Origin of the sequence: Bacillus haynesii (assembly GCF_001969855.1) — a bacterium.
GTDB classification, from domain to species: domain Bacteria; phylum Bacillota; class Bacilli; order Bacillales; family Bacillaceae; genus Bacillus; species Bacillus haynesii.
This window is the reverse complement of the sequence record NZ_MRBL01000024.1, coordinates 57,260-172,602: the sequence shown is the minus strand read 5'-3', so window position 1 is coordinate 172,602 and position 115,343 is coordinate 57,260. Positions and strand designations below refer to the sequence as shown.

The following is a 115,343-nucleotide window of genomic DNA, read 5'->3' as shown; positions in this document are numbered from 1 at the left end:
CACGCACTGAACCTGAAAGAGAGCGGAGTGGACGTCATTGTCGGCGTCAGAAAAGGGAAATCCTTTACAAAAGCAGAGGAAGACGGCCATCAAGTTTTCACGGTAAGAGAAGCGGCAGAACAGGCCGACATCGTCATGGTGCTTCTTCCGGATGAACAGCAGCAAAAAGTGTATGAAGCAGAAATCAAAGACGGACTTCAAGCGGGCAATTCACTCGTATTCGCCCACGGATTCAACGTTCATTTCCATCAGATCGTACCTCCGGCGGATGTTGACGTATTCCTTGTCGCTCCTAAAGGACCGGGACACCTTGTCAGAAGAACGTTTGAACAAGGTGCAGGGGTTCCGGCGCTGTTTGCCATCTATCAGGATGTAACCGGGGAAGCGAAAGACAAAGCCCTTGCTTATGCTAAAGCGATCGGCGGCGCAAGAGCCGGGGTTCTTGAAACAACATTTAAAGAAGAAACTGAAACCGATCTTTTCGGCGAACAGGCGGTGCTGTGCGGAGGATTGACTTCCCTTGTCAAAGCCGGATTCGAAACGCTGACAGAAGCGGGCTATCAGCCTGAACTCGCATACTTCGAGTGTCTGCACGAGCTGAAGCTCATCGTCGACTTGATGTATGAAGAAGGTTTGGCAGGCATGAGATATTCGATTTCCGACACAGCGCAGTGGGGAGACTTCGTATCAGGTCCGCGCGTCGTTGATGAGAAGGTAAAAGAATCAATGAAAGAAGTATTGAAAGACATCCAAAACGGTACATTCGCGAAAGAATGGATTGTCGAAAACCAAGTTAACCGTCCGCGTTTCAACGCCATCAATACAAGCGAAAATGAACACGAAATCGAAGTGGTCGGCAGAAAGCTTCGCGAAATGATGCCGTTTGTCAAGCAGGGCAAGAAGAAGGAAGCGGTGGTAGCCGGTGCGAAAAATTAACTTTTTTGATACGACACTCCGTGACGGTGAACAGTCGCCGGGCGTTAATTTAAACACGCAGGAGAAGCTGGCGATCGCCCAGCAGCTTGAAAAACTCGGGGTCAACATTATGGAAGCGGGCTTTCCCGCTTCGTCCCCCGGGGATTTCAATGCAGTAAAAGAAATCGCAAGGACGATTAAAAACTGTTCGGTAACAGGGCTTGCCCGCTCTGTCAAAGGAGATATCGATTCGGCGTGGGAAGCGCTCAAAGACGGGGCTGAACCAAGGATTCACATTTTTATCGCCACTTCTGACATCCATTTAAAATATAAGCTGAAAAAAACGCGCGAACAGGTTCTGGAACAGGCGGTCGCAATGGTGAAATACGCCAAAGAGCGCTTCCCGATCGTCCAGTGGTCTGCCGAAGATGCGTGCCGGACCGATCTGCCGTTTTTAGCCGAGATCGTCAGCGAAGTGATCGCCGCGGGAGCGGATGTCGTCAATCTTCCGGATACGGTTGGTTATTTAGCGCCCGCCGAGTACGGAAATATCTTCCGCTATATTAAAGAAAATGCCCGCAATGCCGATAAAGTCCAGCTTTCAGCCCATTGCCACGACGACTTGGGAATGGCTGTCGCCAACTCTTTGGCTGCGATTGAAAACGGAGCGGATCAAGTCGAATCAGTCATCAACGGCATAGGCGAAAGAGCGGGGAACGCCTCTCTTGAAGAAATCGCCGTCGCCCTCTATATCCGAAAAGATTTCTACCAGGCGGAATCAACGATTCAGCTGAATGAGATTAAGCGGACAAGTGATTTAGTGAGCAAGCTGACCGGCATGGCCGTGCCGCGGAACAAAGCGGTCGTCGGCGATAATGCCTTTGCCCACGAATCAGGCATTCACCAGGACGGCTTCTTAAAAGAAAAAACAACATATGAAATTATTTCTCCGGAGCTTGTCGGCGTGAAAACGGATGCGCTTGTGCTCGGAAAGCATTCAGGGCGCCACGCATTTAAAGATAAGCTGCAAAACCTCGGATTCCAGTTTGGAGAAGAGGAAATCAATAAATTTTTTAACATCTTTAAAGAGCTTACCGGAAAGAAAAAGGAATTTACGGATGAAGATCTCATCTCGCTGATACTCGAGGAGAAAACGGCAGACCGCAAAATCGGCTATGACTTTATATCACTGCAGGTTCATTACGGCACCTCGCAGGTTCCGACAGCAACGGTCTCCCTTAAAGATCAGGAAACGGATCAGATCATTCAGGAAGCGGCAACCGGAGCGGGAAGCGTTGAAGCGGTGTACAACACGCTGAAGCGCTGTATGGATAAAGAAGTCCAGCTCCTTGATTACCGGATTCAATCCAACCGCAAGGGACAGGATGCATTCGCGCAAGTATACGTCAGGGTGATGATCGACGGAAAAGAATCCGGAGGACGCGGAGTTGCCCAGGATGTTCTCGAAGCATCTGCCAAAGCCTACTTGAACGCGGTGAACCGCTATCTCGTTTTGAAGACGAATGCGGAAGGGTTGTCAAAACAGGCGGCTGTAGGATCATAACAGTAAGAAGGAAGGAGTTTGTTGAATTTGAAAAAACGAATCGCACTTTTGCCCGGTGACGGAATTGGTCCCGAAGTATTGGACGCGGCTGTTGATGTGCTGAAAAGCGTTGCTGAACATTATCAGCATGAATTCGAATTTGAATACGGCCTGATCGGCGGAGCGGCAATTGATGAGGCGGGAGCGCCGCTTCCTGAGGAAACTGTCGCCGCTTGCAAAGCTGCGGATGCCATTTTGCTCGGAGCTGTAGGCGGGCCGAAATGGGATCAAAATCCTTCTGAGCTGAGGCCTGAAAAAGGGCTGCTCGCCATCCGCAAGCAGCTCGACCTTTTTGCCAATCTGCGGCCTGTTAAAGTGTTTGAAAGCCTTGCGGGAGCTTCTCCGTTAAAAACCGAATATATCGAAGGTGTTGACTTTGTCATCGTTCGCGAGCTGACGGGCGGCTTGTATTTTGGAAAGCCGAGCGAGCAGTACGTCAATCAGAACGGTGAGGAAGAAGCTGTTGACACGCTGTTTTATAAAAAGTCGGAAATGGAAAGGGTCATCAGGGAAGCCTTCCAAATGGCGCAAAGACGAAAAGGCAAAGTGACCTCCGTTGATAAAGCCAACGTCCTTGAGTCAAGCAAACTATGGCGCAAGACCGCGGAAGAAGTAGCGCAAGAGTTTCCTGACGTCAAACTTGAGCATATGCTCGTCGACAATGCAGCCATGCAGCTCATCTATGCGCCTGGACAGTTTGATATTATCGTAACTGAAAACATGTTCGGCGATATTTTAAGCGATGAAGCATCGATGCTGACCGGATCGCTCGGCATGCTGCCGTCGGCAAGCTTATCAAGCTCTGGACTTCCTCTATATGAACCTGTGCACGGCTCAGCTCCTGATATCGCGGGACAGAACATTGCCAATCCGCTTGCGGCGATCTTGTCCGCGGCTATGATGCTCAGGACGTCCTTCGGTCTTGAAGCTGAAGCGAAAGCTGTTGAACACGCAGTCGATCAAGTTCTCCGTGCAGGAAAACGGACGAAGGACCTGGCAAAAGGATCGGAACATTGCACGACTCAATCGATTACAGGGGAAGTAAAAGCCGCGCTGGCAGACGACAATGCCATTTCAAACATCATGACCGCTTACGTTTAAGGAAAATGGATATTGGTAGAGGGAGGAAGAAAGATGATGCCTCGAACGATCATCGAAAAAATTTGGGATCAACACGTGATTAAAAAAGGTGAAGGGAAGCCTGACCTTCTCTATATCGATCTGCATTTGATACATGAGGTAACGTCACCCCAGGCCTTTGAAGGCCTAAGGCAAAAGAACAGAAAAGTCAGACGGCCGCAAAATACGTTTGCCACGATGGACCACAACATTCCGACTGTCAATCGGTTTGAGATTCAAGATGATGTCGCCAAACGGCAGGTCAGTGCGCTCGAGCGGAATTGTGAAGAATTCGGCATCCGCCTCGCAGACTTGTCAAGCGTTGACCAGGGGATCGTCCATGTCATCGGGCCTGAACTGGGGTTAACGCTGCCGGGCAAAACGATCGTTTGCGGAGACAGCCATACATCCACACACGGAGCGTTTGGCGCGCTCGCTTTCGGAATCGGAACGAGCGAGGTGGAGCACGTCTTGTCAACGCAGACGCTTTGGCAGCAAAAACCGAAGACGCTGGAAATCCGCGTTGACGGCAAACTGCAAAAAGGAGTGACGGCTAAAGACGTCATTCTCGCGATCATCGGAAAATACGGGGTTAAATTCGGTGCGGGTTATGTCATTGAATATACCGGCGAAGTGTTCCGAAACATGTCGATGGACGAACGGATGACGGTGTGCAACATGTCAATCGAAGCTGGGGCAAGAGCCGGATTGATTGCACCGGATGAAACAACATTTGAATATGTCAAAACGAAAAAATATGCGCCAAAAGGCGAAGAGTTTGAGAAAGCTGTAGAAGAGTGGAAGAATTTGAGAACCGATCCGGGGGCGGTCTACGACCGGACGATCGTGATGGACGGAAGCGCGATTTCGCCGATGGTGACGTGGGGCATTCACCCTGGCATGGTGCTGCCGGTTGATGAAACGATTCCGGGGCCTGAGGCTTTCTCGCAGGAAGACGATAAAAAAGAAGCGCAGCGCGCATATGAATATATGGGTCTTGAACCATATAAAAAAATCGAGGACATTACAATTGAGCACGTCTTTATCGGTTCATGCACCAACTCGCGCATGACAGATCTTCGTCAGGCGGCTGAAATGATCAAAGGTCAAAAAGTTGCCGATGGCGTCAGAGCGATCGTCGTTCCCGGCTCGCAAAGCGTCAAAATCCAAGCCGAAAAAGAAGGGCTTCACGAGGTTTTCATCGAAGCGGGCTTTGAATGGAGAGAATCGGGATGCAGCATGTGTTTGAGCATGAACAACGATGTTGTCCCTGAAGGAGAGCGCTGTGCTTCGACTTCCAACCGCAATTTTGAAGGCAGGCAGGGCAAAGGGGCCAGGACGCATCTCGTCAGCCCGGCGATGGCTGCGATGGCCGCGATTCACGGACGCTTTGTCGATGTCAGAAAATATTACCAAGAGACAACAGCTGTATAGAGGAGTGACAAGATGGAGCCATTAAAGACCCATACCGGAATAGCGGCGGTACTAAACAGAATCAACGTAGACACGGACCAGATCATTCCGAAGCAATTTTTAAAGAGGATCGAAAGAACGGGGTACGGCCGTTTTGCTTTCTTTGACTGGAGGTATTTGGATAACGGCGATCCCAATCCTGATTTTGAACTGAACCGGCCGGAATACAACGGCGCTTCGATTTTAATTGCCGGCGAGAACTTCGGCTGCGGCTCTTCAAGGGAACACGCGCCATGGGCGCTTGACGACTACGGATTTAAAATCATTATCGCGCCGTCTTTTGCTGATATCTTTCACCAAAACTGTTTTAAAAACGGTATGCTGCCGATCCGCCTTCCTTATGAGACGTGGAAAGAGCTTGCTGAACAGTATGAATATCAATCTTTGACGATGGCTGTCGATCTCGAAAAACAGACGATAACAGACCACGCCGGGCAGCAGATTGCCTTTGAGGTCGATCCGCATTGGAAAGAGATGCTGCTGAACGGTTACGATGAAATTTCTTTAACATTGCTCCTTGAAGAAGAAATAGAACAATTTGAGAAACAGAGAAGCTCTTGGCTGCAAGCATAAAAAAGCTGTCCGATGTAGATCGGAGGCTTTTTTTGCTGGCGGCAGCATACTGCCGCCGGTTCTTTCTTGTGTTTAGCGGGCCGGGTTGATACACTTGTTAAAAAATAAGTGCCTGAAAGGAACTTAGAAATGAAGCATGACAAGAAAAACTCGAAGATCATCCCGTTCCCTAACGTAAAGGAGCGTTTAGTGCACAAAGGGATGGCAGCGCTCAAAGAAAAGAATTACCACGAAGCGCTCAGGCTGTTTTCTGAAGCGAAGCGCTATGATGATGAGGAATCGGATATTTATCTGGGAATGGCCATCTGCCTGCTGGAAATCGGCGAGCTTGAAGAAGCGAAGAGCATCTGCGAAAAAATGCTGAAAGAAGGCCACGGCCACTATTTTACCGTTTTACAGGTCTATATGACGATTTTAATCCAGCTCAGACAATACGAAAAAGTAAAAGAAACGATTGAAGCTGTACTCGAAGAAAACAAGCTTCCTCCTGAAAGCGCAGAACAGTTTTATAAACTGCTTGATTTCAGCCGCAAGATGACGGAAGACCCGGGACCTGAGGACATCACCGAAGACCTTCCTGAGACGGAGGAGGTTGATCAGGAAAGGCTTTTGCATGACACGGAAGAGCAGGTTAAGCTTCTTCACGGGCTGAAGGACCGCAATCTGACAAGCTATATCGGCTTGTTGAAAACGATTCTGCAAAATCCGAGCGCACATCCTGTCGTAAAAACGATGATCCTTCAGCTTTTGGCCGAGTCAGACCATGAAAAGCCGACGCTTGTCGCAAAATTTGGCGATTCGATGACAATTAATCCGACAGAGACGGTCAAGCCGGATGATATGCCGATATTAAAGCATGTTCTGAGCGTGCTCGATGATACGCTGGGGAATGAAAATCCCACGCTGTACCAGGCGGTCGAAGAGCTGTGGAGAAGGCATATTTACGTCCTCTATCCGTTTCAGCCGAAATACTCAAACCGCGAGCTCTGGGCTGCTGCGCTGCATAAAGTCGGATATGAGATGCACGGGATCGACATCGATAAAGAGGAGCTTCATATTCTCTATGAATTCAATGATAGACAGCTTGACGAAGCATGCGCGCTGATCAAAGACATAGAAGAAATTTCTTATTTGTAAATGTTGAAAGCAGCGGGCTTTGTGTTATAATATAGTGGTTGCATTTGTGAAAAACGGAAGTTGATCCGTTTGCCGCTAAAGATTCATTATTTATCTTTGTATACATAATGATGGCTGTCAGAAACACATGAGCTGCACACAGTCGGCAGCTTGCGATGGACGTAGCCGTTTGCTTGTTTTAAAATGGAAAAACGACACAACCTGAATAGATTTTGGAGGGAAACACATGTCAGTAAAATGGGAAAAGCAAGAAGGAAACGAAGGCGTTTTAACGGTTGAGGTAGATGCCGATACCTTTAATAAAGCCCTTGATGATGCATTTAAAAAAGTAGTAAAGCAGGTATCCATACCTGGATTCCGCAAAGGGAAAGTGCCGCGCGGTTTGTTTGAACAGCGTTTTGGCGTTGAGGCGCTTTATCAGGATGCGCTGGACATCCTGCTTCCTGTCGAGTATCCGAAAGCGGTAGAGGAAGCGGGCATTGAGCCTGTTGACCGTCCGGAAATCGATGTGGAAAAAATCGAAAAAGGCGAAAACCTGATCTTCACTGCGAAGGTAACGGTTAAGCCTGAAGTGAAACTTGGCGAATATAAAGGCCTTGGCATTGAAAAAGACGACACTGCCGTGACGGATGAAGACGTTCAAAACGAACTTAAGTCTCTTCAAGAGCGCCAGGCTGAACTCGTTGTAAAAGAAGACGGCAAAGTGGAAGAAGGGGACACTGTTGTTCTTGATTTCGAAGGATTCGTAGACGGCGAAGCATTCGAAGGCGGAAAAGCGGAAAACTATTCCCTTGAAGTCGGTTCAGGCTCTTTCATTCCAGGCTTTGAAGATCAGCTTGTAGGACTTGAAGCCGGTGCTGAAAAAGACGTTGAAGTGACATTCCCAGAGGAATACCACGCGGAAGAGCTTGCGGGCAAACCTGCCGTATTCAAAGTGAAAATCCACGAAATCAAAGCGAAAGAGCTTCCTGAGCTTGATGACGAGTTTGCGAAAGATGTCGATGAGGAAGTTGAAACGCTTGCTGAGCTGACTGAAAAAACGAAAAAACGTCTCGAAGAAGCAAAAGAAAACGAAGCGGATGCTAAACTTCGCGAAGAGCTTGTCGTGAAAGCAGCTGAAAACGCTGAGTCTGACATTCCTCAAGCGATGATCGACACAGAGCTTGACCGCATGATGAAAGAATTCGAACAGCGTCTGCAAATGCAGGGCATGAACCTTGAGCTTTACTTCCAATTCTCAGGACAGGATGAAAACGCGCTGAAAGAGCAAATGAAAGAGGATGCTGAAAAACGCGTGAAATCAAACCTGACACTGGAAGCGATCGCCAAAGCGGAAAACCTTCAAGTCACTGACGAAGAAGTCGAAGAAGAGCTTTCTAAAATGGCTGAAGCATACAACATGCCTGTTGAAAACATCAAACAAGCAATCGGTTCTACAGATGGAATGAAAGAGGACTTAAAAGTTCGCAAAGCAATTGATTTTCTTGTAGAAAACCGTTAATATGTTTCATAATCATACTTTATATAAAACAGGGCGCGAATGTTTCGTGCCTTGTTTTATACAATTTTGACTTATCATCTTTTCTTTGGGAAAGGATAGATAATGTCGTTTTGATCAACATACATATTGAATATGCCGAACGGCAAACACAACGTTATCGCCTTTTTGGAAAGTGTGGTAAAATGCAATACATAATGGAACGAATGTTTTCAAGCGATGTTTCTTTTAACGAAGAAACTGGAATGACAAGGATATAAGGGGTGAAAGAATGTTTAAATTCAACGAGGAAAAAGGACAATTGAAATGCTCGTTTTGCGGTAAAACACAAGATCAGGTACGCAAGCTTGTCGCCGGACCAGGCGTATATATATGTGACGAGTGCATCGAACTTTGCACTGAAATTGTAGAAGAGGAACTTGGCTCTGAAGAAGAAGTGGAGTTCAAAGATGTTCCGAAGCCAAAGGAAATCCGCGAGATTCTTGATGAATACGTCATCGGCCAGGACCAGGCAAAAAAATCCCTTGCCGTGGCCGTCTACAATCATTACAAGCGGATCAATTCAAACAGCAAAGTCGATGACGTCGAGCTGTCAAAAAGTAATATTTCCATGATCGGACCGACCGGAAGCGGAAAAACGCTTCTTGCTCAAACGCTTGCCCGCATCCTGAATGTGCCGTTCGCCATTGCGGATGCCACTTCGCTTACTGAAGCAGGCTATGTCGGTGAAGATGTGGAGAACATTTTGCTTAAGCTGATCCAGGCTGCTGACTACGATGTTGAAAAAGCGGAAAAAGGCATTATCTACATCGATGAAATCGATAAAGTGGCCAGAAAGTCCGAGAACCCTTCGATTACACGCGATGTATCAGGCGAAGGCGTTCAGCAGGCTCTGCTTAAAATTCTTGAAGGTACGGTTGCGAGCGTTCCTCCACAAGGCGGAAGAAAGCATCCTCATCAAGAGTTCATCCAAATTGACACAACCAACATCCTGTTCATTTGCGGAGGAGCTTTTGACGGAATCGAGCAAATCATCAAGCGCCGTCTCGGTCAGAAGGTCATCGGCTTCGGCTCTGACAACAAGCATGAAGACCTTGAAAAAGAAGTGCTTCTTTCCAAAGTGCTTCCGGAAGACTTGCTTCGCTTCGGGCTGATCCCTGAATTCATCGGCCGTCTCCCGATCATCGCAAGCCTTGAACCGCTCGATGAAAAAGCGCTGGTTGAAATTTTAACAAAACCGAAAAACGCACTTGTTAAACAATATAGAAAAATGCTTGAGCTGGATGATGTGGAGCTTGTATTTGAAGACGAAGCGCTCACAGAGATCGCTAAAAAAGCAATTGAACGTAAAACAGGAGCACGCGGACTTCGTTCCATTATCGAAGGAATCATGCTTGACGTGATGTTTGATCTGCCGTCTCGCGAGGATATTGAAAAATGCGTGATTACAGGCAAAACCGTCACTGACGGCGAACCGCCGCGTCTCATGATGAAAGACGGCACGGTCGTCAATAAAGACAAAAAAACTTCAGCATAATACAGAGAACCTCCTGGTCAAAAGGAGGTTCTTTTTTACATTCGGAAACCGCCGGCACCCGGAACAGAATGACGGTTTGAAAAGCAAAATTATCCCTTTCTCTACGTTTATTCCCTCCCTGATCAGGAAATACTATCTGACATACTCAGATACGAAACCATTTCAGGAGGGACCATCAGTTGAGCTGGACGAGCATTGCACTTTTTGTACAACTATTTTTCGGGATCATCATCGGATTATATTTTTGGAATTTGCTCAAAAATCAAAGAACCCAAAAGGTTACGATAGACAGAGAGTCCAAAAAAGAGATGGAACAGCTCCGGAAAATGAGATCAATCCATTTATCAGAACCGTTATCGGAAAAGGTGAGGCCGACGGCTTTTAAAGACATCGTCGGCCAGGAGGACGGCATTAAAGCGCTGAAAGCCGCCCTTTGCGGACCGAATCCGCAGCATGTCATTATTTACGGCCCTCCAGGTGTGGGGAAAACGGCAGCTGCAAGGCTTGTCCTCGAAGAAGCGAAAAAGAACAAGCGCTCACCATTCCAGGAACATTCCGTCTTTGTCGAGCTTGACGCGACAACGGCCCGCTTCGACGAGCGGGGGATCGCCGACCCGTTGATCGGTTCGGTCCACGATCCGATTTATCAGGGTGCCGGAGCGATGGGGCAGGCCGGAATTCCACAGCCAAAGCAAGGAGCCGTCACACATGCACACGGTGGGGTATTATTCATCGACGAAATCGGAGAGCTTCATCCGATTCAAATGAATAAAATGCTGAAGGTGCTTGAAGATCGGAAAGTGTTTTTGGAAAGCGCCTATTACAGTGAAGAAAACACGCAAATCCCCAAACACATCCACGACATTTTTCAAAATGGGCTGCCGGCGGATTTCAGACTGATCGGCGCGACGACGAGGATGCCTGACGAAATCCCGCCTGCCATTCGGTCGAGATGTCTGGAAGTGTTCTTCCGCGACCTTGAAAAGCACGAATTAAAAACGGTCGCCAAAAAAGCAGCTGATAAGATTCAGAAGCGAGTTGCAGAGGAAGGACTTGACCTGTTGACGCGGTATGCGAGAAACGGCCGCGAAGTTGTCAATATGATGCAAATCGCCGCCGGAATGGCTTTGACTGAAGAGCGTGACGAGGTGACGGTTGAAGATATCGAATGGGTGATCCATTCGAGCCAGCTGACACCGAAATATGAACAAAAAATCGCCTCTAAACCGCAGGTCGGCATCGTCAACGGACTTGCCGTCCACGGCCCTAACAGCGGTTCGCTGCTCGAAATTGAAGTCACAGTCAATCAGGCTGCTGATAAAGGATCAATTAATATCACGGGCATTGCAGAAGAAGAGAATATCGGCAACCAGTCAAAATCGATCCGCCGGAAAAGCATGGCGAAAGGGTCGGTCGAAAATGTTATGACTGTATTGCGGACAATGGGAGTAAAAGCTTCGGATTATGATATTCACGTGAATTTCCCCGGCGGTATCCCGGTTGACGGACCATCTGCAGGCATTGCAATGGCAGCGGGCATATTCTCCGCCATTCATAAGATTCCGATAGACCATACTGTCGCCATGACGGGGGAAATCAGTCTGAACGGCCGGGTAAAGCCGATCGGCGGCGTGATTCCGAAAATCAAAGCGGCCAAGCATGCGGGGGCAAAAACGGTCATTATTCCGCACGAAAATGTCCAGTCAATTTTAAAGCGGATAGAAGGTGTACATATCATTCCCGTCAAAACCTTGCAGGAAGTACTGGACCTCGCATTGGTCAACCCTCCTTCAGAAATACCTGACGGCGTTCAAATGAAAAGAGAATCCGTTTAAATCCCCATCGTTTCAGATGGGGATTTTTTTCGGTCCGGATTTCTCGGAAGCCCGGAGCTGCAGGTGCCGGCATGTTTTCTTAGCGGAGGACATCTTTTCCTTTTTCAGAACTGAAAGAAAGGGTATACTACAGGAGACCCTTTTTATTTCGCCGGGCTTACAATTGTACAGGGATAAAAAAAGTATATTATAATGGTTCATACTAAAGTTACGGAGGTGTCAGTCAAAATGGCAGATGAAACGAAACGAAACATCCCGCTCCTCCCTTTAAGAGGTTTACTCGTCTATCCGACGATGGTTTTGCACCTTGACGTCGGGCGTGAAAAGTCGGTTCAGGCGCTTGAACAGGCGATGATGAATGACCATATGATCTTTTTGGCAACGCAAAAGGACATATCCATAGACGAACCGGATGAAGACGAGATTTTTACATTCGGAACCTATACGAAAATCAAGCAGATGCTCAAGCTGCCGAACGGAACGATCCGCGTTTTGGTGGAGGGGCTGCAGCGCGCCCGCATTCTTGAGTACCACGATTTAGATGAATATACGTCTGTAAAAATCGAGCGAATCGATGAAGAGACTGAAAAAGATGTTGAAGATGAAGCACTCATGCGCACATTGCTTGACCACTTCGATCAATACATAAAGATTTCAAAAAAAATATCGGCTGAAACATTTGCCGCTGTGACAGATATTGAAGAGCCGGGAAGAATGGCCGATATCGTCGCCTCCCACCTGCCGCTTAAGCTGAAAGACAAGCAGGAAGTGCTGGAAACGATCGATGTCAAAGCCAGATTGAACAAAGTGATCGACCTGATTCACAACGAAAAAGAAGTCCTTGAGATTGAGAAGAAGATCGGGCAGCGCGTCAAGCGTTCAATGGAAAGAACGCAAAAGGAATATTACCTGCGCGAGCAGATGAAAGCCATCCAAAAAGAGCTTGGTGATAAAGAAGGAAAAACGGGTGAGGTCCAAAAGCTGACTGAAAAAATCGAGCAGGCCGGAATGCCTGATAATGTGAAAGAAACCGCGCTTAAAGAGCTGAACCGGTACGAAAAAATTCCGTCCAGCTCAGCTGAAAGCTCTGTTATCCGCAATTATATTGAATGGCTTATTTCCCTCCCATGGAACGATGCGACAGAAGACAGGCTTGATTTAAAGCTTGCCAGTCAAATCCTTGATGAAGAACATCATGGGCTTGAAAAAGTGAAAGAGCGGGTTCTCGAATATTTGGCAGTCCAAAAGCTGACCCGCTCGTTAAAAGGCCCGATCTTATGCTTGGCCGGACCTCCGGGTGTTGGAAAAACCTCGCTGGCCAAATCGATCGCCAAATCGCTCGGGCGCAAATTTGTCCGCATTTCCCTTGGCGGCGTGAGGGATGAATCTGAAATCCGCGGCCACCGCCGCACTTATGTAGGCGCCATGCCGGGCCGCATCATTCAGGGGATGAAAAAAGCAGGCAAGAACAATCCCGTGTTCCTTTTGGACGAGATTGACAAAATGGCTTCGGATTTCAGGGGAGATCCTGCTTCAGCGATGCTGGAAGTGCTCGATCCTGAACAAAACCATACGTTCAGCGACCATTATATTGAAGAGACATTTGACTTATCAAAGGTTTTGTTTATCGCAACCGCGAACAACCTGGCCACAATCCCCGGCCCGCTCAGAGACCGTATGGAGATCATCACGATCGCCGGCTATACGGAAGTGGAAAAGGTCGAAATCGTCAAAGATCATTTGCTTCCAAAACAGCTGAAAGAACACGGTCTGAAAAAATCCAATCTGCAAATACGGGAGCAGGCTGTCTTGGACGTCATTCGCTATTATACGAGGGAAGCCGGCGTCAGAAGCCTTGAGCGCCAAATCGCGGCGATATGCAGAAAAGCGGCAAAGCTGATCGTATCAGGGGAAAGAAAAAGAATTACGGTCACAGACAAAAACCTTGAAGATTATTTAGGAAAAAGAATGTTCAGATACGGACAGGCTGAGCTCGACGATCAGATCGGCGTTGTCACAGGTCTTGCCTACACGACGGTCGGCGGAGATACGCTGTCTATCGAAGTGTCTCTTTCCCCCGGGAAAGGCAAACTCATTTTGACCGGAAAGCTCGGCGATGTCATGAGAGAGTCGGCGCAGGCCGCATTCAGCTATGTCCGTTCAAAAGCGGAAGAGTTGAACATCAACCCTGACTTTCATGAAAAACATGATATTCACATTCACGTGCCTGAAGGAGCTGTTCCGAAGGACGGCCCATCCGCGGGGATCACAATGGCGACAGCTCTTGTCTCAGCGCTGACGGGCCGACCTGTTTCACGAAATGTCGGCATGACCGGCGAAATCACGTTAAGAGGCCGCGTTCTTCCGATCGGCGGCTTGAAGGAAAAGGCGCTCGGCGCACACCGTGCCGGCTTAAAGACTGTCATTATGCCGAAAGACAATGAAAAAGACATTGAGGACATTCCAAACAGCGTGCGGGAAGGCTTGACCTTCATTCCCGTCGCTCACCTGGACGAAGTTCTAAAGCATGCGCTAGTAGGAGAAGAGAAATGAAAGTAACGAAATCAGAGATTGTCATCAGTGCGGTGAAACCCGAGCAGTACCCTGAAGGGGGACTGCCGGAAATCGCCCTTGCCGGGAGATCCAATGTCGGAAAATCGTCATTCATCAACACAATGATTAACCGTAAAAACTTAGCGAGGACATCTTCAAAACCGGGCAAAACACAAACATTAAACTTTTATATCATTAACGATGTCCTTCACTTTGTCGATGTGCCCGGCTACGGATTTGCAAAAGTCTCCAAAACGGAGCGCGAGGCCTGGGGCCGTATGATAGAGACGTATTTGACATCCCGCGAAGAACTGAAAGCGGTCGTCCAAATCGTCGATCTCAGGCATGCTCCTTCACAGGATGATGTCATCATGTACGACTTTTTAAAGCATTATGACATTCCTGTGATCGTGATTGCGACAAAGGCGGATAAAATCCCTAAAGGTAAATGGGAAAAGCATGCCAAAGTCGTCAAAGAGACGCTTAATATAGAAAAAGAAGACCAGCTCATATTGTTTTCCTCCGAAACGAAAAAGGGTAAACAAGAAGCATGGTCGGCGATCGAGCAAATGATCGCGAAATAAAAGAGAAAGCACTTGCGAAATTGATGCAAGTGCTTTTTCTTGAATAAACTATTTTCTTTTTAAGAATAATAAGAGCAGACTAACCGCTATAAAAGCAGCCGGCCAATAAGCTTCTACATATGCCGTCTCGATATTCGCCGACTTCAGCCAGGCGGCAATCTGCCGGAAAAAGTAAAGGTAGAGGGCGACGGCGATCATCAGCAGACTCTCATATTGATATTCTTTTGTCTTAAACGATTTGACAAGAAGCGCCGCACCGAAGATCAGCACGATGACCGCAAAATCATCTGCGCGGCTGAAATAGTCCTCTTTAAATGTGAAATAAACGCCGATCGCTGTCATTAAGAGCCCTGCAAAGGAATGGGCGGAATCGGCTTCTTTCTGCCCCTGATAAAAAAGAGCCAGTCCGACGAGACCCGCGAGTACAGACCATTCTTCCTGTCCGTCAAACAGGCTGATCCGGCCGGATCGCAAAAAGGCGTAGACAGCCACGGCTATCAACAGCAATGGAAGCAAAACAGATTTCTTTTTCAAAGTATCACCTTCTTGATGTAGTGAAAGAAATAGAAACACATTTTCTACTATATCACATCATTTTTTTAAAATCTGTTCACATTTTGGGAAGAGAAAATAGTGAATATATGTTATAATCGTTTTGAATAATAAATTCTATATTATAATCATTCTAATTTAGATAGATGTTGGGGGTGCAAGCAAGAGTTATGCATATACTTGTCGTGGGATTGGATTACAAATCAGCCCCTGTTGATATACGTGAAAAGTTAACCTTTCAGCCGGATGAGCTGGGGCAGGCGATGTCGCAATTGAAAGAAGAAAAAAGCATACTTGAGAACATCATCGTGTCGACATGCAACCGGACAGAGCTGTATGCAGTCGTTGATCAGCTGCACACCGGACGTTATTATATGAAAATGTTTTTGGCGAACTGGTTCGGATTAAGCAAGGAGGACATTTCGCCTTACTTGAAGTTTTATGAAAACGACGGAGCCGTTGAACACCTTTTCCGTGTATCGTGCGGATTGGATTCGATGGTTATTGGAGAAACGCAGATTTTGGGCCAAGTGCGTACAAGTTTTAAGCTGGCTCAGGAAGAGAAAACAATTGGTACCGTTTTCAATTATTTGTTTAAGCAGGCGGTCACCGTCGCGAAGCGCTGCCATGCCGAAACGGACATTGCTTCAAATGCTGTATCCGTCAGCTATGCCGCCGTCGAGCTTGCCAGGAAAATCTTCGGCGACCTTTCCGATAAACACGTGCTGATTCTCGGCGCGGGCAAAATGGGTGAGCTTGCGGTTCAAAACTTGCACGGCCACGGAATCGGACAGGTTACGGTGATCAACAGAACATTTTCAAAAGCGAAGGAGCTTGCCGGCCGTTTTTCAGGCGCAGCGAAAAGCTTGAATGAGCTGCAATGCGCTTTGATGGAAGCCGACATTCTCATCAGTTCAACCGGCGCCAGCGGCTATGTCGTCACAAAAGAGATGATCGAACATGTCAATAAGCTTCGCAAAGGCTGTCCGCTATTTATGGTGGATATTGCCGTGCCGCGGGATCTTGACCCGGCTCTCAGCGAAGTGGAAGGCGTCTTCCTGTACGATATTGACGATCTTGAAGGGATCGTCGAAGAAAATTTGAAGGAGCGTCAGGCCGTTGCTGAAGAAGTGGAGCTGATTATTGAAGCTGAGATCGTTGCTTTTAAACAATGGCTGAATACGCTCGGCGTCGTGCCGGTCATCTCTGCTCTCAGGGAAAAAGCTTTGACAATCCAGGCGGAAACGATGCAGAGCATCGAACGGAAACTCCCTCATTTGAGCACAAGGGAGAAAAAACTTTTAAATAAGCATACGAAAAGCATTATCAACCAGCTTTTGCGCGACCCGATTTTAAAAGTGAAGGAGTTTGCGTCAGAAGCTGACGCCGAAGAAAAGCTTGCGCTGTTCACGCAGATTTTTGATATTGAAGAAGCGGCTTTTCCTGACGGGGAGAAACAAGACGAACGTCAGCCGGTTCATGCATTTAAGCGGCAAAACCAGCAGGGTTTGACTTCTATCGCGAGCGAGTGACAGACATGACAGACACATTGTTAGCAAGGCTTAACGAAGTTACAATCGTGTTGTACGCGCTCACTGTTCTCTTTTATTTTATAGACTTTTTACAGCACAACCGGAAGGCGGGCAAAGCGGCCTTCTGGTTGCTTTCTATTGTCTGGATTCTCCAGACGGTATACCTTTTTTATTTCATGCAGTACACAGATCAGTTTCCTGTTTTGAATAATGCGCAGGGGCTTTATTTTTACGCGTGGGTACTCGTCACGCTGTCTCTCGTTTTGACGAAGCTTTTGAAAGTGGAATTTCTCGTTTTTTTCACCAATCTCATCGGCTTTTCAATGGCGGCGATCCACACGTTTACGCCGACGGCCCAGCAGTCAGCCGAGCTTTCGGGCAGGCTCGTGTCCGAGCTCCTGATCATCCACATTACAATGGCGATTCTTTCGTATGGAGCATTTTCATTGTCCTTTGTCTTTTCCGTGCTGTATCTTTTTCAGTACCGCTTATTGAAAAAGAAAAAGTGGGGGAAATGGCTCTTGAGAATCGAAGATTTGTCAAAACTTGATCATATGGCTTATGTCCTTAATCTCATCGGCGTTCCCATGCTTCTGCTGAGCCTGATTCTGGGGATTATCTGGTCGTATGTATCGCTTGAAACTCTGTACTGGGCCGATCCGAAAGTGCTCGGATCGATCGTGCTGCTTTTTTTATACGGATACTATTTATTTATCAGGATTGTCAAAGAGCTGCAGGGAAGAATCGCGGCCATGTGGAATGCCGCATCTTTTCTTGTTCTTTTAATCAATTTCTTTTTGCTAGGGAGCTTTTCGCAATTTCATTGGTTTAGTTAGTTAAAACGGTTGCCCGTGACGGATTGGGAGGAAGAAAACATGAGGAACATCATTGTAGGCTCAAGAAGAAGCAAATTGGCGATGACCCAGACAAAATGGGTGATCAAAAAGCTCGAGGAATTAAATCCGGATTTCACGTTTGAAATAAAGGAAATCGTTACAAAAGGCGACCGGATATTGGATGTTACGCTGTCAAAGGTCGGCGGAAAAGGCCTGTTCGTCAAAGAAATCGAACAGGCGATGCTGTCCGGGGAAATTGATATGGCCGTTCACAGCATGAAGGACATGCCGTCGGCGCTTCCCGAAGGGCTGATGGTCGGCTGCATTCCAAAACGGGAAGACGCCAGGGACGTTCTCATTTCAAAAGGCCGTCAAAAGCTGGCCGACCTGAAACAAGGCGCGGTTGTCGGAACGAGCAGCCTCAGAAGGAGCGCGCAGCTTTTGCAAATGCGCCCTGACCTTAAGATCAAGTGGATCAGGGGAAATATTGATACAAGGCTGAAAAAACTTGAAACCGAAGATTACGACGCGATTATTTTAGCAGCGGCCGGCCTGTCAAGAATGGGCTGGAAGGACGATGTCGTCACCGAATTTCTTGATCCAGAGAGCTGCCTTCCCGCCGTTGGGCAAGGCGCTTTGGCGATCGAGTGCAGAGGCTCGGATGAGGAGCTGCTGTCCCTCTTTTCGCGCCTGAACGACCGCTACACACAGCTGACCGTCACAGCTGAGCGCGCTTTTCTTCATGCGATGGAAGGCGGCTGCCAAGTGCCGATCGCAGGATTTGCAACGATGGACGAAGCCGGCGTCATCGAACTGACCGGTCTTGTGGCATCGCCTGACGGAAAAACCGTATACAGAGAAACCGTAAAAGGAAAAGATCCGGAGGCTGTCGGCAGAGAATGCGCGGCGATCATGTCGGAAAAAGGAGCAAAGGCACTGATTGACCGGGTGAAACAGGAGCTGGAAGACCATGAAGCATGATCTTCCTTTACAGGGAAAGAAAGTGCTCGTCACCCGCAATAAAGCGCAAGCCCAATCCTTTAGGGCAAAGGTGGAGGCTTTGGGCGGAGAAGCTGTTTTAACGTCATTGATTTCGTTTCGGCCCGCCCTTCCGCCAGAGGCGGCCCAGCGCTTTCGGGCAGATCTTGAAAGCGCGGACTGGCTTGTTTTTACAAGCGTAAACGGGGCAAAATTCTTTTTTTCTTATTTAAAGGACGCCGGGTTCAGCGTTCCTCTCGCATCAAAGGCGAAGGTTGCCGCTGTCGGTGAAAAAACAGCACGGTATTTGCGCGACAGGGATCTTTCTGTCGATCTGATGCCGGAGTTATACGTGGCTGAACATTTGGCGGAGGCACTCAAGCAAAATGCCGGCCCTCATGACAAAGTGGCCGTTTTAAAAGGGAATTTGTCCCGGGACGTCATCAAGAAAACCCTCTCTCCCCTCGGAATTCAAGTTTCAGAATGGATTTTGTATGAAACTGTGCGTGATGAAAGAGGAATTCTGGAGCTGAAGGAAGCGGCAAAGCACGCGTCTTTTGATTTTGTAACGTTTACCAGTTCCTCGACGGTACATACATTCATGTCCATTCTGAAAGAGGAGAGCAGAACGTGGGCCGAAAAGAACCGTACGGTTTTTATTACGATCGGGCCTTTGACAAAGAAGGCGCTGTCGGACTACGGAATTCCTTCATATATGCCGGACGTCTATACAATCGACGGAATGCTGCGGGAAATGTGCCGCATTTCAAGAAAGGGAGAATGACAAATGGAAGCATCATTTCAAAGACACCGCCGCCTGCGGACGACAGCAGGTATGCGGAAATTGGTAAGGGAAACCGAGTTAAGAGCATCTGACTTTATTTATCCGATATTTGTTACCGAGGAAGAGAACGTCAAAAGCGAAGTCCCGTCCATGCCGGGCGTGTACCAGCTGTCTTTGGACAGGCTGAAAGAGGAGATGGAGGAAGTCACAAGCCTCGGCATTCAATCTGTGATCGTCTTCGGCGTGCCAGAGCACAAAGATGATGTGGGAAGCGGAGCCTATCACGACCACGGCATCGTTCAAAAAGCGATTGCACAAATTAAACAAGACTTTCCTGAGCTTGTCGTTATCGCAGATACGTGCCTATGCGAGTACACGGACCACGGTCACTGCGGCCTGGTTGAAAACGGTGAAATTTTAAATGATGAATCGCTCGTTCTTTTAGCAAAAACCGCCGTCAGCCAAGCCCGTGCAGGCGCTGACATTATTGCGCCGTCAAACATGATGGACGGTTTCGTTGCCGCCATCAGGGAGGCGCTTGATCAGGAAGGATTTACACATGTGCCGATCATGTCGTACGCTGTAAAATATGCGAGCGCGTTTTACGGCCCGTTCCGCGATGCTGCGGGAAGCAGTCCGCAGTTCGGCGATCGCAAGACGTACCAAATGGATTATGCCAACCGCAGGGAGGCTCTCCGGGAGGCAAAATCCGATGTGGAAGAAGGCGCCGATTTCCTGATCGTCAAGCCGACGCTTTCATATCTTGATATCGTTAGAGAAGTGAAAAACGAATTTAACCTGCCTGTTGTCGGATACAATGTGAGCGGGGAGTATGCAATGGTCAAAGCCGCTGCCCAAAACGGCTGGATTGAAGAAAAAGCTCTTGTTCTCGAAATGCTGACAAGCATGAAGCGGGCGGGCGCCGATTTGATCATTACGTACTTTGCAAAAGACGCGGCAAAATGGATTTCGGAATAAGAATTTGAACTGGGGGTTTTAGAGGATGCGGAGCTATGAGAAGTCTAAGGCGGCATTCGAAGAGGCGCAACGAGTCATGCCGGGCGGGGTGAACAGCCCGGTCAGAGCCTTTAAATCAGTGAACATGGACCCGATTTTTATGGAGCGGGGAAAAGGATCAAAAATCTATGATATTGACGGGAACGAGTACATCGATTATGTCTTGTCATGGGGACCGCTTATTTTAGGGCACAGCAATGAAAAAGTGGTGAAAGAGATTCAAAAAACGGCAGAATACGGGACAAGCTTCGGTGCGCCGACAGAACTGGAAACCGAGCTTGCCGAGCTTGTCATCGACCGCGTTCCTTCCATAGAAATCGTCCGGATGGTGAGCTCCGGTACGGAGGCGACGATGAGCGCCTTGCGGCTGGCGCGCGGATACACAGGCCGTAACAAAATCGTGAAATTTGAAGGCTGCTACCATGGACACGGTGATTCCCTGCTGATTAAAGCGGGCTCGGGAGTAGCGACGCTCGGCCTCCCTGACAGCCCCGGAGTTCCGGAAAGCATTGCAAAAAACACGATTACCGTTCCTTACAATGATCTGGAAAGCATGAAGCTTGTCTTTCAAGAATTCGGAGACGACATTGCCGGTGTCATCGTTGAACCTGTCGCGGGTAATATGGGTGTCGTACCGCCGGTTAAGGGGTTTCTCGAAGGGCTTCGTGAGCTGACTGAAACGCATGGCGCCCTGCTGATTTTTGATGAAGTAATGACAGGCTTCAGGGTGGGTTACAACTGTGCGCAAGGCTATTTCGGAGTGACGCCTGATTTGACGTGCCTCGGAAAAGTGATCGGCGGCGGTCTGCCTGTCGGCGCTTATGGAGGAAAGGCGGAAATCATGGAGAAAATTGCGCCGAGCGGTCCGATCTATCAGGCCGGCACGCTGTCTGGCAACCCGCTTGCCATGACAGCCGGACTCGAAACATTGAAACAGCTGACTCCTGAATCCTACCGGGAGTTCTCCCGCAAAGCAGACCGCTTGGAAAAAGGAATTTCTGAAGCTGCAGAGAAAAATGGCATTCCATGTACATTTAACCGGGCAGGGTCTATGATCGGCTTTTTCTTCACAAATGAACCGGTCATCAATTATGATACAGCGAAACAGTCTGACCTCGGACTGTTTGCCGAATATTATAAAGGGATGGCCGATGAAGGCGTGTTCCTGCCGCCTTCACAGTTTGAAGGGCTGTTCTTGTCAACAGCTCATACGGATGACGACATTGAGCATACGATTAAAGCTGCTGAACGCGTATTCGAAAGAATCAGCCGCTCCAGATAAAGAAAAGGGCTGCCGGACATTGCCGGCGGCTCTTTTTTGCATGGTGCCGGAAACGGCTGCTGATTTTTCTGTTCATATTCTGCCTGCTTTTCTCATACATCTTTACTGACATCTAATTTTAAAAATTAGGTGAAGGGAGGATATCAGTTTGCCGCAAAACAATCGTTTGCAATTTTCTGTAGAAGAGTCAATCTGTTTTCAAAAAGGACAGGAAGTATCCGAATTATTATCGATTTCATTGGATCCTGACATTACCGTTCAGGAAGTAAATGATTATGTATCCATACGAGGGTCATTAGAGCTGACAGGCGAATACAACATAGATCAAACCCGGGAGTATGCAGAACTGCCTGCGACAAGCCGATTTGTGGAAGATGTAAAGCTGAAAGGGGACGGCAGCGCAGAGCTGACGCATTGTTTCCCAGTGGATATCACCATCCCGAAAGACAAGGTCAATCATTTAAACGACGTATTTGTTTTTATTGACGCTTTCGATTATCAGCTGACAGATGCGAGGATGCTGACAATTCAAGCTGATTTGGCGATTGAAGGCCTCTTGAATGTGAGCGGTGAAGCGGGTAAAGAAGAACCGCGTACTATGCCTGCGGCCGTCCAGCCGGAAGAGGAGCTCGAGCCTGCCTTCAGACCGCCTTCAAACGACGAAGAACAGGATGAAGAGAAAGAATTTTTGATCCAGCTTGACAGAGCTTATGAAGAACAGGACGAAGAACAGCCGTATGAAGACGCAGAAGAACATGATACCGATGAGGAAGCGGTTCCGATTTACCAGTCGTTTCTCGGAGACGGCACAGAGGAAACGAAGCCGTTTTTTACGGCGTCTTTGTCGGCGGCAGAACGTACGAAGCGCGAAACGGAAAGTCAAAAAGAAGCCGCTCTTGAACAGCCGGAAGAAGAAGAATATGAGCTGAAAAGAGAAGAAGCAAAAGAAGAAGAATATGAGCTGAAAAGAGAAGAAGCAAAAGAAGAAGAATATGAGCTGAAAAGAGAAGAAGCGAAAGAAGAAGAATATGAGCTGAAAAGAGAAGAAGTGAAAGAAGAAGAATATGAGCTGAAAAGAGAAGAAGTGAAAGAAGAAGAATATGAGCTGAAAAGGGAAGAAGCGGAAGAAGAGCCGGAGCCGCTCCAAAGGACTTATCAACCTCATGAGGAACCGAAAGAAACCCCGTTCTATGGTGTTCCGCCTCTTCTGAAGGAAGAGCAGAATGACAGGGAGCCTGAGGCGTTTGAGGTTGAAGTGACACATGAAAAAGAAGCGATTGATGAAGAAGAGGAAGCCGGGCATACGATTGAAATCCCTGAATATTCGTTTCATGAGCAGACGGAGCCCGAAGAAGAAAGAGATGAAATGCCGGCAGCGGATGAACAGGAAGTGTCAGCGAAGGAGAACGACAATGCTCTCTATTTGACAAAGCTGTTTACAAAGCAGGGAGAGGAGGAGTTTACACGAATGAGGATGTGCATCGTTCAGCAAAATGATACCATTGATCTTCTGTGCGAGCGCTATGATATTAACGTCCAGCAGCTCATCCGGATGAATTCCCTTTCCCTTGATGAGGAATTAAAAGAGGGACAGATCCTTTATATACCGGATTATCAAAACAGCCATGCCTAATGCATTGATAAAAATGTGGTGAAACCGATGGAAGGCATCCAGTCTGTTTTAAATGAGTACGGTCTTACGCCTGAATATATGGAATCGGTCAGTCCAAAGGTATGGAAAGTGTATACGGATCACGGTGTATTCGCCCTGAAAAAATTGGCGGCTTCAAGAAATGTCCGCTTCACGGAACAGATGATCATGCTGGAGGAAAAAGGCTACAGGCAGTTCGTTCCCGTCTATCGAAACCGCACGGGCGAATTTTTAACGCAAGCCGGAGAAGACGTCTGCTACCTCATGCCCTGGCTTACTCTTGAAAGAGAGGAAGAGCGGGATCAAAAACACGAATATATGTTTAAAGAAATCGCTCTTCTTCACCAGCGGACGGAAAAAGAGCTCGGCGTGAGGCGAGAAGAAATACTCGGGCACTTTGAACGGACAAAACGGAAATGGGAACAACAAAAACAGAAATATGAAGAATTCATCTCAAGAGCGGAAAACGAATGGTATATGTCCCCGTTCCAGCTTCAGGCAGCCATGTATTTCAAAGAGACGATATCAGCTGCCGACTTTGCGCTCGCCCGCCTTGAAGATTGGTATGAAGCCATGAAAGACAAAGAGTCTTCAAGAATGGTCTTAAACCACGGGCAGCTGTCCGTCCGGCATTTTCTCTATAACGATACCGGAACGGGTTACTTTACGAACTTTGAGAAAGCGGGACACGCGCCGCCTGCGAATGATCTCATCGGATTTTTTACAAGAATGTTTAAGACGAACCCCGTCATGTGCACGGAATGTGTAAACTGGTTTTATACGTATCACAATGTCTATCCTTTGCGGGAAGAAGAAATCAGCTTATTCCTCAGCTATATGGCTTACCCCGGGCCTATATTCGGCGTGCTGAACCGCTACGATCATGAGAAGAGGTTCGGGGAAAAAGAAGCCTGTACAAGGCTTTTGAAGGCGTACTGGCAAATGAAAAACGCTGAATCGCTTGTGATGAGCATTCACGAGACGGAAGAAAACAGAAAACTGCAGGAAGAAACAGAGTCCCCATCATCATGATGCGGACTTTTTTCGTGCTTATATCCAGTCAAGGTGAAAGGCGCACGCAAGGAATATGAGAATGCCCAAAAGGAGGACATCAAATGTGGTAGGAAAGATGATCGTGCGGATGCCCTGGAAGATCGTGATCGGGAGGACGACTTGAACAGCAACAAGCCTGACTTGCTTCAGCCACGGCTGGAATGAATGTGTGTTGAATTTTTTTCGCATCTTATGCCTCCTCTCCTTTTCGTTACAGCATCATATGAGGAAAAGGAGCTTGTGTGCATGGCCCAGTCTCGTATAAAACAAGAGAAAAACGGAAAAGATGATTGACGAAAATGAAAAAGATTTAGTAATATAAGAAAAAGAAAAAGTACGTGCTGAAAAGTCCATGATCACCCGCTTTGAATGGGAAGAGTACAAAAACAGACGCTTGCAGAGAGGGAAGCCGGTTCGCTGAAAGGCTCCCAGTCAGTCTTTTTTGGAAGGTCGCCCAGGAGCGCAATTTCTCGAAAGAAAAGTAGAGAAATTCGGGAAAGTCCCGTTATCCCATTTAAGTGCGTGAATGCGTTTTTTCGCATTCATGAAAAAAGGTGGTACCGCGAGAGAGTTCTCTTCGTCCTTTTAAAAGGATCAAGAGGGCTCTTTTCTATTGTTCAGCCGTTTAATACTGTTGGAGGTTTGAAAATGGATAATCAAGAACTGACGATGCCGACAAAATACGATCCGTCTGCAGTTGAAAAAGACAGATACGACTATTGGGTGAACGGCAAATTTTTCGAAGCGAAAAACGATCCTCAAAAAGAACCGTATACCGTTGTCATTCCCCCGCCGAATGTGACGGGTAAGCTGCACTTGGGGCATGCTTGGGATTCGACCTTGCAGGATATCGTGACAAGAATGAAACGAATGCAGGGCTATGACGTGCTCTGGCTGCCGGGTATGGATCACGCCGGTATTGCAACTCAGGCAAAAGTAGAAGCGAAGCTTCGTGAAGAAGGAAAAACTCGCTATGATCTCGGACGCGAAAAATTCCTCGAAGAAACATGGAGATGGAAAGAGGAATATGCCGATTTTATTCGAAGCCAATGGGCAAAGCTCGGCCTCGGCCTCGACTATTCAAGGGAGCGGTTCACCCTTGATGAAGGGCTTTCTAAAGCGGTGCGCGAAGTATTTGTAAAGCTTTATGAAAAAGGGCTGATTTACCGCGGAGAATATATCATTAACTGGGACCCGGCCACTAAAACGGCTCTGTCTGACATCGAAGTCATCTACAAAGACGTACAAGGTGCGTTTTATCATATGCGCTATCCGCTGAAAGACGGTTCAGGCTCGATTGAAATTGCGACGACCCGTCCGGAAACGATGCTCGGCGATACAGCGGTTGCGGTGCATCCGGAAGACGAGCGGTACAAACACCTAATCGGAAAAACGGTCGTTCTGCCGATCACGGGCAGAGAAATTCCGATTGTCGGAGACGACTACGTCGATATGGAATTCGGGTCAGGTGCCGTTAAAATTACGCCTGCCCATGATCCGAACGACTTTGAAATCGGAAACCGTCACAACCTTGAACGCATTCTCGTCATGAATGAAGACGGCACGATGAATGACAATGCGCTTCAATATAAAGGCATGGACCGTTTTGAATGCCGCAAGCAGATCGTGAAAGATCTTCAGGAAGAGGGCGTGCTGTTCAAGATTGAAGAACATACGCATTCGGTCGGCCACAGCGAACGCAGCGGAGCAGTCGTTGAGCCGTACTTATCAACGCAGTGGTTCGTACAAATGCAGCCGCTTGCCGATGCCGCCATCGAATTGCAAAAAAACGAAGGAAAAGTCAACTTCGTCCCTGACCGTTTTGAAAAAACGTATCTGCACTGGATGGAAAATATTCGCGACTGGTGCATTTCCCGCCAGCTCTGGTGGGGCCACCGGATTCCGGCGTGGTACCATAAAGAAACGGGTGAAATCTATGTCGGCGTTGAAGCGCCGGAAAATGCTCAAAACTGGGAGCAGGACAAAGACGTTCTTGATACATGGTTCAGTTCCGCTCTTTGGCCGTTTTCAACGATGGGCTGGCCGGATATCGATGAGGAAGATTTCAAGCGCTACTATCCGACGAACGTCCTTGTCACAGGATATGATATTATTTTCTTCTGGGTATCCAGAATGATCTTCCAAGGTATCGAATTCACCGGAGAGCGACCGTTTAAAGATGTCCTGATCCACGGGCTCATCCGCGATGACCAGGGCCGGAAAATGAGCAAATCGCTCGGAAACGGCGTCGATCCGATGGATGTGATCGATAAGTACGGAGCGGATTCGCTGCGCTACTTCCTTGCGACGGGAAGCTCTCCGGGGCAGGATTTACGCTTCAGCTTTGAAAAAGTGGAGTCAACTTGGAATTTTGCGAACAAGATTTGGAACGCATCAAGATTCGCCCTGATGAACATGGACGGCATGACATACGAAGAGCTTGATCTGTCAGGCGAAAAATCCGTTGCCGATAAGTGGATTTTAACAAGGTTGAATGAAACGATTGAAACCGTGACACAGCTGGCTGACAAGTACGAATTCGGCGAGGTTGGCCGCCATCTCTACAATTTTATCTGGGATGATTTCTGTGACTGGTACATCGAAATGGCGAAACTACCGCTTTACGGTGAAGATGAAGCGGCGAAGAAGACAACCCGCTCCATTTTAGCGTATGTGCTGGATCAAACGATGCGCCTCCTGCATCCGTTTATGCCTTTCCTGACGGAGGAGATTTGGCAGCATCTTCCTCACGAAGGGGAATCCATTACAGTCGCCAAGTGGCCTGAAGCCGTCAAAGAATATACGGACACCGAGGCCGCGGCGGATATGAAGCTTCTCGTTGAAGTCATCCGCGCCGTGCGGAACATCCGCAGCGAAGTCAACACGCCGCTCAGCAAGCAGATTGAGCTTTATATTAAAACAAGCACGCCGGAAATCGCCGAACGGCTTGAAGAAAACCGTTCGTACGTGGAACGCTTTACGAATCCGAGCCTTCTTCAAATCGGAACGGATATTCAAGCGGTCGATAAAGCGATGACCGCTGTTGTATCCGGCGCCGAGCTGATCTTGCCGCTCGAAGGTCTGATTAACATTGAGGAAGAAATCAGCCGCCTTCAAAAAGAACTCGATAAGCTGACGAAGGAAGTAGAACGGGTTCAGAAGAAATTAAGCAATGAAGGATTTATGAAAAAAGCACCTGCGCATGTCATTGAAGAAGAGCGGGCAAAAGAAGCCGATTATACGGCAAAACGTGAAGCTGTAGAAAAAAGAATCGCCGAATTGAAAAACTAATAACACGAAAAAAGGAGGTGTTTTCCAGGTCTTTCTCAGATCGCTGGAAAACACCTTCATCAATTGAAGGGAAGGAATGCGCTTGTTCAAAACGTTTGATGAAGCACTCAGCTGGATTAACGGAAGGCTTAAATTCGGCGTGAAGCCGGGTTTGGAACGAATGGAATGGCTGCTGAGCAAGCTCGGGCACCCTGAGAAAAAGCTCAATGCGGTTCATGTTGCCGGAACAAACGGAAAAGGTTCAACGATCGCTTTTCTCCGTTCGGTATTAAATGAAGCCGGTTATACAGCAGGCACCTTCACATCACCGTATATCATCACCTTTAACGAACGGATCAGCGTTGACGGCGCACCGATCTCAGACGAAGAATGGACGGCGCTCTTTAATGAGGTCGGGCCTCTCGTCCTTGAGCTTGAAAAAACCGAATTCGGAGCCGCCACAGAATTTGAAATTATTACGGCATGCGCATTTTTATATTTTGCTAAATACCGGAGCACCGATTTTGTTATTTTCGAAACGGGATTAGGCGGCCGTTTGGATTCGACAAACGTCGTGAAGCCGATGTTAACGGTCATCACTTCGATCGGCCATGACCATACGGCGATATTAGGCAGTACATTAAAAGAGATTGCCGCAGAAAAGGCGGGGATCATCAAACGCGGCGTTCCTGTTATCACAGCCGTTCATCAGCATGAAGCAGCTGAGGTGATAAAGCGAAAGGCGATGGAGACAGAATCTGCTTTTATATCCCTTCACGAGGATTGCGCGCTGTACGGGGAGCGTTCACTGTCTGATGGAGAGCAATTTTCGCTTAAAACATCGTTACATCATTATGAAAGAATTGAAACAAGCCTGATCGGCACCCATCAGCGGCAAAACGCCTCTTTAGCAATACTTGCGGCCGAATGGCTGACAGCCGAAAAACATGTGTTCATCGGTGAAAAAGAGCTGAAACGCGGTATTCGTAACGCGGGATGGCCAGGCCGGTTTGAGAAGGTATTGAACAGGCCTCTTGTTTATATTGACGGCGCTCATAACAAAGAAGGAGTGGAGCGGCTGGCCGAGACGATCACGTCCCACTTCGACGGGCGGAATATTCACGTATGTTTCAGCGCTCTCAAAGATAAGCCGTACAGAGACATGATCCGCAAAATCGAGTCGTTTGCGTCATCGATTCACTTCACATCCTTTGATTTCCCGAGGGCGGAATCCGCTCAAAAGCTGTTTGAGCAAAGTGCCGCTGATCATAAAACATATGATGAAGACATCGGCTCGGTTTTCCGCTATATCGAAGAACAAGCTGAAGATGAAAAAGCGGTGATCGTTATTACCGGGTCGCTTTACTTTATTTCCGCCGTCAGGGCAGCTTTAACTGAATAAAACATAAAAATGCGCTTTTGGCCATCGGCTGACGGCGCATTTTTATGTTTTATGAAAAGCGGAGGCGTTTCATATTTGCTAAAATAACAGCCTCAGGAAGCTGCTCTTTTCCATGAAGCGGTTAAATTTGATTCTGCGAGGCTGATCATGATGTTCATCTTTTACCTTTTTACGGCAGGTTTAGTGCTCGGTTCCTTTTTTAATTCGGCCGGGCGCCGCATTCCTGAAAAGATATCATTGATTGCTCCGCGTTCCCTTTGCCGGGTCTGCAAAAGGCAGCTTGGCTTCGCGGAGCTGATACCGGTTTTGTCCTATTTGATGCAGCAGGGGAGGTGCAAAGGGTGTCAAACCCCGGTATCGATCGTGTATCCGGCAGTTGAGCTTTCCGCCGCCATTCTATTTGCGTTTGCCGGCATGCACATTGGGCATCAGGGGGAGCTGGTGATTGTGCTTGCTCTTATTTCCATGCTTTTGGTCGTCTTTGTGTCTGATGTGACACATATGGTCATTCCGGATGCTGTTCTTTGTTTTTTCCTGCTTGTCTTTGCCATCGGACGGTTCTTTGTTCCCCTCGAACAGTGGCATTCGGGTTTGAGCGGTGCGTTGGTCGGCGGTATGCTGCCCCTCTTGACACTGCTTTTGACGAAAGGGGGAATCGGCTGGGGAGACGTAAAGCTGTTTGCGGTGATCGGCATGGCGCTCGGCAGCCGCCTCCTCGTTCTCGCTTTTTTCCTTTCGGCAGCCGCAGGGACGATGCTTGGTCTTATTGCACTGCTGGCAGGCAAGCTGAAGAAAAATGAACCCATGCCGTTTGCTCCCGCGATTCTGATCGGGACGCTGACGAGCTGTTTCTATGGTGATCCAATGATTGAGTGGTACCTTCAAACAGTATGGTGGTGAGAAATTTGACGAAACCTTTTTGGGCAAGACGACAAAAGTCTTGTTCTTTTTTTTTGAGGCTGTGATAAAGTGTGGACAATAAGAGGGACAGCCTTTGGGAGAACTCCTCCTTCCTTCTGGCTTCCCTCTGCCGATCGTATAGAGAGCGGCCAACCTGCCGCCTAATCTTAATATAAAACAATAAACGGAAAGCGAGGGAAGCACATGAAAAAAAGGAAAAGCAAGAAAAACTCAGCTAAAAAAGCGCCCCAGGAAGACCCGCTCAAAGTGATGATCAACGGCAGAGAAGAGACCATCTACGGAAATGAAAAAGAGTTTTCCAACAGAAATGAAGAAAAGAAGTTCACCTTTTCGAACTGGGAAGAAAAGAGAAAGGCAGAACGGGAAATATCGGCTTCAAAAGAGGACGGCACACCTGAAACAAGTGAATTTACATGGACGCCTCCAGATGAAGAAGAAACCGTCTACAAAGACGATCCTAAAGTGGTGGCGCCTTATCAAAAGAAAAATGAAGCCAAAAACAACCGAAAAACGAAAACGTCCCTTACGTATCCTGTGAAGCGCTTTGCTGCGACCATTATCTTTGCTGTTTTGCTCGGCACGGGACTCGGGCTGTTTGCACTGAATCTCGCAACCCATAAAGAAGGAGTGCCGGCTTCCGGCAGCCTGGGTGCGGATGCGGAAAACGGGCAGACGGTTAAAGCCGGTGACTCCGATGCCGATGAGAAAAAGAGCGGAGAAAAAAATAGCGGACAAGCGGGAGAATCTTTTAACAGCTTTGCCGTTCAAGCCGGCAAGTTTTCATCTAAAGAAGGAGCGGAGACGCTGGCCTCTCAAATCGCAGACAAGGGGTACGCCGCCGTTTCGATTGCCAAGGACGACGGGTTTTATGTGATCGCCGGAATAACGGGTGAAAAGCAGATGACATCTGAACTTGGCAAAATATTAATCGAAAACGATTTTGAAGCGTGGGGCGGAAAAGAGCTTCCGGTTGCACTCGAGCCCGGTTTGCTTGAGCCTTTTAAAGAAGCGGCTGAGCTGTCGGCAAAAGCGATTCTCGGCGCGGAGGTCACATCTCAAAACATAGCCGATGTCAAAGCTGAACTTGACGGCGCCAAATCAAAAGGTGAATCTGAAGAGGTAAAGAAGAGTATACTAGAAGCCGTCAACCTGCTGGAGAAACCGACCGCAGCCAACGGCTGGAAGAGCCAGCAGCTATTGCTGGGTCAAATTAAATAAATAAAAAACCAGCAGACGTGCTGGTTTTTTTATTTTCGCGATTTTTGTCATTAAAAAGTTATTTTTCTGAAATTGTGGCGGCGGCGTTCTTTTGGTAGGATAAAACAGGTATCTTTTTTTCCTATGCAAAAACCTTTGAAAGGATGGCTTCTTATGACCCGACAGCTCATATTGGCTTCTCAATCACCCCGCAGAAAGGAACTCCTCGATCTCCTGCAGATTCCGTACAGCATCGTTACGAGCAACGCGGAAGAAAAATTAATTCGAAACTTTTCACCAGCAGAAAACGTCAAATGGTTGGCGGAACAAAAAGTGCGCGCAGTAGCCGAACAATATCCTGAAGCCGTCGTGCTAGGCGCCGACACCATTGTTTTTTATGACGGGGCTTATTTGGGCAAGCCCAAAGATGCCGAAGATGCAAAAAGGATGCTGAGCATGCTTTCGGGACAGACCCATTCAGTGCTCACCGGCGTCTGCATTAAGGACGGCGAGAGGTGCGAAACATTTTTTGAAGAAACCGAAGTTTCTTTTTGGCCTCTTGAAGAAAAGGAAATCAGCGCTTACATCGCTACGGGAGAACCGTTTGATAAAGCCGGTTCATACGGAATACAAGGAAAAGGCGCGCTTTTTGTCAAACAGATAAAGGGAGACTATTATACAGTTATGGGCCTTCCGATTTCGAAAACGATGAGAATGCTGAAAACGTTTGATCTCCACTCCTTTTGATGCACCGAACGAGAAGGGAATCAAAAGGGAGGGTTTATCATAAGCGATCTGCCATTGAAATTAAGGGATTTTCCTGATGAAGAAAGGCCGCGGGAGCGCCTTCTCAACACCGGCGCCGAAAGTTTGTCAAACCATGAACTGCTTGCGATACTGCTCAGGACCGGGACGAAAAAAGAATCGGTTCTTCAGCTTTCAAGCCGGCTGCTTCAAACGTTTGACGGCCTCCGTTTGTTAAAAGAAGCATCCGCTGAGGAGCTTTCAAGCATTTCCGGGATCGGCCGCGCAAAAGCCGTGCAGATTTTGGCGGCGCTTGAACTTGGCCGGCGCATTCACAGCCTGGCTTGCAAAGACCGTTATGTGATCCGTTTTCCCGAAGATGCGGCCAATTTTTTAATGGGGGATATGCGCTTTTTGTCTCAGGAGCACTTCGTATGCCTGTATCTCAACACGAAAAACCAGGTGATCCACAAGCGCACGGTTTTTATAGGAAGCTTGAACTCTTCAATCGTCCATCCGCGGGAAGTGTTTAAAGAAGCTTTAAAGCGCTCCGCAGCTTCATTCATCTGCGTCCACAATCATCCGTCCGGAGATCCGGCTCCGAGCCGCGAAGACATAGAAGTTACACAGCGCCTTCACGAGTCCGGACAGCTGCTTGGAATCGAATTGCTCGATCATATCATCATCGGTGATCAAAAATTTGTGAGCTTAAAAGAAAAAGGATATTTGTAACACTTTTTTTTTCATTAAATTAAGCTATAATAGAATTTATGGGTTTTTGCTTAGGAATATTGTTTTAAGAAAGGAAGATACATACAAATGTTTGGAATTGGTGCGAGAGACCTTGGAATAGATTTAGGAACGGCGAATACGCTTGTTTTTGTGAAAGGTAAAGGAATTGTCGTCAGGGAGCCTTCTGTCGTTGCACTGCAAACAGATACAAAACAGATCGTTGCAGTCGGAAATGATGCGAAAAACATGATCGGACGTACGCCCGGCAATGTCGTTGCCCTCCGCCCGATGAAGGATGGCGTAATCGCTGATTATGAAACAACAGCGACAATGATGAAACATTATATTAGCAAAGCTGTTAAAAACAAAGGCTTATTTGCGAGAAAGCCGTATGTCATGGTCTGTGTCCCGTCGGGAATTACGGCGGTTGAGCAGCGTGCGGTTATCGACGCCACTCGCCAGGCCGGAGCGAGAGATGCATATCCGATTGAAGAACCGTTTGCAGCCGCGATCGGTGCCAACCTTCCTGTTTGGGAGCCGACTGGAAGCATGGTGGTCGACATCGGCGGCGGAACGACCGAAGTCGCGATTATTTCCCTCGGTGGCATCGTTACCTCCCAGTCTATCCGCGTTGCCGGAGATGAAATGGATGAAGCAATCATTACTTATATTAGAAAAACATATAACTTGATGATCGGTGACCGTACAGCGGAAGCGATCAAACTTGAAATCGGTTCTGCCGAAGCTTCTGAAAACGGAGAAAGCATGGAAATCCGCGGCCGCGACCTTTTAACAGGTCTGCCGAAAACGATTGAAATCACTGAAAAAGAAATTACAGCGGCGCTTCGCGACACTGTGACTGCAATTGTCGATGCCGTGAAAAATACGCTTGAAAAAACTCCGCCTGAACTCGCGGCTGATATTATGGACCGCGGAATCGTCCTGACGGGAGGCGGTGCACTGCTGCGCCACCTGGACAAAGTCATCAGCGAAGAAACGAAAATGCCGGTTTTAATTGCGGAAGACCCTCTTGACTGTGTAGCGATCGGAACAGGTAAAGCTCTCGAGCAAATTCATCTATTTAAAGGCAAAAATTAAGGACACAGGGAATAGAAGAGGTGTATAATCATGCCGCAGTTTTTTACGAATAAACGGTTGATGCTTTTACTCCTTTGTATCATCATTTTAGTGGCAATGATTGGATTTTCGTTAAAGAATGACCGGAATGCAACTTGGCCCGAAAAATTTATTGGCGATACAACAGGTGTATTCCAGACGATTTTTCATACGCCCGCTCAATTTTTTGCGGGTTTCTTTGAAAATATCGAAGACTTAAAAAATACGTACAGCGAAAATGAGCGCCTGCGGAAAAAGCTCGACGGCCAGACGCAATACGAGGCAAAGCTGCAAGAGCTTGAAAATGAAAATAAGTCTTTAAGAAAAGAGCTCGGCCATTTGAAATCGATTAAAGATTACACGCCGATTCTGGCGACCGTTATCGCCAGAAATCCTGATAAGTATGAGTGGTGGAACCTGATCACGATTAACAAAGGTTCTAAGCACGGCGTTGAAAAGGATATGGCGGTCACAGATGAAAACGGCAACTTGATCGGAAAAATCAAAAGCACAAAAGTGAACAATTTCACTTCCACCGTCCAGCTTTTAAGCGCAACAGACAGAAACAACAGAATTTCTACGGTTATCGCTGCAGATAAAGGCAAGAAAACGGTGAACGGAATCATCAATGGCTACGACTCCGATAAAAAGGCGCTTTCCATGGAAATCATTGAGCCTGATGAAGACAGGGAAGTGAAAAAAGGAGACCTCGTCGAAACTTCCGGTGCGGGCGGCGTTTTTCCGAAAGGCCTGACGATCGGAAAAGTGACAGAGGTTGAACCCGATTCCTACGGCTTGACGAAAATCGCTTATGTAGAGCCGGCAGCCGATATGTATAACCTTGATAACGTCATCGTCGTCGACAGAACGCTTGATACGGTGGATGTCGACAAGATGGACGATGAGGAGGAAGGCTCGTGAAACGCTTCCTTCTTCCCGTCGTCATGATGTTTGTTTTAGTATCTGACAGCGTCTATGCGGATTTTGTCAACTTGCCTTTTGTGACGGAAGAACAGCAGCTCATTCCGCGTTTTCTGCTGCTTGTCTTAGTTTTTATGACGGCTTATGTCAATCAGCCTTTTGCCATTACATATGGATTTATTTTCGGACTGTTATATGATATTAATTACACCGACCTTTTAGGTGTATATATGTTCGGTTTTGCCGGTATTTGCTATTTATCGTCAAAAGCGTTCAAAGTATTGCAGACAAACGCGCTGGTCGTCATTTTTATTGCGCTGCTCGCCGTTTGTGTTCTTGAATTCTACCAATATGGCGTGCAGATGCTGATACGTCCGGAAATCATGCCGTTCCATCAATTTGTGCTCGGCAGGCTCCTGCCCACGCTTGCGCTGAACGCCGTTGGCGGCCTTTTGCTCATTTACCCGTTCAAATGGTTTTTTACCAGTCTTAAGAAAGAGCTGAGGAATGAGTAAAAAGAGGATTTTATGAGCCGATGTCGAAAAGAGTATGATGTTGAGGTGAACACCGTGAAGACCCAAAAGCAGCAATACGTAACAATTAAAGGAACGAAAAATGGATTGACGCTTCATCTTGATGACACATGCTCTTTTGAAGAATTATTGTACGGTCTTCAGGATATGCTGTCACTCGAACATTATATGGATGGAAAAGGCCAGAAAATCAGTGTTCTCGTTAAGCTCGGCCACCGTTATGTGACCGAGGAGCAAGAACAGATCCTGACCGATGTGATCACTGAGAAACAAAATCTGTTCATCCACTCCATTGAAAGTGAAGTCATGACCAAAGATGAAGCAAACCGCTTAAAGGCGGAAAGCGAAATTATTTCTGTCGCTAAAATTGTCCGCTCAGGGCAAGTCCTCGAAACGGAGGGTGATTTGCTTCTCATTGGGGATGTGAATCCGGGAGGAATGGTGAAAGCCGGAGGGAATATTTTCATCCTCGGCTCATTAAGAGGGATTGCCCACGCCGGTTTTAATGGAAATAAACGAGCTGTTATTGCGGCTTCGGATATGAGACCGACTCAATTGCGTATCAATCATGTGCTCAATCGCTCCCCAGACAACATCCAAGAAGGGAACGACATGGAATGTGCTTATTTAGATGAAAATGAGAATATGGTCATTGACCGCCTTCAGCAATTAGCTCATTTAAGACCTAGTTTAACAAGGCTTGAGGGAGGAATGTAAAATTGGGTGAAGCTATCGTAGTAACCTCGGGGAAAGGCGGAGTAGGCAAAACGACGACATCCGCAAATCTTGGCACCGCCTTGGCCATTTTGGGGAAACGGGTATGTCTCGTTGACACGGATATCGGCCTGCGCAATCTTGATGTCGTCATGGGCCTTGAAAATAGAATCATATATGATTTGGTGGATGTCGTTGAGGAACGGTGCAAAATCCATCAGGCGCTTGTAAAAGATAAGCGCTTCGATGATTTGCTTTATTTGCTGCCGGCCGCCCAGACAAGCGATAAGTCGGCTGTTTTGCCCGAACAGATGGTCAAGCTGATCCAGCAGCTCAAACAAGACTTCGACTACATTGTCATTGACTGCCCTGCAGGGATTGAGCAAGGTTATAAAAATGCGGTCTCAGGCGCAGACAAAGCGATTGTCGTGACAACACCGGAAATCTCCGCTGTTCGTGACGCTGACCGGATCATCGGCCTGCTTGAAAAAGAAGAAAATATTGAGCCGCCGAGACTTGTCGTCAACCGGATCCGCAACCACTTAATGAAAAACGGCGATACGCTGGATGTTGATGAAGTCATTCAGCACTTGTCGATCGAACTGATCGGTATTGTTGCGGATGATGACGAAGTGATTAAAGCTTCCAATAACGGGGAGCCTGTCGTCATGGATCCGAACAATAAAGCTTCAATCGCATACCGGAACATCGCCCGCCGCGTGCTGGGCGAATCTGTGCCTTTACAGTCGTTTGAAGAAGAAAATAAAGGCGTTTTCGCAAAGATTAAATCATTTTTCGGCGTACGCGCTTAGCTGCAAAAAAGCAATCTCCAAAGCGAGATTGCTTTTTTCGCAGTTTCATTGATCGTTTTCGACTTTATGCTTTAACAAGGAAAGCTTATTGTCCCAATACATATCGAAGTAGGCGAGCCACTGCTGCAGCTCGGCGAGAGGTTCGGGATGAAGCCTGTACAGTTTTTCTCTGCCCGCTTTTCTCCCGCTGACAAGCCCGGCTTCGGACAAAATTCTTAGATGCTTTGAAACAGCCGTCCGGCTCATCGGGAAATGGCTGCTGATATCTGTTACAGGCAATTCCCTGCCGGCGAGGAGCTTCAGCATCTTTCGCCGGGAGGGATCGGAAACAGCTTGGAACACATCATGTTTTACAGCGGATGATGTCACTAGCCTTCAACTGCCTGACGCAGCTTTTGATTGACGATCGTTTCCCAGCCGCCATTCATCCGATTGCGGACATCCGCTTGCTTTTCTCCCGCTTTTGAAACCGTTTCTTCCGGCGCGCCCCATCCTGAATGAATGAGGGTAAATTCGGTTTTTTCTGCAGATAGCTCTTTCAATTCAAATGTGACGATCCATCCCGACGTATCCCAGCTGAAAGCGAGTCGGTGCGGCGCTTCAAGCTCGATCACTTTGCACGGCGAGGGGCCGAACGGAGACTGCAGGGTGAATTCACAGCCGATCTCCGGACGGAAATCATTTGGCATAAACCAGGCGGCGATGCCTTCACTGGTGGCGACGGCCTCCCACACTTTTTCTATCGACGCGTGAAAAACAGCCTGTTTATGTATATCAGGCACTTGTTGATTGCTCATAATAGACCTCCTAGATAAAAAGTAAAACCAAATGGTTTCCTATCTATTATATGAAACCATTTGGTTTTATGTCAATGTTCCGTCATAATCTCCTGGGACAAGGCATATCATTGAACAAATGAACCTGAATGTAAAGGATGAGGGTTATGAGTCATAGAGCAGATGAGATTCGAAAAAGAATGGCCAGGAAAAGAAAGCGGAAGACGCCGGACAAACAGCCCTTTTCGTCAGATGGCAAAAAGCGGCCGATCAAGCCGCCTGCATGGACAGCCTTTTCGGAAGATGAAAAGGGAGGAGACTTCTCTCCGCCTGAAGGAAGCTCCCTGCTGATAAACGGGAAACACCCGCTTGTCAAGGCGGATGCGCTCATCATGAAATGTCTTCTGTCGGCATGCCTTGTTCTTGTGTCCGCCATTTCCTACAAAGGCCAGTTTGAACCCGCAAACCAAATCAAACCGGTCATCAGCCAGGTGTTTACTGAAGAGTTCCAATTTGCGGCCCTCCAGAATTGGTATGAATCCAAGTTCGGCGATCCCCTCGCATTCTTTCAATCGAAAGGCGCCAAACCGTCCGGCCAGGTCGAGGTGAATCAGGATCTCGCTGTACCTGCCATGGGAAAGGTTCAGGAGAAATTCTCAGGCCAGGGCATTAAGGTAGAAACAGAAGACGAAACGATCCGCAGCATGAAGGAAGGCTATGTCATTGAAGTGGACAAAAATCCGGAAACAGGCCTGACGGTGGTCTTGCAGCATGCGGACAACAGCTATACCTACTACGGCCAGCTGAAAAAAGCGGATGTCGCTTTATACGATTTTATAGATAAAGGAACGAAGCTCGGGACGATTGAGCAGGATAAAAATCAAAAAGGCGTCTATTACTTTGCGATCAAACAAGGAGAGGAATTTGTCGACCCGATACAGGTGATCACATTTGAATAAATGGACGGAGCTCTTCACCAAGCTTCACATTCATCCGCTGCTGTGGCTTGTCATGGCAATCGGTATCATGACAGGACATATTAAAGCGCTGTTTTGTTTAATGATCATTATTTTAATCCACGAGCTTGGCCACGCTGCTGCTGCCGTTTATTTTTCATGGAGAATTAAAGGCATTTTTCTGCTGCCTTTTGGAGGAACGCTGGAAGTCGATGAACACGGCAACAGACCGTTAAAGGAAGAGCTGGCCGTCATCGCCGCAGGGCCAGTTCAGCACATTTGGCTTCAATTTGCTGCCTGGCTTTTGGCTGTCAATTCGCTCGTCAGCCCTCATATATTTGAAACGTTTACTTTTTACAATCTGACCATTCTCTTGATTAATCTGTTTCCGGTTTGGCCGCTTGATGGCGGGAAGCTGCTGTTTCTGTTATTTTCAAAACACCTTCCATATCAGAAAGCGCAGCGGATGATGCTGGCTGTGTCGTGTTTTTGCTGCGCTGTTCTAATCGCGGTGATTTTATTGATTTCCCCATCACAGCTGAGCGCTTGGGTGCTCCTCGTATTTTTGGCTGCATCCCTTTACCAGGAATATCGCAATCGGCATTACACCCATATCCGCTTTTTGCTTGAGCGCTACTATGGAAAGGAGAGGGAAGTGCGACGCCTCGCACCGATCACGGTGTGCGCCGAAGAGCAGATTTATGAGGTTATGCTCATGTTTAAGAGGGGTTGCAAACACCCGATCATTATTGAGAAGGACGGACAAAAACTGAGCCAGCTGGATGAAAATGAAGTTCTCCACGCTTATTTTACAGACAAGCGCACGACTTCCTCAATGGAAGATCTGCTTTTGGTTTATTGACCGTCCATCCTTCTAAAAGACATTGACACTGGGGCTCTTTTCTGGTATATTTTTTAATGTTATGGATGTAGCACCCGTGCTACAACCGCTCAGCACAGGTGTTAAGTGCTTTCTTAGCCCCCTGTGACTGGCGAGTCTTAGTTTATTAGGAGGTGCAGAGATGTACGCAATTATTCAAACAGGCGGAAAACAAATCAAAGTTGAAGAAGGCCAAACTGTATACGTCGAAAAGCTTACTGCTGAAGCCGGCGAAACAGTTACTTTTGACAACGTATTGTTTGTCGGCGGTGAAAATGTTAAAGTTGGCAGCCCTACGGTTGAAGGTGCTACGGTAACAGGCAAAGTTGAAAAACAAGGCCGCGCTAAAAAAATTACCGTATTTAAGTACAAACCGAAGAAAAACCAACATAAAAAACAAGGTCATCGTCAACCTTACACTAAAGTTGTAATCGAAAAAATTAACGCTTAAGGCGTGTATGATATGATTCATGCAAAGGTTACCAGATCCCGATCGAACAAAGACATCTTAGGCTTTGAAATGTCGGGACATGCGAATTTTGCTGAACATGGTCAGGATCTCGTTTGTGCAGGGGCATCGGCGGTCGCCTTTGGAGCCGTCAATGCCGTAATGAAGCTGACGGGCATTGAGCCGGTCATTGACCTCGGGGAAGACGGCGGATTTTTATCTTTCGGATTCCCGGACGGTACGGATCGGGAGGCTTTTGAAAAGGCGCAGCTCCTTCTCGAAGGCATGATCGTCTCCCTTGAAACGATCGAACGAGACTACAAAGGTTACTTAAAAGTAACGACGAACAAAATATAGGAGGTGAGCTACATGCTAAGATTAGATCTTCAATTTTTTGCATCTAAAAAAGGAGTAGGTTCAACGAAAAACGGACGTGACTCTGAGGCGAAGCGCCTAGGTGCTAAACGTGCAGACGGTCAATTCGTATCTGGCGGTTCCATCCTTTATCGTCAGCGCGGAACAAAAATCTATCCAGGTGAAAACGTTGGGCGCGGCGGAGATGACACTCTATATGCAAAAGTCGACGGAACTGTTAAATTCGAACGTTTCGGCCGTAACCGCAAAAAAGTGAGCGTATATCCTGTAGCCTAACCTTTAAACGAAACTCCGGTCGTTCTGACCGGAGTTTTTTACATACAGCACCATGATTTGCTTAAAACACCTTCCTGCCGCCTGAACAAGGCCGGGTTTCCGCTCTGATTCTGCTTCGTTAAAGCGTATAAACGTGTTTCATTTATACTGCCTTCTCTGTTATAATTCAAAGTACAAACTGAATCAGACTCCTAAAAGAGAGAACAAACGATTGGGAGTGCCAAAATGGAAGAAACTTCGAAAAAACAAGAAAAGAATATGGACGATAAGGCTTTGACACATGAGCTTATCCATCTGCTCAGCCACTCAAGGCACGACTGGATGAATAAACTGCAATTGATTAAAGGAAACTTAACATTAAAAAAGTATGACCGCGTATTTGAAATTATTGATGAAGTGGTCATCGAAGCTCAGCATGAATCAAAGCTTTCAAACCTTAAAATCCCGCGTGCGGCGTATGAGCTGCTTACATTTAACTGGATGGCCCATTCGCTGACGCTTGAGTATGAGGTGATCGGTCAGGTCAGGGATTTGTCAGCTTATGAAGAGAAGCTCGTCGTTCTCGTCAGAAAGCTGTTTGGGATTTTTGACGATGCCGTTTTGAAAGGCAGCGACAATCATCTGACGATCACGCTGCAGACGGACGGTCCGGACGACCGCCTCGTCATCTTTTTGGATTTCCACGGCGTATTCACAAAGCTGACCGGTATCAAAGATTTTCATCATTCACTGGCCGACTTTTATGAAGTCAAGCGGTTTGATGTAACAGACCGTGAATGCATCGCCGAAATTCATATCAAGTAATGCGGTTTTTTTAGGAATAGAACGGAGGACATTATGTTTGTTGATCAGGTAAAAATATACGTAAAAGGCGGAGACGGAGGCAACGGTATGGTTGCTTTCCGCCGCGAAAAATATGTGCCAAAAGGAGGCCCTGCCGGAGGTGACGGCGGAAAAGGCGGAGACGTCGTTTTCAAAGTTGACGAAGGTCTCAGCACGCTGATGGATTTTAGATATCAAAGACACTTTAAGGCGGTGCGCGGAGAACACGGCATGTCTAAAAACCAGCACGGCCGAAATGCCGAAGACATGGTTGTAAAAGTCCCGCCTGGCACGGTTGTCATTGACGATGATACAAAACAGGTCATCGCTGATCTAACGGAGCACGGACAGGAAGCCGTCATCGCAAAAGGCGGACGCGGCGGACGGGGCAATACCCGTTTTGCGACGCCTGCCAACCCGGCGCCGCAGCTTTCTGAAAACGGCGAACCCGGCAAGGAGCGCTATATCGTTCTCGAGCTGAAAGTTTTGGCCGATGTCGGTCTTGTCGGTTTCCCAAGCGTTGGAAAATCAACGCTCCTGTCTGTCGTGTCTTCGGCCAAGCCGAAAATTGCCGATTACCACTTTACAACGCTGAATCCGAATCTCGGAATGGTCGAAACGGAAGACGGACGCAGCTTTGTCATGGCGGATCTTCCGGGACTGATTGAGGGGGCGCACGAAGGAGTTGGCCTCGGACACCAATTCCTCAGGCATATCGAAAGAACGCGCGTCATCGTCCACGTGATTGACATGTCGGGTCTTGAAGGGCGCGACCCGTATGAAGATTATGTGACCATCAATAAAGAGCTTGAACAGTATAATCTGAGGCTGACAGAACGTCCTCAAATTATTGTCGCCAATAAAATGGATATGCCGGATGCGGAAGAAAATCTGAAGGCTTTCAAAGAAAAGCTTACAGATGATTATCCTGTTTTTCCAATCAGCGCGGTGACCAGACAAGGCTTGAGGGATCTGCTGTTTGAAATTGCCGACCGTTTGGAAACGACGCCGGAATTCCCGCTCTATGATGAGGAAGACATGGCTGAAAACAGAGTCATGTATAAGCTTGAGGATGAGGAAGCGCCGTTTGAAATCAGCCGTGATCCTGACGGCACCTTCGTGCTCAGCGGAGCCAAGCTTGAACGCTTATTTAAAATGACGGATTTTTCAAGAGACGAGTCTGTTAAGCGTTTTGCCAGACAGCTTCGCGGAATGGGCGTTGATGATGCGCTTCGGGCCCGCGGTGCAAAAGACGGCGATACGATCCGTCTTCTCGAATTTGAATTTGAATTTATCGACTGATCATACCGGAGAGTTTGCCAAGCAAGCTCTCCGACTTTTAGCTGAAAGGAATACCTTTCCTTTCGCCGGATTAATGCAAAGGAATCAGGGTTTTTAAAAGGAGAGAAAAGTCTGTGAAAGAGGAGACCTTTTATCTTGTCAGGGAAGACGTGCTGCCGGAGGCAATGCGGAAAACACTTGAGGTCAAAAAGCTGATTGAGCGGAAAAAAGCGGAATCTGTAGCTGAAGCCGTCCAAAAGGTAGATTTGAGCCGAAGCGCTTTTTACAAGTACAGAGATGCGGTTTTTCCTTTTTATACGATGGTCAAGGAACAGATTATCACGCTTTTTTTTCATTTGGAGGACCGCTCGGGAACGCTGTCCCATCTGCTGCAAGTGGTAGCTGAATCGGGCTGCAATGTGCTGTCGATCCACCAGACCATCCCTCTTCAAGGAAGAGCGAATGTGACGCTGTCTGTCAGTACGAGAGGAATGGATGAGAATATCGATTTGCTGATGAACAAATTAAGAAAGCTGGAATTCGTAGAAAAGGTCGAAATACTAGGTTCAGGCGCTTAAAGGGAGAGAATGTCATATATCATGAGTATGAGAGTAGGTTATTTAGGTCCAGAAGCAACTTTTACGCACCTTGCCGTCTGCTCCTGCTTTTCAGATGCAGACCAGCAAGCATTTAACACGATACCCGCCTGTATGGATGCGGCGATGAACGGGGAGATCGATCTGGCTGTCGTCCCGCTTGAAAATGCGATTGAAGGATCGGTGAATCTGACAATAGACTACTTAATTCACGAACAGCCTCTTTATATTGTCGGAGAAATCACCGCTCCCATCCGTCAGCATTTGCTTGTGCATCCTACAAGAAAAGAGGCTTGGGAAGACATTCAGAAGGTTTATTCCCATTCCCATGCCATCGCGCAATGCCATAAATTTTTGCACAGCAGATTTCGCTCCATTCCGTTTGAATATGCGACTTCCACCGGAGCAGCTGCAAAATACGTGAGCGAAAATCCGGACAAGAACATCGGCGTGATCGCCAATGAAATGGCAGCCGATACGTATGGATTAGACATCGTCAAAAGAGATGTGCATGACTATGAATACAATCACACGAGATTTGTGATGCTTCATCCGGATCATGAGGCATCCCCGCCGGTCAATCCTCAGCTGAAGGGAAGGCCGAAAACGACTTTGCTGGTGACGCTCCCTTCGGACAGATCGGGGGCTCTCCACCAGGTGTTGTCGGCTTTTGCCTGGAGAAATTTGAATCTTTCTAAAATTGAATCGCGGCCGACAAAAACCGGTCTCGGCAATTATTTCTTCATTATTGATATTGAAATGGCACTGGACGACGTGCTGATTCCAGGTGCAATAGCTGAGCTTGAAGCTTTGGGCTGCAAGGTGAAAATGCTCGGAGCCTATAATGCATATACACTATAAAAGAAAGGTCCTTTGCGTTGATAACGGCAAAGGACCTTTTCTTTATTCGGGAATGAGGATGCCCGCTTTTTGCAGGGCGTCACAAGCTTGTTCGATCTTCTCTTCGTCATCTGCCTCCAATGTGTGCAGATGGATGCCGTTTGTCAGTTGAGACAGATAAGCGGCGTTTGTCGAAGAGATTTTTTTGACAAAATCCGAGACTTCTTTTCTTGTGCTGACCCTGATCGAAGCTGTTAAGTCGCCGTAGACCGGATGTTCAATCGTTACATCTTTCACCGTTACGCCAAAGTCGACGATCAGATTCAGTTCTTCTTCTGTTTTTTCCGGCTCGTGGTCACAGGCGATGATCCGCTGAACCGGCTGGTTTTTGCCGAGGGCCGACCGCAAATACATGTATCCTTGGCTTGTTGCGATGATCGGTTCGTTTTTTGCTTTTAATAAAGAAATGTCCTGTACGATGACCTGCCGTGAAACAGATGCTTTTTTCGCCAGTTCGCTTCCTGTCAGCGGAGCCTCAGACTCCTTCAGCCACGCCAGCAGCTGCTGGCGCCGCTCAGCTCCCGTAAGTTTTAATCCGTCTGTCAATCCGATGGTCTCCTTTCTCATGCATCATATCTTCAAAAACGTCCAACAGCTGATCAACATGTTCGCTTGTCGTATCGCATCCGAACGAAATTCGAATGAATTGAAGCGCGAGCTCCCTTGGGATCAAAAGGGCTTTCATCGTATTCGAAGGTTCATGATAGCCCGCAGAACACGCGCTTCCGGTAGAAATGCAAATTCCTCTCCGATTACATTCCAGCATAGTATATTGTCCTTCAAAGGAATGAAAAAAACAACCTATAATATGCGGCAGAACATGAGAATTTGCCGAATCGGGCACAGCAAGGGAGACGGGAAGCTTCCGGGTTTTTGCCCCTTCCAGAAAACGGGCGCGCAGCTCCTGATATTTGAGATACACGGCATCCATACGGTTTATTGTCGACTCGGCAGCGGTAATGAAAGCACCGATTCCGGGGACATTGACGGTGCCGCTCTTAAATCCGTTTTCATGCAAAGTGCCCGGGTAGACGGGTTTCCAGTTCACACCCGGCCGAATATAGACAGCCCCAACTCCTTTTGGGCCGTATACTTTATGGCTTGAGACAGATAAGGCATCAGCGCCGAGCTCATCAACGCCGACCGGAATCTTGGCAAATGTCTGTACGCAGTCGCTGTGCAGGAGTACGTCCCGCTTATGCAGATAAGCCGAGAGCTTTGCCAGGGGCTGGATGACGCCTGTTTCTGAATTGGCATGCTGAATCGAGACGAGACCTGTATCAGGGCGGAGGTGCCGTTCCAGTATCTCCGTTGTGATGATGCCTGAAGCATTCGGCTTCATCAAGTCGACTGCAAACCCCAGCATCTCAAGATGCTGTTTCAAAATGTGAATCGACTGATGTTCCATTTCTGCCATTAAAAAGCGCTGCTTCCCGGCGGGGAGTCCATTTAAGATCGAGTGAATCGCCAAAAAATTGGCTTCGGTGCCGCCGCTCGTAAAATAAACGCCTTCTTCTTTACCTGATAAAAGTTCTGCCATCCTTTGGCGGCAGTAACGCAGAATACTTTCGGCTTTCCCTCCCGCATCGTGCAGACTGCTCGAATTTCCGTACACGTCTGTGTTCAGTTTTTGAAACGCGTCCAAGGCTTCCTTTGACGCCGGTGTCGTCGCTGCATAATCAAGATAAATCACGGCTCTCGTCTCCCATTCTCTATAAAAAATACTTGAGTTTATTGTATCGATGTGTAAATATAGGTGTCAAGACACATGTAAATTTACAGGAGGAGTCGACATGTCTCATCAGACGATTATTGTTGTCGGAGCGGGTGCCGCTGCGTTGTCTTTTGCTGCATCCATTCCGCCGTCTTATGAAGTGATTGTGATGACAAAAGCATCTGTAAAAGACAGCAATTCAGCCCTCGCTCAGGGAGGAATTGCATCGGCTGTATCGCCTCGCGATTCCTGGTCACTTCATGCGGATGACACGTTGTATGCCGGATGCGGTCACAATCAAATCGAAACGGTCCAAGATGCCATTAAGGACGGACAGCGCCTTGTTGATGAGCTGATCCTGCAGCATTTCCCTTTCGATACTCACGAATCAGGAAAGCTCAGCCTCGGAAAAGAAGGCGCGCATTCGATGAACAGAATTTTACATGCCGGGGGAGACGCAACAGGACAGGCGCTGATCCGCCACTTAATCGGACGGCTCGGTCCTCACGTCGTGCTGAAAGAATACGAAACGGCGGCGGATTTATGGATTGAAGACGGACGCTGTTGTGGCGTCTGGACGAAAGACCGCCAGGGAAAGACCCTTCTCAGGAAAGCCGACTTTGTTGTGCTGGCGGCAGGAGGTTGCGGAAATCTATTTCAAATCAACACGAATAACCGTTCTGTGACAAGCGATGCGATTTCTTTGGCGTATCGGGCGGGAGCCGAGCTCACAGATTTGGAATTCGTTCAATTTCATCCTACATTGCTCGTCAAAGACGGGCGTGCACACGGGCTTGTTTCAGAAGCGGTGCGCGGTGAAGGTGCTGTATTGATCGATGAAAGCGGAAAGCGGGTGATGGAAGGCATTCACCCCTTGCAGGATTTAGCGCCGCGAGACATCGTATCTCGTGCGATTCACGAAAAGCTTGCCTGCGGAAGCAGCGTATTTTTGGATATTTCCCGTATACCAGACTTTAAAAGCCGCTTCCCTACGATTTCCTCTCTATGCGAAAAAGCCGGAATTTCCATTGAAGAAGGCCGGATTCCGGTTTCACCGGGCATGCATTTTTTAATGGGGGGCGTTTCTGTGAACAAATGGGGGGAAACGGCCGTTCCTAACCTTTATGTGATCGGGGAAGCCGCATGCTCCGGGTTTCACGGTGCCAACCGTCTGGCAAGCAATTCTCTCTTGGAATGCATCGTCTTCGGAAGGAGAGCGGCGGATCGGATTCAGGTTTGTCAAAAACCGGAGCCTGTCAAAGGCCGATCTCCTCAGCCTGAGGATGTGACGTTTTCTGTACCTCTGACAGATGTGAAGGATATTCAGAAACAAATGACGGATCATGCATCGATCGTGCGAACGGAGGATGAATTGACGAAGGTGAAAGAATGGCTTGAGCGATTGCCGGTTCAAATCGTAAATGTGAAAGAAATCACAAAAGAACAGCTTGAATTAGCTCATTTATGGCAGACTGCCAAACAGTTGACGGCCTCGGCACTGCTTCGTACAGAAAGCAGAGGCGGCCATTACCGTTCAGATTGCCCGGTGCCTGATGATAAAAACTGGCATGGCAAGCAAATCGTTCATACAAAAGGCGGGATCAAGATGAGACAAAACGAAGGGATTGTGAAATATGCAGCGGTTCATACTTAGGAACATGCTTGAGGAATTTTTCAAGGAAGATATCGGCTGGGGGGATCTCACTTCAGAAGCCGTTTTTGATGACAATCAGCAATGTGAAGCTGTCATCACAGCAAAGGATGACGGCTGGTTTGCAGGGGAATTAGTGATTCTGGAAGGCTTTCGGCTGCTTGATGAAACGATCGCCGTCGACATGCTGAAAACAGATGGCGAAGCTGTTCGTAAAGGGGAAACGATCGCACGGCTCAAAGGTCGTGCAGCTTCTCTCATGACCGGCGAACGGGTCGTGCTGAATCTCATCCAAAGAATGTCGGGGATCGCCACATTAACAAAGCAATCCGTCATCAGGCTGAATGATCCTGATATCGCGATTTGCGATACGAGAAAGACGACCCCGGGCCTGCGCATCCTTGAAAAATACGCGGTCAAAACCGGCGGGGGCTGCAATCACCGCTTTGGCTTGGACGGCGGCATTATGATTAAAGATAACCACATTGCCGCCTGCGGATCGATTTCAAAAGCCGTTGAAAAAGCACGGTCAGCGTGCGGCCATATGGTCAAGATCGAAGTGGAGATTGAGTCTGAACAAGAACTCCATGAAGCGATTGCGGCTGGAGCCGATATCATTATGTTTGACAATTGCCCGCCTGAAACGGTGAAAGCATTTGCGGAAATGACACCCGCCGGCATTACGACAGAAGCTTCAGGCGGAATTTCATTTGAAAATCTCCCCGCATACAGGGGGACAGGAGTGCATTGTATTTCATTGGGCTACTTGACTCATTCGGCGAAAAGCCTTGATATCAGCATGAATGTTGATCTGAAAAAATAAGCGGGATTGGAGAGGTGACAGATGTCTATTTTAAATTTGATTCATGGCGGGAACGCAGGCATGATGCCGGAGCTGTATAAAGAAATGACCGAAGAAGAAATGACCGGAAAGATTTTGAAAATTAAAAAGAAATTCGGGGAAAGACTGTTTATCCCGGGGCATCACTACCAAAAAGACGAAGTGATCCAATTTGCGGACGCGACGGGAGATTCGCTCCAGCTGGCACAAGTCGCCCAAAAAAATAAAAAAGCGGAATATATCGTGTTCTGTGGCGTACATTTTATGGCAGAAACAGCCGATATGCTCACTTCGGACGAACAGATTGTCGTTTTGCCGGACATGCGCGCAGGCTGTTCGATGGCCGATATGGCCAACATGCTGCAGACAAACCGCGCCTGGGAAGAGCTGACAGAGCTGTTTGGCGATACGGTCATTCCGCTCACATATGTCAATTCGACAGCGGAAATCAAAGCTTTTGTGGGAAGAAACGGGGGAGCAGCCGTGACATCCTCAAATGCAGCCCGCATGTTGACATGGGCGCTATCGCAAAAGGAGAGGATTTTATTTCTTCCGGATCAGCACTTGGGACGCAACACGGCATTTGACCTCGGCATTCCTCTCAGCAGGATGGCGATATGGGATCCAATTGCAGAAAAACTTGAGTATAACGGCGCTTTGGAAGACATAAAAATCATTTTGTGGAAGGGGCATTGCTCTGTTCACGAAAAATTTACCGTCGCGAATATCAAAAGCGTTAAAGAGCGGGATCCGGACATCAATGTTATCGTTCATCCGGAATGCACTCATGAAGTCGTCGCACTCAGCGATTTCAGTGGGTCTACAAAAAAAATCATCGACACGATTAATGAAGCAAAACCGGGGAGCAAATGGGCGATTGGAACAGAGATGAACCTTGTTTCACGCATCATTCAAGAACATCCTGATAAACAAATCGAATCCCTTAATCCTGACATGTGCCCTTGTTTGACAATGAACAGAATCGACATGCCGCATTTGCTGTGGTCGCTGGAGCAGATTGACAAAGGTGAACCGACAGGCGTGATCAAAGTTGATCAAGATATCGCAAAAGATGCCATTCTTGCGCTGAATCGGATGTTAACGATCCGTTAACTTTTTGGAGAACAAGTTTTTATCATAACCCCTCCGCTATGCGCATAAATTTGTGGAGAAGCATATTTGTTATTCTATCTGTTCGTTCACGTTTTTGCATAGGAGGGGAAAACGTTGAAAATTCATATTGTCCAAAAGGGCGATTCTCTGGAAAAAATCGCGGAAAGATATGAAGTGGACTTTGAAGAACTGAAAAAGTTGAATTCGCAGCTGAGCAATCCAGACTTGATCATGCCGGGCATGAAAATCAAAGTACCGTCGGGGGGAGTGCCGGTCAAAAAAGAAGAACAGCTCAATATGCGAAAAGAAAAAGAATTACCGAAAAAACAGCAGGAACATCCATTTGCAAAAGAAAAGCCGAAAAGCAAGCTTGATGTTGAAGATATAAAACCGAAACAAAAGCCTTCGGTTCCTTATGTTCCGCCTGTCCCGAACATCGGGCAGTCAAGTTTGCCTGAAGGCGACATTTCGAATTTGTATCAAAGCGTCAATCAGCTTCATCAGCCGTACGTACCTCCAAAACCTTATGAACATCAAGAGAAAGGCCCCAACATGTATAATCCATGGACAAATGAGGAGGAGAATCATATGGAAAATGTCAATTATCCGAATGTTCCGCAGCCGCCAAATGTCGGTGCAGCAGGTGATGAAAATAAGCAGTTTCACGGCATGCCAAATGTAGCTGCAGCTGGATATCATCACCATCCATATCCTTATCCGTTCTATCCTGGAGGCTGCTGGATTCCTGTTTCACCGGTGCTGCCTGGATCGGGATTATGCCACCCTTGGCATCCATATCCTGCTCATATGCCTTACATGCATCAGCCTAGCTATGTATCTCCTGCTGAATATGACGGTGATGACAACATGGGGCATGACAATGCCGGACATCACGGATATCAACAGCAGCCGATGACTGCTCCGGCATATGCGCCTTATCAGCAATTCCCGGGATTTGCACCGCCAAACGTCGGTCATGCGGGCGATCCTAATATGGCGCACGGCAAAGAAGATGACTGCGGGTGCGGGCCAGGTCATTTCCCGGGAGGTTTTCCAGGTGCGGCGCCATATGGACAGATGCCGCAAATGGGAGCTCCGTACGGTATGGGCGGATACGGACAACAGCAGCCTGCAGGCGGACAGATGTTTAACAGACCGGAAGATGATGAAGACTGATTCGGAATGGGACGATGATCTATCGTTCCTTTTTTATTGTGGACCGCCATAAACATTTTCATGCTTTTTAACGGACTGTCTATAACTGTCAAGGGTAACTCTTCACATCCCGCACATCCTAAAAAAGAGCGCAATGCTCAAATTCAGCGGTTTTCACGGGGGGACTACCATTGGACAGCAAGCTGAAAGTGTTTTCGGGTATTTTGCTTTTGACAGCTGGTCTATCTGCCTGCGGAACGAACGACGCTATAGATAATGGAAACAATACGCGTCCGATCGGATATTATTCAAATGATGCAGATCGTAATGCCGGTCTTGATAATGACGGTCCTGTTACAGACATGCTTGAAAACATGAACGGGAGAAACGGTGCAACAAACGTGAACAATCGAGCGGGCAACGGCAATCCCGTTCCAACAGGCGATGGAACTTACAGCCGGGGAGACATGAATTATCACAACCATTTGGTGAATACGGCGGACACAGGCTATGACAGACCGGAAAATCGTAAAATTTCAAGGAATATCACTGGGCGCGTCAACAAATTGAATTATGTTGACGAAAGCCAGGCTGTCGTAACGAATGAAACGGTCATCATCGCGGTACGGTCAGATAAACGGCTGACAAATAACGAGAGAACTCAAATTAGAAAAGCAGCCAAAACGTTTGCTGGAGACCGAACCGTACAAGTAGTCGAGGACGACGGCGCATTTACAAGGCTGCGCGAAATGAACGATGATCCTCAGAACATTAGGGATCGCGGAGACACGACGAATAACAATTTGAACCGCTTGCGCAACCAATAACAAGCTGGGAATTGCCGGGGATTCCCCGGCAATTTTTTTTGGAGCGTCCGGCCGATTTCTTTACAAAAGCGGGGAAAACCGTATAAAGTGTACATAGAGACGAGAATTTTTTTGGAGGTAGAAAGAAATGGCTGGCCATTCTAAATGGAAAAATATTCAGAGAAGAAAAAATGCCCAAGATGCTAAACGCGGCAAAATTTTCATGAAGCTTGCCAAAGAAATATATGTAGCCGCAAAAGAAGGGGGAGCTGATCCCGAATCTAACGCAAGTCTGCGTCTCGTCATCGATAAAGCCAAAAATGCAAACATGCCAAACGACAACATCGACCGCGCCATCAAAAAAGCTTCCGGCAGCCAGGATGGAAAAAGCTACGAGGAAATTACGTATGAGGGCTACGGCCCAAGCGGTGTGGCTGTCATGGTCAAATGTTTGACAGATAATAAAAACCGGACGGCGACAAGCGTCAGAACCGCTTTCAGCAAAAACGGCGGCAGCTTGGGAGAAACAGGATGCGTTTCTTATATGTTCGACCGGAAAGGATATATTGCAATCGAGCGTGAAGATCTTGAGATAGATGAAGAAGAGTTTATGCTTGAGGTTATTGATGCCGGTGCCGAGGAGCTCGAAACGAGCGAAGAGCTTTTCGAGATTTATACAGAGCCCGAACAGTTTGAAGAAGTGAAGAAAAGCTTGGAGGAACGCGGCTACCAAACGGCAACAGCCGAAATTACAATGGTTCCGCAAACCTATGCAGAAGTCGATGAAGCGCTTCAGGAAAAAATCGAGAATCTCATTGACGTACTTGAAGATGATGACGATGTGCAGGAAGTGTATACGAACGTTCATTAAAGAAAAGGGCGCCGCTCAAGATGAGCGGTGTCCTTTTCTGCATCATCAACCATTTAGCAGCCTTATCAAGCTGCTGCGGAATCAAGATTTGATTGTTCATCATATATTGTGAAGGAATCTGTCATCATGAGAGGAGGTTCTATAAATGGCTGAACAGCGCGAAAATGAGAAGCCTTTCACGGCTATGGACGCGGGTGCGCAAGATCAGGAAACCGCTCAAGTCATCGAAAATATCAACAGCTTTATCACGGGATTTGGTCAATCCATCAATGAGCTGGTTCAGAAAAACAGCGGTATCGATCTGAGAGAGGCCGACCTCACAAAAAGCGAAAATGCAGAGATTAATCGAGCGGTCCAAAATATCATCAGCGAATACATTCAAAATATCAACAGCCTGAATGCTGATCTTAGCGGAAAGATCGGTGAATCGATCAACGGCATCGTCACAAGCAAAGATCAAAAAGATGTTTAAACATTTGACAGCATGACATGTATTGCCGGCGAAGCTCTATTCAGCCTTGCCGGCAAGTTTTTTTATACATATAAAAATGCTGAAGTGAAAACCGATCGGGCTGTAACGTTCAAATGCTTTTTTTCATGCCGCAGCGCCGGCATTCGCGCAAAAACTGCCCGTTTTTTACAGAGCTTTTAAAAAGGGTGTAATCGCAATTGTCGCACCGTCCGTGGCGGACATCCGGATATTGATTGTAATCATAAACTTTTGTCAGGTCGTAGCCTTTTGTTTCATATTCTGTTTCCATGTTTTATCACCTGCATTTTTATTGTCGGTAATAGGATAACAGAACGGGGAGGAAAAGAAAATATAACATCTGCAGCCGGCAGGCGCAGCTGATTTTCACTTTTATCAAACCGTATACCCCGTTCCTGATAGAACGCCTCATTCTCAAGCGGGATAGGCTGTAAGGAAAACTATGCAACAAGAGACGCCTATTGTTATGAGATTTTCTTCTTAAAATTTATCGATCTTTTAAACTAAAGAAAAAGTATTGTTTTAATAAAATTATTTAAATTTTTATTTTTTATCAAACTTATTCATAATTGAACGCGTCATGTCTAAAGCGTAAAATAACTGTGTCACAAAAAAGCCAAATATACAATAAGGCATGGAGGACATGCTTAGAAATCGAAAGGTAGTGTAAAAGGGGAATAATCAATGAAGAAAAAAGTACTCATCTACTTGGTGATCGCAGCAGTGATGATAAATGGTGTATACAGGTGGTCTGAAAAAACAACCCGGGAGAACTACCAGATCCAAGCCGGGGACAGATACAAGAACTTCAAGGAATTGCAGGAACACGAAAAAAGCGGCTATGACATTGAGTATCACGAAAAAGCGGGAAGCGACTGTTTAATCTTTTCGCCTCACGGAGGAAGAATAGAAGGCGGAGTGAGCGAGCTTGTCCGAGCTTTCAAAGATGATTACTCAACTTATTTATTCGAAGGAAAAAAGGATGAGAACAACTCCGATCTCCATATTACAAGCACAAACTTTGACGAGCCTTTGGCATTGCAGAAAATCAAAGAACACCGCTATACTATCGCATTCCACGGCTATTCTGGCGACCGCCCGCACACGCTTGTAGGAGGAACGGACAGAAAGCTGGCAAAAGCTATCGTCAAATCGCTGAAGAAGTCTGACTTTTCCGCAGAATTGGTCAAAGTGGACGGGAAATTTGCCGGAACTGCTGAGGAAAACATCAATAATGAAAGCCAGACAGGAATGAGCGTGCAGCTTGAAATCAGCACGGCCCAAAGGAAAGAGTTTTTCGGAGACTTTTCCTATAAAGAGAGGGAGGAGACAAAAACGAGAACATTCCGCAAATATGTCAAGGCGGTCCGAAGGGTGCTGCAGGATAGATGCTGAAAATGGAAACTCGTGTTATTCTGTGTATGAACTGCTAAAACATGAAGGAGGAATAAGAGAATGGAACGGAAAGACCGCATCGTTCAGGAATTTATGTCCCACCGCCTGGTGACAGAAGAACTGATTCAAAAGATTGATGAAAAACATCTCGATTACAAACCGACTGAAACGTCAATGCCCGCTAAGGAACTTGTCACGCATATGCTGCAATCTTTCTATGCCTTTGCTTCGGCGGCAAAGGAAGGGAACGGTGAGGCTTTTAAAAAGAAGCCGGAAGAAACAGGGACAAGTCTGAGCGAGCTCGCCAAAACGTATACAGAAAAAACAAAAAAGCTGCTTGAATCTTTTACGGATGAAGAATTGGATCGTGAAGTTGATTTAACCGGTGTCTTCGGACGAAAAATAGCCGGCGAACAGCTGCTGCAACTCGCGATCGGACACGAAATTCATCACAAAGGCAATCTGTTTGTTTATGTGCGTGAAATGGGACACACGGATCTGCCTTTGTACGTAAAGATTCATTGATGCCGGGAGCCTGAAAATATACCCTCCTTAAAAGAAAACCGGTTAAAAAGGAATACGAAAGCAGCCGGGAGTACACATTATGAGTAAAAGCAAAAGGAGGGTGTCAGGATGAATACGCAGCGTGCCCAGGAAATCGTCGAATCACCCGACATGGTTGATGTTACTTATAACGGCAAGCCGATTTATATTCAGCGTGTCAACGAACAAAATGAAACCGCAAGAATCTTTCCGCTCGGCCAGCCGGAGAACGAGCAGGAAGTACCGCTCACAAATTTGAAAGAACATTAAAAAGCAACCCCTTCTGATGAAGGGGTTTTGTTTTGTATTTGACTTATCACTCGGCCAGCAAAAAACACCCGAAAGCCCGAGTGTTTAATTTATGATTTTCGCAAGTCCTCTTACTACGAACCTTAGCACATAAAACAACGGCTCAAGCAAATCAAGGAGATAAAGATAATCCCATTTGTCATCATTTCGTTTATTTTTTTTCTTCAACAGTTGTTTCTCCTTTCTTGACGGTAATGGGGTTATTTCATATACGGGCATGCTTTCTTTAAGTTTCAGGTTACGGGTGAAATTTGTTTTTTCTGGAGGCCCAGTGTTTTTGGAGCCAGCTTTTTTTATAAAGATAAGCGATCAATTCCATCCACAGCTTAGGAAGCCTCTGCGGGAAACGGCTTTTTTTGTAAATGGTTTGATAGGCTGTTTTTAAGTCATCCCATTGTCTGCATTCTTTCGTCTGCAAAAACCTGGCGACATCGATGACTTTGATTGTTCCAGACGGCGTCAATATCAGGTTTCGGAGGTGGATATCGGATGGATTCAACCCTTTCCGCCGCGCGTCGTTCAATGCGCGGTCGACCTCGCAGATCATGTCATCATCGATCGGAATGCCTTTGTTTAAACACTCATAAAAAGTGTATCCTTTAATATACTCCATTAATATATATGATGGCCCTGTTTCATATATATCAGGATAATAATTCGAATCCGAAAGCTTTTTGTAAATCTCCGCTTCCCTTGCGGCAATGTTCTTAAATTCGGGAAAAAAGACTTTAAGAGCCATTTCCCTGCCCTCTTCAGTCAGCTTAAAAACGTATGCGCTCCTGCCTTTCCCGATCAACTCCAGGTCATCGGGTTTTCGGACAAGTTTGTTGAACTTTTTTTTCGTATCATACTTTACGGCTTCTGCATAGGTTTGCGCCTTTTTCACGCTGAGCTCACCTTCTTTTTAAGGGCTGGTCAAACGAAAAACTCTCTATAATGTTGTTTATACATGAGAACGGGCGGTTTTGCACCTTAAATGCTTTTGAGTTCTTCATATTGGTTTGAAAATGTAATATTCGTAAACCGGTTGTCATCTAAAAAGAGATCGCTTGCTTTTTTAGATTAATTTTTAAAAGCGTTGGTCAAACTATAGATATGATCGTTAAGGCAAAAAAGAAGGTGATATTGATGTACAGCCGAAGCAAGTGCAAAATCGGTTTATTGCTTATTGGAAGTCTGCTGGCCGCGCTCAGCTTTCACCTGGAGGCCTTGGCCGAAAAGCCGGCTAAAGTTCAAATCCAGCTTGAAAAGGTTTATCTGGACGGAGACGTTGGAATCGAAAATAAAGTAGAGGCCGCTCGCACACTGGAAGACTTTAAAGCTGCCTATAAAGGGTGGCAGCTTATCGATCAGAAAAAGGGGTTTATTCTGTTTCGCAAACAGGTGGACGACATTTCTCCCCTCAGCAAAACAAACGGTTATATCGGAGTGACGGAAGACGGCGTAATTTCGACTTTTCACGGCCGCCCGGGCATATTATCAGAGCCGATTCAATCGTTTTTTCAGATTGATATAAAGCGGCTGGAAAGCCGGATGGCGGATGATTTGCGCAAAGGGATACCATACCGCACGAAGAAGGAATTTGAACATGTCATTGAAGCCGTAAAATCATCCGGAAGCCAACATCATGTAAAAGATATGAAGACATGACGCTGTTATGTCTTTTTTTAGCTGCAATCAGAATCCTTTTTTAGCGAACATATGTTAACTTTTTCATTCTAGCTTTGCCTGTTTTGTGTTACAATGAAGAGCAGTCAAAGAGGTGAATGAACGTTGATCGAATTCGTAAAAGGGACGATTGATTATGTATCGCCCCAATATATTGTCATTGAAAACGGCGGGATCGGCTATCAGATCTTTACGCCAAATCCGTTTATTTATAAGAAAAACAGCAAAGAAACAATCTATACATACCATTATGTAAGAGAAGACACGAATGCGCTGTACGGCTTTTCAACAAGGGAAGAAAAAATGCTGTTTACGAAAATGCTGAATGTTACGGGGATCGGCCCAAAAGGAGCGCTTGCGATCCTCGCTTCCGGCGATCCGGGAGCGGTGATTGAAGCGATCGAGAATGAGGACGAAGCGTTTCTCGTTAAATTCCCCGGCGTAGGCAAAAAAACGGCAAGGCAGATCATCCTTGATCTGAAAGGAAAGCTTGCAGACGCCGTTCCTGACATCGCGGCCGATCTGTTTAACCATGAAGAACGGGAGCAAATTCATGAAGCGAAAACGGCTCTTGAGGAGGCGCTTGAAGCATTGAGGGCGCTCGGCTATTCCGACCGGGAAATTAAAAAAGTCCAGCCTCATTTGAAAAAGGAAGAGGCGCTTTCGACGGACCAATACGTTAAAAAAGCATTGCAAAAATTGTTAAAGTAAGGTGATATCATGGATGAGCGGCTTGTATCAAGTGAACTAGACAACCATGAATCAGCGATTGAGCAAAGTCTGCGTCCGCAAAGACTGGCTCAGTATATCGGCCAAGAAAAAGTGAAAGATAACCTCAAGGTTTTCATCGAAGCTGCGAAAATGCGGGAGGAAACCCTTGACCATGTCTTATTGTACGGGCCGCCGGGATTGGGAAAAACGACGCTCGCGGCGATCATCGCCAACGAAATGGGAGTCAATCTCAGAACGACGTCAGGTCCGGCGATTGAGCGCCCCGGCGATTTGGCGGCGATATTAACGGCTCTGGAGCCAGGTGACGTTTTATTTATTGACGAGATCCACCGCCTGCACCGTTCGATCGAAGAGGTGCTGTACCCTGCGATGGAAGATTTCTGCCTTGATATCGTGATCGGCAAAGGACCGTCGGCACGTTCTGTGAGGCTCGATCTTCCTCCTTTTACCCTTGTCGGGGCAACCACAAGGGTCGGGCTTTTAACCGCGCCTCTCAGGGACAGGTTCGGCGTTCTGTCGAGGCTTGAGTATTACACGCGTGACGAGCTTTCGGAAATCGTGATCAGAACGGCAGAGCTGTTTGAAGTCGACATCGATTCGCTCTCGGCTCTCGAAATCGCGAGACGGTCACGAGGGACACCGCGGATTGCCAACAGGCTTTTGAGGAGGGTCAGGGATTTTGCCCAAGTGCTTGGAAACAGCTCCATCACAGAGGAAGTGGCGGTTGATGCGCTTGAACGCCTCCAGGTTGATAAACTCGGGCTTGACCATATTGACCGCAAGCTTTTGCTGGGCATGATCGAAAAATTTGGCGGCGGTCCCGTCGGCATCGATACGATTTCGGCTACCATCGGTGAGGAGTCTCACACGATTGAGGATGTGTATGAGCCGTATCTTCTTCAAATCGGTTTTATTCAAAGAACGCCGCGGGGACGCATCGTAACCCCTGATGTTTACAGCCACTTTAAAATGGAGGTTCCGAACCATGACTGAATTTCCAAAGATTTTAATGGTGCTGGGCGCCGTCATTTTTGGCATCGGTTTATTCATGCAAGTCATCGGCAGGCTTCCCGGCGATATTTTTGTGAAAAAGGGAAACGTGACGTTTTTCTTTCCGGTTGTTACATGCATTGTCATCAGCATCATTCTGTCCGTGGTGTTTTCGTTCTTCGGACGAATGAAATGATGCGACATTCAAGTCTATAGATAGAGTAAGGTGAAAAAAGATGAAAGTAGAATTATTCGATTTTGACTTGCCTGAACGCCTCATCGCACAGGTTCCTTTAAAAGAGCGGGATGCGTCCAGGCTAATGGTGCTGGATAAAAAAACAGGGGAGATCACTCACAGCACGTTTAAGCACGTGATTGATTTTCTGAACGCGGGCGATTGCATCGTGCTGAACGATACGAGGGTGCTGCCAGCCCGCTTGTACGGAGTCAAGGAAGAGACGGGAGCAAAGGTTGAAGTTCTTCTGTTAAAACAGGAAGAAGGGGACGTCTGGGAAACGCTTGTCAAACCCGCAAAGCGGGTCAAGCGAGGAACTGTTCTTTCGTTTGGAGACGGCCGTCTAACGGCGGTCTGCACAGACGAGCTCGAGCACGGCGGTAGGAAAATTGAATTCCGCTATGAAGGGATTTTTTATGAGGTGCTCGAATCGCTCGGTGAAATGCCTCTGCCTCCTTATATTAAAGAACAGCTCGATGACAGGGAGCGCTATCAGACGGTTTACTCAAAGAAACAGGGATCGGCGGCTGCACCGACGGCCGGGCTGCATTTTACGGAAGAGATTCTCGATGCGCTCAGGAAAAAAGGCGTGCATATTGCGTTTATCACCCTTCATGTCGGACTCGGGACATTCCGGCCTGTCAGTGCGGATAATGTAGAGGAACACGACATGCATGCAGAGTTTTATGAAATGTCGGAAGAAACGGCAGCATTGTTAAACCGCGTCAGACAGGATGGCGGAAGGATCATTTCCGTGGGCACGACATCGACGAGAACGCTTGAGACCATCGCTTCCGAGCATGACGGCCGCTTCCTTGAAGCGAGAGGCTGGACATCGATTTTTATCTATCCCGGCTATACATTCCGGGCGATAGACGGGATGATTACCAATTTTCATCTTCCTAAATCGTCCCTCATTATGCTTGTCAGCGCGCTCGCAGGCAGAGAGCATGTGCTTTCCGCCTACCGGACCGCAGTGGAACAAGAATACCGCTTCTTCAGCTTTGGAGACGCCATGTTGATCAAATAAAATTCAAACAGATGGGAGGGCTCATAATTTGTCACAGCAACCGATACGCTATGAGTTCATAAAAGCATGTAAACAAACAGGAGCAAGGCTGGGGAGAGTGCACACCCCCCACGGCTCATTTGAAACGCCGGTGTTTATGCCCGTAGGAACGCTCGCCACCGTCAAAACGATGGCGCCGGAAGAGCTGAAAGAAATGGGTGCAGGCATTATTTTAAGCAATACGTACCATCTTTGGCTGAGACCGGGCCATGACATCGTCAAAGAGGCGGGGGGCCTTCATCAGTTTATGAATTGGGACCGCGCCATCTTGACGGATTCAGGCGGCTTTCAGGTGTTTTCCCTGAGCGAGTTCCGCAAAATCGAAGAGGAAGGCGTTCATTTCCGCAATCATTTAAACGGAGACAAGCTGTTTTTATCTCCTGAAAAAGCGATGGAAATCCAAAACGCGCTCGGCTCGGATATCATGATGGCGTTTGACGAATGTCCGCCGTACCCGGCAGAGTACGATTATATGAAGAAGTCTGTTGAACGGACGAGCCGCTGGGCGGAAAGGTGCCTGAAAGCGCACAATCGTCCTGACGAGCAGGGGCTTTTCGGAATCGTTCAAGGCGGCGAGTACGAAAACTTGAGAAAACAAAGTGCGAAAGACTTGATTTCATTGGATTTTCCGGGATATGCTATAGGTGGACTATCCGTCGGAGAGCCAAAAGACGTGATGAACCGTGTGCTTGAGTTTACAACTCCGCTGCTTCCTGCGGATAAACCGCGCTACTTAATGGGTGTCGGTTCACCTGACTCATTGATTGACGGAGCGATCCGCGGAGTGGATATGTTCGATTGCGTACTGCCGACAAGGATAGCGAGAAACGGTACGCTCATGACGAGCGAAGGGCGCCTCGTCGTCAAAAATGCCAAATATGAAAGAGATTTCGGACCGATTGATGAGCAGTGCGACTGCTATACGTGCCGCAATTACTCGCGCGCTTATATCAGACATTTAATCCGCTGCAACGAAACGTTTGGAATTCGTTTAACTTCTTATCATAACCTCTATTTTCTGTTAAAATTAATGGGGCAAGTGAGAGATGCCATTCGTGAAGATCGTTTAGGTGATTTCCGGGAAGAGTTTTTTGAGCGCTACGGTTTTAATAAACCAAATGCTAAAAGTTTCTGACACATAAACGAAGAAAGCGATAAAACCATTTGAAAGGGGTGAAAAAATAATGGAGATGCTTGGAACATTACTTCCGATTATTTTAATGTTTGCGGTTCTTTATTTCCTTTTGATCCGTCCGCAGCAAAAGCAGCAGAAAGCTGTCCGCCAAATGCAGGAGGAGCTGAAAAAAGGAGATAAGGTCGTAACGATCGGCGGCCTGCACGGCATCGTTGATTCAATTGACGAAAGCAAGGTTGTCATCAAAACAGGCGACAATACCCGTCTGACATTCGACCGCCGCGCGATCAGAGAGGCGTCAGCAGAATAGCCGAAAGGCTGATACATAAACATCGGAAATCGGGCTTACACAGGACGTGATGGCGGCGCTGTTCGGACGGGACGTCCGGGCGCTATAAGCGCCGTTCCCTATGTTTTGAGGAAGCTGCATTTGTTCCTGATGTGAATGGCATAAAAGAAGCCTGCGGGCACTGGGAAAGGGAGCGGACATCCGCTCCCTTTTTGCTGCCTTTATGCACGGCTCCCCTGCAGATTGACCCCGAAAATTCCGCCCAGCATGCTGACTCCCAAAAAGCCGGAATGATAGAGGAGCTGCTTCAAATTGAAGGCCTCTCCAAAGCCGAGATATTGAAACAAAAGCACCGTAAGGGAGAAGCAAAGCGCTGTCAACCCCCCGCTCAGCCATCCCTTTTCCTTCGATTTTCCTCCCGCAATAAAACCGCCGATAAACAAGGTAATAAAAGATATGGCGGTAATGAACCAGCTGAATGAACTTTCGGTCAATGATGTGAAGGTGAGGAGCAGCGAAATGAGCAGGCTTCCTGCAAACATCAAAGCGAAAATGACCACCAAGCTGTATAAAATTCCTTTGCCGACTTGTTTTGGTTCGTTCATCACGATCCTCCTTTCAAATAGACGGGCTCGTCTTTTTATATGTATTCTGCATGTTTCGCAAATAGACTAGCTCTCCCCACCTTTTATACATAAAAGCCTCAATTTAACAAAGGCTATGTTTATGATCATGATAGGCGGAAGGAGGCGGGCCGTAATGGATGAAATCTTAGCTCTTACGTTTCGGACGATCGTTTTGTATTTCATCATCTTTATTTTGTTTCGCTTGATGGGGAAGAGGGAAATAGGCGAGCTGAGCATACTGGATCTTGTCGTTTTTATCATGATGGCCGAAATCGCGGTTTTGGCTATTGAAAATCTCGATGACCACCTTCTCCATACGATCATCCCGATTCTCGTTTTGACGCTGATCCAGGTTATATTTGCATATCTGTCATTGAAAAATCAAAAAATCCGCCGGCTTCTCGATGGAAAACCGACGATTATCATAGACCGCGGAAAAATTGATGAACACGCCATGAGGACACAGCGCTATAATTACGATGATTTGATGACGCAGCTGAGAGATAAGAATGTGGAACGAATCGCGGATGTTTCGTATGCGATTTTGGAGCCGACCGGGAAGCTTTCAGTGTTTACAAAAGACGGGCCGAACAAAATGATCGAACTGCCGTTGATTGTTGACGGAGTTGTTCAGAAAGAAGAATTGGAAAAGATCGGGAAGAACCGGGAGTGGCTTGAGCAAAAGCTTGAAAAAAAAGGACACCGCGATCTTTCCAAAATTTCTTATTGCACATACAATAATGGTTCTTTTTTTATTGACATAAAGGATGAATTTAAACCTTAAAGCGAAAGCTACGAAATCCAGCGGCCGAACAGCGGAAACCGCTGGATTTCTTCTTTTTTGACCAGCTTGAAGGCGACCAGAAGGAAGACGTAAAGAAAGCTTGTAACCGCGATACACAACAGCAGGCGCATCGGCTCGGACTGGTCTAAAAAAAGGTGTTCTTTCATCAGAAGGCTGCCCCACCCCGATATCAAAATGACGCCGAAGGATACGATATATTCTTTCAGGTTAATGCTGATGGGAAGCACTTTGCTGACGGTTGCAGCGTGCAGCAAAGTGACAAGGATGATTCCCGTTAAGATCGCAAGCGCAGCCCCCATAATGCCAAGCGAAGGCCGTGAAGCGAGAACAAAAATGAGACCGGTTTTCACAACGGCGCCGACAAGGCTGTTCATCATTGCAGCGCCGGCCAGGTTTAAAGCCTGCAGGACGGCTTGCAGGGGACCTTGGAAATAGTAAAACAAAAAGAATGGAGCCATGATTTTGACGTAAATGGCGGCATTTGACGACCCGTACATCACGCTAACCAGCTCATCCGCATACGAAAATAAAATGACCGCCGATATTCCGCCGCTTAAAAGGCAAAGCCTCATCGCCTGCTCAAGCCTGTATTCCACGACCTGCATTTTTTTCTGCTCGATTCCTTCGCTGATGGCGGGAACGAGCGCGGTAGACAGCGAATATGTGATAAAGCTCGGGAGGGTGAGAAGCGTCAGGGCAAAGCCGGTCAATTCCCCGTACTGGCTCGTTGCGGCTGAAGCGGCGACCCCTGCTATCGCAAGGCTTTGCGCTACGACAATCGGCTCAAAAAACCATGACAGATTGCCGATAAAACGGCTGCCCGTCGTTGGAAGCGAGACGCTCATCAGCTCAAAAAAAGTCGTTCGCCCCGATTTCAGCGATTGGAAAAAACGTTTTCTGATGCGGATTTTCTTTTTGTATTTAAAGGCGACGAACAAATAAAGGAGTGAAGCCAACTCGCCAAACACGGATGACAGCATGGCGCCCGCTGCTGCATATTCAATGCCGAGCGGAAGGAATGCTGTCGTGCAGACGGCGACGAGCGATATCCGGACAATTTGTTCGAGAACCTGGGACACGGCAAGCGGCCGCATGTTTTGCTTTCCTTGAAAATAGCCCCTAAGCACGCTGGAAACGGCAATGATCGGCACGACCGGCGTAACCGCCAAAAGCGGATAAAGCGTTCTTTTGTCTGTGAGCAGCGTGTCGGCCATCAGCGGAGCGTAAATGAGAAACACCGGAGTAATGATGGCGCTGAGCGTCCCGGTGATCGCAAGAGACATCACTAAAATCTGCTTTGTCTTCCTGTGGTCTCCGCGCGCTTCCGCTTCAGCGACCAGCTTGCTGATGGCGACCGGGAGGCCGAACTGGGTGAGGGTGACCGCCAGAAAAAAAGTCGGGGCCGCCATCATGTAAAGCCCGACGCCTTCACCTCCGATGAACCTTGCGATGACAATCCGGTTGATAAAGCCGAGCATTCTCGTAATCAAACCTGCCGCTATTAAAATGAGCGTTCCTTTTAAAAACGTCTGCTTCGTCATTTCTAGAGTCCCCTGCCTTCTCAAACAACCTTTAATCATATACAATAAGATATGCGCATACATCGTCCAAGCATGACAAGTCTCTCTGAAAAAATGTGAAAGGAGCGTGGCTTAGGCATGGGCAAACATTCGGCTGATCTGTACAAGGACCATTTAAAACCCTTTCTTCACAGCAAGACGGAAGAGTTTAGGATACTCGGTTATGACGATATTGAAATAGAGGAATTGTGGTCATACTTATTGAATAAGAAATGGAAGAAGCGGAAGGATGTTCAAATTCATCAGCTCGCCGGTGATATTTTATCTGTGAAAATTGGCGAATTTATGAACTATGCAACCGTAGAATCGTTTAAAACGTCTAATTTACTCGACAGCAAAGAAGGGCAGGATATGCTCGATGAGCTGCTGAGGTAGCCGTTGATTTTGGTTGATTTAAGGAGGAAATACATAATGAAAAAAGGACGCTTGATTGCGTTTTTCCTTACCGTTCTCTTGATCGGTACAGGACTGGGAATGTTCACGAAGCCGGCTGCAGACAACATCAGCCTCGGTCTTGATCTTCAGGGCGGTTTTGAGGTTCTGTATGAAGTCCAGCCTGCCAAACAGGGCGACAAAATTGACAGGGATGCCCTCGTCAGCACGGTTGAAGCGCTGAACCGCCGGGCAAATGTATTAGGCGTCAGCGAGCCGAACATTCAAATCGAAGGAAACAACCGGATCAGAGTTCAGCTTGCCGGCGTCGACAACCAGAACAGGGCGCGGGAAATCTTATCGACACAGGCGCAGCTCACGTTCAGGGATACGAATGACAAAGAGCTTTTGAACGGTGCGGATCTTGTCGAAAACGGCGCCAAACAGTCGTTCAAACAGGATACGAATGAGCCGATCGTGACGATCAAGCTGAAGGATGCCGATAAATTCGGCGAAGTAACGAAGAAAGTGCTCGATATGAAGCCGAACAACCAGCTTGTCATCTGGCTTGATTACAAAAAAGGCGACTCCTTTAAAAAGGAATCGCAAAAAGCGGATCATAAATACATCTCCGCTCCGAATGTCAGCCAGGTGCTGAATACGTCAGACGTGATGATTGAAGGTAACTTTACGATTCAGGAAGCAAAAGATATGGCGAGCATTTTAAATGCGGGCGCTCTTCCTGTCAAACTCGTTGAAAAGTATTCGACATCCGTCGGGGCGCAGTTTGGGGAGCAGGCTTTAAATGATACCGTGTTTGCGGGAATCGTTGGTATTGCTATTATTTTCTTATTTATGCTTCTTTACTATCGCTTGCCTGGTTTTATTGCGGTCATTACACTTTCGGTCTACATCTACATTACACTGCAGATCTTTGACTGGATGAATGCGGTTCTGACCCTGCCGGGGATCGCGGCTCTTATATTGGGTGTCGGGATGGCGGTTGACGCCAACATCATTACGTATGAACGCATAAAAGAAGAGCTGAAGCTCGGCAAATCGGTCCGTTCGGCTTTTAAAGCAGGAAACAGAAGATCATTTGCAACGATCTTTGATGCCAATATTACGACGATGCTTGCCGGAATTGTGCTTTTCATATTTGGTACAAGCTCTGTCAAAGGCTTCGCGACCATGCTGATCCTATCCATTTTGACAAGCTTTATAACAGCTGTCTTCCTGTCGCGCTTCCTGCTCGGCCTGCTGGTCGAAAGCCGCTGGCTTGACCGGAAAAAAGGCTGGTTTGGAGTGCGCAAAAAAGACATCCTGGACATCAGCAAGACAGACGAAAACACGGAGCCCCCGACCCTGTTTGCCAAATGGGATTTCGTCGGGAAGCGTAAATGGTTCTTCGCATTTTCCGGGATTGTTTTGGCCGCGGGAATTGTCATTCTGCTTGTTTTCAGGCTAAACCTTGGCATCGATTTCTCCAGCGGATCAAGAATTGAAGTCCAAAGCGATCACAAGCTGACGAGCGAAGAGCTGAAAAAAGATTTCGAAGAGGTCGGGCTGACAGCCGATTCGATCGTTTTGTCGGGTGATGATCAGAAACACGGCGTCGCCAGATTTGTCGGCGTTCCGGATCAGAAAAAAATTGCCGAAGTGAAGGATTATTTTAAAGGCAAATACGGTACGGAACCGAACGTCAGCACAGTATCACCGACCGTCGGAAAAGAGCTGGCGAGAAACGCTCTCTACGCGGTGGCCATCGCGGCTCTCGGGATCATCTTGTATGTTTCGATCCGCTTTGAATATAAGATGGCGATTGCGGCGATCGCGTCCTTGCTTTACGATGCATTCTTCATCATTGCGATCTTCAGCATTACAAGGCTCGAGGTGGATATTACGTTTATCGCAGCCGTGCTGACGATTATCGGTTATTCGATCAACGATACGATCGTAACGTTTGACAGAATCAGGGAACAGGTGAAAAAGCGCAAGCCGAAGAGCTTCAGCGATCTATCGCATATTGTGAATTTGAGCTTGCAGCAAACGTTCACGCGTTCGATTAATACGGTGCTGACCGTCGTCATTGTGGTCATTGCGCTCCTCATTTTTGGCGCAGCATCGATTACAAACTTCTCTGTCGCGCTGTTAATCGGGCTGTTGAGCGGAGTGTATTCATCGCTCTACATCGCAGCTCAAGTATGGCTTGTCTGGAAAGGGCGCGAGCTGAAAAGGCCAAAGCGCAAGCCTGCAGAAGATTAAATAGTGGACTGCCCGCACTGCCGGGCGGTCTTTTTTTGATTTAAAAGAAAAAAGTTGTTTTTGCGGCTTTCTATCGGTCTTCTTTTTGTTTAAAATTGGAGCAGAGCGGGAAAATAACGCTAGAAAACGACGCGAATGGAGAGAGTATCTCATGAACAAACAATGGACGTTAATTGCTGCACTTATTTTTACATTAATTGTTGCTGTTTTCGCGGTCATTAATGTTGAACCGGTGAAAGTTGATTTTCTTTTTGGAACGGCCGAATGGCCCTTGATCTTGGTCATTTTGGTGTCGGTATTGATGGGGGCGCTTATCATCGGCTCAGCCGGCGCTTTCCAGATCATGCGGCTGAAAAAAGAGCTCAAGGCGCTCAACAGAGAAGAACGGGCAAAGCATCCTGAACTTGAAGCCGAATCGGCGGCGCCCGAAAATCAGAAAGACTAGAAAGATTGCACGAAATAAATTGAATCCCCTCATGCCGCTCTAGTATAATAGTGTGGTTGAGGGGTGAATTTATGTTAGCGTCAAAAATGCGTTGGGACGTGCGAACGCCCGACAAAGAAAAGGTGGAGCAGCTCGCCGGAAGGTTAGGCATTACTCCCCTTGCCGCCTCATTGCTTGTCATGAGAGGTTACGATACAGCCGACAAAGCATCTTCATTTTTATATGGCAAGGATGCTGTTTTTCATGATCCTTATCTGTTGAAGGATATGGAAAAAGCTGTACGGCGAATCAAACAGGCAATTTCAGATCAAGAAAAGATTATGATTTACGGAGATTATGATGCGGACGGTGTGACAAGCACGACTGTCCTTTTGCAAATGTTGAAAAAATGTTCAGCACAAGCCGATTTTTATATACCTGACCGCTTTAAAGAAGGGTACGGTCCGAATGAAGCGGCCTTTCGCGGGATCAAAGAATCAGGCTATTCATTGATCATCACAGTTGACACAGGCATTGCCGGCGTTCATGAAGCTGAAGTCGCTAAAGAGCTCGGCATCGACCTGATCATTACGGATCACCATGAGCCGGGCCCCGTTTTGCCGGATGCCTATGCGATCATTCATCCGAAACAGCCGGGCTGCGGCTATCCATTTAAAGAGCTTGCCGGCGTCGGTGTGGCATTTAAGCTTGCCCATGCCTTGAACGGAGAGCTCCCGGAAGATTTGCTCGACCTTTGTGCGATCGGCACGATTGCCGACCTTGTGCCGCTTCATAATGAAAACAGGCAGATTGCCAAGCGCGGCATGGAACAGTTCAGGAAAACGAAGCGCCCAGGATTAAAAGCGCTGGCGAAAATTGCCGGAGCGGAGATACATAGTGCGGATGAAGAAACCATCGGTTTTCAAATCGCGCCCCGCTTAAACGCGGTCGGCAGAATTGAACAGGCTGACCCGGCCGTTTACCTCCTGAATACAGAAGACGAAACAGAAGCGGAAGAGCTTGCTGAAGACATCAACGCCTTGAACAAGGAGCGCCAAAAAATCGTCAATCAGATGACAGAGGAAGCCGTTCAGATGATCGAGGAGGAAGGCCTTGACCAGTCGGTGATCGTCGCGGCGCGGCCGGGCTGGAATCCGGGCGTCGTCGGAATCGTGGCTTCAAAGCTTGTCGAGCGGTTTTACAGGCCCGCGATCGTCCTCGGCATCGATGAAGAAAAAGGCATCGCCAAAGGATCTGCGCGCAGCATCAAAGGATTTGATTTATTTCAAAACCTTTCGGAGTGCCGGGATATTCTCCCGCACTTCGGCGGCCACCCGATGGCAGCCGGAATGACGCTCAACCTGGAAGATGTTCCGGCTCTAAGAGAGAGAATCAATCGTCAGGCTGAAGCGGTTCTGACCGAGGAAGATTTTATTCCTGTCCAAGACGTCGATTTGTGCTGCCGGCTCGAAGATATAACGGTTGACAGCATTGCCGAAATGAACATGCTGGCGCCGTTCGGCACGGGAAACCCGAAGCCGTTCGTTCTTGTCAGCGACGTTAAAATTGACGATGCCAGGAAAATCGGCGCCAACAAGAATCACTTGAAGCTTGTCCTGGCAGACGGTGAGAACAAGCTCGATTGCATCGGATTTTATAAAGGCGCTATCGAAGAAGGAATCGTTCCTGGAGCAAAGATCTCGATTGTCGGGGAACTGTCGATTAACGAGTGGAATAACAGAAAAAAACCGCAGCTGATGATCAAAGATGCGGCCGTCAATGAATGGCAGCTGTTTGATCTGCGGGGTAAACGGTCATGGGAAGAAAAAATATTGCAGCTGGACCCTGCAAAACGGGCGTGCATCTGCTTCCGCGAGGAAACAAAAGCGAAGCTGGCAGGGACAGGCCTTGAGGAAGAGCTGACCGTCATCAGCGGCCCCGAAGATGCAGAGCGGCTCGATCTCGAGAGCCGTTATGCGGTATTTATAGATATTCCGCAGTCGCTCGACATCTTTGATCATGTAATAAATGGCAAAAATCTGGAGCGCATTTATCTGATTTTTTATCAATCAGACGAACATTTTTTCTCAACATTTCCAACAAGGGAATATTTTAAATGGTACTATGCTTTCCTCCTGAAAAGAGGTTCTTTTGACTTGCCGAAATACGGCGGAGAGCTTGCCAGACATAAAGGCTGGACAAAAGACACAATTGATTTTATGACAAAGGTGTTTTTTGAGCTCGGTTTTGTTACAATAGAGAATGGTGTTTTATCTGTTGTTTATCATGCCGAAAAGCGCGATCTAACAGATTCTGAAACCTACCGGGAAAAACAGCGCCTGATTGAATTGGAGCAAAAGCTCATTTATTCTTCGGCGGATGAGCTTAAACAGTGGCTGGATAAGCGGATGGCGGAAAACGCCGGCGCTTATAAAGTATGAGGAGGACATGAAGACAGATGGATTTGAAGAAGTATGTGACAATTGTGCCGGACTACCCGAAGGAAGGCGTACAATTTAAAGATATTACAACATTGATGGACAAAGGCGACGTCTATCGCTACGCGACAGATCAAATTGTAACGTATGCGAAAGAAAAACAGATCGATCTCGTTGTCGGACCTGAAGCGAGAGGATTTATCATCGGCTGCCCTGTCGCATATGCGCTTGGGGTAGGGTTTGCGCCTGTCCGCAAAGAAGGCAAACTGCCGCGCGAAGTCATCAAAGTCGACTACGGATTGGAATATGGAAAAGACGTCCTGACCATCCATAAAGATGCCATTAGACCGGGGCAGCGCGTCTTAATCACTGACGACCTGCTTGCAACCGGCGGGACGATTGAAGCAACGATCAAGCTTGTTGAAGAGCTCGGCGGCGTCGTGGCCGGAATCGCTTTCCTGATCGAACTGACATATCTTGAAGGAAGAAATAAACTGGACGGATATGATATTTTAACCTTGATGCAATACTAAACAAAATTTATACTATAAAAAGCACTCATAAAAAGCGGGTGCTTTTTTTCCTATTCATATAGTATTCCGGGGCCGGCAAAAGCCCTTTTAAATTTCTTCTCTTTACATCTGTGACATTTTTCTTGATAATAATTACAATACAGTTTTCAATTATAAAAAAGGTGATTCCATGGCGAACGAACAAGTATTAACCGCTGAGCAAGTCATTGAGAAGGCGAAAAATTACCTTTCCGATGAACATGTTGCTTTTATAAAAAAGGCTTATCAGTACGCGGAAGACGCACATCGCGAACAATACCGCAAATCGGGCGAGCCGTATATTATTCATCCGATCCAGGTCGCAGGAATCCTCGTCGATTTGGAAATGGACCCCGCCACAATAGCGGGAGGATTTCTCCATGATGTGGTGGAAGATACGAGCGTAACGCTTGAAGATTTAAAGGAAGCATTCAACGAAGAAGTTGCGATGCTTGTCGACGGCGTCACGAAGCTTGGGAAAATTAAATATAAATCACAGGAAGAACAGCAGGCAGAAAATCATCGGAAAATGTTTGTGGCTATGGCTCAGGACATCCGCGTCATTTTGATCAAGCTGGCGGACCGCCTTCACAACATGAGAACCCTGAAGCATCTGCCGCAGGAAAAGCAGCGCAGAATTTCAAATGAGACGCTTGAAATATTTGCTCCGCTGGCTCATCGCCTTGGGATTTCAAAAATAAAGTGGGAGCTTGAGGATACCGCTTTACGGTATTTAAATCCGCAGCAATATTACCGGATCGTCAATTTGATGAAGAAAAAGCGGGCCGAAAGGGAATTGTACGTCGACGAGGTCGTAAACGAAGTGAAAAGTCGCGTCGAAGAGGTCAATATTAAAGCGGACTTTTCCGGCCGGCCGAAGCATATTTACAGCATCTACAGAAAAATGGCCATGCAAAACAAGCAATTCAACGAAATTTACGACTTGCTCGCAGTCCGGATCCTCGTCAACAGCATCAAGGACTGCTACGCGGTTTTAGGCATTATTCATACGTGCTGGAAGCCGATGCCGGGCAGATTTAAAGACTATATCGCAATGCCGAAGCCGAACATGTACCAGTCGCTCCACACCACCGTCATCGGCCCGAAGGGGGATCCGCTGGAAGTCCAGATCAGGACGTTTGAAATGCACGAAATTGCGGAGTACGGAATCGCGGCCCATTGGGCTTACAAAGAAGGCAAAAATGCCAATGAAGATTCAAGTTTTGATAAAAAACTCTCCTGGTTCCGCGAAATTTTGGAGTTTCAAAATGAGTCGAGCGATGCCGAAGAATTTATGGAATCTCTTAAAATCGATTTGTTTTCCGACATGGTGTTCGTTTTTACGCCGAAAGGAGACGTCATCGAATTGCCGTCAGGCTCCGTGCCGATCGACTTTTCGTACCGGATCCATTCAGAAATAGGCAATAAAACGATCGGGGCGAAAGTAAACGGCAAAATGGTCACGCTTGATTACAAGCTGCGTACAGGGGATATCGTAGAAATTCTGACATCCAAGCATTCGTACGGTCCGAGCCAGGACTGGATCAACCTTGCCCAGACATCTCAGGCGAAGCATAAAATCCGTCAGTTCTTTAAAAAGCAGCGCAGAGAGGAAAACGTCGAAAAAGGCAAAGAACTGGTTGAAAAAGAAATTAAAAACCTGGACTTTGAAGTGAAAGACGTCTTAACAGCAGAAAATCTGCAGAAGGTCGCCGACAAATTTAACTTTGCCAATGAAGAAGACATGTATGCCGCAGTTGGCTATAACGGCATTACAGCCGCTCAAGTTGCAAACCGCCTGACGGAAAAAGAACGGAAGATCAGAGATCAGGAAGAACAGGTGAAAAGCGTTCAGGACGTAACGCCTGAAGTGAAACCTTACCAAGGGAAGAAACGCGAAGCGGGCGTTCGCGTCAAAGGCGTTGACAACCTTCTGATCAGACTGTCAAAATGCTGCAACCCTGTTCCGGGAGATCCGATCGTCGGATTCATTACAAAAGGCCGGGGCGTCTCCGTCCATCGTGAGGACTGCCCGAACGTTTTAACAAATGAAGCGCTCGACCGGCTGATTCAAGTAGAATGGGAGCATGAACCGCAGACGCAGCGGAGAAAAGAATATAACGTCGAAATCGAAATTCTCGGCTATGATCGCCGCGGACTTCTAAATGAAGTTCTTCAGGCCGTTAATGAGACAAAAACAAATATTTCATCCGTTTCAGGTAAATCGGACCGCAATAAAGTGGCGACGATCCATATGGCCATCTTCATTCAAAATATTAATCATTTGCATAAAGTAGTTGAACGGATCAAGCAAATCAAAGATATTTACTCCGTGCGCAGGGTGATGAATTAGGAGGAAAAGTGTCATGAGATTAGTTGTTCAGCGCGTCACAGATGCAAGCGTTTCGGTGGGAGGTGAGACTGTCGGTCAAATCGGCCTCGGCTTGATGGCGCTTGTCGGTGTGACGCACGAAGATACGAGCGAGGATGTCGCATATTTGGCGGAAAAGCTTGTCAATCTGCGAATTTTTGAAGATGAAGGCGAAAAGATGAACCTGTCGCTTTTAGATGTCGGGGGCTCCGTTTTATCGGTTTCTCAGTTTACCTTGTACGGCGACACGAAAAAAGGAAGGCGGCCGAATTTTACAAAAGCGGCAAAACCCGATCAGGCGCTTCAATTGTACGAGGAGTGGAACAGCATACTTCGCGCAAAAGGCGTCACTGTCGAAACGGGAAGATTTGGAGAAATGATGGATGTCAAGCTGACAAATTCCGGTCCCGTCACGTTTATTATGGATTCGAAAGCATAAAAAAGCTCCCATTTGGGAGCTTTTTTTATTAGTCAAAATAGTTTTCCAGGCCGCTTCTGATGCCGTCTGTCACTCTTTCTCTGTAAGCGTTCGTGCTGACAACCGCTTCTTCTTGAGGATGGCTCAAGTAGCCGAGTTCAAACAATGCGGCGGGCTGTTTATTTTCTCTTAATACGAAGTAGTCCCCGAATAATACGCCGCGGCTTGGCAGAGGCGAGTGCTTTTCGATCTCGGACTGCACGTCTGCTGCGAGCTTCCGGTCTTTTGACGGGCTGTAGTAATAGGCGGTATTTCCCCTGACGGACGCGTTTGGAAAACTATCATAATGAATGCTGATAAAAGCGTCGGCGTTTCGGTAATGAGAGGTCGCGACCCGCGACTGAAGGCTGACGAAAGAATCGTCATTCCGTGTCATATAGACGTTGACGCCATCGGCTCTCAGTTTCGCGGCAAGTAGCGTTGCTGTTTTGATGGTCAGCCGTTTTTCGAGCGTCCCCCGCGTTCCGATTGTTCCGCTGTCATGTCCTCCGTGTCCGGCATCGATGATAACCGTTTTATTTTTGATTGTGCCGCTTGCGCTCGACCGCTTTGCCAAAGGCGGTGCTGCGCTTTTCGAATCTCCGGCTGAGCCTGACTGGTCAGCGGTCTGAACGACCCAGCTTGCCACATAAGCGGAATTGCCGTTTGACAGTTTGATTTCATACCAGTCGCCTTTTGCAGAGACGATCGGGTAAGACTCGCCTTTCCCCGCTCGCTTGACGATCGCTGAGGATGTCGAAGGCCCGCTTCTAACATTTGTGCCTTCATACACGATGGTGGCCTGCTGTTTTGACCCGGAGCCGCTGCTTGTTTCCGAAGTTCCGCTTTTCTGTTTGGTTCCTTCGAGAATATAGTGGCTTGCGGCCCAGCCCTTTTGTCCATTAAATTCGATTTCATACCAGCCGTGCTGTTCGTTTAAAATCGTCACGCTTGCATTCCGTTGGAGCGTGGCAATAATCCGTCCTTGATGGGAAGCTGTGCTCCTGACATTTAAGGTGGATACGCCGACCGTTCCTGATTTTGTTGATGAAGCATGTGATGAAGACGATTGAGACTGTTGTGCGCCTGAACCTTGATTGACATAGTCTGAATGGACCCAGCCTGTGATGTTCTGATAGGAAATCTTCATCCATTTTCCGTCGGTCTTTAACAGGTCAGCCTGTTCTCCTTCAGGGAATACGCCTTGGACTTCATATGAAGTGCCGGGACCTTTTCTGATTCTTAAGTTTGCTTCGGAAGATGTGACTTTTCCCGATGCGGAATCAGACCCGCTGGAGACTTGGCTTTTTTTCTTGATCAGCCAGGATACGACCCAGCCTTTTTGTCCGCCGTTCAGCTGAATTTGCACCCAATCCCCGCGTTCTTCGAGAATCGGATAGCTTTCATTCCGGCTGACGACGCTGACGACTTCGTGGCTCAGTCCAGGACCGCTCCTGACATTGATTTCATCGGTGGCAATCACGGCTTCCCCGATGGCTGCAGAAGCTGTGTTTGACGATGTATAAAAGGCTGCTTGTGTTGCCAGCATCATCGATAGGATCAATACCGCTCTTTTTTTCATTTTGATACCCATCTCCTCCTTTCGGTAAAAAACTTGGAACACTACTTCTTCTTCTATATCGTATATTCCTTGCCGTTTTTTTAATAAAATGAAAATGATTTGTTTATACTATAGAAAAAAGATATCAAAAGGATGTTGCTGCATGAGGTATAATCAAAGAATGGGCAGGGCGATCCATGAGCAAGATGCGAATCTGCATCTAAAGGAGCATGCGGACCCGGAGCACGCCGGCTTCATGGAAGAAACGGCCACTGAGCTTGGGCTGACGTCCAAAGAATCAATTCAGAATAAAAAGAACCGCAAATAGGGTTGACATGCAAACATAACACTCGTATTATAATATAAATTAGTGTACATATGAGCTGAACTGAAGATGGAGAATAGTAGGCAAGAGTACGTGAAAAGAGAGGAACCGCCCTGGGCTGAAAGCGGTCTGCACGGTATCTTGACCGAATGAACACTCCGAAGGTTTCCCGCTGAAAGCCCGTCAGAACATGCGAGCAATTAGGCGGCGGACGTGAACCTGCGTTAAAGGCATGAGCGGGAACGGGTTTATCGTTCCAACTAGGGTGGCACCACGGGTATAACTCTCGTCCCTACTATTGGTTTTATAGTAGGCTCGGGGGTTTTTTTATTTCCATAAATGAAAAAAGCATTTCAGTCATGAGGAGGATTTTAACATGGGATTTAATATTCCAAGGGGAACACAAGATATTCTCCCCGGAGAATCGGAACGCTGGCAATATGTCGAAAAGATTGCGAGAGAAACGTGTCATGCGTATCAATATAAAGAAATCCGGACGCCTATTTTTGAACATACAGAACTATTTTCCCGCGGGGTGGGAGAATCGACCGATATCGTGCAAAAAGAAATGTACACATTCGCAGACAAAAAAGGAAGAAGCCTGACGCTTCGTCCTGAAGGTACTGCATCAGCGGTACGCTCTTTTGTGGAAAACAAACTTTTTGCAAATCCGGTTCAGCCGACGAAGCTTTACTACATCGGACCGATGTTCCGCTATGAAAGGCCGCAGACGGGGCGCTACCGCCAATTTTATCAATTCGGCATCGAAGCGATCGGTTCGAACGATCCGGCGATTGATGCGGAAGTCATTGCTTTGGCGATGAGCGTGTACCGGAAAGCGGGTCTCAGCAATCTGAAGCTTGTCATTAACAGCCTCGGCGACAAAGAGAGCCGAACCGCTCACAGAGAAGCGCTGATCCGCCACTTTGAGCCGCGGATCGACGAGTTTTGTTCAGACTGTCAAACACGGCTCCGGCAAAACCCGCTGCGGATTCTGGACTGCAAAAAAGACAGGGATCATGAACTGCTGAAAACGGCTCCTTCGATTCTTGACTACTTAAATGAAGAATCTAAAGCCTATTTTGCAAAAGTACAGCAATATCTGACCGACATCGGCATTGCATTTGAGGTCGATTCGAATCTGGTGAGAGGGCTTGACTATTACAATCACACGGCTTTTGAAATCATGAGCAATGCCGAAGGCTTCGGAGCGATTACGACGCTTGCAGGCGGTGGGCGCTATGACGGCCTTACCGAGGAGTTCGGCGGACCGAAAGCGCCGGGCATCGGCTTTGCGATGAGCATCGAACGCCTTCTCGCCGCACTGGACGCCGAAAATGTAAATGTCGGAACGGATGACGGCATTGACTGCTATATCGTGACACTTGGCGACAAAGCCAAAGACTATTCCGTATCCCTCCTCTATAAACTGAGAGAAGCAGGGATTTCCGCCGAAATCGACTATGAACAGAAAAAAATGAAAGGTCAGTTTAAATCCGCTGACCGTCTCCATGCGAAATATATCGCTGTTTTGGGCGAGGATGAACTGAACCAAAATCAAATTAATGTCAAAGATGCGAAAACAGGAGATCAACAGGCCGTCGGCCTTGATGAATTCATCCGTTTTTTGAAAACAAACACTGAAAGTTAAAGGAGAGGACCGCTTTGTTTGGACGAACGTATTATTGTGGCGAAATAACGGAGAAGGCGATCGGAGAATCCGTCGTTTTAAAAGGATGGGTTCAAAAAAGACGCGATCTCGGAGGCTTGATTTTTATTGATTTGAGAGACCGTACCGGCATTGTGCAGGTTGTGTTTAATCCGGACGTTTCCAAAGCAGCCCTGGAAACAGCTGAAAGCATCCGCAGCGAATATGTGCTTGACATTACAGGCAAAGTCGTTGCCCGCGAAGAAGCAACAGTCAATCCGAATTTAAAAACCGGAAGAATCGAAATTCAGGCGGAATCGGTCGAGGTGCTGAGTGCGGCCAAAACGCCTCCTTTTGCGATCAGCGACCAGGCTGCAGAAGTATCTGAAGACATCAGATTGAAGCACCGCTATCTCGACTTGCGCCGTCCGGAGATGTTCAACTCCCTGAAAATGCGTCATAACGTCACAAAAGCTGTCCGCCGCTTTTTGGATGACAACGGCTTTCTCGATATTGAAACGCCTGTTTTAACAAAAAGCACGCCTGAAGGCGCACGCGACTATCTTGTACCGAGCCGTGTGCATGAAGGGGAATTTTATGCGCTTCCGCAATCTCCGCAAATCTTTAAACAGCTTTTGATGGTGTCAGGATTTGACCGCTATTATCAAATCGCCCGCTGCTTCAGGGATGAGGACTTGCGCGCAGACCGTCAGCCTGAGTTTACGCAAATCGATATCGAAATGTCATTTATGAGCCAGGAAGACATCATGAAGCTCTCGGAGGAAATGATGGCGCACGTGATGCGTGAAACGCACGGCATTGAAATCTCGCTGCCGCTTCCTAGAATGTCATATGAGGATGCCATGAACCGATACGGCTCTGACAAACCAGATACGCGCTTCGGCATGCTTTTGACGGATGTGTCAGAAGCAGTGAAGGATTCGGACTTTAAAGTGTTCGCTTCGGCCGTGACGAGCGGCGGAGCGGTCAAAGCGATCAATGTCAAAGGAGCCGCTGCAAACTACTCTCGCAAGGATATCGATGCGCTTGGAGAGTTTGCTGCAAACTATGGAGCAAAAGGGCTGGCTTGGCTGAAAACGGAAGCGGATGGACTTAAAGGACCGATTGCAAAGTTTTTTGCCGGCGAAAAACAGGAGGCGCTTGTTCAGGCGCTTGATGCCGCAGATGGGGATCTGCTTCTCTTTGTGGCCGACAAGCTCGAAGTCGCCAATGACGCGCTGGGAGCGCTTCGTTTAAAGCTTGGTAAAGAGCTGAACCTGATCGATGAAAGCTTGTTTAACTTCTTATGGGTTGTCGACTGGCCGCTTCTCGAGTACGATGCTGAGGAAGGCCGCTACTATGCCGCGCACCACCCGTTCACCATGCCTGTCAGGGAGGATCTCAAGCTGATCGAGACGAATCCGCAGGACATGAAGGCGCAGGCTTACGACCTTGTCCTAAACGGCTATGAACTTGGCGGCGGATCGATCCGTATTTTTGAAAAAGACGTTCAGGAGAAAATGTTTGGCCTTCTCGGCTTTTCAGAAGAAGAAGCGAAGGAGCAATTCGGGTTCCTGCTCGAGGCTTTTGAATACGGGGCTCCTCCGCACGGCGGAATTGCACTCGGTCTTGACAGGCTTGTGATGCTGCTCAGCGGCCGTACGAATTTGAGGGATACGATCGCATTCCCGAAAACGGCCAGCGCAAGCTGCCTGATGACCGAAGCGCCAAGCGAGGTCGACAATGCTCAGCTTGATGAGCTGCACCTTGAAATTAAACACAAAATTCGACAGTAAATTGTAAAATATACGGCTGTACATCCCATTGAAAATCAAAGGGACGTATGATATCATTTTTAACAAATAAAGTCCTGATGTGTTTGTTGTACACCTAGTTTTGACCGAACATTTTTTTACTTGGGAGTTCGATGTTTCCAAATGGAGCAAATGCCTCTTTTCACTCGTGTGCTGGAGGACTTGCAAAGTTTGGAACAGAACACCCACCTGCCGAGAGCGGGATCAAAACGAAGGAATACGACAACGGCACAATCGGGACTTTTTTGTGCTTGAAAGGGCCGTTTTCGGCCATACATAGGATAATCTATGAGGCAGAGCGAAAAAATATGACGGAAAAATGAAATAGAACGCTTGTTTAATCACCCGATTATGATAAGATACTATCGGTAACTGTTTATAAAGATGGAGTGAGATTCTTGTTACATCAGTTTTCACGCAATGAATTAGCGATTGGAAAAGAAGGTTTAAATATTTTAAAAAACAGCACGGTCGCCGTTTTGGGCGTCGGCGGGGTCGGCTCTTTCGCCGCGGAAGCGCTCGCCCGTTCAGGTGTCGGCAGGATCGTGATGGTCGATAAAGATGATGTTGACATCACGAATGTCAACCGTCAGCTGCCTGCTTTACTTTCAACGGTCGGACAGCCGAAAGTTGACTTAATGAAAGCGAGAATTGCTGATATTAACCCGGAATGCGACGTCATCGCTTTAAAAATGTTCTATACCGAAGAGACGTATGAACAGTTTTTTGCTTATGAACCGGATTATGTGATCGACGCGTCAGACACGATTCATTATAAAATTCACTTAATGAAAGAGTGCCTGAAGCGGAACATCAACATCATTTCAAGCATGGGAGCGGCCAATAAAACAGATCCGACAAGGTTCCAAGTGGCCGATATTTCAAAAACCCACACTGATCCGATTGCAAAAGTCATCCGGACGAGGCTTCGCAAGGAAGGCATTACGAAAGGCATTAAAGTCGTCTTTTCTGACGAAAGCCCGATCGTGATCCGCGAAGACGTGCGCCAAGTCGTCGGAAATGATGAGGCGAAAATCCGCAAAGCTCAGATGCCGCCGTCTTCAAATGCTTTTGTTCCGTCGGTCGCAGGCTTGATCATGGGCGGCCATGTGATCATGGAGCTTTTGAAAGATATTCCGATCAAAAGGGTGAAAGATAAGTAATACAAAAACGACAGCAGAAGTGCTGTCGTTTTAGATTGTTGACAAAATCCCAAAACTAAAAGCCGTTTTGGGATTTTGTCATCGTTTAAGCTCGGCGTAAGGAAAACAGCCTGTCTCCCATGAAAAGGAAACAGGCTGTTTATTATTTTTGTTTCATCAGCTTGTCATATACTTGTTTCAGCGCGAGCTCAAATTTACCCGTCTGCTTCGGCTGATAGTAAACTTTGTTTTTCAGCGGATCAGGCAGATACTGCTGTTTGACCCAGCCGTTCTCGTAATCGTGCGGATATTTGTATTCCACGCCTCTGCCAAGCTCTGCTGCTCCTTTATAATGGGCGTCTTTTAAATGGTTCGGCACATCGCCGATCTTTCCGGAGCGGACGTCTGACATTGCTTCGTCAACCGCAAGGATCGCCGAGTTCGATTTAGGAGACAGGCATAGCTCGATCACGGCATTGGCCAGCGGAATCCTTGCCTCCGGAAATCCGATCCGTTCCGCCGTTTGAATGGCTTGAAGCGTTCTTCCTCCAGCCTGCGGACTCGCCAGGCCGACATCTTCATAGGCGATAACAAGCAGCCTCCGGGCAAGGCTTTCCAAATCCCCCGCTTCAATGAGCCTTGCCATGTAGTGAAGCGCAGCATTGACATCAGAGCCTCTGATCGATTTTTGGAAGGCGGAAATGACATCATAATGCGCGTCTCCATCTTTGTCGTGGGCAAAGCTTTTTTTCTGCAGGCATTCTTCTGCGATTTCCAATGTGATGCGGATGGTTCCCTCGCTGTTTTCCTTTGTGGACAATACGGCAAGCTCGAGCGCATTCAAAGCGGAGCGGACATCTCCGCCGCAGCCGCGGGCCAAATGGTCAAGCGCTTCATCATCGACGGCAACGTCATACGCACCGAGGCCTCTGTGTTCATCCTCAAGCGCCCGTTTAATGGCCGCTTTGATTTGTTCAGGGTCTAAAGCGTGCAGCTCGAAAATCTGCGTTCTGCTTCTGATCGCCGGATTGATCGCATGATACGGGTTGGCTGTCGTCGCCCCGATCATGATAATCATGCCGTTTTCCAAATACGGAAGGAGAAAGTCCTGCTTGCCTTTGTCAAGCCGGTGCACCTCATCAAGGATTAAGATGACCTGCCCCGACATTTTTGCTTCGGCGGCAACGGCTTCCATGTCCTTTTTATTATTGATGACTGCGTTCAGCTTTCGGAAAGCGATGCTCGTGCTGCCGGCAATCGCCGTGGCGATCGATGTTTTGCCGATGCCCGGTGGGCCGTACAGAATCATCGATGAGAGGTGTTTGGCCTGCACCATCCGATGAATAATCTTTCCTTCCCCGACCAGATGATCCTGGCCGAGAACCTCTTCGATTTTTGTAGGGCGCATTCGAAATGCGAGTGGTTTCATGATTGATCTCTCCCGAATGTATTCTTTTTATAGAGTAACGGAAAAAAGACGATTAGAAAAGAAATGAATATGGCAAGCTGAATATAAGGCCGAAAATGAAAGTTTATATAAAGTGTGCTATAATAACCTGTAATCTATCAGACGGGCAAGGCCGGAACCTTGTCCAAACCGAGTTTTTAATATATAACAGATGCTTGAAACCGGCAGCCGGCTTGCACCGGTGTTTCATCTTGAAGATCGGCTTATGCCTTATGAGGATGTACCGGGCGCCTTTGCGTCCTGTGAGGAGCGCGGAGTGCCTTCGTCCGGAGTGAGACTCGGCTAAAGGCTTTCGCGTCCTGCGAGGAATGCCGAGTACCTTCGTCCTGTTGTGAAAGGAGACTCGGCTAAAGGCTTTCGCGTCCTGCGAGGAATGCCGAGTACCTTCGTCCTGTTGTGAAAGGAGACTCGGCTAAAGGCTTTCGCGTCCTGCGAAAACGCCGAGTACCTTCGTCCTGGTGTAGAAGGAGACTCGGCTAAAGACTTTCGCGTCCTGCGAAAAACGCCGAGTACCTTCGTCCTGAAGGCATGATTTATTATAGGTTAGAGGTGTTTATTTTGAAAATATCAACTAAAGGCAGATACGGGCTGACGATTATGATTGAGCTTGCTAAAAAGCATGGGGAAGGCCCGACTTCTTTGAAAAGTATTGCTCAGACAAACGATTTATCGGAACATTATTTGGAACAGCTTGTTTCACCTTTGCGGAACGCCGGGCTTGTGAAAAGCATCCGCGGCGCGTACGGCGGCTACATTCTGGGTGACGAGCCTGAGGCGATTACGGCGGGCGATATCATTCGCGTCCTGGAAGGGCCGATCAGCCCGGTGGAAGTGCTTGAAAATGAGGAGCCGGCAAAGCGCGAACTGTGGATCAAGATTCGCGATGCTGTCAAGGAAGTGCTGGACTCCACGACGCTTGAGGACTTGGCCAGCTATACAGAGGGCGAGCAAGAAGCGTATATGTTTTACATTTAAGATCGAGGTGTAATGGTAGGATGGAACGGATTTACTTAGACCATGCAGCGACTTCTCCGACTGACCCCCGGGTAGTGGAAAAAATGCTGCCTTACTTAACGGAAAACTTCGGAAACCCTTCAAGCATTCATTCATTTGGAAGGGAGAGCCGAAAATGGCTTGACGGCACGAGGGAGCTGATCGCTCGGGAAATCGGAGCGCATCCCAATGAAATCGTTTTTACGAGCGGGGGAACCGAAGCCGACAATATGGCGATTCTCGGAAGCGCGCTGGCGAGAGAGAAGCAGGGCCGCCACATCATCACGACAAAGATCGAGCACCACGCCGTTCTGCATACGTGCAACAGGCTTGAAGAAATGGGATTTGACGTCACATATCTTGATGTCGATGAAAGCGGAAGAATCTCCGCCGAACAGGTGAAAGACGCGTTGCGGGACGATACCATCCTGGTGACAGTGATGTATGGGAACAATGAAGTGGGCACGATTCAGCCGATCGATGAGATCGGCGATCTGCTAAAGGACCATCGGGCGCTGTTTCATACAGATGCGGTTCAAGCCTTCGGCTTTTTGCCGATTGATGTGCAAAAAAGCCGTATCGATATGATGTCTGTCTCCGGACATAAACTTAACGGACCGAAGGGGACAGGCTTTTTATACGTCAACGAAAACGTCAAGCTCAGCCAGCTTCTTTTCGGAGGAGAGCAGGAACGCAAACGCCGGGCGGGTACGGAAAATGTCCCGGGAATCGCGGGGCTCGGTGAGGCCGTTTTGTTGTCAGGTCAGGAAAGAGAAGAAAAATCGGCGCTTTACCGCCGGTTTAAAGACATCATCACCCGTACGCTGGAAGCTGAAGGTGTCTCCTTCGATGTGAACGGCAGCAGGGAGCACAGCCTGCCGCATATTTTGAATCTGTATTTTCCGGGAGTATCTGTTGAATCGCTGCTCGTCAATCTCGATATGGCGGGAATTGCAGTATCGAGCGGATCGGCGTGCACGGCTGGATCTGTGCTTCCGTCTCATGTTCTCTCCGCCATGTTTGGCGAGGAGGACGATCGGCTGACGTCATCCATAAGGATCAGCTTCGGCTTTGGCAATACAGAGGAACAGGTGGAGCGCGCCGCGAAAGAACTTGTGAAAATTGTTAAGCGCCTGTCATCAATTTCGGGTAGCGATGCTCCGAGCTAAAGATTCGCATCCTGCCCGAAAATGATGATATGATCTGAAAGGACAAGTTTTTGAATTGATTTATTGGAGTTGATGAAAATGGCGAAGCGGCCTGAAGATACACGGGTGGTCGTCGGAATGTCCGGAGGCGTTGATTCCTCTGTGGCGGCTTTGCTTTTGAAAGAGCAGGGCTATGATGTCATCGGAATTTTTATGAAAAACTGGGATGACACAGATGAGAACGGTTTTTGCACAGCGACGGAAGATTACGAAGATGTCATAAAGGTATGTAATCAAATCGGGATTCCGTATTATGCGGTGAATTTTGAAAAGCAGTATTGGGAAAAGGTTTTTCAATATTTTCTTGATGAATATAAAGCGGGTAGAACGCCGAATCCAGATGTCATGTGCAATAAAGAAATTAAATTTAAAGCCTTTTTGGAGCATGCTTTGTCGCTTGGAGCCGATTATTTGGCCACCGGCCACTATGCGCGGGTCGACCGTACGGACGGGCGTGTTAAAATGCTCAGAGGGCTTGACGAAAATAAAGATCAGACCTATTTTCTAAACCAGCTGACAGAAGAGCAGTTAAGCAAAGTGCTGTTTCCGATCGGCGAGCTTCAAAAAAGCCGCGTTAGGGAAATCGCAAAAGAAGCGGGGCTAGCGACAGCTGCCAAAAAAGACAGCACAGGCATCTGCTTTATCGGGGAACGGAACTTCAAAACGTTTCTCAGCCAGTACCTTCCAGCACAGCCGGGAGATATGCGGACGATGGAAGGCGAATTCAAAGGCCGCCACGACGGGTTAATGTACTATACGATCGGACAAAGGCACGGCCTCGGCATCGGCGGAAGCGGAGAGCCTTGGTTCGTCGTCGGAAAAGACCTTGAAAAAAACATCTTGTATGTAGACCAGGGATTCGACAATCCGCTTCTTTTCTCCGATAAGATCACGGCGACAAACGTAAGCTTTGTGCATGAGGGCGTCTTCGGCGGTGAAGACGAGCTCACCTGCACGGCCAAGTTCCGCTATCGCCAAGCCGATCATGAAGTCACTGTCAGGATGACCGGGACAGATGAAGCGGAGGTTATCTTTAAAGAGCCGGTCCGCGCCGTTACACCGGGACAAGCGGTTGTCTTCTACAGAGGCGAAGAATGCCTCGGCGGCGGAACGATTGATGATGTGTTTAAAGACGGACAACAACTTTGGTATGTATAAAACCGGGGCTCTGGATTCACCCCGGAGCTTCTCGAACGGCTGCCGGCAATGTCGGCGGCCTTTTTAAAATAGTTCGTGAAAGGGAGAGGGCTTTTGGATTACAATCAAATTGGAATAGATGCAATGCAAAAAGGCGATTTTGAAAAAGCCGCAGAAGCCTTTACAAAGGCAATTGATGAAAACAGCGGAGATCCGGTGCCTTATATCAACTTTGCCAATCTGCTATCTGCAGTCGGCGAATTGGACAGGGCGCTTAAGTTTTACGACCGGGCGGCTGCTTTGGATGAGAAAGCGGGAGCAGCTTATTATGGAGCGGGGAATGTCTATGTCATGAAAGAACGGTATCAAGAAGCGAAGGACATGTTCGAAAAAGCGCATCGGACGGGCATGGAAAACAGCGACTTATATTACATGCTCGGAACCACGCTCGTGAAGCTTGAGCAGCCGAAGCTCGCGATGCCGTATTTGCAAAGAGCCGCTGAGCTGAATGATGCGGATGTCGAAGCCCGTTTTCAATACGCCATGTGCCTTGCCAATGAAGGGATGCTGGACGAAGCGATCACGGAATTTTCAAATGTAACGGAGCGCGACCCGTCCCATGCAGATGCATTTTATAATTTAGGCGTTGCTTATGCGTTTAAAGAAGATCGGAAAACAGCGCTCGACATGCTGAACAAGGCGCTGGACATTCAGCCGGACCATATGCTTAGCATTCGCGCCAAGCAGCTTTTGGAAGAAGCTTGATTGATCAAGGGCCGTCATGACGGATTTTGAATGGAGGGGGGGAGAACAGTGATGCAGCGCCATAACCCGGACCAGATCGAAATGGAAGAAGCTTCTTTTGTAAAAGGAACGGTAACGGCTGTCATTTATCATAATGAAACAAACCTGTATACCGTACTGAAAGTAAAAGTGGAAGAAACATCGGAGTCTTTTGAAGACAAAACCGTTTCTGTCACCGGTTACTTTCCTTTGATCCATGAAGACGATATCTACACGTTTTACGGAAAAACCGCCTCCCATCCGAAATTTGGCCTGCAATTTCAAGCGGATCATTTTAAAAAGGAAGTGCCGACAACGAAAGAAGGCGTGATCCAATACTTGGCCAGCGATTTATTTGAAGGAATCGGCAAGAAAACGGCCGAGGAAATTGTCAATAAGCTTGGGGAAGGTGCAATCAACAAAATTTTAAGCGACGGCGCCGTCCTGTATGATGTTCCGAAGCTCTCCAAAAAAAAGGCGGATAAGCTTGCCGCTGCCCTTCAGCAGCATCAGGGGCTCGAGCAGATTATGATCTCCTTGAGCGAATTCGGCTTCGGCCCCCAGCTGTCCATGAAGATTTATCAGGCGTACGAAGCGGAAACGCTCGATAAAATCCGCGAAAATCCGTACCAGCTTGTCAAGGATGTCGAAGGAATCGGCTTTATCAAAGCTGATGAACTGGGCGGCAGAATGGGAATTTCAGGCAAACATGAAGAGCGGATTAAAGCGGCGATTTTATACACAGTTGAAGCGACATGCCTTCAAGAAGGGCATACGTACATAGAAACGAGACAGCTCATCATCGAGACGCAAAAACTGTTAAACCAGTCTGCAGGTGAAGAAAAAGTAACCGAGATGGATGTGGCCGACGCGATCATTTCCTTAGGGGAGCAAAAAGAGCTGTTCATTGAAGATGAAAGGTGTTATTATCCGTCCCTTTACTACGCTGAACAAAGCTTTGCGAAAAGGGTGCAGAAAATCGCCGGACAGACCGAATATGATGACCAGTTTCCCGAATCGGAATTCCTGCTCGCTTTAGGGGAGCTTGAAGAACGGATGAAAGTGCAATACGCGCCAAGCCAAAAAGAAGCCATTCAAAAAGCGCTGATGTCGCCGATGCTGCTTTTGACAGGCGGACCGGGAACCGGGAAAACGACCGTCATCAGGGGAATCGTCGAGTTGTACAGCGAGCTGCACGGTTTAAGCTTGAATCCGGCTGATTACAAAAAGGATGAAACGTTTCCGTTCGTACTGGCAGCACCGACCGGCCGGGCCGCTAAGCGGATGAGCGAGTCGACCGGACTGCCGGCTGTGACGATTCACAGGCTTCTCGGCTGGAATGGAGCCGAAGGATTTACGCATGATGAAGACAATCCGATTGAAGGGCGGCTGCTCATTATTGATGAAACGAGCATGCTTGATATATGGCTCGCCAACCAATTGTTCAAGGCGATTCCCGACCGGATACAGGTCATCATGGTCGGAGACGAAGACCAGCTTCCGTCCGTTGGTCCCGGACAGGTGCTCAGGGATCTTTTGGCATCGAATGTGATTGCTTCTGTCAGATTAACCGATATTTACAGGCAGGCTGAAGGCTCTTCAATCGTTGAACTGGCGCATGAAATGAAACAAGGAAAGCTTCCGGAAAACTTGACCGCGCCGACAAAAGACCGTTCTTTCATTCGCTGCCGCCAGCAACAGATCAAAGAAGTCGTCGAAAAAGTCGTCAAAAACGCGCTGCAAAAAGGATATTCGGCCAGGGATATTCAGGTTTTGGCTCCGATGTACAGAGGAGCGGCCGGCATCAATGAGTTAAACGCGCTTTTGCAGGGCATCCTGAATCCGCCGAAGCCGAAAGGCAGGGAAATGAAGTACGGCGATGTCGTTTACCGTACCGGAGATAAAGTGCTCCAGCTCGTCAACCAGCCGGAGCACAACGTGTTTAACGGTGATATGGGTGAGATCGTCTCGATTTTTTATGCAAAAGAAAATACGGAAAAAGAAGACATGGCTGTCGTCTCTTTCGACGGGAATGAAATCACGTTTACAAAAAAAGATTTCAACCAATTTACGCACGCCTATTGCTGTTCGATCCACAAATCGCAGGGCAGCGAATTTCCGATCGTCATCCTTCCGGTCGTCAAAAGCTATTACCGGATGCTGAGAAGGAACTTGCTTTACACGGCCATCACAAGAAGCAAAAAATTCCTGATTCTGTGCGGGGAAGAAGCAGCCCTTGAATGGGGTGTGAAAAATAAGGAATCATCAGAAAGGCAGACATCGCTTAAAAGAAGGCTTCAGCAGGCGGCACATGAAGAGGATGAAGAGCTCATGGCGCTTCAAAAAGAGCTGCCTTTCAGCGTCTATGATGCCAATATCGGGATGGAAGGCATTACACCTTTTGATTTTATGGAAAAGGAAGCAGAATAAGTGTTTTTCATGGAATCCATTTCATCGTATGAGTCGCGTCGCAACAGCAGATCATAAGAGTGTTCGTAAAAAGGTGGTTGATCACACTTTGAGAACATGCAATGAGCTGGAAGGACTCAATGTTTACGACAGACAATCTTCCCTCCCGCTTGGGGTGGTAACAGATATCTGTTTTTCTCACGAAGGGACATGTCTCGGATTGATTATGGAAGAGAAGCGGCGCTTTTACAATCCCCGTTCGCTTCTTCCGCTTCCCGCTGTCACCGAAATCGGACGTGACGGCGTATACGTTGATTTCACCGAATTCAAGCCGATGCAAGTTCCGAAGCAGAGTCTTTCTTATGACCAGATGAGGCAAAAAATGGTCAAAAACGGAGCAGGAGATACGCTGGGCATGCTGGAAGATGTATACTTTTCTTCCGACACGGGCATAATCGTAGCATATGAACTATCAGACGGTTTTTTTGCCGATTTGTCAGGCGACAAAAAGCAGATTCACTCATCTGGGGAACCGCTTGAAGTAGGCAGAAGCACAATCGTCTTGAACGAATAAGAGGTGTGTGTTCAAATGCTCGTTTGCCCGAATTGCAAAAGCAAAAACATCGGCAAAATCGGTGTAAATCAATATTACTGCTGGGGATGCTTTATTGAGCTGACCCTTTCAAAAGGAAAAATTTCGACCCATCAAGTCGAAGAGGACGGAACATTGAGCAGCCTGGACGATCTGTTTACAGATGACGAACGAACGATTAACCTTTGAATGGAGGTTAGAAAGTTGAATCGTACAATGACTTCTCTCATTTCTTTAGGAGCCGGGGCTTTGATGTACTACATGGCGTCTCAGAACGATATGATGAACAAGCGAAACATGAGAAAGCTGAGAAGACGCGTCATGAAAATGTTTTAAGCAGAAGGGATACCCTTAACAGGGTGTCCCTTTTTTTCTTCGGGAATAATTACAAGCAGAAATCAAAAGCTAACAAGGGGTGAAAAAAATGCTGAAAAAACCGCTGCAGCTTTTAATGTGGGTCTCGATCTTCATGCTTTTGCTATTAACCGTCTATATCTTTTTGCAGCTGAGAATGATTTGGGAGCCTGTCTGCGTGCTGCTGAAGTCGATTCTGATCCCGCTGGCGATTGCGGTTTTTATCACCTATCTGCTTTTGCCTGTCGTTGAAAAGATACACCGGGCCGGTGTGCCGAGGACATTGAGTATTTTGCTGATTTATGTTCTGTTTTTTGCAGGTCTCGGCTACGTCTTTTACAAAGGGGTACCGATCCTCATTAAACAGCTGACAGAGCTTTCAGAGGGAATTCCGTTTCTTGCCGCATCTTACGAAAACATGCTGGATCAGCTGCATCATCATACAGACGGCTGGCCTGACGGCATGCACGACAGGATCGACAGGTTCGTCAATCAGACGGAAGAATTCGTAGCAAGCTGGGTGGAACGGACGATCAGAAGCATTCGGTTCGTTTTTGATTATATGCTCGTGGCGGCGATCATTCCTTTTTTAGTATTCTACATGGTGAAAGATATTGATACGATGAAGAAAGCGGTATGGTATTTGACGCCTTCTTCATGGAGGGCGAGAGGCAGCGAATTCATCCGGGATGTCGATGATTCTCTCGGGGACTACATCAGAGGACAGCTTTTTGTCTGCCTTGTCATCGGCTTGGGAGCGAGCCTGTCATTTTGGTTTTTTGACCTGCCTTATCCGCTGATCCTCGGCCTTGTCATCGGCGCGACAAATGTCATTCCGTATTTCGGCCCAGTCATCGGCGCGATTCCGGCTGTCATGGTAGCAGCCGCTTTATCGACGAGGCTCGTCTTCGTGGTGATCATTACGATTTTGATTCTTCAGTTTATCGAAGGCAATATTCTCGGGCCACTTGTCGTCGGCAAAAGCCTGCATATGCATCCCGTCGTCATTATGCTTGGATTGCTGGCAGGCGGTGAGCTGGCCGGCATCATCGGTATGATTCTGGCTGTGCCTGTCATGGCTGTTATCAAAGTGATGCTCGTCCATTTTTTAGCGGCAAGAAAAGCGTGAGCGTCAGAAGTTTGACATAACGGCTTCCGTTGTCTATAATTTCGAAATAGACATACATACGTATCTCGATTGACGGATCCGAGTATACTGAAGCCCTGTTTTATAGAGAGAAGCTCCATTGCGGTGAAAGAGCTTTAACAGAAGATCAGTAGAAGCTAATCCTGAGTGCAGGCGAAAACCTGCCGTCTTTATCCGGCGTTATTCGGATATCAAGGTGATGGGCGTTTTGTTGCGCACATAATCAGGGTGGTACCGCGAGAGGAGCTCTCGTCCCTGTGTAAACGTTGTTTGCATAGGGCGGGGGCTTTTTCATTTGCATGTGCATCATTAAAGGAGGAAAAAAATAATGAAGACATTAACATCCGCACAAGTGCGCCAAATGTTTTTAGATTTTTTTAAAGAAAAAGGGCATGCCGTTGAACCGAGCGCCTCTCTTATTCCGCATGAAGATCCCTCCCTGCTTTGGATCAACAGCGGAGTCGCGACGCTGAAAAAATATTTTGACGGACGTGTTGTGCCGGAGAATCCGCGCATCTGCAACGCTCAAAAATCAATCAGAACGAACGATATTGAAAATGTCGGGAAAACAGCCCGCCACCATACGTTCTTTGAAATGCTCGGGAACTTTTCGATCGGCGATTATTTCAAAGAAGAAGCGATCGAGTGGGCATGGGAATTTTTAACCGATCAGAAATGGATCGGCTTCGATCCCGAACGTCTGTCAGTCACGGTGCATCCGGAAGATGACGAAGCGTATGAATTATGGTCAAAAAAAATCGGCGTTCCTGAGGAACGAATCATCAGACTGGAGGGAAACTTCTGGGATATCGGCGAAGGCCCGAGCGGACCGAATACCGAAATCTTCTATGACCGCGGTGAAGATTATGGAAATGACCCGTCTGATCCGGAACTTTACCCGGGCGGGGAGAACGAGCGTTATCTTGAAGTATGGAACCTTGTGTTCTCTGAGTTCAACCACAATCCTGACGGAACATACACACCGCTTCCGAAGAAAAACATTGATACCGGGATGGGTCTTGAACGGATGGTATCTGTTATTCAAGACGCCAAGACGAACTATGATACGGATTTGTTTATGCCGATCATCAAGGCGACAGAAGCCATTTCAGGAGAAAAGTACGGCACATCTGCTGAAAAAGATACGGCGTTTAAGGTTGTGGCCGATCATATCCGGACGGCTGCGTTTGCGGTCGGCGACGGTGCGCTGCCGTCAAACGAGGGACGCGGCTATGTCATCAGAAGGCTGCTTCGCCGCGCTGTCCGCTATGCGAAGTCCATCAATATCAACCGTCCGTTTATGTATGAACTCGTACCGGTAGTTGCCGACATCATGGCCGCTTACTACGGCGAAGTCAAAGAAAAAGCAGACTTTATCGCGAAAGTCATCAAAACAGAGGAAGAACGCTTCCATGAAACATTGCACGAGGGCTTGGCGATTCTCTCAGAAGTGATTCAAAAGGAAAAAGCAAAAGGAAACCGTATCATTTCCGGGGAAGATGTCTTTAAACTGTATGATACGTATGGATTCCCTGTTGAACTGACCGAAGAATACGCCGAGGATGAAGGCATGGAAGTCGACCATGACGGATTTGAGCGCGAGATGGACAAGCAGCGCGAACGGGCCCGGCAGGCGCGTCAGGACGTTGGCAGCATGCAGGTTCAAGGTGGCGCTCTTCGCGATATCATGACAGAAAGCGAGTTCATCGGCTACTCCGATATCAAAACGGAAACAAAAATCGCCGAGCTTCTTCAAGACGGAGAACTTGCCGATCTCGTTCAAGAAGGCCAAAAAGTTCAGTTCATCCTCGAAAAAACGCCGTTCTATGCTGAAAGCGGCGGACAAATCGGTGATAAAGGCTGGGTTAAAAGCGGTGATGCCGCTATTCGCGTCACAGACGTTATAAAAGCGCCGAACGGTCAGCACCTCCATGAAGGAATCGTGGAAAGCGGCGCAATTAAAAAAGGCATGAGCGTGACTGCAGAAGTCACTGAGCGGCTCAGAAAAGACATTGTCAAAAACCATACAGCGACACACCTGCTTCATCAGGCGCTGAAAGATGTGCTCGGCACGCATGTCAACCAGGCAGGCTCGCTAGTCACTGACAACCGTCTGCGTTTTGACTTCTCTCACTTTGGACAGGTGACAAAGGAAGAACTCGACCAAATCGAAACAAAAGTGAACGAGAAAATTTGGGCATCGATTCCTGTTCAAATCGACTTAAAACCGATTGATGAAGCGAAAGCGATGGGAGCCATGGCACTGTTCGGCGAAAAATACGGAGACATCGTCCGCGTTGTTCAAGTCGGCGACTACAGCATCGAGCTGTGCGGAGGCTGCCACGTGAGAAATACGGCTGAAATCGGCCTCTTTAAGATCGTGTCTGAATCAGGCATCGGGGCTGGCACTCGCAGGATCGAAGCGGTAACAGGGCAGGGCGCTTACGAAGAGATGAACGCCAAACTGGAGCTTCTCGAGCAGACCGCAGAAGTCCTGAAAACCAATGTGAAGGAAGTGCCGAAACGGATCGAAGCGCTCCAGTCTGATCTGAAAGAGGCTCAAAGAGAAAACGAATCTTTATTGGCGAAACTTGGAAATAAAGAAGCCGGAGAGATTTTGGAAAAAGTAAAAGAAATTGATGGAATCAAACTGCTCGCAGAAAAAGTGAATGCCAAAGATATGAATCACCTGCGCACAATGGTTGACGATCTAAAGGCGAAACTGGGCTCAGCCGTCATCGTTCTCGGGGCGGTTCAAAACGAAAAAGTGAATATTTCCGCCGGAGTTACAAAAGATTTAATAGAGCGGGGTTTCCACGCAGGCAAGCTTGTCAAGCAAGTCGCAGAAGCATGCGGAGGCGGCGGAGGCGGCCGTCCGGACATGGCGCAGGCGGGAGGAAAACAGCCTGAGCGGCTGGCTGAAGCATTAGCATCTGCGGAAGAATGGGTAAAATCCGTTTTATAAATAGCCGTTGTGGTGTAGAATGGTGATTAGAAGGTAATCAGGCTGAAACTCTGCCTGCGAATTTGGGAAAGAGGTGCAAAACGGTGAGCTCATTTGATAAGACGATGAAATTTAACTTTTCCGACGATTCGATGGAAACCAATGTAAATGAAGTGCTGATAACCGTCCATGATGCGCTTCAGGAAAAAGGCTACAACCCGATCAACCAAATTGTCGGATATCTGCTATCAGGAGATCCCGCTTACATTCCAAGGCATCGAGATGCACGTAACCTGATTCGGAAAATAGAAAGAGACGAGATAATCGAAGAATTGGTTAAATCGTACTTAGAACAGCATAAAGAGGCGTAAACAAGCATGCGAATATTAGGTCTGGATTTAGGTTCGAAAACGCTCGGTGTAGCGCTGAGCGATGAAATGGGCTGGACGGCTCAGGGGATAGAAACGATTAAAATCGACGAGGCGGGCGGTGACTACGGCTTGAACCGCCTCGCCGAATTGACGAAAGACTATGTACTGGACAAGATTGTACTCGGTTTTCCCAAAAACATGAACGGAACCGTCGGCCCGAGGGGGGAAGCGAGTCAGAAGTTCGCGGAAGTGCTTGAAGAAACGTTTCAAGTTCCCGTCGTGCTTTGGGACGAGCGCCTCTCGACAATGGCGGCCGAAAGAATGTTGATTTCAGCAGATGTAAGCAGGCAAAAAAGAAAAAAAGTAATTGATAAAATGGCGGCCGTGATGATCCTTCAAGGATATCTCGACAGCCTAAACTCATGAGGTGATCAAGATGGAACACGGAGAAAAAAATATTACGATTGTAGACGATAAAGGGAATGAGCAGCTGTGTGAAGTGCTCTTCACATTTGACAGCGATCAGTTTAACAAGTCATACGTACTTTATTATCCGATTGAAGCACAGGACGAGGTAGAGATCGAGATCCATGCTTCAAGCTTCGTACCGAATGAAGCCGGAGAAAACGGCGAACTGATGCCGATTGAAACAGAAGAAGAGTGGGATATGATTGAAGAGACGCTGAACACGTTTTTAGCGGATGAAGACGAAGAAGAATAAAGAAGCGGCTAGACCGCTTGACAAAATCCTAAAACGATTGAAGTTTTAGGATTTTGTCGTTCTTTAAAGCGTGATCTGCAATCCTTTGCGCCCGGCTGCCGACAGGTGGCTTTTTTTATTAAAACATTTTGTAATAAATTGCCGAATGATAACGAATCATGTAGTATATACCATGGGAGGAGAGGAGGACACCAATGTTTGAAGATCAGACAAAGAAACCGTTTATAAAAAGACTCCTTAAACATAAAATAAAGTTTTGGCTGACTGTGGTCGCGGTTCTGCTGATTTTAACCGCAGGCGCTGTTTCGCTCTATGTCAAATCGGCGCTCGAACCGGTTGATAAAAATAATGCAAAAACGGTCAATGTCTATATTCCGGAAGGATCGACCGTTACGTCCATCGCCGCCAAACTGAAAAAAGAGGACTTAATTAAAAACGAAAAAGTATTTATCGCTTATGTGAAATTTAAAAATGCCTCCGGCTTTCAAGCGGGTAATTTTCAACTCAGCCAGTCGATGGATGCGGCCGGCGTGATCAAAAAGCTGACAACCGCTTCACATGTGCCGGCATTTAAAATTACCGTTCCTGAAGGAAGGCAGCTTAAGGAAATCGCAGACATCATCGCCGGACAAACCAACTACTCGGCAGAGGACATAATGAAAAAGCTGGATGACCGCGAATTCATCAGCCGATTAAAACAGAAGTACCCGAAACTGATCACCGACGACGTGTTAAACAAGAATATCCAGCATCCGCTTGAAGGATACCTGTATCCTGCGACATATCCATTTTACGACCCAGAGACGAAGCTGGATGCTATCATCGAAGCGATGATCAAACAAACAGATCAGCTGGCTGAAAAGTACGAAAAGCAGATGAAAGACAAAAAGATGTCCGTCCACAAAGCCTTGACGATGGCTTCATTAATTGAGGAAGAAGCTACCGAAAAAGCGGACCGGCACAAAATCTCAAGCGTCTTCTACAACCGCATCAGCAAAAACATGCCATTACAAACGGACCCGACCGTCTTGTATGCGCTGGGGGAACATAAAAACCGTGTCATGTACAAAGACCTTGAAGCGGATTCCCCATATAACACGTACAAACATACCGGTCTTCCGCCTGGGCCGATTGCAAACGCGGGAGAGAGCTCCTGGGAAGCGGCATTAAATCCGGAGCAAACAGACTACGTTTATTTTCTTGCAAAGAAAAACGGGGAAGTCGTCTTTACAAAAACGCTTGAAGAACACAATAAAGCAAAAGCCAAATACATTACGAACACGCAGGACGAGGAAAAAGGAGAGTAAAAAATACTCTCCTTTTATTCGCAAATACAAAGGTTTTATGATAAAATATATCGGGTTGTTTATTGGAGAAAAGACAGTCAACTGCTTTAGGAGAGTGCTGAACACCTGACCTAAGGCTCTTTTTTATGAAAGGGAGGCCATCTGCCCGTGAAGATTGGACACGAAGAATTGACCGGCTATCTTGAAAAGCTGCTAAAGCCGCGGCCGGCTGAAATTATGAAACTGGAGGCCTATGCCGAAGAGCATGGCGTACCCATTATGGAACCGACAGGAATTGAAGTGCTCCTGCAGCTTCTTTCACTCAAAAATCCGAAAAAAATTCTTGAAATCGGTACCGCCATTGGCTATTCGGCGATTCGGATGGCGCTTGCCCTTCCCGAAGCTGAAATTTTTACGATCGAGCGCGATGAAGACAGGTATCGGGAAGCGCTGAAAAACATCCGGTCATTCCAGCTTGAAAACAGAATTCACGTGTTCTTTGGCGATGCGCTCAGCGAGTCGGACGCCGTTCAATCGATGGCTCCTTATGATGCGCTTTTTATCGATGCCGCAAAAGGCCAGTATCAGAAGTTTTTCAGTATATATGAAAAAATGCTTGCCGATGACGGCATCATTTTTACGGACAATGTCCTTTTCAAAGGCCTTGTCGCATCAGATTACAATCAGATCGAAAACAAGCGCATCAAAAAGCTTGTATCGAAAATAGATCATTACAATCATTGGCTGATGGAGCATCCTGACTACCACACGGCGATCCTGCCTGTGGGCGACGGATTGGCCGTCAGTCAAAAAAGAGGTGAACGGATATGAAAAAGCCTGAACTGCTTGTGACGCCGACGGCTGTTTCGGATATTAAGCCTTTGGCAGAGGCAGGCGCCGATGCGTTTATCATCGGTGAACAAAGGTACGGTCTGCGTTTAGCCGGGGAGTTTTCCAGAGAGGAAGTAAAAGAAGCCATTATTCAGGCTCATGAAAAAGGCACAAAAGTATATGTTGCGGTGAACGCGATTTTTCACAATGACCGGGTTCCTGAACTGAATGACTACCTTTCTTTCTTGGACGAGGCAGGCGTGGATGCGGTTGTCTTCGGCGATCCCGCCGTACTGATGGCAGCACGGGAATCAGCGCCGAACATGAAGCTTCACTGGAGTACGGAAACGACCGCGACCAACCATTATTCCTGCAACTATTGGGGGCGAAAAGGTGCGAAGCGCGCGGTGCTCGCAAGAGAGCTCAACATGGACAGCATCGTTGAGATTAAAGAGAAAGCAGAAGTCGAGATTGAAATTCAGGTTCACGGCATGACATGCATGTTCCAGTCAAAGCGCTCCCTGATCGGCAACTATTTTGAATACCAGGGAAAAGTCATGGATATCGAAGGCAAGAAAAAAGAAAAAAGCATGTATCTCCATGATAAAGAACGCGGCAATAAATATCCGATTTTCGAAGACGAAAACGGCACGCACATCATGAGTCCGAATGACGTCTGCATCATTGATGAACTTGAGGATTTAGTCGATGCCGGCATCGATTCATTTAAAATCGACGGTATTTTAAAATCGGTCGAATACATGACTGAAGTAACGGCCATGTACCGCGAAGCCATCGACCTAAGCATCGCAGACAGGGAAGCATACGAAGACAAGAAAGAACAATGGATCGAGCGGATCGAACAGCTGCAGCCTGCAAACCGCAGCATCGATACCGGATTCTTTTTCAAAGAAACAGTATACTAAAAGGAGGGATAGCCATGTCTGCAGTAAAAGATAAAATTTCCAAAATCGTTAATGGAAAACGCGTCATTACGAAAAAGCCAGAACTTCTTGCTCCGGCGGGAAATTTGGAAAAACTGAAAATCGCTGTCCACTATGGCGCAGACGCTGTATTTATCGGCGGACGTGAATATGGACTCCGCTCAAACGCAGATAACTTTTCAATTGAAGAAATGGCTGAAGGTGTCGAATTTGCGAAAAAATACGGCGCAAGAATTTATGTGACGACAAACATTTTTGCGCACGAAGAAAATGTCGACGGACTAGAAGATTATTTGCGCGATCTCGAAGGAGCAGGCGTGTCAGGCATTATTGTCGCTGATCCCCTGATCATTGAAACGTGCCGCAGAGTTGCGCCGAAGCTTGAAGTGCATTTGAGCACCCAGCAGTCCCTTTCAAACTGGAAAGCCGTTCAGTTCTGGAAGGAAGAAGGCCTTGAGCGGGTCGTGCTCGCGCGTGAAACGAGCGCACTTGAGATTAGAGAAATGAAAGAAAAAGTCGATATTGAAATCGAAACGTTCATACACGGTGCGATGTGCATCGCTTATTCAGGCCGCTGCGTGCTCAGCAACCATATGACGGCCAGGGACTCTAACCGCGGAGGCTGCTGCCAGTCATGCCGCTGGGACTATGATTTGTATCAGACGGACGGGGCGAATGCGCTGCCGCTGTATGAAGAAGGCGATGCTCCATTTGCGATGAGCCCGAAAGATCTGAAGCTGATCGAATCGATTCCGCAAATGATTGAAATGGGCATCGACAGCCTGAAAATCGAAGGCCGGATGAAATCGATCCACTACATTGCGACAGTCGTCAGTGTGTATAGAAAAGTGATCGATGCTTATTGCGCTGATCCTGAAAACTTCGTCATCAAAGAAGAATGGCTGAAAGAACTGGACAAATGCGCCAATAGAGACACGGCGCCTGCTTTCTTTGAAGGAACGCCCGGATATGAAGAGCAGATGTTCGGCGTCCACGGCAAAAAGACAACATACGACTTTGTCGGACTTGTTCTTGACTATGATGAAGAGACAAAAATGGTCACGCTCCAGCAGCGGAACTTCTTTAAATCCGGAGATGAAGTCGAATTTTTCGGTCCGGAAATCGAAAATTTCACATGCAAAATTGACACGATTTGGGACGAAAAAGGCAATGTGCTTGACGCAGCCCGCCATCCCCTGCAGATCGTCAAATTTAGAGTGGACAACAAGATTTATCCTAGCAACATGATGAGAAAGGGGCAGTAATGGCATGGGGAAAAAACCGGTAGTTATCGGCATAGCGGGAGGCTCCGGCTCAGGAAAAACGAGCGTCACCAGATCCATTTATGAACAGTTTAAAGGTCATTCGATCTTGATGCTCGAACAGGATTTATATTATAAAGATCAGAGCCATCTGCCGTTTGAAGAGCGGCTGAACACGAACTACGACCACCCGCTTGCATTTGATAATGACTATTTGATCGAGCATTTAAACGAATTGCTCGCGTACAGGCCGATCAAAAAGCCGATTTACGATTACAAGCTGCATACGCGTTCAGAGGAAGTCGTGCACGTCGATCCGAAAGATGTTATTATTTTGGAAGGAATCCTTGTTCTCGAGGATGAAAGGCTCCGCGACTTAATGGACATCAAGCTGTATGTCGATACGGATGCCGACCTGCGGATCATCAGAAGGATGCTCAGAGACATAAAAGAAAGAGGACGTTCGATCGATTCTGTCATCGAGCAGTACATCTCAGTCGTCAGACCGATGCATAACCAGTTTGTCGAACCGACGAAACGCTATGCCGATATCATTATTCCGGAGGGCGGCCAAAACCGCGTCGCCATCGACCTGATGGTAACAAAAATACAAACTATTCTTGAACAAAACGCGATTTTATAATAACATAGCATAGACAAACACAACTCTGACCATATTATGTATAGAAATTGAAGGGTTCTCATCCTGAGCCCTTCTTTAACTGTATAAGCACCATTTACCGGAGCCTTCCATCCGGTTTATATGATACTTTACAAATATGGGAGAGAAGAAGGGGACAAGGGTTGTCCTCATTCTTGTATATTCAAGTCTATACTCTCACATACAAGTGATGAGGAACCAACTAGAAGGAGTGAAGGAACATGGCACAAGAGAAAGTATTTCCTATGACAGAAACGGGAAAGAAAAAACTGGAAGAAGAACTTGAGTATTTGAAAACGGTTAAACGTAAAGAAGTTGTTGAACGTATTAAAGTGGCAAGAAGCTTCGGAGACCTTTCCGAAAACTCCGAATACGATTCAGCAAAAGAAGAACAAGCTTTTGTAGAAGGGCGCATCACAACCCTTGACAATATGATCCGCAACGCAAAGATCATCGAAGACGACGGTGCAAACTCAGATATCGTCGGCCTCGGAAAAACCGTTACATTTACGGAGCTTCCTGACGGTGAAGAAGAATCTTATACGATTGTGGGCAGTGCGGAAGCCGATCCGTTTGAAGGAAAAATCTCGAACGATTCCCCAATCGCGAAAAGCCTTCTCGGCAAACAGGTTGGAGACGAAGTGACCGTTCAAACACCGGGCGGCGAAATGCTTGTAAAGATTGTGAAAATTTCATAAAATTTGTTTAGCAAACGATGACCTCGTCCACAATGTGGATGAGGTGTTTTTATAATGAAATGGCAAAAGCGCATGAAGTGGGTATCGATTATCATTTCGGCTGCCCTGTTATTTCTGCTGATCAGGCTGGCTGAAATTCAACTGTTTTTTACCGAATCCTTTTCTAAACGGAATGTGAACTTAATCCAGGAAAGCGTCAAACAGCGCACGGAGGAAGTTCGGATTTCAGACGGGAGAGGATCTTTTTTAGATCGGAACGGCGAACATTTGTCCGTCAGCCAAAAACCGGCCATCGTCTTGTTCCCTTTTTTAAAAAATCAGCCGTGGCCGGCCGAAGAAGCAGCCGAAATTTTAAACATGACAGAAGATGAGCTCGAGAGCAAGCTGGAACATGCAAAAAAACCCGTGATCCTCACAAAACGTGAAGGAGCGTCCGTTTCAAAGACGGCTCTCGAAAAAATCAATAAACTGAAATATCCGGGCGTTTACGGCGTATACATAGAAGAAACAGAAAAGAACAGGCTGGCTTCGCATACGCTCGGTATGACCAATCAAGACCCGGACCTTCTCCGACGCAAATATCCCGATAAAGAGGGCCTCTCCATCAGCACGAAAATCGGCACCTTCGGCATGGAGCGGACGTTTGATGAATTCCTGCTGCCTGAACAAGACACAAAACTGTTGTATCATGTGGACGGATTGGGAAACCCTTTGTTCGGTATGGACGTCAAATATACGGCAGACGCAAATCCGTTTTACCCGCTGCAAGTCAAAACAACGATCGATAAAAAGGTTCAGCAGACAATGGAAGATGTACTGGCTGACCATAAGCTTGATAAAGGCGGGGCAGTTCTGCTTGACATCGAGACGAACGGCGTAGTGGCGATTGCGAGCAAGCCCGACTTAAACATGGCATCGCAAAAAACAAGGCAGAACTATATGCTGACACCGGTATATCCCGGCTCGGTTTTTAAAACCGTGATTGCCACGGCAGCGATCGAAAACGGCTTGGACCATCCGTCAAAAACCTTTAACTGCAATTTGAACCTGTACGGTGAGGCCGGAGAAGACAAAGGGAAGCTCAGCCTGGAAGACAGTTTTGCGGAAAGCTGCAACTACACGTTTACAAATCTTGCCGGGCAGCTCGTTGAAAAAAACAGCTCCGTGATCGAAGATACCGCCGCAAAGCTCGGGCTGACCGGACGGGTCGGCTGGGAAGGAAAGCTGTATCATGAAGATGAGTTCAGACAGTTTTATCATGAAACTGCAGGATCAATCTGGGGGGATGAAAAGGACAAAAAAGTTAAAAAAGCCGTAGCCCAGACCGCCATCGGCCAAAAAAATGTGAAGCTGACCCCGTTGGAAATCGCCAACATGATGGCGACCATCGCAAGAGGCGGAGAGAAAAAACAAGTCAAGATCGCAGACCAGATCGAATATAAAAACGGCACATTGATGACGGCTTTTAAAGATCACGAGCTCCCGGGAGAGAAAATCGATCAGTATACAGCGCAAAAGCTGCAAAAACTGCTCAGAAAAGTTGTCACGTCTGAAAAGGGGACAGGCCGGCGCTTCAGCGATCTTCCGTACGATGTAGCGGGAAAATCGGGTACAGCGCAGACAGGCAAGACGGCAGATGACAAAAAAACGCTCTATCATAAATGGTTTGCCGGTTATTTCTCGGCGGACAAGCCGAAATATGCGCTCGTCGTCGTCCATATGGATACGCCGGATAGCAAGGCTGCGACAAATGCCGTATTTTATGATATTGTTAAAAAAGTATATGAAATTGAAAAGAACCAGACATAGAAGTATGCCTCAGGTGATGATAAAATAGGAAGCGAGGCAAGAGGGAAAAAGGAGTGCAATGAACTTGAGCGAAACAAGGGAATCTCGTTTTGAAAATCGTGATAAGCGCAGGAAAGCGAATCTTGTGCTTAACATTTTAATAGGTATCGTATTGGTATTAATCGTTGTCGTTGCCAGCAGTCTGATGATGAACAGCCCGAAGGAGCAGGCGCAAGATGTCTCGAAAAACGATTCTGAACAGACGACAGAAGCACCTGCTTCCGACAATAAGAAACAAACATCTGACGAAGATGTAAAAGATGAGGACAAAGGAAAAAGCGATTCTTCCGACAAAGAAGACAGCGATTCCGACTCGGACAAGGATAAAGAATCTGCTTCAGACGAGGACAAGTCAACCTCAGATGATCCGTTTGAAGGAGCTAAAGTGACAGAAGGCGGTTCAAGCGCCAATGTTGAAAAAACGATCATCAATCCTGACTGGGAACCTGTCGGCACACAACAGAGCGGACAGCATACCGCAACATATGATTCTTCTTCACAAGACTGGAAGGAAATGCTTGAAGCCATTTCATACGCGACAGGGGTTTCTAAGGACAACATGACGTTGATCTGGCTCGGAAACAACGGCAGCCCGCAAGATGCGAAAGGAACCATTCAGGCGAAGGATTCTGGCGTCAAATACCAGGTAGCCATTACTTGGGTTGACGGAAAAGGCTGGAAGCCGACAAAAGTTGAACAGTTGAAATAAAGAAAAAAGCGGCCGGTTGCTCTAACCGGGCGCTTTTTTTATGATTCGGCTTTGAAATGAACGACTGCGCTGTAGTGGATCCGTCCGTCAATGACCGCCGTCTGGTGGGAAACCGAATGGACCCTCAGCAAAATCGCCTGGTTGTTTTCAATCTGCTGACTGATCTTTTTTTCAAGCTCCTCTAAGCTCAGCGCCTCAAAAAACTCAATTTTATCTTTGATCAGATCGAGTCCGAAATTCATAAACCAATCCTCCCCATTCGTTTCAAGTCATTTTTTATTAAAGCAGAGAAGCGGCCGGGTGACAAGGGAAATATAACCAAGCCTTTTTTGTACCCAAAACGAATGACTTGTGGTAGGATAAGAACTAATCAACCGAATAAATCATACTATACTTATAGGAATTGTAAAAATAGATGGAGAGTGACGATAAAATGGGAAGAGAGTTCATTCCTTTATTTGAGAACTGGGCAAATTCTTATGATGATACAGTAGTTGGCCGCGATCTTCAATACAAAGAAGTGTTTCGCAACTATGACGCCATTCTGGATGATGTCGTCAGCCGCTCGGGGAATAAAGTTCTCGAATTCGGCGTCGGCACAGGCAATTTGACTGCAAAATTGCTGGCAGCTGGAAAGGGAGTCACGGGTGTAGAACCTTCAAAAGCGATGAGAGAAATTGCCGAGGCGAAGCTGCCGGAGAATGGAGTGATCGTTGACGGAGACTTTCTCGACTTTCCGGTTCCTCCGTTTTCTCCCGACACGATTGTCAGTTCCTATGCGTTTCACCACCTGACAAACGAAGAGAAGCGGGAGGCTGTGAAGCGATATGGAAAAATGCTCGGAAAGCATGGTAAAATAGTCTTTGCTGATACCGTCTTCAAGGATCGGGAAGCCTTCACTGCCGCTGTTAAAAAAGCGAAGGAAAAAGGGTTCCTGCAATTGGCGGAAGACCTTGAAACGGAACATTATCCGACGCTTTCGGAGATGGAAACGATCTTTACCTCAGAACATTTCAGTATCGCCTTTCAAAAGCATAATGATTTTGTCTGGGTAATGGAAGCGGCAAAATTGTAATTTGAAGGGAAGTTTTAAATATGAAAATCGCAGTTATCGGAGCAATGGAAGAAGAAGTCACGATTTTGCGAAGCAAGCTCGAACAGACGAACCGGGAAGTCATCGCAAACTGTGAATTTACGAGCGGAATTTATGAAGGAAAAGAAGTCGTACTTTTAAAGTCCGGCATCGGCAAAGTCAATGCAGCCATGAGCACGACGATTCTGCTTGACCGCTTTAAACCGGACGTTGTCATCAACACCGGATCAGCCGGCGGCTTCCATCATTCGCTTAATGTCGGAGACATCGTCATCTCGACCGAAGTCCGCCATCATGATGTTGATGTCACGGCATTTGATTATGAATATGGACAGGTTCCGAATCTGCCGGCCGCATACAAGGCCGACAGTGCATTGATCCAAGCGGCGGAAGACGAAGCGTCTGAACTGGGACACATTCAAGTTGTCAAAGGAACGATTGCAACTGGCGATTCCTTTATGAGCGATCCTGACCGTGTGGCATTCATCCGCGGCAAGTTTGAAGACCTTTACGCGGTTGAAATGGAAGCGGCGGCTGTCGCGCAGGTTTCTTATCAATTTAATACGCCGTTTGTTGTCATCAGGGCGCTTTCAGACATCGCCGGAAAAGAATCTGAAATTTCATTTGACCAATTTTTGGAGCAGGCTGCCAAGCATTCGACAGAGCTTGTGCTCCGCATGATCAAAAGAATCAATTAAAAACAGGGGGGAGTATCCCCCTCTGTTTTGCACCTCTTGAAGGAGGAAGGAACATGAATGTGATCAAGGATATCACCGAATTGATCGGCAAAACGCCGCTTCTGCAAATTTTGAATTTTCACATTCCCAGAGGGGTTAACATATATGCAAAGCTTGAAATGATGAATCCTGGAGGCAGTATTAAAGACCGGCTCGGAGAAGTGCTGATTGCTGAAGCCGTCGGTTCGGGAAAGCTGAAACCCGGTGGAACAGTCATTGAGGCAACAGCAGGCAATACGGGAATCGGTCTGGCTCTCGCCGCCAGAAAGCACGGCATTCGACCCGTTTTTTGCGTACCCGAGCATTTTAGTATGGAAAAACAGTCGATTATGAAAGCGCTCGGCGCTCGGATTGTTCATACCCCCAGAAGTGCCGGAATGAAGGGGGCGATTGAAAAGGCACTTGAACTTGAGAAGGAGATTCCCGATTCTTATTGCGTTTTGCAGTTTAAAAACCCAGTAAATCCATTGGCTTACTATAAAACGATCGCCCCGGAAATCTGGGATGATCTTGGCGGCCGAATTGACGTCTTCGTCGCCGGAGCGGGGTCAGGCGGCACATTTGCGGGAACCGCCAAGTTTCTGAAAGAAAAAAATCCGTCCATTAAAACGGTTATTGTTGAACCGGAAGGCTCGATTTTAAACGGAGGGGAACCGCACGGACATAAAACCGAAGGAATCGGAATGGAATTCATTCCGGAATACATGGATGAAAGTCATTTCGATGAGATTTACACCGTGCTTGACGAAGATGCGTTCCGGCTTGTAAAAGAAGCCGCGGAAAAGGAAGGGCTTCTGATTGGAAGTTCATCAGGCGCCGCGTTGTTTGCCGCATTGAAAGAAGCCGAAAAAGCGAAAGCCGGCACAAACATTGTGACCATTTTTCCCGACAGCAGCGACCGCTATTTAAGCAAAAAAATTTACGAAGGAGGAATCTGATATGAAGCCAAAAACGAAAATGATTCACGGCGGTATTACAGGAGACGAAAAAACAGGAGCGGTATCGGTTCCTATTTACCAGGTCAGCACGTATAAACAGCCTCGCGCCGGCCAGCATACAGGATACGAATATTCCCGGACGGGAAATCCGACGAGAACGGCGCTCGAATCCTTGATTTCGGATGTTGAAGGCGGTGCAGCAGGCTACGCGTTCGGCTCTGGGATGGCAGCGATCACAGCGGTCATGATGCTTTTTAAAAGCGGCGATCACATCGTGTTGACAGATGATGTATACGGCGGCACATACCGCGTGATGACAAAGGTGATGAATCGCATCGGCATTGAAGCGACCTTCAGTGATACGAGCAGCATAGAAGAGATCGAAAAAGCGATCAAGCCGAATACAAAAGCGATTTATGTTGAGACGCCGACAAATCCTTTATTGAAAATCACTGACATCAAGAAAGCCGCTGAAACAGCGAAAAAGCACGACTTATTGCTGATTGTCGACAACACCTTCTACACGCCGTACTTTCAAAACCCAATCTCGTTGGGAGCCGATATCGTCCTTCACAGCGCGACGAAGTACTTGGGCGGACACAGCGATGTCGTCGGCGGACTTGTCGTAACAGCCTCGAAGGAACTCTCAGAAGAGATTCATTTTATTCAAAACTCTACAGGTGGGATTCTCGGGCCTCAGGATTCCTGGCTCTTAATGAGGGGGATGAAAACCCTTGGCTTGAGAATGGAAGCCCATGAGCAAAATGCCCGGAAAATCGCGGCGTTTTTAGACGATCATCCAGCCGTCAAAAAGGTTTATTACCCAGGGCTGCCCTCTCATCCGGGACATGAGCTTGCCAAGCGGCAAAGTTCGGGCTTCGGCGGCATGATCTCGTTTGATATCGGAAAAGAAGAGAACGTGGACCTTGTTCTTGGCCGTCTGAAATGGTTTACGATTGCCGAAAGCCTTGGCGCGGTTGAAAGCCTGATTTCGGTGCCGGCGCGGATGACTCACGCTTCGATCCCGCGTGAACGCAGGCTGGAGCTTGGCATCACAGACGGATTGATCCGTATTTCTGCCGGAGTTGAAGATATTGACGATCTGTTGGAAGACTTGCAGCAAGCGCTGGCCCCGCTTTCTTAAAATGGCTGAATTTACATGTCTGGTCATCTGTCAATCTATGTTATCCTGAATCATATCCATTATGAAACAAAAGCAGGTGATCATGACATGCAGAAGAAAAAAGTCAAATCGCTGATGGAAGACTATAAGCAGTTTGCTTTTACGCTTCTCAGCGTAAGCGCATTTTTATATATCGGATCGGTCATTCCCGGACAAGGTTTGGAAACCGGCCAAAAGATGACAATGATGCTCGCGACATGCGGCTTTTTGGGAGGAGCTTTCTATTGTGTGAAGCGCTCGCTCAAATATAAAAGAAAATTAGACGAAATGGAAGAATCGTAAGCGGAGAGACTCAGAGAGGGGCTCTCCGCTTTTTTTGTTTGATCAATCCGTCCATTTATTAAAAAAACGGTTTACAAACAGGAATTTGATGGATATACTTACAAAGTAAACAAAAAGCAAAGGAGGTTGATGAACATGAAACCAGCACTGACTACATACATTAGACTTTGTGAATGCCAATATCATGATTCATCAAACCTGTGGGAGAGATTGTGCACTTCCTTAACCGATGCTTTTTCAGCACAGCCGGTCCGTTAGGAAGTTAGGCATAATAATACGCTGCTCCTCCCGCAAGATAAAGACTCGATTCGTTTTTATCTGGCGGTTTTTGTTTGCGCCCGCAGGTTTGTCAGATGATCTGCGGGCTGTTTTTGTTTTGAGCGAACTTGAAAGGAGGTGAGCGATGTGACAATAAATCTATTCTTCTTAACACTAACCATTCAGAGACGATTTAAAAGTCCGGAAGAGTACGAGCGAGAATACGAAATTGAACAAATGTACAATGAAATGAAAGACCTGCAGCTGAAATATCTTTACATGAACAGCCAGCGCTAGCTTAAAGCGCGAAAAACATAAAGGAGGAGATCAAGATGATGCATAGAAGGGAACTGTTGGCACATTACACTCGGGAGAAGGACCAGGTTTAGCCGGGGCTGAAACGAGTTCCGCATCTCCGCTTTTCTGCATAATATGAAGCAAGCAAATCATTGAATGCGGGTGAACAGCATGCAGAAAAACGGCAGAATGCCTTTTATCGGCCACGGGTATACATCAATGCCTCATTCTTTCAAGCACGGATACGGTAATCCGTACCGGCGCCAAAGAATGGAGATGGCGCGCCAATTCGGGTATTGGCCGCATTATTGGTATTATTGAGAAAGAGCAGAAAACGTTTGTTTTCTGCTCTTTTTCATGTGGACAAACTAAATGGCAAAATGAAAGGGGGGCTTTAAAATCCCCCCTCCTGTTCATTTAGCAGACGTAACAAGCGCCGATGATAATTAACAGAATGAATAGAACCACAACAAGCGCGAATCCGCCTCCATAGCCGTATCCGCCGCCGTATCCACCGCCGTATCCGCCGGAGTAGCCTCCCCAGCCGCCGCAGCATCCGCCGCCGTAACCAAAGCCCATAAATAGCACCACCTTTTAGTGAAAATTCAATATATACTATGCATGGGTTTGAGTTGTGGAAAGGGCGGATAGACCAATTCATTAAAAAAACAGTTTTCTTAAAGCGAAACATTTTCAAAGCTGAAGCCGTCTAGTTATGGAATGTAACAAAAGAATGCAGTTATTTTTGCAAATCCTTTTAATATTCGGTGCATTGACCGATATGAGTGGGGGAAGGCCCGTTTGTACGATTTGCGGGCTAATTAGAATTAAAGCAGGTGTTTTAACGTGTTTGAACAATGGCTTGGAAAACAATTGCGGAACCCGAGCGGCATTATGTCGAAATGGGTCGCGTCATATATGGAAAACGGAAATCATGATATAAACGAATGGACCATCAACTTAATGGATGTCTGTCCGCATGAGCGCATCCTTGAAATCGGAACGGGAAGCGGAGCGGCACTTTATCGGATCGCGGAGATGCTTGAGGGCGGCAAGGCCTGCGGCATAGACGCTTCAAAAAGCATGGTCAAGCAGGGCCAGCGGCGAATCCGTCATGTGAAAGAAAAAGGAAAAGCCGAATTGAAGCTCGGCCATGCCGAACATATTCCTTATCCGGACCGTTCTTTTCATAAAGTATATTCAGTCCACACCATTTATTTTTGGACGGATTTCAAACAGGCATTAAAAGAAATTTACCGTGTTTTACAGGTTGACGGCACGCTGTTTCTCGCCGTGCATCTGGAAGGGCAAATGAAAAAATCGAAAAAGACAGAAGACTTTTCCTTGTACTCAGAAGAGCAAATCAAGCAACTGCTGGAAGAGAGCCATTTCAGAGACATCGCTGTACATATGCACAAAAATTACTGCTGTATTTCTGCGGTGAAATCATGAGCTTTGTATGATCATCCCTTTCAATACGAGAGGGATTTTTTATGTTTGAGAGAGTTGAAGATGGATCTTAAATATCATATTTTTGATTTTTAAAGAAAAGTATTCCATTAACATAGCAAACATGGTTTAATATCAAAGTGAACGTTTTTACTATATTTTCCGGAGGTATTTATGAACAAAAGGATCGTGAAAAGTTCAATTGCTTTTTTTCTCCTTGTTGCATTGTTTTTTGGCCAGCTGCCTCTACTACCGAAGACAATGGCAGCCGAAGACAGCGTTCCGATTAACGAAACCACATTGACCGGCGCAGCCCCTGTTGAAGCTTCATTTCAAAGTGAGGACGAGGTGCACTGGTATAAAATCAATTCTTCAAATCAGGAAATCGCAAACTACACGCATTTCCGCGTTAAACTGAAATCAGCTGCAGAGCTGAACATCTCCGTCTACTCCAGCCTGGAAAATGCAACTGATCAACAAACGTTTGACCGATACAACGGCTACTCCTATGAAAATAATCCCGCTCTAATCGATTTTCCGATTGCCTGGAAAGGTCCTTACTACATAAAAGTAGAAAATCACCATGATGAGGACAACGAAACCACTTCCATTACAGATATTTCTTACACCATCAGCTATGAAGGCGTCACCCTGCCTCCGTCAAACCAGGAAGCAGAAGAAGAGTGTCCGGCAGAATTAAGCGTCTCCGAAAGGGAAACCGGCAAGGGCATATTAAAACAGTTAAGAACGATCAGGGATGAAGTTCTTTCAAAAACTGAAAAAGGAAAAGAGCTGTCTTCCTTTTACTATAAAGCAGCTCCATTCATCAGCGCAAAAATGCTCTTTAACAAATCGATGAGAGACAGTGTCTACAAAGATTTGGTACAGCTGAAGCCGCTGTTTGCCGATGTCGCAAAAAACGGACAAGAGAGCGCACACACCATTACGAATGATGATCAAAAAGCGATCAGCCGCCTGTACGAAACAGCCCGCGCGTCCGTTCCCGAGTCGTTGAAAAAACAGCTGGATCAAGTCGCAAAAGACATCGGCATCGAACAATTAACGGGCAGCAAAGTATCGGCTGTGCTCGAAAAAGCAGGGATGGCGACAGCTTCATCAAGCGCGCCCGAAACACGCTATATTGTAAAATTGAAAGACGGCAAAAAACCGGGTTCTTTCAAATCTAAAGCCCAATCTTCCGGCGTTCGGGCATTAGAGCTCTTCGATAAAAGTAAACCGGCATTTAAAGATATGTACGTTGTGGAAATGAAGGAAAGCCGTTCTTCCGGATTCAAAGCGGCGGCAAAGCAATATCAGGCGGCAGCCGCCAAGATCGCCAAGATGCCTGAAGTGGAATTCGTCGAACAGGTTCAGCAATACGAAGCACTGTCAGCGGACACCCAATATCCATATCAATGGTCGCTCAAAAATAACGGCAAAAACCGTGCTGCGAATGCAGACATACAATTTGAACAGCTTCAAAAGCTGATGAAAGGCAAAAAGCTGAAAGATACAGTAATCGCCGTCGTTGATACAGGCGTTGATCATACGCTTGCCGATTTAAGCGGCAGCGTCAAAAAAGACGAAGGCTATAACTATATCGGCCGCACGGCGGATGCGATGGATGACAATGGCCACGGCACACACGTGTCGGGCATCATCGCAGCCGCCCAAGACAACCATTTTTCAATGGCGGGAATCAATGCCTATGCCAAAATCCTGCCTGTCAAAGCGCTGGATTCTTCAGGCAGTGGAGATACGGAACAGATTGCAAACGGCATCATCTATGCTGCCGACCACGGTGCAAAAGTCATCAATTTGAGCCTTGGCGGGCCATACAGCCGGGTGATGGAATATGCGCTTAAATACGCGGCCTCCAAAAATGTGACGATCGTTGCCGCCACCGGCAATGACGGAGTGTCGGAGATTTCGTACCCGGCATCTTCGAAATATACGCTTTCAGTCGGGGCGACCAATAACCTCGATCTCGTCTCGGACTACTCCAATTATGGAAAAGGTCTCGATATGGTGGCGCCGGGAACCGATATTCCAAGCCTCGTTCCGGACGGGAATGTCACTTATATGAGCGGAACATCGATGGCGGCGCCGCACGTTGCAGCTGCAGCAGGACTTCTTTTGTCACAGAATCCGTCCTTGAAACCAAAGCAAGTCGCACAGCTATTGACCGAGACGACAGCAGATGTGGCATTTGAAGAACAGGATAATCCAAACCCGGATTATGACCTGGATGTAGAACCGGCTGCTCAAATTCCTGGATATGACTTCGTTTCCGGGTGGGGAAGGCTGAATGTTTATCATGCAGCCAGCGTTTTTGAGCTGAACATGAAGGTTCATCCCGTTTTGAACCGCCATACGGCAGTGACAGGCACAGCCAAAAGCGGTGTGGCGGTCAAAATCTTGCGAGGGAAGCAGGTATTGGGCACGGGAACAGCCGGAAAATCCGGCGCGTTTTCAGTGAAAATCCCGGCTCAGAAGGCGGGGCAAGTTCTTCGTGTTGCGGCATCGGGCCATCAGGCGGAAGCCTCGCTCAGAACCATCGTGGAAAAAGCGCCGAAAAACCCGTCCGTCAAACGCATCACGAACAAAGATACTGCCGTAACGGGGAAAACGGCAGCCGGCTACACGATCAAAGTGAAAAACGCGTCCAAAAAAGTGATTGCGCAAGGCAAAGCGGATGCATCCGGCGCATTTAAAGTGAAAATCAACAAGCAAAAAGAATATGCCGTTTTGTATGTCTCCGCATCTGTTGATGAATACAGAGAAAGCGGCGATGTTAAAATGACGGTGGCTGACGTCATCCCGCCAGGCGCCCCGAACGTTTATCAGGTTTCCGATAAAAGTACGGTGATTCAGGGAAAAACAGAAGCAAACGCGCAAGTCAGCGCAAAAGTAAAAGGAAAGACGATCGCATCCGGCAAAGCGAACGGAAAAGGTGAATACAAGCTGAAAATCAGCAGACAAAAAGCCGGAACGGTCATCAGTGTAACCGCAAAGGATAAAGCCGGGAATATCAGCAAAGCGAAAGCCGTCACTGTGCTTGACAAAACCCCGCCGTCCGCGCCGAAAGTGAATACGGTGACAAACAAGAGCACGGCCGTTAAGGGGAAAGCAGAGCCGAACGCCGCCATCACCGTCAAAGCAGGAAAGAAAACGATCGGAACCGGCAAGGCCGATAAAAAAGGCGCGTTTTCTGTGAAAATAAAAAAACAAAAGGCAAACACCGTTTTAGCGGTCATTGCAAAAGATAAAGCCGGCAATACGAGCAAAGCGAGCAAAATAAAAGTCAAAAAAGCAAAATAATCTGATAGCAGAAGGAACTGATGACATATCAGTTCCTCTTTTTTATCGAAATTAATATATGAGAATACTATTGAACAGCCGCCCTTTCTTCATTCGATTTATGAATTTCAGCTCATGCCAACAGTTGGGCCTATTATCCCTTTTTTCATCTTTTCTTAAAAATTTTTATATCAAAAAAGGAATATTCGAGTGTTCTGTCAAAAAGTGAATGTATTGGAAAAAGCGGAATGAACGTTCATTCCGCTGGCTTGGAGGGCAAAATCAATGGAATCGGAAAGCAAATATCAGAAGATCATCGAGGCTTCGCTCGTCCTTTTCGCAGACCGAGGCTTTGACGCCGCAACCATTCCGATGATTGCCGAGAAGGCAAACGTCGGTGCAGGCACCATCTACCGCTACTTTGACAGCAAGGAAGCCCTTGTAAACGTCTTGTTCCAAGACAGTGTGAAAAGATTTAAAGAAAAGATAGAGGAGGGCTATCCTGAAGATTCAGCAGGGATAAAAAAACAATTTCAGCACATTTTCCGCTGTCTTTTCGAGTTTTCTCAGGAAAATGTCCATGCACTGTATTTTTTGGAAATTGACAAAACCTCTCATTACCTGACAGAGAAAAGCCGTGAGGTCTTGAACGAACTGCTGGATTTCGTCTATTTATTTTTTGAAAAAGGGAAAGCGGCCGGCGTGATTCGCCCCTTGCCTTCCCACATCTTGTCGGCTGTCGTATTCGGGGCGTTCGTTCATATTCAAAAATTAGTAAGAGCCGGGGAAATCGAAGATCCTACCGGACTGATCGAAGAGATTGAAGAATGTTCCTGGCATGCTGTCAAAGGTCATGGATGAAAAGCTTTTTTCCAAAACAGAAAGGATGATTTTCGTGAACAAATTAAGTGGAATTCCAATCCCTAAAACTTACGGGCCGCTCGGCAACCTGCCTTTACTTGACAAAAACAGGGTCTCCCAGTCTCTTTGGAAAATCGCGGATGAGATGGGGCCTATTTTTCAATTTAAGTTTGCGGATGCGATTGGGGTATTTGTGTCCAGCCATGAGCTGGTGAAAGAAGTTTCCGATGAATCCCGGTTTGACAAAAACATGGGGAAGGGGCTATTGAAAGTTCGCGAGTTCAGCGGAGACGGGCTGTTTACAAGCTGGACGGAAGAACCTAATTGGCGGAAAGCCCACAATATCCTTCTGCCGAGCTTCAGCCAAAAAGCGATGAAGGGATACCATCACATGATGCAGGATATCGCCGTCCAGCTCATCCAAAAGTGGTCCCGTCACAATCAGGATGAAAGCATTGATGTGCCGGACGATATGACGCGGCTGACGCTTGATACGATCGGCTTATGCGGGTTTAACTACCGCTTTAACAGCTTCTACCGCGAAGGGCAGCATCCGTTTATCGAGAGCATGGTCCGGGGTTTGAGCGAAGCGATGAGACAGACGAAGCGCTTCCCGCTGCAGGATAAGCTGATGGTTCAAACGAAGCGGCAGTTTAACAGCGATGTTGAGTCGATGTTTTCTCTTGTTGACCGGATCATCGCTGACCGGAAGCAGGCCGGCGGCGAAAGCGGAAATGACCTCTTGTCGCTTATGCTTCATGCGAAAGATCCTGAGACCGGCGAAAAACTGGATGATGAGAATATCCGCTATCAAATCATTACATTTTTGATTGCCGGACATGAGACGACGAGCGGTTTATTATCGTTTGCGATCTATCTGCTCCTGAAGCATCCGGATAAGCTTCAGAAAGCGTATGAAGAAGCAGATCGCGTGCTGACCGATCCCGTCCCTTCCTACAAACAGGTTCAGCAGCTGAAATACATCCGGATGATTTTGAATGAATCGATAAGGCTTTGGCCGACGGCACCGGCTTTCTCTCTTTATGCAAAAGAAGAAACGGTTATCGGGGGAAAATACTTGATTCCAAAAGGACAGAGCGTCACAGTGCTCATCCCAAAACTGCACAGGGATCAAAGCGTCTGGGGGGAAGATGCCGAGGCGTTCCGGCCTGAACGGTTCGAGGAGATGGACGGCATTCCGGCGCACGCATACAAACCGTTTGGCAACGGCCAAAGGGCATGCATCGGCATGCAGTTCGCCCTTCATGAAGCGACGCTTGTGCTCGGCATGATTCTTCAGTACTTTGATCTTGAAGATCATGCAAACTACCAATTGAAAATCAAAGAATCGCTGACATTAAAACCGGATGGCTTCACAATCCGGGTGAGGCCGAGGAAAAAAGAAGCAATGATGGTGATGCCGGGCGCTCAACCTGAAGAGAACGTACGGCAGGAAGAACGGCCTTCCGCACCGGCTGCGGAAAATACGCACGGAACTCCTCTCCTTGTGCTCTACGGTTCAAATCTCGGCACAGCCGAAGAGATTGCAAAGGAGCTTGCTGAAGAAGCGCGTGAGCAAGGATATCACAGCCGGACGGCGCAGCTTGATCAATACGCAGGCGCCATCCCGGCAGAAGGGGCTGTTATCATTGTGACGGCTTCCTATAACGGAAACCCGCCCGATTGCGCAAAGGAATTTGTCAATTGGCTTGAGCATGCTCAGACAGGCGATTTACGTGGTGTCAAATATGCGGTTTTCGGCTGCGGAAACCGCAGCTGGGCCAGCACCTACCAGCGGATTCCGCGCCTGATTGACAGCGCATTGGAAAAAAGAGGCGCCCAAAGGCTGCACAAGCTCGGAGAAGGGGATGCAGGAGATGATTTCGAAGGACAGTTTGAGTCATGGAAAAACGATCTGTGGCCGCTTTTAAGAACCGAATTTTCATTGACCGATCCCGAGCCGAATCAAACAGAAACAGACAGGCAAGCCTTATCTGTCGAGTTTGTAAGCGGACCTGCGGCTTCGCCGCTGGCTAAAGCTTATCAGGTGTTCACGGCGAAGATATCGGCAAACCGGGAACTGCAGTGTGAAAAGAGCGGGAGAAGCACAAGGCATATTGAAATATCGCTTCCTGAAGACGCCGCATATCAGGAGGGAGATCATCTCGGGGTGCTGCCGCAAAACAGCGGGGGGCTGATTGATCGCGCTTTTCAGCGGTTTGGGCTGAACGGAAATGAACAAATTTTGATCAGCGGCAGGAATCAAGCATCACATTTGCCTTTGGAGCGGCCCGTTCATGTCAAGGACCTTTTTCAACATTGCGTCGAGCTCCAGGAACCGGCCACAAGGGCTCAGATTCGCGAGCTGGCGGCACATACGGTTTGTCCGCCTCATCAGCACGAACTTGAAGACCTGCTGAAAGATGACATCTATAAGGATCAAGTGTTGAAAAAACGGTTGACAATGCTTGACCTGCTTGAACAATACCCGGCCTGTGAACTGCCGTTTGCCCGTTTTCTGGCACTTCTGTCTCCGCTAAAACCGAGGTATTACTCGATTTCCAGTTCGCCGCAGATTAACCCGCGGCAAACAAGCATCACCGTCTCTGTCGTAAGCGGCCCGGCATTGAGCGGCCGTGGGCAATATAAGGGGGTTGCATCGAACTATCTCGCCGGTCTTGAGCCGGGAGACGCGATTTCGTGTTTCATCAGGGAGCCTCAGTCAGGCTTCCGGCTTCCAGAAGATCCTGAAACACCGGTGATCATGGTCGGGCCGGGCACCGGAATCGCACCTTACCGCGGATTTCTTCAGGCGCGCCGCATCCAGCGCGATGCCGGGATAAAGCTCGGTGAAGCGCATTTGTACTTCGGCTGCCGCCGTCCGAACGAAGATTTTCTGTATCGAGACGAATTGGAGCAAGCGGAAAAGGACGGAATCGTCCATCTGCATACAGCGTTTTCCCGGCTTGAAGGCCGGACGAAAACATATGTGCAAGATTTGATCAGAGAG

114 protein-coding genes, 1 other RNA gene and 3 other annotated features (2 of these 118 running past the window's edge) are annotated in these 115,343 nt (G+C 47.5%); of the genes, 101 read left to right on the top strand and 14 right to left on the bottom strand.

Annotated elements, in window-relative coordinates; translation table 11 throughout:
- The 11 genes from ilvC to yihA all read left to right on the top strand — a co-directional run.
- On the top strand, window positions 1–936 hold the 3' portion of the coding sequence (gene ilvC, locus BTA31_RS19645) for a ketol-acid reductoisomerase (RefSeq protein ID WP_043926312.1). It extends 93 nt beyond the left edge of the window; 936 of the gene's 1,029 nt are visible here — the last part of the coding sequence; its start codon lies off the left edge, out of view; the stop codon is at window positions 934–936.
- Window positions 923–2,479: a 2-isopropylmalate synthase gene (locus BTA31_RS19640; protein ID WP_076793593.1), complete on the top strand. Its 1,557-nt coding sequence runs from the start codon at window positions 923–925 to the stop codon at window positions 2,477–2,479. Before ilvC ends, BTA31_RS19640 begins: the two co-directional genes overlap by 14 nt.
- A gap of 27 nt (window positions 2,480–2,506) precedes the next feature.
- Entirely contained in the window at window positions 2,507–3,619 is a 1,113-nt protein-coding gene (gene leuB, locus BTA31_RS19635) for a 3-isopropylmalate dehydrogenase (RefSeq protein ID WP_076793604.1), read from the top strand.
- A 33-nt stretch (window positions 3,620–3,652) separates the two neighbouring features.
- On the top strand, window positions 3,653–5,071 hold the full coding sequence (leuC, locus tag BTA31_RS19630; RefSeq protein WP_076793592.1) for a 3-isopropylmalate dehydratase large subunit: 1,419 nt from the start codon (window positions 3,653–3,655) through the stop codon (window positions 5,069–5,071).
- Window positions 5,072–5,083: 12 nt separating this feature from the next.
- On the top strand, window positions 5,084–5,683 hold the full coding sequence (gene leuD, locus BTA31_RS19625; protein WP_076793591.1) for a 3-isopropylmalate dehydratase small subunit: 600 nt from the start codon (window positions 5,084–5,086) through the stop codon (window positions 5,681–5,683).
- 129 nt (window positions 5,684–5,812) lie between these two features.
- Window positions 5,813–6,820, top strand: coding sequence for a DNA damage checkpoint antagonist DdcA (gene ddcA / locus BTA31_RS19620; RefSeq protein ID WP_076793590.1), 1,008 nt, complete (start codon window positions 5,813–5,815; stop codon window positions 6,818–6,820).
- Between the two features lie 226 nt (window positions 6,821–7,046).
- Complete coding sequence (tig, locus tag BTA31_RS19615; RefSeq protein WP_076793589.1) at window positions 7,047–8,321, top strand: trigger factor; 1,275 nt, start codon at window positions 7,047–7,049, stop codon at window positions 8,319–8,321.
- A 268-nt stretch (window positions 8,322–8,589) separates the two neighbouring features.
- Entirely contained in the window at window positions 8,590–9,855 is a 1,266-nt protein-coding gene (gene clpX, locus BTA31_RS19610; RefSeq protein WP_043926308.1) for an ATP-dependent protease ATP-binding subunit ClpX, read from the top strand.
- A 179-nt stretch (window positions 9,856–10,034) separates the two neighbouring features.
- Window positions 10,035–11,690 carry an ATP-dependent protease LonB gene (lonB, locus tag BTA31_RS19605; protein ID WP_076793588.1) on the top strand — a complete coding sequence of 552 codons (1,656 nt, stop codon included), beginning with the start codon at window positions 10,035–10,037 and terminating at the stop codon, window positions 11,688–11,690.
- A gap of 228 nt (window positions 11,691–11,918) precedes the next feature.
- Window positions 11,919–14,243 carry an endopeptidase La gene (gene lon, locus BTA31_RS19600; protein WP_076793587.1) on the top strand — a complete coding sequence of 775 codons (2,325 nt, stop codon included), beginning with the start codon at window positions 11,919–11,921 and terminating at the stop codon, window positions 14,241–14,243.
- Window positions 14,240–14,827: a ribosome biogenesis GTP-binding protein YihA/YsxC gene (gene yihA / locus BTA31_RS19595; RefSeq protein WP_043926305.1), complete on the top strand. Its 588-nt coding sequence runs from the start codon at window positions 14,240–14,242 to the stop codon at window positions 14,825–14,827. The genes lon and yihA overlap by 4 nt, the downstream gene beginning before the upstream one ends.
- 48 nt (window positions 14,828–14,875) lie before the next feature.
- On the opposite strand, the gene BTA31_RS19590 is transcribed toward yihA, so the two are convergent.
- On the bottom strand, window positions 14,876–15,361 hold the full coding sequence (locus BTA31_RS19590) for a hypothetical protein (RefSeq protein ID WP_043926304.1): 486 nt from the start codon (window positions 15,359–15,361) through the stop codon (window positions 14,876–14,878).
- Between the two features lie 188 nt (window positions 15,362–15,549).
- Between BTA31_RS19590 and hemA the strand changes: the two genes are divergently transcribed.
- The 8 genes from hemA to ysxE all read left to right on the top strand — a co-directional run bounded on the left by hemA (window position 15,550) and on the right by ysxE (window position 24,491).
- Entirely contained in the window at window positions 15,550–16,911 is a 1,362-nt protein-coding gene (gene hemA / locus BTA31_RS19585; RefSeq protein WP_076793586.1) for a glutamyl-tRNA reductase, read from the top strand.
- A gap of 5 nt (window positions 16,912–16,916) precedes the next feature.
- On the top strand, window positions 16,917–17,747 hold the full coding sequence (locus BTA31_RS19580; RefSeq protein ID WP_043925432.1) for a cytochrome c biogenesis protein: 831 nt from the start codon (window positions 16,917–16,919) through the stop codon (window positions 17,745–17,747).
- Between the two features lie 39 nt (window positions 17,748–17,786).
- Window positions 17,787–18,728: a hydroxymethylbilane synthase gene (gene hemC, locus BTA31_RS19575; RefSeq protein ID WP_076793585.1), complete on the top strand. Its 942-nt coding sequence runs from the start codon at window positions 17,787–17,789 to the stop codon at window positions 18,726–18,728.
- Window positions 18,718–19,509: a uroporphyrinogen-III synthase gene (locus tag BTA31_RS19570; RefSeq protein WP_076793584.1), complete on the top strand. Its 792-nt coding sequence runs from the start codon at window positions 18,718–18,720 to the stop codon at window positions 19,507–19,509. The genes hemC and BTA31_RS19570 overlap by 11 nt, the downstream gene beginning before the upstream one ends.
- A 3-nt stretch (window positions 19,510–19,512) precedes the next feature.
- Complete coding sequence (gene hemB, locus BTA31_RS19565) at window positions 19,513–20,487, top strand: porphobilinogen synthase (RefSeq protein WP_043925386.1); 975 nt, start codon at window positions 19,513–19,515, stop codon at window positions 20,485–20,487.
- A gap of 25 nt (window positions 20,488–20,512) precedes the next feature.
- The gene (hemL, locus tag BTA31_RS19560; protein ID WP_043925387.1) at window positions 20,513–21,808 is read left to right on the top strand and encodes a glutamate-1-semialdehyde 2,1-aminomutase; all 1,296 of its coding nucleotides are present in this window, start codon (window positions 20,513–20,515) and stop codon (window positions 21,806–21,808) included.
- A 148-nt stretch (window positions 21,809–21,956) separates the two neighbouring features.
- Window positions 21,957–23,441 carry a LysM peptidoglycan-binding domain-containing protein gene (locus BTA31_RS19555; RefSeq protein ID WP_076793583.1) on the top strand — a complete coding sequence of 495 codons (1,485 nt, stop codon included), beginning with the start codon at window positions 21,957–21,959 and terminating at the stop codon, window positions 23,439–23,441.
- A 27-nt stretch (window positions 23,442–23,468) separates the two neighbouring features.
- Window positions 23,469–24,491 carry a spore coat protein YsxE gene (ysxE, locus tag BTA31_RS19550; protein WP_076793582.1) on the top strand — a complete coding sequence of 341 codons (1,023 nt, stop codon included), beginning with the start codon at window positions 23,469–23,471 and terminating at the stop codon, window positions 24,489–24,491.
- Between the two features lie 18 nt (window positions 24,492–24,509).
- Here the strand turns inward: ysxE and BTA31_RS19545 are convergent, their stop codons facing one another.
- A complete protein-coding gene (locus tag BTA31_RS19545; protein ID WP_020452457.1) occupies window positions 24,510–24,701 on the bottom strand; it encodes a hypothetical protein in 192 nt (63 codons plus the stop codon).
- A 167-nt stretch (window positions 24,702–24,868) separates the two neighbouring features.
- Window positions 24,869–25,100: a binding site (T-box leader), on the top strand.
- A 60-nt stretch (window positions 25,101–25,160) separates the two neighbouring features.
- On the opposite strand from BTA31_RS19545, the gene BTA31_RS19540 reads away from it, so the two are divergent.
- From BTA31_RS19540 to minD, 11 genes are all read left to right on the top strand, one after another.
- Complete coding sequence (locus tag BTA31_RS19540) at window positions 25,161–27,803, top strand: valine--tRNA ligase (RefSeq protein ID WP_076793581.1); 2,643 nt, start codon at window positions 25,161–25,163, stop codon at window positions 27,801–27,803.
- A gap of 82 nt (window positions 27,804–27,885) precedes the next feature.
- Entirely contained in the window at window positions 27,886–29,184 is a 1,299-nt protein-coding gene (locus tag BTA31_RS19535) for a bifunctional folylpolyglutamate synthase/dihydrofolate synthase (RefSeq protein WP_338152978.1), read from the top strand.
- A gap of 150 nt (window positions 29,185–29,334) precedes the next feature.
- Window positions 29,335–30,084, top strand: coding sequence for a prepilin peptidase (locus BTA31_RS19530; RefSeq protein ID WP_076793579.1), 750 nt, complete (start codon window positions 29,335–29,337; stop codon window positions 30,082–30,084).
- 204 nt (window positions 30,085–30,288) lie between these two features.
- Complete coding sequence (locus BTA31_RS19525) at window positions 30,289–31,323, top strand: SPOR domain-containing protein (protein WP_076793578.1); 1,035 nt, start codon at window positions 30,289–30,291, stop codon at window positions 31,321–31,323.
- Between the two features lie 153 nt (window positions 31,324–31,476).
- Complete coding sequence (locus tag BTA31_RS19520; RefSeq protein ID WP_076793577.1) at window positions 31,477–32,049, top strand: Maf family protein; 573 nt, start codon at window positions 31,477–31,479, stop codon at window positions 32,047–32,049.
- Window positions 32,050–32,103: 54 nt separating this feature from the next.
- Window positions 32,104–32,778 carry a RadC family protein gene (gene radC / locus BTA31_RS19515; protein WP_043925393.1) on the top strand — a complete coding sequence of 225 codons (675 nt, stop codon included), beginning with the start codon at window positions 32,104–32,106 and terminating at the stop codon, window positions 32,776–32,778.
- 87 nt (window positions 32,779–32,865) lie between these two features.
- Entirely contained in the window at window positions 32,866–33,876 is a 1,011-nt protein-coding gene (locus tag BTA31_RS19510; protein ID WP_003184042.1) for a rod shape-determining protein, read from the top strand.
- A 30-nt stretch (window positions 33,877–33,906) separates the two neighbouring features.
- Window positions 33,907–34,815, top strand: a complete 909-nt coding sequence (mreC, locus tag BTA31_RS19505; protein ID WP_003184040.1) for a rod shape-determining protein MreC — start codon at window positions 33,907–33,909, stop codon at window positions 34,813–34,815.
- Window positions 34,812–35,330, top strand: coding sequence for a rod shape-determining protein MreD (gene mreD / locus BTA31_RS19500; protein WP_043925394.1), 519 nt, complete (start codon window positions 34,812–34,814; stop codon window positions 35,328–35,330). The genes mreC and mreD overlap by 4 nt, the downstream gene beginning before the upstream one ends.
- 54 nt (window positions 35,331–35,384) lie before the next feature.
- The gene (gene minC / locus BTA31_RS19495) at window positions 35,385–36,065 is read left to right on the top strand and encodes a septum site-determining protein MinC (RefSeq protein WP_076793603.1); all 681 of its coding nucleotides are present in this window, start codon (window positions 35,385–35,387) and stop codon (window positions 36,063–36,065) included.
- Between the two features lie 2 nt (window positions 36,066–36,067).
- Complete coding sequence (minD, locus tag BTA31_RS19490) at window positions 36,068–36,874, top strand: septum site-determining protein MinD (RefSeq protein ID WP_043925395.1); 807 nt, start codon at window positions 36,068–36,070, stop codon at window positions 36,872–36,874.
- 45 nt (window positions 36,875–36,919) lie between these two features.
- On the opposite strand, the gene BTA31_RS19485 is transcribed toward minD, so the two are convergent.
- Together BTA31_RS19485 and BTA31_RS19480 are read right to left on the bottom strand one after the other, a co-directional pair.
- Complete coding sequence (locus BTA31_RS19485) at window positions 36,920–37,243, bottom strand: ArsR/SmtB family transcription factor (RefSeq protein WP_043925396.1); 324 nt, start codon at window positions 37,241–37,243, stop codon at window positions 36,920–36,922.
- Window positions 37,243–37,671: an SRPBCC family protein gene (locus tag BTA31_RS19480; RefSeq protein WP_076793576.1), complete on the bottom strand. Its 429-nt coding sequence runs from the start codon at window positions 37,669–37,671 to the stop codon at window positions 37,243–37,245. Before BTA31_RS19480 ends, BTA31_RS19485 begins: the two co-directional genes overlap by 1 nt.
- A gap of 146 nt (window positions 37,672–37,817) precedes the next feature.
- Between BTA31_RS19480 and BTA31_RS19475 the strand changes: the two genes are divergently transcribed.
- From BTA31_RS19475 to pheA, 9 genes are all read left to right on the top strand, one after another.
- Complete coding sequence (locus tag BTA31_RS19475) at window positions 37,818–38,609, top strand: M23 family metallopeptidase (protein ID WP_076793575.1); 792 nt, start codon at window positions 37,818–37,820, stop codon at window positions 38,607–38,609.
- Window positions 38,602–39,468, top strand: coding sequence for a M50 family metallopeptidase (locus BTA31_RS19470; protein WP_076793574.1), 867 nt, complete (start codon window positions 38,602–38,604; stop codon window positions 39,466–39,468). The genes BTA31_RS19475 and BTA31_RS19470 overlap by 8 nt, the downstream gene beginning before the upstream one ends.
- A gap of 73 nt (window positions 39,469–39,541) precedes the next feature.
- Window positions 39,542–39,616: a sequence feature (ribosomal protein L21 leader region), on the top strand.
- A gap of 12 nt (window positions 39,617–39,628) precedes the next feature.
- A complete protein-coding gene (rplU, locus tag BTA31_RS19465; RefSeq protein WP_035338332.1) occupies window positions 39,629–39,937 on the top strand; it encodes a 50S ribosomal protein L21 in 309 nt (102 codons plus the stop codon).
- 12 nt (window positions 39,938–39,949) lie between these two features.
- A complete protein-coding gene (locus BTA31_RS19460) occupies window positions 39,950–40,291 on the top strand; it encodes a ribosomal-processing cysteine protease Prp (protein WP_043925400.1) in 342 nt (113 codons plus the stop codon).
- Between the two features lie 12 nt (window positions 40,292–40,303).
- Window positions 40,304–40,585, top strand: a complete 282-nt coding sequence (rpmA, locus tag BTA31_RS19455; protein ID WP_003184023.1) for a 50S ribosomal protein L27 — start codon at window positions 40,304–40,306, stop codon at window positions 40,583–40,585.
- Window positions 40,586–40,810: 225 nt separating this feature from the next.
- Window positions 40,811–41,389 carry a sporulation initiation phosphotransferase B gene (locus tag BTA31_RS19450; protein WP_043925401.1) on the top strand — a complete coding sequence of 193 codons (579 nt, stop codon included), beginning with the start codon at window positions 40,811–40,813 and terminating at the stop codon, window positions 41,387–41,389.
- A gap of 33 nt (window positions 41,390–41,422) precedes the next feature.
- Entirely contained in the window at window positions 41,423–42,709 is a 1,287-nt protein-coding gene (gene obgE / locus BTA31_RS19445) for a GTPase ObgE (protein WP_043925402.1), read from the top strand.
- Between the two features lie 113 nt (window positions 42,710–42,822).
- Window positions 42,823–43,266 (top strand): ACT domain-containing protein, encoded by a 444-nt coding sequence (locus tag BTA31_RS19440; RefSeq protein WP_003184018.1) that lies wholly within the window; start codon window positions 42,823–42,825, stop codon window positions 43,264–43,266.
- Between the two features lie 27 nt (window positions 43,267–43,293).
- Complete coding sequence (gene pheA, locus BTA31_RS19435; protein ID WP_193427267.1) at window positions 43,294–44,145, top strand: prephenate dehydratase; 852 nt, start codon at window positions 43,294–43,296, stop codon at window positions 44,143–44,145.
- A gap of 42 nt (window positions 44,146–44,187) precedes the next feature.
- Here the strand turns inward: pheA and BTA31_RS19430 are convergent, their stop codons facing one another.
- A complete protein-coding gene (locus BTA31_RS19430) occupies window positions 44,188–44,730 on the bottom strand; it encodes a transcription repressor NadR (RefSeq protein WP_043925404.1) in 543 nt (180 codons plus the stop codon).
- Window positions 44,699–45,877 carry an IscS subfamily cysteine desulfurase gene (locus BTA31_RS19425; RefSeq protein ID WP_076793572.1) on the bottom strand — a complete coding sequence of 393 codons (1,179 nt, stop codon included), beginning with the start codon at window positions 45,875–45,877 and terminating at the stop codon, window positions 44,699–44,701. The genes BTA31_RS19430 and BTA31_RS19425 overlap by 32 nt, the downstream gene beginning before the upstream one ends.
- 100 nt (window positions 45,878–45,977) lie before the next feature.
- On the opposite strand from BTA31_RS19425, the gene nadB reads away from it, so the two are divergent.
- The 7 genes from nadB to BTA31_RS19390 all read left to right on the top strand — a co-directional run bounded on the left by nadB (window position 45,978) and on the right by BTA31_RS19390 (window position 52,807).
- Window positions 45,978–47,552, top strand: coding sequence for an L-aspartate oxidase (gene nadB, locus BTA31_RS19420; RefSeq protein ID WP_076793571.1), 1,575 nt, complete (start codon window positions 45,978–45,980; stop codon window positions 47,550–47,552).
- Window positions 47,533–48,372 carry a carboxylating nicotinate-nucleotide diphosphorylase gene (gene nadC, locus BTA31_RS19415; protein ID WP_076793570.1) on the top strand — a complete coding sequence of 280 codons (840 nt, stop codon included), beginning with the start codon at window positions 47,533–47,535 and terminating at the stop codon, window positions 48,370–48,372. The genes nadB and nadC overlap by 20 nt, the downstream gene beginning before the upstream one ends.
- A 21-nt stretch (window positions 48,373–48,393) precedes the next feature.
- Window positions 48,394–49,503, top strand: coding sequence for a quinolinate synthase NadA (gene nadA / locus BTA31_RS19410; RefSeq protein ID WP_076793569.1), 1,110 nt, complete (start codon window positions 48,394–48,396; stop codon window positions 49,501–49,503).
- 114 nt (window positions 49,504–49,617) lie between these two features.
- Window positions 49,618–50,679, top strand: a complete 1,062-nt coding sequence (gene safA / locus BTA31_RS19405; RefSeq protein ID WP_076793568.1) for a SafA/ExsA family spore coat assembly protein — start codon at window positions 49,618–49,620, stop codon at window positions 50,677–50,679.
- Between the two features lie 170 nt (window positions 50,680–50,849).
- On the top strand, window positions 50,850–51,485 hold the full coding sequence (locus BTA31_RS19400) for a YhcN/YlaJ family sporulation lipoprotein (RefSeq protein ID WP_043925409.1): 636 nt from the start codon (window positions 50,850–50,852) through the stop codon (window positions 51,483–51,485).
- 127 nt (window positions 51,486–51,612) lie between these two features.
- Window positions 51,613–52,335 (top strand): YebC/PmpR family DNA-binding transcriptional regulator, encoded by a 723-nt coding sequence (locus BTA31_RS19395; RefSeq protein WP_076793567.1) that lies wholly within the window; start codon window positions 51,613–51,615, stop codon window positions 52,333–52,335.
- Between the two features lie 145 nt (window positions 52,336–52,480).
- Complete coding sequence (locus BTA31_RS19390; protein WP_076793566.1) at window positions 52,481–52,807, top strand: hypothetical protein; 327 nt, start codon at window positions 52,481–52,483, stop codon at window positions 52,805–52,807.
- A 109-nt stretch (window positions 52,808–52,916) separates the two neighbouring features.
- On the opposite strand, the gene BTA31_RS19385 is transcribed toward BTA31_RS19390, so the two are convergent.
- Window positions 52,917–53,096 carry a DUF8096 family protein gene (locus BTA31_RS19385; protein WP_003183993.1) on the bottom strand — a complete coding sequence of 60 codons (180 nt, stop codon included), beginning with the start codon at window positions 53,094–53,096 and terminating at the stop codon, window positions 52,917–52,919.
- A 413-nt stretch (window positions 53,097–53,509) separates the two neighbouring features.
- Here BTA31_RS19385 and BTA31_RS19380 point away from each other — a divergent pair, with 413 nt between their 5' ends.
- The 3 genes from BTA31_RS19380 (at window position 53,510) to BTA31_RS19370 (ending at window position 55,033) form a co-directional block, all read left to right on the top strand.
- Complete coding sequence (locus tag BTA31_RS19380) at window positions 53,510–54,220, top strand: poly-gamma-glutamate hydrolase family protein (protein ID WP_076793565.1); 711 nt, start codon at window positions 53,510–53,512, stop codon at window positions 54,218–54,220.
- Window positions 54,221–54,280: 60 nt separating this feature from the next.
- Window positions 54,281–54,745 carry a DinB family protein gene (locus BTA31_RS19375; RefSeq protein WP_076793564.1) on the top strand — a complete coding sequence of 155 codons (465 nt, stop codon included), beginning with the start codon at window positions 54,281–54,283 and terminating at the stop codon, window positions 54,743–54,745.
- 108 nt (window positions 54,746–54,853) lie between these two features.
- Complete coding sequence (locus BTA31_RS19370; protein ID WP_020452426.1) at window positions 54,854–55,033, top strand: small acid-soluble spore protein H; 180 nt, start codon at window positions 54,854–54,856, stop codon at window positions 55,031–55,033.
- Between the two features lie 277 nt (window positions 55,034–55,310).
- Here the strand turns inward: BTA31_RS19370 and BTA31_RS19365 are convergent, their stop codons facing one another.
- Window positions 55,311–55,958, bottom strand: a complete 648-nt coding sequence (locus BTA31_RS19365; RefSeq protein ID WP_076793563.1) for a protein kinase family protein — start codon at window positions 55,956–55,958, stop codon at window positions 55,311–55,313.
- 242 nt (window positions 55,959–56,200) lie between these two features.
- Between BTA31_RS19365 and BTA31_RS19360 the strand changes: the two genes are divergently transcribed.
- The 7 genes from BTA31_RS19360 to yajC all read left to right on the top strand — a co-directional run bounded on the left by BTA31_RS19360 (window position 56,201) and on the right by yajC (window position 61,211).
- The gene (locus BTA31_RS19360) at window positions 56,201–56,722 is read left to right on the top strand and encodes an intercompartmental signaling factor BofC (RefSeq protein ID WP_076793562.1); all 522 of its coding nucleotides are present in this window, start codon (window positions 56,201–56,203) and stop codon (window positions 56,720–56,722) included.
- 123 nt (window positions 56,723–56,845) lie between these two features.
- Entirely contained in the window at window positions 56,846–57,451 is a 606-nt protein-coding gene (gene ruvA, locus BTA31_RS19355) for a Holliday junction branch migration protein RuvA (RefSeq protein WP_076793561.1), read from the top strand.
- A 9-nt stretch (window positions 57,452–57,460) separates the two neighbouring features.
- Entirely contained in the window at window positions 57,461–58,465 is a 1,005-nt protein-coding gene (gene ruvB, locus BTA31_RS19350) for a Holliday junction branch migration DNA helicase RuvB (protein WP_043925416.1), read from the top strand.
- On the top strand, window positions 58,458–58,658 hold the full coding sequence (locus tag BTA31_RS19345; RefSeq protein ID WP_003183984.1) for a DUF2905 domain-containing protein: 201 nt from the start codon (window positions 58,458–58,460) through the stop codon (window positions 58,656–58,658). The genes ruvB and BTA31_RS19345 overlap by 8 nt, the downstream gene beginning before the upstream one ends.
- A gap of 40 nt (window positions 58,659–58,698) precedes the next feature.
- Entirely contained in the window at window positions 58,699–59,727 is a 1,029-nt protein-coding gene (gene queA, locus BTA31_RS19340; protein ID WP_076793560.1) for a tRNA preQ1(34) S-adenosylmethionine ribosyltransferase-isomerase QueA, read from the top strand.
- 28 nt (window positions 59,728–59,755) lie between these two features.
- Window positions 59,756–60,901 carry a tRNA guanosine(34) transglycosylase Tgt gene (gene tgt, locus BTA31_RS19335; RefSeq protein WP_076793559.1) on the top strand — a complete coding sequence of 382 codons (1,146 nt, stop codon included), beginning with the start codon at window positions 59,756–59,758 and terminating at the stop codon, window positions 60,899–60,901.
- Between the two features lie 46 nt (window positions 60,902–60,947).
- Window positions 60,948–61,211: a preprotein translocase subunit YajC gene (yajC, locus tag BTA31_RS19330; RefSeq protein ID WP_085959518.1), complete on the top strand. Its 264-nt coding sequence runs from the start codon at window positions 60,948–60,950 to the stop codon at window positions 61,209–61,211.
- A gap of 200 nt (window positions 61,212–61,411) precedes the next feature.
- Here the strand turns inward: yajC and BTA31_RS19325 are convergent, their stop codons facing one another.
- Window positions 61,412–61,795, bottom strand: a complete 384-nt coding sequence (locus BTA31_RS19325; RefSeq protein ID WP_043925419.1) for a TIGR04086 family membrane protein — start codon at window positions 61,793–61,795, stop codon at window positions 61,412–61,414.
- A gap of 154 nt (window positions 61,796–61,949) precedes the next feature.
- Between BTA31_RS19325 and BTA31_RS19320 the strand changes: the two genes are divergently transcribed.
- Window positions 61,950–62,600 (top strand): DUF421 domain-containing protein, encoded by a 651-nt coding sequence (locus BTA31_RS19320; protein ID WP_043925420.1) that lies wholly within the window; start codon window positions 61,950–61,952, stop codon window positions 62,598–62,600.
- A gap of 8 nt (window positions 62,601–62,608) precedes the next feature.
- Here the strand turns inward: BTA31_RS19320 and spoVB are convergent, their stop codons facing one another.
- Window positions 62,609–64,162, bottom strand: a complete 1,554-nt coding sequence (gene spoVB, locus BTA31_RS19315; RefSeq protein ID WP_043925421.1) for a stage V sporulation protein B — start codon at window positions 64,160–64,162, stop codon at window positions 62,609–62,611.
- A 117-nt stretch (window positions 64,163–64,279) separates the two neighbouring features.
- Between spoVB and BTA31_RS19310 the strand changes: the two genes are divergently transcribed.
- From BTA31_RS19310 to dtd, 7 genes are all read left to right on the top strand, one after another.
- The gene (locus BTA31_RS19310; RefSeq protein ID WP_076793558.1) at window positions 64,280–64,576 is read left to right on the top strand and encodes a post-transcriptional regulator; all 297 of its coding nucleotides are present in this window, start codon (window positions 64,280–64,282) and stop codon (window positions 64,574–64,576) included.
- A gap of 36 nt (window positions 64,577–64,612) precedes the next feature.
- Window positions 64,613–66,838: a protein translocase subunit SecDF gene (gene secDF / locus BTA31_RS19305; protein ID WP_076793557.1), complete on the top strand. Its 2,226-nt coding sequence runs from the start codon at window positions 64,613–64,615 to the stop codon at window positions 66,836–66,838.
- A 151-nt stretch (window positions 66,839–66,989) separates the two neighbouring features.
- Window positions 66,990–67,283, top strand: coding sequence for a LapA family protein (locus BTA31_RS19300; protein ID WP_043925424.1), 294 nt, complete (start codon window positions 66,990–66,992; stop codon window positions 67,281–67,283).
- A 71-nt stretch (window positions 67,284–67,354) separates the two neighbouring features.
- A complete protein-coding gene (gene recJ, locus BTA31_RS19295) occupies window positions 67,355–69,703 on the top strand; it encodes a single-stranded-DNA-specific exonuclease RecJ (protein ID WP_043925425.1) in 2,349 nt (782 codons plus the stop codon).
- A 17-nt stretch (window positions 69,704–69,720) separates the two neighbouring features.
- Entirely contained in the window at window positions 69,721–70,233 is a 513-nt protein-coding gene (locus BTA31_RS19290; RefSeq protein ID WP_076793556.1) for an adenine phosphoribosyltransferase, read from the top strand.
- Between the two features lie 169 nt (window positions 70,234–70,402).
- Complete coding sequence (locus BTA31_RS19285) at window positions 70,403–72,604, top strand: RelA/SpoT family protein (RefSeq protein WP_043925426.1); 2,202 nt, start codon at window positions 70,403–70,405, stop codon at window positions 72,602–72,604.
- Between the two features lie 13 nt (window positions 72,605–72,617).
- The gene (gene dtd, locus BTA31_RS19280; RefSeq protein WP_043925427.1) at window positions 72,618–73,061 is read left to right on the top strand and encodes a D-aminoacyl-tRNA deacylase; all 444 of its coding nucleotides are present in this window, start codon (window positions 72,618–72,620) and stop codon (window positions 73,059–73,061) included.
- Window positions 73,062–73,089: 28 nt separating this feature from the next.
- Here dtd and BTA31_RS19275 read toward each other — a convergent pair whose 3' ends face one another.
- The gene (locus BTA31_RS19275; protein WP_076793602.1) at window positions 73,090–74,661 is read right to left on the bottom strand and encodes an N-acetylmuramoyl-L-alanine amidase family protein; all 1,572 of its coding nucleotides are present in this window, start codon (window positions 74,659–74,661) and stop codon (window positions 73,090–73,092) included.
- 142 nt (window positions 74,662–74,803) lie between these two features.
- Here BTA31_RS19275 and BTA31_RS22890 point away from each other — a divergent pair, with 142 nt between their 5' ends.
- The 5 genes from BTA31_RS22890 (at window position 74,804) to BTA31_RS19255 (ending at window position 79,590) form a co-directional block, all read left to right on the top strand.
- Window positions 74,804–74,968, top strand: coding sequence for a YrzK family protein (locus BTA31_RS22890; protein WP_094777454.1), 165 nt, complete (start codon window positions 74,804–74,806; stop codon window positions 74,966–74,968).
- Window positions 74,969–75,022: 54 nt separating this feature from the next.
- Window positions 75,023–75,262 (top strand) — a binding site (T-box leader).
- A 79-nt stretch (window positions 75,263–75,341) separates the two neighbouring features.
- The gene (hisS, locus tag BTA31_RS19270) at window positions 75,342–76,616 is read left to right on the top strand and encodes a histidine--tRNA ligase (protein WP_076793555.1); all 1,275 of its coding nucleotides are present in this window, start codon (window positions 75,342–75,344) and stop codon (window positions 76,614–76,616) included.
- A gap of 14 nt (window positions 76,617–76,630) precedes the next feature.
- Window positions 76,631–78,409: an aspartate--tRNA ligase gene (gene aspS / locus BTA31_RS19265; protein ID WP_076793554.1), complete on the top strand. Its 1,779-nt coding sequence runs from the start codon at window positions 76,631–76,633 to the stop codon at window positions 78,407–78,409.
- A gap of 68 nt (window positions 78,410–78,477) precedes the next feature.
- A non-coding RNA gene (gene ssrS, locus BTA31_RS19260) (6S RNA) lies at window positions 78,478–78,672 on the top strand.
- 153 nt (window positions 78,673–78,825) lie between these two features.
- Window positions 78,826–79,590, top strand: coding sequence for a tRNA threonylcarbamoyladenosine dehydratase (locus BTA31_RS19255; RefSeq protein WP_043925430.1), 765 nt, complete (start codon window positions 78,826–78,828; stop codon window positions 79,588–79,590).
- Between the two features lie 142 nt (window positions 79,591–79,732).
- Here the strand turns inward: BTA31_RS19255 and BTA31_RS19250 are convergent, their stop codons facing one another.
- On the bottom strand, window positions 79,733–80,998 hold the full coding sequence (locus BTA31_RS19250) for a replication-associated recombination protein A (protein WP_076793553.1): 1,266 nt from the start codon (window positions 80,996–80,998) through the stop codon (window positions 79,733–79,735).
- A gap of 597 nt (window positions 80,999–81,595) precedes the next feature.
- Between BTA31_RS19250 and cymR the strand changes: the two genes are divergently transcribed.
- From cymR to BTA31_RS19145, 21 genes are all read left to right on the top strand, one after another.
- Window positions 81,596–82,012 carry a cysteine metabolism transcriptional regulator CymR gene (cymR, locus tag BTA31_RS19245; RefSeq protein ID WP_023855382.1) on the top strand — a complete coding sequence of 139 codons (417 nt, stop codon included), beginning with the start codon at window positions 81,596–81,598 and terminating at the stop codon, window positions 82,010–82,012.
- Between the two features lie 20 nt (window positions 82,013–82,032).
- Complete coding sequence (locus BTA31_RS19240) at window positions 82,033–83,199, top strand: cysteine desulfurase family protein (protein ID WP_043928204.1); 1,167 nt, start codon at window positions 82,033–82,035, stop codon at window positions 83,197–83,199.
- A gap of 78 nt (window positions 83,200–83,277) precedes the next feature.
- Window positions 83,278–84,396 carry a tRNA 2-thiouridine(34) synthase MnmA gene (gene mnmA / locus BTA31_RS19235; RefSeq protein WP_043928205.1) on the top strand — a complete coding sequence of 373 codons (1,119 nt, stop codon included), beginning with the start codon at window positions 83,278–83,280 and terminating at the stop codon, window positions 84,394–84,396.
- Window positions 84,397–84,489: 93 nt separating this feature from the next.
- Window positions 84,490–85,140: a tetratricopeptide repeat protein gene (locus tag BTA31_RS19230; protein ID WP_043928206.1), complete on the top strand. Its 651-nt coding sequence runs from the start codon at window positions 84,490–84,492 to the stop codon at window positions 85,138–85,140.
- 51 nt (window positions 85,141–85,191) lie between these two features.
- Window positions 85,192–87,588, top strand: a complete 2,397-nt coding sequence (gene recD2 / locus BTA31_RS19225; RefSeq protein ID WP_043928240.1) for an SF1B family DNA helicase RecD2 — start codon at window positions 85,192–85,194, stop codon at window positions 87,586–87,588.
- 88 nt (window positions 87,589–87,676) lie between these two features.
- Complete coding sequence (locus tag BTA31_RS19220) at window positions 87,677–88,141, top strand: PRC-barrel domain-containing protein (protein WP_043928207.1); 465 nt, start codon at window positions 87,677–87,679, stop codon at window positions 88,139–88,141.
- Between the two features lie 15 nt (window positions 88,142–88,156).
- Window positions 88,157–88,348: a hypothetical protein gene (locus tag BTA31_RS19215; RefSeq protein WP_003183928.1), complete on the top strand. Its 192-nt coding sequence runs from the start codon at window positions 88,157–88,159 to the stop codon at window positions 88,346–88,348.
- Window positions 88,349–88,363: 15 nt separating this feature from the next.
- Window positions 88,364–88,495: a YrzQ family protein gene (locus BTA31_RS19210; protein ID WP_003183926.1), complete on the top strand. Its 132-nt coding sequence runs from the start codon at window positions 88,364–88,366 to the stop codon at window positions 88,493–88,495.
- 88 nt (window positions 88,496–88,583) lie between these two features.
- Window positions 88,584–89,642 (top strand): AI-2E family transporter, encoded by a 1,059-nt coding sequence (locus BTA31_RS19205; RefSeq protein ID WP_076793552.1) that lies wholly within the window; start codon window positions 88,584–88,586, stop codon window positions 89,640–89,642.
- 346 nt (window positions 89,643–89,988) lie between these two features.
- A complete protein-coding gene (gene alaS, locus BTA31_RS19200; protein ID WP_076793551.1) occupies window positions 89,989–92,625 on the top strand; it encodes an alanine--tRNA ligase in 2,637 nt (878 codons plus the stop codon).
- 83 nt (window positions 92,626–92,708) lie between these two features.
- On the top strand, window positions 92,709–92,975 hold the full coding sequence (locus BTA31_RS19195) for an IreB family regulatory phosphoprotein (protein ID WP_003183920.1): 267 nt from the start codon (window positions 92,709–92,711) through the stop codon (window positions 92,973–92,975).
- Window positions 92,976–92,981: 6 nt separating this feature from the next.
- Entirely contained in the window at window positions 92,982–93,401 is a 420-nt protein-coding gene (gene ruvX / locus BTA31_RS19190; RefSeq protein ID WP_043928210.1) for a Holliday junction resolvase RuvX, read from the top strand.
- A gap of 10 nt (window positions 93,402–93,411) precedes the next feature.
- Window positions 93,412–93,696: a DUF1292 domain-containing protein gene (locus BTA31_RS19185; protein WP_076793550.1), complete on the top strand. Its 285-nt coding sequence runs from the start codon at window positions 93,412–93,414 to the stop codon at window positions 93,694–93,696.
- A 194-nt stretch (window positions 93,697–93,890) separates the two neighbouring features.
- Window positions 93,891–95,003, top strand: a complete 1,113-nt coding sequence (gene mltG, locus BTA31_RS19180; RefSeq protein ID WP_076793549.1) for an endolytic transglycosylase MltG — start codon at window positions 93,891–93,893, stop codon at window positions 95,001–95,003.
- Between the two features lie 147 nt (window positions 95,004–95,150).
- Window positions 95,151–95,813 carry an O-methyltransferase gene (locus BTA31_RS19175; protein ID WP_043928213.1) on the top strand — a complete coding sequence of 221 codons (663 nt, stop codon included), beginning with the start codon at window positions 95,151–95,153 and terminating at the stop codon, window positions 95,811–95,813.
- Entirely contained in the window at window positions 95,810–96,739 is a 930-nt protein-coding gene (locus tag BTA31_RS19170) for a peptidase U32 family protein (RefSeq protein ID WP_076793548.1), read from the top strand. The genes BTA31_RS19175 and BTA31_RS19170 overlap by 4 nt, the downstream gene beginning before the upstream one ends.
- Before the next feature lie 14 nt (window positions 96,740–96,753).
- Window positions 96,754–98,022 carry a peptidase U32 family protein gene (locus tag BTA31_RS19165; RefSeq protein WP_043928216.1) on the top strand — a complete coding sequence of 423 codons (1,269 nt, stop codon included), beginning with the start codon at window positions 96,754–96,756 and terminating at the stop codon, window positions 98,020–98,022.
- Window positions 98,023–98,026: 4 nt separating this feature from the next.
- Window positions 98,027–98,662, top strand: a complete 636-nt coding sequence (udk, locus tag BTA31_RS19160; protein WP_003183905.1) for a uridine kinase — start codon at window positions 98,027–98,029, stop codon at window positions 98,660–98,662.
- 239 nt (window positions 98,663–98,901) lie between these two features.
- Window positions 98,902–99,378 carry a transcription elongation factor GreA gene (gene greA, locus BTA31_RS19155; protein WP_020452389.1) on the top strand — a complete coding sequence of 159 codons (477 nt, stop codon included), beginning with the start codon at window positions 98,902–98,904 and terminating at the stop codon, window positions 99,376–99,378.
- Between the two features lie 54 nt (window positions 99,379–99,432).
- Window positions 99,433–101,187, top strand: coding sequence for a peptidoglycan D,D-transpeptidase FtsI family protein (locus BTA31_RS19150; RefSeq protein ID WP_076793547.1), 1,755 nt, complete (start codon window positions 99,433–99,435; stop codon window positions 101,185–101,187).
- A gap of 58 nt (window positions 101,188–101,245) precedes the next feature.
- On the top strand, window positions 101,246–101,935 hold the full coding sequence (locus BTA31_RS19145; RefSeq protein WP_043928219.1) for a YrrS family protein: 690 nt from the start codon (window positions 101,246–101,248) through the stop codon (window positions 101,933–101,935).
- Window positions 101,936–101,973: 38 nt separating this feature from the next.
- On the opposite strand, the gene BTA31_RS19140 is transcribed toward BTA31_RS19145, so the two are convergent.
- Window positions 101,974–102,177 carry a YrzA family protein gene (locus BTA31_RS19140; protein WP_043928220.1) on the bottom strand — a complete coding sequence of 68 codons (204 nt, stop codon included), beginning with the start codon at window positions 102,175–102,177 and terminating at the stop codon, window positions 101,974–101,976.
- A 191-nt stretch (window positions 102,178–102,368) separates the two neighbouring features.
- On the opposite strand from BTA31_RS19140, the gene BTA31_RS19135 reads away from it, so the two are divergent.
- The 7 genes from BTA31_RS19135 to BTA31_RS23105 all read left to right on the top strand — a co-directional run bounded on the left by BTA31_RS19135 (window position 102,369) and on the right by BTA31_RS23105 (window position 107,044).
- Window positions 102,369–103,010 carry a class I SAM-dependent methyltransferase gene (locus tag BTA31_RS19135; protein WP_043928222.1) on the top strand — a complete coding sequence of 214 codons (642 nt, stop codon included), beginning with the start codon at window positions 102,369–102,371 and terminating at the stop codon, window positions 103,008–103,010.
- A 20-nt stretch (window positions 103,011–103,030) separates the two neighbouring features.
- Window positions 103,031–103,726, top strand: a complete 696-nt coding sequence (gene mtnN, locus BTA31_RS19130) for a 5'-methylthioadenosine/S-adenosylhomocysteine nucleosidase (protein ID WP_076793546.1) — start codon at window positions 103,031–103,033, stop codon at window positions 103,724–103,726.
- Between the two features lie 53 nt (window positions 103,727–103,779).
- Window positions 103,780–104,703 carry a PLP-dependent cysteine synthase family protein gene (locus BTA31_RS19125; protein ID WP_076793545.1) on the top strand — a complete coding sequence of 308 codons (924 nt, stop codon included), beginning with the start codon at window positions 103,780–103,782 and terminating at the stop codon, window positions 104,701–104,703.
- Between the two features lies 1 nt (window position 104,704).
- Window positions 104,705–105,847 (top strand): bifunctional cystathionine gamma-lyase/homocysteine desulfhydrase, encoded by a 1,143-nt coding sequence (locus BTA31_RS19120; RefSeq protein WP_076793544.1) that lies wholly within the window; start codon window positions 104,705–104,707, stop codon window positions 105,845–105,847.
- Between the two features lie 87 nt (window positions 105,848–105,934).
- Complete coding sequence (locus BTA31_RS19115) at window positions 105,935–106,168, top strand: YrhC family protein (protein WP_043928242.1); 234 nt, start codon at window positions 105,935–105,937, stop codon at window positions 106,166–106,168.
- A gap of 405 nt (window positions 106,169–106,573) precedes the next feature.
- Entirely contained in the window at window positions 106,574–106,723 is a 150-nt protein-coding gene (locus BTA31_RS19110; protein ID WP_020452381.1) for a YrzI family small protein, read from the top strand.
- A 171-nt stretch (window positions 106,724–106,894) separates the two neighbouring features.
- The gene (locus BTA31_RS23105) at window positions 106,895–107,044 is read left to right on the top strand and encodes a hypothetical protein (protein WP_164468297.1); all 150 of its coding nucleotides are present in this window, start codon (window positions 106,895–106,897) and stop codon (window positions 107,042–107,044) included.
- 96 nt (window positions 107,045–107,140) lie between these two features.
- Here the strand turns inward: BTA31_RS23105 and BTA31_RS19105 are convergent, their stop codons facing one another.
- Window positions 107,141–107,302, bottom strand: coding sequence for a YjcZ family sporulation protein (locus tag BTA31_RS19105; protein ID WP_043928226.1), 162 nt, complete (start codon window positions 107,300–107,302; stop codon window positions 107,141–107,143).
- 267 nt (window positions 107,303–107,569) lie between these two features.
- On the opposite strand from BTA31_RS19105, the gene BTA31_RS19100 reads away from it, so the two are divergent.
- From BTA31_RS19100 to BTA31_RS19085, 4 genes are all read left to right on the top strand, one after another.
- On the top strand, window positions 107,570–108,175 hold the full coding sequence (locus BTA31_RS19100; RefSeq protein WP_076793543.1) for a class I SAM-dependent methyltransferase: 606 nt from the start codon (window positions 107,570–107,572) through the stop codon (window positions 108,173–108,175).
- 171 nt (window positions 108,176–108,346) lie between these two features.
- Window positions 108,347–111,493, top strand: coding sequence for a S8 family peptidase (locus tag BTA31_RS19095; RefSeq protein WP_076793542.1), 3,147 nt, complete (start codon window positions 108,347–108,349; stop codon window positions 111,491–111,493).
- A 264-nt stretch (window positions 111,494–111,757) separates the two neighbouring features.
- Complete coding sequence (locus BTA31_RS19090) at window positions 111,758–112,333, top strand: TetR/AcrR family transcriptional regulator (protein WP_043928229.1); 576 nt, start codon at window positions 111,758–111,760, stop codon at window positions 112,331–112,333.
- A 34-nt stretch (window positions 112,334–112,367) separates the two neighbouring features.
- A protein-coding gene (locus tag BTA31_RS19085) for a bifunctional cytochrome P450/NADPH--P450 reductase (RefSeq protein WP_076793601.1) crosses the window boundary here: on the top strand, window positions 112,368–115,343 show its 5' portion. Its footprint extends 249 nt past the window's final position; the window shows 2,976 of its 3,225 coding nt (coding positions 1–2,976); the start codon lies at window positions 112,368–112,370; the stop codon falls past the right edge of the window.

Bases quoted from the DNA above. Each gene is read 5' to 3' on its own strand.
- leuC (WP_076793592.1), top strand. From the start codon at position 3,653: ATGATGCCTCGAACGATCATCGAAAAAATTTGGGATCAACACGTGATT.
- leuD (WP_076793591.1), top strand. From the start codon at position 5,084: ATGGAGCCATTAAAGACCCATACCGGAATAGCGGCGGTACTAAACAGA.
- ddcA (WP_076793590.1), top strand. From the start codon at position 5,813: ATGAAGCATGACAAGAAAAACTCGAAGATCATCCCGTTCCCTAACGTA.
- tig (WP_076793589.1), top strand. From the start codon at position 7,047: ATGTCAGTAAAATGGGAAAAGCAAGAAGGAAACGAAGGCGTTTTAACG.
- clpX (WP_043926308.1), top strand. From the start codon at position 8,590: ATGTTTAAATTCAACGAGGAAAAAGGACAATTGAAATGCTCGTTTTGC.
- lon (WP_076793587.1), top strand. From the start codon at position 11,919: ATGGCAGATGAAACGAAACGAAACATCCCGCTCCTCCCTTTAAGAGGT.
- yihA (WP_043926305.1), top strand. From the start codon at position 14,240: ATGAAAGTAACGAAATCAGAGATTGTCATCAGTGCGGTGAAACCCGAG.
- hemA (WP_076793586.1), top strand. From the start codon at position 15,550: ATGCATATACTTGTCGTGGGATTGGATTACAAATCAGCCCCTGTTGAT.
- BTA31_RS19580 (WP_043925432.1), top strand. From the start codon at position 16,917: ATGACAGACACATTGTTAGCAAGGCTTAACGAAGTTACAATCGTGTTG.
- hemC (WP_076793585.1), top strand. From the start codon at position 17,787: ATGAGGAACATCATTGTAGGCTCAAGAAGAAGCAAATTGGCGATGACC.
- BTA31_RS19570 (WP_076793584.1), top strand. From the start codon at position 18,718: ATGAAGCATGATCTTCCTTTACAGGGAAAGAAAGTGCTCGTCACCCGC.
- hemB (WP_043925386.1), top strand. From the start codon at position 19,513: ATGGAAGCATCATTTCAAAGACACCGCCGCCTGCGGACGACAGCAGGT.
- hemL (WP_043925387.1), top strand. From the start codon at position 20,513: ATGCGGAGCTATGAGAAGTCTAAGGCGGCATTCGAAGAGGCGCAACGA.
- ysxE (WP_076793582.1), top strand. From the start codon at position 23,469: ATGGAAGGCATCCAGTCTGTTTTAAATGAGTACGGTCTTACGCCTGAA.
- BTA31_RS19545 (WP_020452457.1), bottom strand. From the start codon at position 24,701: ATGCGAAAAAAATTCAACACACATTCATTCCAGCCGTGGCTGAAGCAA.
- BTA31_RS19540 (WP_076793581.1), top strand. From the start codon at position 25,161: ATGGATAATCAAGAACTGACGATGCCGACAAAATACGATCCGTCTGCA.
- BTA31_RS19530 (WP_076793579.1), top strand. From the start codon at position 29,335: ATGTTCATCTTTTACCTTTTTACGGCAGGTTTAGTGCTCGGTTCCTTT.
- BTA31_RS19525 (WP_076793578.1), top strand. From the start codon at position 30,289: ATGAAAAAAAGGAAAAGCAAGAAAAACTCAGCTAAAAAAGCGCCCCAG.
- BTA31_RS19520 (WP_076793577.1), top strand. From the start codon at position 31,477: ATGACCCGACAGCTCATATTGGCTTCTCAATCACCCCGCAGAAAGGAA.
- BTA31_RS19510 (WP_003184042.1), top strand. From the start codon at position 32,866: ATGTTTGGAATTGGTGCGAGAGACCTTGGAATAGATTTAGGAACGGCG.
- mreC (WP_003184040.1), top strand. From the start codon at position 33,907: ATGCCGCAGTTTTTTACGAATAAACGGTTGATGCTTTTACTCCTTTGT.
- BTA31_RS19480 (WP_076793576.1), bottom strand. From the start codon at position 37,671: ATGAGCAATCAACAAGTGCCTGATATACATAAACAGGCTGTTTTTCAC.
- BTA31_RS19475 (WP_076793575.1), top strand. From the start codon at position 37,818: ATGAGTCATAGAGCAGATGAGATTCGAAAAAGAATGGCCAGGAAAAGA.
- rplU (WP_035338332.1), top strand. From the start codon at position 39,629: ATGTACGCAATTATTCAAACAGGCGGAAAACAAATCAAAGTTGAAGAA.
- BTA31_RS19460 (WP_043925400.1), top strand. From the start codon at position 39,950: ATGATTCATGCAAAGGTTACCAGATCCCGATCGAACAAAGACATCTTA.
- rpmA (WP_003184023.1), top strand. From the start codon at position 40,304: ATGCTAAGATTAGATCTTCAATTTTTTGCATCTAAAAAAGGAGTAGGT.
- BTA31_RS19450 (WP_043925401.1), top strand. From the start codon at position 40,811: ATGGAAGAAACTTCGAAAAAACAAGAAAAGAATATGGACGATAAGGCT.
- obgE (WP_043925402.1), top strand. From the start codon at position 41,423: ATGTTTGTTGATCAGGTAAAAATATACGTAAAAGGCGGAGACGGAGGC.
- pheA (WP_193427267.1), top strand. From the start codon at position 43,294: ATGAGAGTAGGTTATTTAGGTCCAGAAGCAACTTTTACGCACCTTGCC.
- nadB (WP_076793571.1), top strand. From the start codon at position 45,978: ATGTCTCATCAGACGATTATTGTTGTCGGAGCGGGTGCCGCTGCGTTG.
- nadC (WP_076793570.1), top strand. From the start codon at position 47,533: ATGCAGCGGTTCATACTTAGGAACATGCTTGAGGAATTTTTCAAGGAA.
- nadA (WP_076793569.1), top strand. From the start codon at position 48,394: ATGTCTATTTTAAATTTGATTCATGGCGGGAACGCAGGCATGATGCCG.
- BTA31_RS19395 (WP_076793567.1), top strand. From the start codon at position 51,613: ATGGCTGGCCATTCTAAATGGAAAAATATTCAGAGAAGAAAAAATGCC.
- BTA31_RS19390 (WP_076793566.1), top strand. From the start codon at position 52,481: ATGGCTGAACAGCGCGAAAATGAGAAGCCTTTCACGGCTATGGACGCG.
- BTA31_RS19385 (WP_003183993.1), bottom strand. From the start codon at position 53,096: ATGGAAACAGAATATGAAACAAAAGGCTACGACCTGACAAAAGTTTAT.
- BTA31_RS19380 (WP_076793565.1), top strand. From the start codon at position 53,510: ATGAAGAAAAAAGTACTCATCTACTTGGTGATCGCAGCAGTGATGATA.
- BTA31_RS19375 (WP_076793564.1), top strand. From the start codon at position 54,281: ATGGAACGGAAAGACCGCATCGTTCAGGAATTTATGTCCCACCGCCTG.
- BTA31_RS19370 (WP_020452426.1), top strand. From the start codon at position 54,854: ATGAATACGCAGCGTGCCCAGGAAATCGTCGAATCACCCGACATGGTT.
- BTA31_RS19360 (WP_076793562.1), top strand. From the start codon at position 56,201: ATGTACAGCCGAAGCAAGTGCAAAATCGGTTTATTGCTTATTGGAAGT.
- ruvB (WP_043925416.1), top strand. From the start codon at position 57,461: ATGGATGAGCGGCTTGTATCAAGTGAACTAGACAACCATGAATCAGCG.
- BTA31_RS19345 (WP_003183984.1), top strand. From the start codon at position 58,458: ATGACTGAATTTCCAAAGATTTTAATGGTGCTGGGCGCCGTCATTTTT.
- queA (WP_076793560.1), top strand. From the start codon at position 58,699: ATGAAAGTAGAATTATTCGATTTTGACTTGCCTGAACGCCTCATCGCA.
- BTA31_RS19325 (WP_043925419.1), bottom strand. From the start codon at position 61,795: ATGAACGAACCAAAACAAGTCGGCAAAGGAATTTTATACAGCTTGGTG.
- BTA31_RS19320 (WP_043925420.1), top strand. From the start codon at position 61,950: ATGGATGAAATCTTAGCTCTTACGTTTCGGACGATCGTTTTGTATTTC.
- spoVB (WP_043925421.1), bottom strand. From the start codon at position 64,162: ATGACGAAGCAGACGTTTTTAAAAGGAACGCTCATTTTAATAGCGGCA.
- BTA31_RS19310 (WP_076793558.1), top strand. From the start codon at position 64,280: ATGGGCAAACATTCGGCTGATCTGTACAAGGACCATTTAAAACCCTTT.
- secDF (WP_076793557.1), top strand. From the start codon at position 64,613: ATGAAAAAAGGACGCTTGATTGCGTTTTTCCTTACCGTTCTCTTGATC.
- BTA31_RS19300 (WP_043925424.1), top strand. From the start codon at position 66,990: ATGAACAAACAATGGACGTTAATTGCTGCACTTATTTTTACATTAATT.
- recJ (WP_043925425.1), top strand. From the start codon at position 67,355: ATGTTAGCGTCAAAAATGCGTTGGGACGTGCGAACGCCCGACAAAGAA.
- BTA31_RS19290 (WP_076793556.1), top strand. From the start codon at position 69,721: ATGGATTTGAAGAAGTATGTGACAATTGTGCCGGACTACCCGAAGGAA.
- BTA31_RS19285 (WP_043925426.1), top strand. From the start codon at position 70,403: ATGGCGAACGAACAAGTATTAACCGCTGAGCAAGTCATTGAGAAGGCG.
- dtd (WP_043925427.1), top strand. From the start codon at position 72,618: ATGAGATTAGTTGTTCAGCGCGTCACAGATGCAAGCGTTTCGGTGGGA.
- BTA31_RS19275 (WP_076793602.1), bottom strand. From the start codon at position 74,661: ATGAAAAAAAGAGCGGTATTGATCCTATCGATGATGCTGGCAACACAA.
- BTA31_RS22890 (WP_094777454.1), top strand. From the start codon at position 74,804: ATGAGGTATAATCAAAGAATGGGCAGGGCGATCCATGAGCAAGATGCG.
- hisS (WP_076793555.1), top strand. From the start codon at position 75,342: ATGGGATTTAATATTCCAAGGGGAACACAAGATATTCTCCCCGGAGAA.
- BTA31_RS19250 (WP_076793553.1), bottom strand. From the start codon at position 80,998: ATGAAACCACTCGCATTTCGAATGCGCCCTACAAAAATCGAAGAGGTT.
- BTA31_RS19240 (WP_043928204.1), top strand. From the start codon at position 82,033: ATGGAACGGATTTACTTAGACCATGCAGCGACTTCTCCGACTGACCCC.
- mnmA (WP_043928205.1), top strand. From the start codon at position 83,278: ATGGCGAAGCGGCCTGAAGATACACGGGTGGTCGTCGGAATGTCCGGA.
- recD2 (WP_043928240.1), top strand. From the start codon at position 85,192: ATGCAGCGCCATAACCCGGACCAGATCGAAATGGAAGAAGCTTCTTTT.
- BTA31_RS19215 (WP_003183928.1), top strand. From the start codon at position 88,157: ATGCTCGTTTGCCCGAATTGCAAAAGCAAAAACATCGGCAAAATCGGT.
- BTA31_RS19205 (WP_076793552.1), top strand. From the start codon at position 88,584: ATGCTGAAAAAACCGCTGCAGCTTTTAATGTGGGTCTCGATCTTCATG.
- alaS (WP_076793551.1), top strand. From the start codon at position 89,989: ATGAAGACATTAACATCCGCACAAGTGCGCCAAATGTTTTTAGATTTT.
- ruvX (WP_043928210.1), top strand. From the start codon at position 92,982: ATGCGAATATTAGGTCTGGATTTAGGTTCGAAAACGCTCGGTGTAGCG.
- BTA31_RS19185 (WP_076793550.1), top strand. From the start codon at position 93,412: ATGGAACACGGAGAAAAAAATATTACGATTGTAGACGATAAAGGGAAT.
- mltG (WP_076793549.1), top strand. From the start codon at position 93,891: ATGTTTGAAGATCAGACAAAGAAACCGTTTATAAAAAGACTCCTTAAA.
- BTA31_RS19170 (WP_076793548.1), top strand. From the start codon at position 95,810: ATGAAAAAGCCTGAACTGCTTGTGACGCCGACGGCTGTTTCGGATATT.
- BTA31_RS19165 (WP_043928216.1), top strand. From the start codon at position 96,754: ATGTCTGCAGTAAAAGATAAAATTTCCAAAATCGTTAATGGAAAACGC.
- udk (WP_003183905.1), top strand. From the start codon at position 98,027: ATGGGGAAAAAACCGGTAGTTATCGGCATAGCGGGAGGCTCCGGCTCA.
- greA (WP_020452389.1), top strand. From the start codon at position 98,902: ATGGCACAAGAGAAAGTATTTCCTATGACAGAAACGGGAAAGAAAAAA.
- BTA31_RS19150 (WP_076793547.1), top strand. From the start codon at position 99,433: ATGAAATGGCAAAAGCGCATGAAGTGGGTATCGATTATCATTTCGGCT.
- BTA31_RS19145 (WP_043928219.1), top strand. From the start codon at position 101,246: ATGAACTTGAGCGAAACAAGGGAATCTCGTTTTGAAAATCGTGATAAG.
- BTA31_RS19140 (WP_043928220.1), bottom strand. From the start codon at position 102,177: ATGAATTTCGGACTCGATCTGATCAAAGATAAAATTGAGTTTTTTGAG.
- BTA31_RS19135 (WP_043928222.1), top strand. From the start codon at position 102,369: ATGGGAAGAGAGTTCATTCCTTTATTTGAGAACTGGGCAAATTCTTAT.
- mtnN (WP_076793546.1), top strand. From the start codon at position 103,031: ATGAAAATCGCAGTTATCGGAGCAATGGAAGAAGAAGTCACGATTTTG.
- BTA31_RS19125 (WP_076793545.1), top strand. From the start codon at position 103,780: ATGAATGTGATCAAGGATATCACCGAATTGATCGGCAAAACGCCGCTT.
- BTA31_RS19120 (WP_076793544.1), top strand. From the start codon at position 104,705: ATGAAGCCAAAAACGAAAATGATTCACGGCGGTATTACAGGAGACGAA.
- BTA31_RS19115 (WP_043928242.1), top strand. From the start codon at position 105,935: ATGCAGAAGAAAAAAGTCAAATCGCTGATGGAAGACTATAAGCAGTTT.
- BTA31_RS23105 (WP_164468297.1), top strand. From the start codon at position 106,895: ATGCAGAAAAACGGCAGAATGCCTTTTATCGGCCACGGGTATACATCA.
- BTA31_RS19105 (WP_043928226.1), bottom strand. From the start codon at position 107,302: ATGGGCTTTGGTTACGGCGGCGGATGCTGCGGCGGCTGGGGAGGCTAC.
- BTA31_RS19095 (WP_076793542.1), top strand. From the start codon at position 108,347: ATGAACAAAAGGATCGTGAAAAGTTCAATTGCTTTTTTTCTCCTTGTT.
- BTA31_RS19090 (WP_043928229.1), top strand. From the start codon at position 111,758: ATGGAATCGGAAAGCAAATATCAGAAGATCATCGAGGCTTCGCTCGTC.